Raw genomic sequence first — 115343 nt, forward strand, 5'->3', positions numbered from 1 at the left:
TTCTCTTCCTGAAGACACGAATAGTGAATTGGCTAATACAGTTGATCTCCTCTTTACACCAACAAACTGGGATCAGCCAAGAACCGTCAATCTAGTTGACTCGAATACTGATACTGATACTGATACTGATACTCCAATCATCATCAAAGCAAAAAGTTCGAGTCGTGGTGATTCGTCTTACGATAATCTTGAAGCATCTCAACAGGTTATTCCATTTCAAGAATGGTCTGAGAAGCCCTCTTTAGAACTCTATCAAGAGGGAGTACCTCAAATAATCCCTCAATATGTGAGCCTGACAAGATCACCCGTTAATAATGATGTTTTGGTAAATCTGTCTTCTGGTAAGGCATTGAAAACAGATATGACGATCAATTACCGGATCAAGATTAATAATAAATGGGTCAAAGGACCTGGCAATAAAAATGCTTTTTCAACTATAATCAAGGCTGGCAGCAATAATAGCGAAACGATTAACCCAATAACCAATGCGGACCTGAAATCAAATCTTCAAAACGTGGTCGCTTGGGATTCCATTGAAAACATCAAAATAAAATTAAAGAATGTCAGTATAGACAGCATAAACTCTGAGCAATATCTCATCGAACCTGATGCATCATCAGTTAAATTTAAAGTTAAAAAATCAGTATATCCTGGCTTAAGTATCTATAAGCAACAAACAATACCTCAAAGTACAACTACTGATTATACAAATAGCTCGGGGCAAACATCTAATATTCAAACTCTAGATTATACGAATGATGATTGGGTTGAGGTTTACGATACCGGAAAAAACAATCAATTCAAGACTACGCATGCAATCAGTCATGGGCAGAAAAAACAAATCGGTTTATCCCTGTCCTCAAAACCAAATGCAAACGTAACATTAATACCCATTAAAAAGAAGTTTTCAATTACCAATATCACGAATTCGGAAACATCGCAACAATCTTTGGATAGCATTGTTTTTACAACCGACAATTGGAATCAAGTCCAATCATTTTACATAAGTCTTAAAGATGGTGTTGATTTAACAAGAAATCAATTAGATAGCGTTAGTTTCAAGGTTGAATCGACTGATCTTGATTATACATATCAAGGTGCTGCTTTTGAAGAAGCAATATTATTAGATCTTTTAAAAGAAGACACCCAATCAAATCAATCTGACAACAACCAACAAGGCGAATCAATTAACAATTATAACAACACTAAATCAATTGCAACAATAGACCTAAATGAAACATCAGGAATATCATTGAATGAGGATGATGATCAGAGTTCATTAACATATACAATTAGTCTTTCAGAACCAGCAAAGGAAAATACGCAAGTATATTTTGATTTGGATTCCACTCCCTTATGCTTTACAGAAGATTCAAAAAGAACTTGTGAACAGCCAAGTATGTCAGCTGAGCAAATTCTTGTTGATTATAGTGATGATGCATCAGGGCTAATAAGAAATTTCAGTATCAATGAAAATATTAGTAATTTTGAGGTTGATAAGGGTCCAATTCAGGAAACTCTTTCATCACTTGGCTTTGAGGTAAATTCGCTTGGAGCACTAAGAGCTAACGATAGTGTTGAATCAGTCGACAAAAGCACGCAAAAGATCCGTGTAACATTTCCAGAGGTAACACCATGTCTTTCTGGAGAATGCACCACTGATACTTGGCCAGCGTGGGCAGAAGGCAAAGGAAGTGATGAAAGTAGAGGCCAAATGATTATTGAAAATATTTCAGATCAGCCCATCAAAGAAGGTTGGAAACTAAGATTTGACAGTCAATATGATTTCAAAAGAATATATGGAACGGGACGTAATTCTGACTTGTTTGAAAGCTTTACTGATCTTGAACAGGATCAATGTAATGGAAAATATCAGTATACATTGTCACCACTTGAGCCTTATATAACGTCAGACTTTAAAAGTGGTGATATAATTAAAAGTGAATTTATAGCCAATGATATTTATCTGCCAGCAGGAGGCACGCAAGTTATTGATGATATCTTTGAAAATATACGTTTAATTGAACCAGATGAAGAGTCCTCTGTTCTAAGTGATGAAATCAAGCCATTGCCATCTATTAATTGGAATGGATATATCTACATTCAACAGTCAGGTTATTACGACTTTGGAGTAGATGATCTACAAGGTGGCGTTATCCTCAACATTAATAACAAAAATATCATCAAGAAAAAAGGAGATTTTAGTGGTTCTTTCTGGGGAGAGGCTGAAGATCGACAATATCTAGAGAGTGGATCATTTATTCCCATCCACATGGAATATATGCCCCCATTACAACTACCTACAGGACAAACAGATGAAAATTTAATATCGCTTAAATGGAAAAGAAATAATCAAACAGAAAAAATCATACCAGGTGAATATCTAGTTAATAAAGATCATTGGTTTGTTTCAATTGACAAAGGAGAAAAAACTGGGAATTTTTCAATTAGACCGGCACAAAATCTTAGTTTCGAAGGTAGTCATAAATATGCGTTTAAATTATTACCAAATGACGGAGCAACTATTGTTGTGACTGACAATCCAACAATCCCCACCAATGATAATTTAGATAATAATGAAAAAACCGTACAATTATCTTTAAAACTCGAAGATTCAGCACAAGCATCAATCCAAATACCGCAGGGCTTTAAACTTTATCTTGGTGATCAAAATCAATTATGTGTTAGTCAATCGACGGATTCAGAATGTCAATACAAAGCAATTTTCGAATTCGATAAACCAACAATTTTGTATAACAGCTCATCAACAAATGTGGGTGGAACTTTAACACTGAAACAAAGTATTCAAGATCAAAGTGTATGTGGAATGGTAGGAAGTACAATACTACCAAATAATGCTGATTTTGCTGATGCAATCTCTTTGTCAAGTTATCAACCCTCTCCCTCTTTTATAGAAGCCAATATTGGTAATAATAACAAATTGTCTAATGACATACTTACTGTAACTGCAACCATCACAAACAATACATCAAAAGACAAGCTTAATTCTGGTACAAAGGTAAAATATGATAATCAGTATGAACTTGTGTTTGACAGTATTACAGAGGATACAAGCAGATCTATTAATAAAGATGATAATGCTCCCGCTCAGTCAGTCTATACGATCTCAATCAATGTTGGTGGAGAGCTTTCAAATGGTCAAGAAATAACAATTCCAAAAGGTCATTTTATAAGCTTCTCCAAAGATAACTTTGGAGAAGCTAGACCATCAATCTATGCTGTTCAATTAATTGAAGATCTTGTTATTTCTAACGAAACCAAAGGAAATTCTCAAGATATTTCAGTCATTATCCCTGTTCAAGATCATGTCAGCACGTTAACCAATGCAAAATCTGAATCTCTCACGGCAGAAATAAATATGCCATTGAATCTGGAATTAAAAGACGATGTTGAACTTCAATCAGGCGAAAATAATTATGAACTAGAATTTTTAGTTGATACTGGAAATATACCAACAGGCATAGATCTCGAAACATATCTTGAAAATAAGCAACTCAAAATTGGTCTTGATAAAGATTACTTTATTGTCAAAGATGATGATACCAAATCTCTTAGAGTGACGAGTGATCGCTTGGGAGAAAATATTGTTGATCCAGATCAACCCATTCAAATCGATGAAACTTCAGAAAATCTCGTCAAAAGATATATCCAGCTTGGCAGTGCTCCAACAGGAACTGATCCTGTTTTTGTTTCTTTAATGTCGGACAATAGTTCGGCGCTTCAACTAGCATCATATACAAGTAAAAATAAAGTAACGAACAGTCGACCGAGAGTCGACCTTGTTTTTACATCCGACAATTGGAATGTGCCACAACCAATTGCTTTGGTACCGATCGATAATTATACAGTCGACGATCAAATTTCAGCATCAATATATGCAGAGCCGTATGGCAGTTCATTACATGCTCAACAAACAAGAAGTCAACTATTTGCAGTTGATGTTATCAATGATGATATGCCCGGTGTCAATATTAATGCCTTATCACCAGTTGTCTCAAGTAGTATGGATATTGAAAATTCAGGACTTATAGAATTAAGTTTATCAGCGCAACCCAAAATAGATGTTGCCGTAACGATTGAGATACCAGCCAACAATGCCTACTATCAATTTAGTGATCTGCCCACTACGACACTTCAGAAGACAATCGTATTTACTCCTGATAATTGGGATATCAATCAAGCAGTAACACTCAAATCACTTCCCAATAGCCAACTTCAATCAACAAAGACAAGCGATTTAAAATTTTCAGTAGGTCCATTATTGGGAGGTGGAGGTGTCAATGATCCAAATCCAGACCCGTGGCAACCATGGTCTCAATGCCTGGAGGAATACTGTGTGTCGCCCACGAGTAATTCAAAGAATCAGAAGCCAAAAAAATATCAAGGTAACAACCAATCATCTCAAAATTTTAATCGCGATATATTGTTTGGACCAGATGGTAATCTAAAGAAAGAAAATAATCATTGGTACAAAATCAATCCTTATAATCCAGTTGAGGTTGATTCGATACCAGTCACTATTGTCGACAATACGACTCCCACTGCATCCATTGTCCCTATCACAGATGCAACTGAACAGGCAAAACCTGGCAGTTTTGCTGTTCAATTATCAAAGCCTGTGACAAATGCGTCACTTGAGGGTATTTTAGTCAATTACAAAATAACAGCTACACCAATAGATTCAAATTTAGAATTGCCGTACCTTCAAAATCCAATTAATGGGCAAGTGCGTATCCGAAATGGGCAAACGCAAAGTGAAGTTATTGTTGTCCCTATTGATGATGCCATTACAAATAATGATCGACTTTATACGATAGAACTACAAGAAAGTCCTAATCAGTATAAACTTAACCCCAATAATACGAGCGCATCTATATCAGTAAAAAATAACGATCGCGCTGGCTTATATGTAGTTTCACCAGGATCGCCACTGAGTCTTCAAGAAGGTGCAGGTTCAGTTTATTATTCTGTAGGTTTGTTGTCGGAACCTACAGATGATGTTACTATTAAACCTAATTCAAAAAATCCAAATATTGTATTGCCGGATGAGATTGTATTTAAAAAGGATGAATGGACATCAACAAAAACCATCGTATTAACGGCCAAAGACGATAATACAATAATGACCGATTCAGTTGGAGAATTTGTAAAAAGTAAATCAGTTACTATAAACCATAAGGTTACAAGTTCTGATTCATATTTTAATTCTACTGAAGAGGATTTTGTTGATCCGAGCGTCGATCTAGAACTTTTTGATGCAGCAATGCCTCAGGCAACTGCGTCAATGTTGCATCATTCTTTAAATAGTGTTCAAGAAAGTATTAACAATGTTGAATTGCCAATGATTGGGAATCCAGCTGGCACAGTTGGAACAAGAGTCTATGCCTATATCAATAGCGTTATCAGTAGGTTAATGAGTAATGAGAATTTAACCCCTAAAGGTGTCCAAGATATCCTTGTTTCTGACTTGAATGAGAACAGTCCTATAAGTGGTGTCACCGTAGAGGATAATAGTGATTCTAATCCTGATGCTATCAGTCTTAAATTTAGTTTTGATATTAATGACACTAACAATCCACTCGAATTTCCTCTTGATGCAAACTTTGGTATTGATGGGCTCGGCCTACAAACAAGAGGTACTGTCGATGCATCTTATGGATTAGATGGAGCATTAACAGTCGTCTTTCCTTATAATGGGGAGGATCCCTATATTGATATTAATAGCGATAATACTAATTTAAAAGCATCATTTGAAGCTCACTTAAACGATTTTGAGTTCCATGGTGGTCTCGGCCTCGTTCAGATATCTGCTACTGATACTCCTAGTGACTTTATCCATAACGGAGACGGTACACAAAAGAGTACGGGATTAAAGGCCGAGGCAAGTATCACTTTGAAAAAAGTCGATACTATAACGCAAGATAATAAAAATAAATTAACTTTCACTGAATTGAAAGAGTCAAATTTTGAACCTATTTATGATATTTCAGGTGATGCCTCACTCTCGTTTAAGGTTGATACAGAAGCTTCTGCCAATTCTGCAGCATTTCCTTCTTTGTCATTCAATATGGCAAGTGATATTCCATTATTCTCCTATAGTAATAAGGATCAAGATGATGATGATCTAGGCTCCATTCAATTACCCTTCACTGGATTTACCAAACTTTCGAATACTAAAAATACCCCATTTAGCTATCAAGGCTCTATTGCCAATAATATATCAATACAGAACCCAGATGAACTACCAACGACCAACGGCCAAATCATTATCCCTAAGGATACAATAATTGATCTGCCGGCTGTGGATAATAATCCTTCAACGTCTTTAACTCTTAGTGAACAGATTAAGCTGTCAAAAGATACTACAGGTGAATGGAACCCTGACCAAAATTCCTACAATTTTAAATCTGACCTATCAGCACCTCAAACATATACAGAGAATGGTTATCCAGCAATGATAGATCTCAGTGCAACCAATATTTACTTTTCAGATGTGGAATTAGATTTTGGTTCATTTGTTTCCGATATGATGAAACCTGTTTTGGACGGTTTAGATGTTGTACTAAACCCAATTAAGCCTGTTGTCGAAGCCCTTTTTGCGGATACACATGTATTCTCAGAAATCGGCATTGCTTCAATGTTTCCTAATCCGGATAATATGCCTGGCGTATCAGTGATTGATTTGGGCCAATGGTATATCGATTTTAAGAAATTTACCGAACCAGAGGTCGACCATAGCAGCTTACAAACAGGTTACGATAACACGCTTAAATATATGGAAGATGTTAAGTCTCTCATTGATCTCGTAGATTCCTTTGAAGTTGAGCTTGATAATGATAACGATATATCTATAAAATTGATCGATGAGTATATATATCCAGCCTTTAAATCTGCTAAATCTATTAGCCCTAGTACTAAAACAGCCAAGCTAGACAATTCAAACATCCCAGCCACCCCCACCGTCACTGAAAGTGAGGACGACTCTATTCTTGAGCCGCCGGATGATGATGTCTGTGTGGCTGATTCTGACAAAGTTAGTTCTGTTACTAAAGCATTTCAAAGACTTCAATGCTTAGGTTTTGAATTCCCTCTGTTAAAAGATCCTAGTGTCATGATGAAATTGTTAATGGGCGGTTCTGATCCTGAGGATATTGATCTTTTTACGTATACGATGCCAGATATGAATATGGATTCAACATTAGAAAAAAGCTTTCCAATTTGGTCTCCACCATCAATTGATGGAATGATAGAAGGTAAGATTAATACAAATTCAGACTTTGAGTTTGGCTATGATGCTCGTGGATTAGATCAGTGGAAGGATAATAACTTTGAATTTGATAAAGCCTCGCAAGTTTTCAATGGTTTTTATGTTTATGACAAGCCTGGCTATGAATTCACACTGGACTCTTCTCTTGGTGCGGGTTTATCACTTGATGCCTACATCGCTCGAGCAAGCATGACTGGAGGTTTGCTTGCAGAAGCCAATCTTGATCTTATCCATAAGGGGGAAGTTGGTATTGCGGACGAGGAAGAATTGACCAAGATTTATGCCGATTATATATACGATAATGTTCAGTCCCCCCTAAATCTATTTCAGGTTGCTGGAGATTTATCTGCGTATCTGAGTGCCGAAGTACAAGTGGGAATTGATCTTTATTTTTGGTCGTATTGGGAAACGGTTTGGGAGAAAACATTAGCCAAGATTAAAATTTTTGATTTTGCTGTTGGTAAGTCTACAGCGTCAGGCACAGTCGCTCAGGGGTATTTAGAAGGAACTACAGTATTTTTTGATCATGATTTTGACGGTGTAATTGATAATTCTGAACCAAGTACAACTGTTGCTGAGGATTCCAGCTATTCTCTTGATATAGATCATCGCTTGTTTGATATTAATAACGATAATTCAATTGGCAAACGCGAGGGAAGGGTTATTGCATTTGGGGGGATTGATCAGTCAATTGATTTGCCGTTAGGCATACCAATGATTGCAGCTTCTCCAACGTCATCAATGATTACTCCATTTTCAACCTTACATTCATTCGCAAGTGAGATGGGGTATCGGAAACAGAAGATCTTTGATTTCTTAAGTGGTCTATTCAATTTTGGTTCATTTAATTACCTTGAAGGAGCGCCTCACGAAGTCCTACCTGCTAAGAAGAATTTTAAAACTACAAATTATCGAGATGCACTGTCCGCCTATGTAGGGCATATTGAGCTTCATATTATGTTGGATGTAATATCTTCCTTGACATTCGAACTGTCTAATCCTGAAACTGATAAAATCAATCATGGTCTAAAAGCTATAGAGCATTTCACAGAGTCTTTACTGAAACAGCCTGATACTTTCGATCGAATGACAAGATTCCGAAATGCACTTGTTGAAACTGTGGATCAATTATCATTAGGTAAATCTGATCAGGTACGATTTGATCTCTTGCAGGCTGCTACCTTTACGGTCAATTTAGTTGAAAAGTTCTCTCGTGAGATCAATAGTCTGATGGACAAAGGCAGAATTTCGCGTCATGAAATTGATGATTTAAAGCTGCTGTATATCGATCAATATCGTCGAGAAATATCTAATATCACTGATGGATTGCACCATGTTACCAACTCCAAAGCTAGAAGTTTGTTGTTGCAAGAACGTTATCAAAGTGCGCATCCAGCACTTAATCAAGATTTGACAACAATGAATGTTTTCTTTGGTCAACATAAAACTGATCGTTTCAGTGGCAATAAGCATCGTGATCTTCTGTACGGGGAGGATGGTCGAGACGTTTTAATGGGTAATCATGGCGATGATTACATTAATGGCGGTAATAGTTCTGACCAACTTCATGGCCATCACGGCAGCGACTACATTTCAGGAAATAATGGTAATGATTCTCTCAAGGGGCATCAGGATAATGATCTCTTAATTGGGGGGCAAGGTCATGATTCGCTTTATGGTGGCCTTGGTAATGATGTTCTCCGTGGAGGTCTTGGAAACGACTTGTTAGTTGGTGGTGGAGGTGCAGATTTATTTTATATCTCACGAGGGAAAGATACAATTAAAGATTTTAATCTTACCGAAGGTGATGTTATCGACTATCATCATAAACCATCCGATGAGATTTTACTCAGGAAAAATAGCGTCATAATTGTTGGTGGTGATGATTCAGGCCAGACAAAAATCAGATCCTCAGAGCCCGAGTCTTTGTATGAAATCATTCTCGCGATGGCCTCATAAACCAAGAAAACTGTTGAATGAATCAAAGTAATTGGCGTTAGGAAGCTTGGTAAGTCTGCTGTTGTTTTTGATTGAATAGGTTGAATAAGACGGGCTTCTCAAGCTCATGATATAACTGAACGATTTAATGTGACAATTCCTGGAAATTAGTGAAAATATTCTATGCAGTACAATGGATCAACTATGTAAATCAAAAGAAATTCAGGCTTAAAGTTGCTCGTAAAATTGAGAAAAAAGAAATGATTCGAGACTTCCTCAGTTACGGCTTCACCTCCGAACCGATTACCAACTACCAATTCCCAATTCTGCATGACCAACAATTCAGTACCAACAGTTTTCTGCCAATCATGCATTGCCAAAACAATTATCATCACGACCTGGAACTAATCAAGACTAAGTTGCAAATGGGGTAACTCTGAAAAGAACATAAATCATTGATTAGTGGCAGACAATAAATTATGGAATCAATAATAACGTTTCCAAAGTGATGCACTTCACAGGAGCACAACAACCGCCAGCAAGTGATAGCGCATGGCGTACAACAAACTTGTGAATGTGAATTGATCCAGAAGGAGCAGGAGAACTGTCCTTAGATCCCAAAACGCTAAAACCATCAACAGCATGGGAAACCAGTGTGCTGAGCGATGCTGCCGAGGAACAGGACGCGAATCACCCACGCTTTCGATCCCACAACGTCAGCAGTGAAGGTGCCAGGGCAATGCTGGACCAGCTGCCCACAATCACACCCAAGGCAAGGGCAATCGCAAACCAATACAGCATTGACCCTCCAAACAGAATCAAAGCCAAGAGGGGCATCAAGGTGGTGCCACTGGTGTATAAGGTTCGCGTCAGTGTTGCAGAAACGGCAAGATCAACCTGTTGGGACAGGGTCAGATCCGCGTTATCGCGGCTTCGTTCCCTGATCCGGTCGAACACCACAACCGTGTCGTTGACGGAATAACCGGCAATCGTGAGCAATGCAACGGCAAACAGGCTGTCGACTTCCAGATGCATGCTCAAGCCGAGCCAGGCAAAGATTCCACAAACGATCAGGATGTCGTGGGCTAGGGCCACGAGGGCAAGAAAGGCGTAACGGCGGTCGTAGCGGATCGTGATGTAGGCAGCGATCCCTGCAAAGGCGACCAACAGCGAAATCAAACTGCTGCGTAAAAGTTGCGCCCCCAAGGTGGGGCCAATGGTGTCAACAGACTGGCCACCGGCCACGAGCGGACCGGCCACATCTGCAATTGCGGTGATCAGGGCCTGTCCCTGAGCAGTAGACAACGTCGGCATCCGCAGCATCAAAGATTCGCCTCCATCGAGCAGCTGGATGCGGGAACTGCTCAGGTTGGGGGCTTTTTGTCCCTCTTCATTGAGGAACTCAAGCTCAACAAGCTGCCGGGTGATCTCGGAGGTCTTGAGTTCGGCGCAACGGTCCCCACAACGTCGCTCCAGCTGAATCTGAGTTCCGCCGGTGAAATCGAGCCCTGGACGCAGGGGGGCACTTATCTCGGGATGGATCCAGCACAGCACCAGACCGATCAGTGCAATTGATACTTAGACCCCGGAGATGATCCAGACCCGCGCGCGCATTCCGCTGATATGCCAGATGGGACCAGGGGACGAAGGAGAAGAACGAACAGACGAAGACACGGCCATCAATCAAGCGGAAAGAGAAGGAAGCTGTCGAAACGGCAGAAAATTGATCGGCTTGCGCAGGGATGCATAGCCCATCAAGAACCTCAGCAAAGTGCGTGTACAGGTCAGGGCTTTGAACAGACTCAGTACCACACCGATTCCGGGCGTGGCAGCGGATCCTTTGACGAGGCCTGTCCCCAGGAAAAACAATGCTGAACAACTGATCAGAGTTGTCAGGTGGCCATCAACAATCGATGAGAACGCCTCTGAAAATCCAGTCTCAATGGAGCAAATCAACGTGTTATCGGAACGGAGTTCGACCTTGATCCGTTCAAAGATGAGCACATTTGCGTCCACTGCCATGCCGATACTGAGGATGAATCCTGCAATTCCTGGAAGCGTCAGCGTCACGGGAATCAAGGAATACATCGCAAGATTGAACAGCGCATAGAGGCTGAGAGGCATAACAGCAACAGCACCGGGCAGCCGATAAGCAATCACCATGAATACAGCAACCAACACCAGGCCGGAGAGAGCTGCAAACAAACTGCGGCGGATGTTCTCAGCGCCAACCAAAGCAGAGAGAAGGGCGATCTGACAGGTTTTTGGCGATTCTTTTGCCAAATGAATTGAGACGGATGAATGCTGGTCCTATCAGCTTCAATTCATGAGTTATCAAAGCTGGTGAAACCCATGCTGAAGCGACGAAGAATCAGCACAAGATTGAGCTTCAAGATCAGCACAGATTCAATGCACTATTGAAGCGTGATCCGTTCGAGACAACCTTCAACCAAGTTGGAACTAATGATGAGTTTTATGTCGCGGAGCATTCTTAGCCACGACGAGAAGAAGGATGCAGATGTGAAACAGTGTTTGTCTCACTTTCCGTAAGGAACAGCTTCGCTCTCGTGTTGCCTGCTCTCGCAGGACGCACAAGGGCGAAGCTCGACACATCTGAAGGGACCCTGGTCGACATCGTCCTGACCGACGTCTCTCAAGCGTGGCAATGGATCACTCACTGGAATCCAGACAAACTCATTCAGCTAGGTTCTACCCGCTTTGGATCAGATGAGATTCAAGAAGTTTGGGCAGAGCTTTGCAGCATGACTTCGCAAGAGCGGAAACAGGCTCGAAATGACATGTGCACCGCAGAAGGGAAGATCCGATGGCAACGGATGCCTGACGTGGAAACCATTCATATCGGAATCCACAAGATGAATTTGCAACTCTATATATTATGAGATGATTTCACTTTCATTTGTCGTGATATCTCACGAAACATGCTCTTGAACCTAGTATAGCTGAAAATATCTGAACATGATTCTATCGCAAGTAAATCTCCCTTTAATCAAATCTATTCGAATAAATTAGTTTCTCAACCCTGCCGCCTTGAATCATATCAAAAGTGAAATCATTCTTGTCAATTGCCATGGAAAACACTCTAGATGAGCAATCAATTGTTTCTTCCGAATCTTCCTTTTTTTACATTAAATGCCTCTTCTTCAACTTCGCCATCCAATGCGAGAACATCAGCATCGGCGAAAAATGGTGCGATAGAGCAGAACAATATCCTGCCAGGGATAAGGCTGCTCTCATCAACTTAGCCAATTCACTTGCACCAGTCTGGGCAATCCCAATCTGACGCTTTATTTTTAGGCTTGGAATGACGAGAGATGTTGCTTAGTTCTGAAAACGATGCTTTCCTCTTTAGCCAGTTGGTACCTGCATTATATCCACCACTTGCATTCTTCAGCTGTTCAACAGACAGTTCTTTGTTAGCTTCGGAGTTAGGATCGGGCATTAGAACAAAAGCATATGTCCTATATTAGTCACAAAACATATACTTGGCAACGTTTCCCACATCTATTCAGCATTATTCTGATGGTCAGGCATAATGTCCAACCCCAGAAGTGAAACAAGTATTTTTTCCTAAAGTCAAAATACTAATATCTCATTTTTCCATGCATAGGTTTATCTGACTATCAAATATTATCGTCAAATGCCGCTCGCATGAGCTTGCTACATTGGTATTGATTTTGAGGAAAGAACTGGAAACACAGACGAGACGGTTTCTGCCACTCAAACACTAAATCTAATCTTCCTTAAATGATAACCAGTCTTGGTAATAAACATCTGTTGCCAAATTAAAACCATATCTGCAAACTGAGCACGGTGGAGAGAGCGACGTCGTGAATACAAAAAGTTAACTTTGATACAACCGGCTTTCATGCGGATGTTTCATAATGGATATTGATTCATTAGAACTTGTGCAATCCAAGCATTTTAAAAAATACCTCAAGTTTGTCACCAAAGCAAAAAATGCAGATACGGATGAAGACTATCAAAAATTCCTCAAAAAGGCAGTCAAACGTTTAAAGAAAGCCGATTCAGAAGAGTTAGAGCAATAGAGTTAGTTCTTCTTCGCCAATTCCTTCTCCCTTACATTCTTCTGATATCAAGTAGGGTTCAAATAGTTGTGAAAGGTAGAGAACCGCATTGCGTTTGTACACTACTGCAAATTCACAGCGCTTCCGTATCTCTTCAGCAGGGAGTTCAATACCAGAATCTATTGCCTTTATCCAATCACTAAAAGCGCCCTCAAGTTCATTGACCAATTCTCTTGCAATTTCACAATCAACATAGGCATAGGCATAGGCATAGGCATAGGCATAGGCATAGGCACAATTAGGATTAATCTAAAGTGCCTTAGTGGAATCAGTAATTGCTCATTGGCAATCTTCTAACAGGTATGTTTCAGATTCAAGCCTTACCTGCTCTGTTCCTCAGTCTATTGTGTTTTGAGTCAAAAGATTATCAATCAGGTGTCGATCATGAACTGCAAAACTATTGCAACGATCACTTTTGATAGCTCAGAGCCAAGAACATAGAGAGCTGTAAAAGGAGACAAGTTTCGTACTTTTTTAAATTAGGGTAAGTACCTAGCACAAGGACCAGCTGCAATATCTTTTCTGTCAGCAGCGGCTCTCTTCATATTGGTCGCGTACTCATCATAATAAGCTTGATCACATTGAATGTATTGACATTTGCAGTCCATGTCTGCTTTGTAACTAGCGTTAAATGCCTCATAAATATTTTGTCTCCTTATAATAGCAGGACACACTTTTTCTAGAGGAGCATTTGAGTTCATCAATGCACTTGCTTCTGCGAATGCTTGTTCGATTTCTGTTCCCATACGCGTAGCCCTTTCCATTAACCGTGTGCATGTGTCACGATCTTGAGCCTGAACTGCTGCAGGAAAAAACAACATCACTCCCAGCAGGATTGGTTTTAACATTAATAATGCACTCAAGAAATTCAATACTAGCATAAAAATCAAAATTATTCTAATAAATAAAGCAGAAACATGCTTAATGCAGAGGATCGCGTTCTTAATAGATCTCTTCCCCAATCCAATATGGTTTAGACTTCTTAATTGTCACTAACATAATACTAAATAACATATGAAAAAGTTATTATCTCTGAAGCATAACCTAGATCTCAAGTACTCAGGGTTACAAAATCATCAATCGGGCCGGGTTCGGGGTCGCGGTTTGCTGGAGCTCGTAAAAATCTCAATCACGGATGCAGCATATCTAAATTAAGTAGCGAAGAAATGCAGATCTACTGATACTTTCGCAGCGAAACTCTGCTCTGTGGCCACCAGGTCAATCTGAATGGTCCTGGATGGCGTTGTATGCCCTGTGGGTAGTGGTCCGTCCAGCTTGGTCAACAAGGCAAGTCATGCCGTCATGGCCCGTCTACCAAAGCAGAGAAAAAGGCGATCTAGCTAATACTTGACGATCCCTGGCCAAGTGAGTTGAGAAGAATGAATAGTGTGCCGATCGGGTCTAACTCATGAGTGTTCTGACTGGGGGAAGTACCGTCTGTTAAAGAGATCATTTTGCCAAAGATCAAGGAATTGTTTCTTGATACCAATTTTGGCAAACCTCCTATCTCTGCTCTTTCTGATTTGCCTGTAATTGCAAAAAAAGTAGCTAGTTCAACTAGATTAGCAGGGAGGGTTGGTAGATGTCTCCGTTTCACGAAATAGACCAAAAATCTACCATCAGAGTAGGAACCAATGTTGGCGGTAAGAGCAGAATTTGAGAGTAGTGGCTTCCGAACCAAATACAGTCTCAACCAGAATGTAAAGAAAAGCGCAAACATGAGCATAAACAATCTCCTTAGACTCACAGAGATTGCCACTTAACGAATCAGATCACGGTCCTATTTTCGAAACGATAGTCAGCATGGAGAAGATTATCAATAAAAATCTACGCAAACGTAATGCATCTAGAAGTAATTAATATTTTCCGCCCCAACCAGTCAAACCTACTAAAAAATCTATGGTTTGATGGGATTTTATTTATTGGAGCCATCGTTCATCTATCCTTTCTTCAAACTCACTTGCTACTGAGTGAGCTGCACTGCTATGACCTTGGTCCATTAACTGAATGATGCGCTGATAAACATAGTCAAGGTTTTCCTTTGTGTTGTATTCCAATGAAAAATGGATGTCTCGTGAGACCATGCCAATAAAACGATTAGTTCTAAAACGATAACAAATGAAGCCATAACATAAAGTGATCATCGTTTCATTTTTTATACTTGATGTATCTAAAGCTTCATATTAATAATAATGCAATATTCTTGAAGTGATTCAACTACTACATTCTTGACCAACCCATGACTAAAACTAAATTCACTGGCGGCCCACTTACGGTTGCAGTGATGCACCAGACAAAATGCTTGGATTCAACCAGCTCGTCTTCTCTAATCAAGTCAACGCGCATAGCAGTACGAATCTCAACCATGCGCTAATGCATCAGGATGCACTAGGCGTAGATCTGAAGCGCAAAATGATGTCAAGCAACGTTCTCGGGCTAAGGCAACAAGCCGTTGCCCTCCTTGATGAAGGCCTGTCCGCACGTCTGCAAGTCACAAGGGGATGCAGATCATTGACTCGTAAAACAGACATGATTCAGCATTGAGAATTCAGGGCATTTTAGCTATCAATAGTTCTGCAACGTGAAATAAAAACCAAACCATACAACTTTATTTGATGCACTTCTTTTCAAATCAATACTTGATAATCAACCAACTAATAATAACGCTTCCAGAGCGATGCGCTGCCAAAAAGAACAACAAACGCGAGAAGATGGTATCGCATGGCATACATCAGAGTGGTGAAGGTGAAGTGATCCAGAAGCAGCAGCAGGTCTGTCCTCAGGTCCCAAAACGCAAGCACCATGAGCAGGATGGGGAACCAGCGTGCTGAACGCCGTTGCTGCGCAGCGGAATGGGAATCACGCACGCTCTCGATCCCACAAGGTCAGCAGAGTGGGGGCAACAGCAATGCTGGACCAGCTGCCCACAACGACACCCAAGGCAAGGGCGATGGCGAACCAATAAAGCGTCGATCCTCCGAACAGGATCAAGGCCAATAGGGGCATCAGTGTGGTGCCGCTTGTGTACAAAGTTCGGGTCAGAGTGGCAGAAACGGCAAGATCAACCTGCTGGGACAATGACAATTCACTGTTATCGCGGCTTCGTTCACGGATACGGTCGAACACCACCACGGTGTCGTTGACGGAATATCCGGCAATGGTGAGCAGTGCAACAGCGAACAGACTGTCGACTTCCAGCTGCGTGATCAGACCAAGCCAGGCAAAGATCCCGCAGACAATCAGGATGTCGTGAGCCAGAGCCACGAGGGCAAGAAAGGCGTAACGGCGGTCGTAGCGGATCGTGATATAGGCCGCGATCCCTGCAAAGGCGACCAGCAGTGATATCAAACTACTGCGCAATAGTTGTGCCCCCAAAGTGGGGCCGATGGTGTCTACAGACTGACCACCGTCAACGAATGGACCGGACACATCCGCAAGGGCGACGATCACGGCCTGGCCCTGAGCCGCTGAGAGGGTCGGCATCCGCAGCATCAGAGATTCACCGCCATCGAGCAACTGAACCCGGGAGGTGCTCAGGTTGGGCAGGGTCTGACCTGCTTCATCCGGTAACTCGAGCTGATTGAGCTGCTCCGATACCTCGAAGGTTTTGAGTTCAGAGCAGCGGTCACCGCAGCGGCGCTCCAGCTGAATCTGAGTGCCGCCAGTGAAATCAAGCCCCGGCCGCAGCGGAGCCCCGATCTCAGGATTGAGCCAGCAGAGCACCAGACCAATCAGTGCGATCAACGCCAGCACGGAGGAGATGATCCACACCCGCGCGCGCATCCCGCTGAGGCCCCAGATCGGAGCCGGAGATGAGGAGGGGGCTTGGGCAGACGATGAAACGGTCATCAATCAAGCGGACGGAGAAGGAAGCTGTCGAAACGGCAGAAAGTTGTTCGGCTTGCGCAGAGCGGCATATCCCATCAGGAAGCGCAGCAGGGTGCGCGTGCAGGTGAGAGCCGTGAACAGACTCAGCAGCACTCCGATACCGAGCGTGGCAGCAAACCCCTTGACAAGACCTGTGCCCAGGAAAAAGAGCGCTGAACAACTGATCAGGGTGGTGAGATGGCCATCAACAATCGACGAGAACGCCTCGGAAAATCCTGTCTCAATGGAGCGGATCAAGGTATTGCCCGAACGGAGTTCGTCTTTGATCCGCTCAAAGATGAGCACGTTGGCATCCACTGCCATACCAATGCTGAGAATGAATCCAGCAATGCCCGGTAGCGTCAGCGTCACCGGGATCAAGGCGTACATCGCCAGATTGAACAACGCGTAAAGGCTGAGCGCCATGACAGCGACCGCACCTGGAAGCCGATAGGCGATCACCATGAACACGGCCACCAGAACCAGGCCCGAAAGAGCTGCAACCAAGCTGCGTCGGATGTTGTCAGCCCCGAGTGTCGGCCCGATCGATCGCACCTCGAGAACCTCGACGGGCAGTGGCAAGGACCCTCCACGGAGCTTGACAACCAGATCCCTGGCTTCATCCAGCGTGAAATTGCCGGTAATCGTGGCGCCACCACCAGTGATACCAGCTGTTTTGAACTGAGGGCCGACGCTGGCGGCACTGATCACCTCACCATCGAGCACGATGGCAAGGGAGCGCTGTGTACCAGCAATCGATTTCGTGAGAGAGGCAAAGCCCTCGCCGCCTTTTCCGTTGAAATTGAGCGTGACCTCCCAGTTGGAAGAATTGCCCTGCATTGGCTGACTGCCCGCTGACACCAGTTCCTTGCCGGTCAGCGTTGCGGGGGTGAGCACCTTGAGAATTTCAGCCTCCAAGCCCTGGATCAGAAGCCGCAGACGTTCCTGCTCATCGTCAACCGATCCGGAAATCCCGAGACGGGTCTCAACCTCATACCAACGCTCTGGATCAAGCTCAGGAAAACTGCCACCGACACGCTGTTGCTCGTCAAGCAGGGCGCGCTCTGCTTTTGCCCTGAACTGCAACTGTCTCAAACTGGAAAATTCTTTTTCTTCTCCCTCCTTGACGGATCGGAATTCCATCAAGGCTGTTTCCCCCAATAACCGAGCCGCACGGCTGGGATCCTCCTCCCCGGGCAACTGAAGCAAGAGCTGGTTGTCACCAACGGTTTGAAGCGTTGATTCGGAGACACCAAGGCTATTGACCCGCCGATCAAGCACCGCCTTGACCGCCTCGAGTTCGTCTGAACTGATCCGTTTAATCTCCCCAGCCGGTTGCACTTCAACCGTGATCTGGCTGCCACCTCTTAGATCGAGGCCCAGCTGCAGCGGAGTTGTGAACAGCAGTGCAGCTGCTGCAATCGCAAGCGCGAGGACGAGGGCAAACCAGCCCTGCTGACGTGCCATCGAATCAGAGTCCCTTGTTCACGATGGCCTGGGCCGCCTCAACGATCTGATGGGGCTGAATGATCGTGAGGTTTTCAAGCTTGCCGTTGTAAGGCGTCGGGATGTCCTGGCTCGACAGCCTGACCGGACGCGCATCAAGGTCGTCAAAGCACTGTTCGGTGATCAGGGCAATCAATTCGGCACCGATCCCACCGGTTTTCATGCATTCCTCCACAACAATCGCCCGATGGGTTTTGCGAATTGAACGGGCGATCGTCTCCATATCGAACGGTTTGAGACTGATCAGATCGATCAGCTCCACGCTGATGCCGTCCGCCTCAAGCTGCTCCACGGCCTTGAGACAGTGATGACGCATGCGGGAGTAGGTGAGGATCGTGACATCCGTGCCTTCCTGCACCAGGTCAGCCTGGTCAAGGGCACAGGTGTAGTCACCCTCCGGAAGCTCCTCAGTGAGGTTGTAGAGAAGAACATGCTCGAAGAAGAGCACCGGATTGTTGTCGCGTATGGCCGCCTTCATCAGGCCTTTGGCGTTGGTGGGGGTACTGCAGGCCACGATCTTGATGCCAGGGACGGCATGGAAATAAGCCTCAAGCCGCTGGCTGTGTTCGGCTCCGAGTTGACGCCCCACACCTCCCGGGCCACGCACCACGGTGGGGATCGTGAAATTGCCGCCGCTGGTATACCGCAGCATCCCCATGTTGTTGGAGATCTGATTGAAGGCCAACAGCAGAAAGCCCATGTTCATGCCTTCGACAATCGGACGAAGACCCGTCATCGCCGCACCGACGGCCATTCCGGTGAAGGCGTTCTCGGCGATGGGCGTATCGAGTACGCGCAGCTCGCCGTATTTCTCGCAGAGATCTTTGGTGACTTTGTAGCTGCCGCCGTAATGGCCGACGTCCTCCCCCATCACACAAACGTGGGAATCGCGGGCCATCTCCTCATCGATGGCTTCCCGTAGAGCGTTGAAAAGAAGGGTTCCTGCCACGGCGTCGCTGAAATCCCGGCCATTCCGGGGTGTGCGGCCAAGCTATCTCAGTCAGCGCAGCGCTAACCCCCGGCAGCGAAGGTGAAGAGGAGGAGAACAGACAGGAGCATGGCTGGCGACAACAGCAATGCCAGTTGTCCGAGGTCGTGGGGTGTCATCGGCGGTATCCGTCCGCATCTCGACGCTAGGCAGGATCAGCACCTTGCCTTGTAAAGAGACTGCGAAGAAACAGCAGGGTCAAACCAAGGGCGACAAATCCACTGCTGAACGTGGCCAGAAAGGCCAGGCCCACGAGAAGGGTCTTCAACGTGACCGCGATGTTCTGCGCAATCGGGGAGCTGTAATGCGGCGGATGCATGGCGAAATAAACCACCATGCGCCGGCTCATCCCCAGGGCCAGCCAAGAAATCAGACCGGCCGTCAGGGCACCGGAGAGAAAACTCAACGGTCCTTTTCGGGGATCTGGCGCGTCCGCCTTTGGCTCATTGCTTGTCATGACTCAATTCTCGCCCCTTGATTGCGGAGCGAACAGCACCAGGCCTTCAGGCCGGATGCATCGAGCTCGCTGCGCAGAGCGTTCAGGGCCTGCTCACAACTTGGCAAATCCGGGAAGAGGGCAAAGCAACTCGGCCCCGAGCCGCTCATGGCCACGGCAAGGCTGGTGGGGAGGCTGTTCAACAACCTCAGACCGGCCTGAACTGCCTCGGTTTCGGGTTCCACCACAGCCTGGAGGTCATTCCGCAACGGGAGCGGGGTGTCAGCAGAAATGGGATGCACCCAGCGAGCCTGTCGAAGCATGCGGCGCCGGGTTTCGAAGTCCACCTCGCTACTGAGATAGCTCTTGCCGTTCAACTCCCGGCAGCGGCCATAGGCCCACGGCGTTGAAACACTCACCGTTGGATCTTTCACCAACAGCACAGCGAGGGGATCCGCTGGAGCCGGCAAGGGCTCGAGCCGCTCTCCACGGCCAAAGCACAGCTGGCTGCCACCCGCGATGCAAAAGGGCATGTCGGATCCAAGTTCAGCCGCCAGCTTTTCAAGCTGGCTGTCGCTGTGCCCCAGTCCCCAGAGAGCATTCAAGGCGACCAGTGCGGCAGCGCCATCACTGGAGCCACCAGCAAGGCCCGCACCGATCGGAATCCTTTTTTCAAGATGTATGGAGGCCCCGAGTTCCTGGAATCCGGAGCGATCGCGAAGGAGCTGGGCTGCACGCAGCACCAGATTGTCATCGGCGATGGTCAGCTCGGGGGCATCGCAACTGAGCTGCAGTTGGCCATCAGCCGTGTTGGCAACACTGAGGCGGTCGCAGAGGTCGATGCTCTGCATCACCATGGCGAGCTCATGGAATCCATCGGAACGAAGACCCAAAACCTCCAGGTGAAGGTTCACCTTGGCCGGTGCTGTCACCGTGATCGTGCCCATCCGGCGGTGCTGATCAGTCGATCCGATTCAAGCTCTTCGCCATCGCCACCCAAGCTGGAGGCGGCACCTCCTGCGGACGCTGTTCCAGACCGATCCCAGCGGCAGAGGCGAGCGCTTCGAGAACTGATGGCTCCGCCACAGAGCCAAGGCTGTTGCGGAGCATTTTTCTGCGGCTGAGAAAGGCCTGTTTCAGCAGGCTTTCCACAGTTCTGGACACCGATTGGTCAAGACGCTGATCAACAGCGAGGGGATCGAGGCGGATCACCTCGGAGTGGACCTTCGGCGGTGGTTGAAAACAGCGGGGAGGTACCGGACAAACGCTGCTGCAGTGGGCGAGCAACTGCATGCGCACGCTCAAGGCGCTGAAGCTTGTGTGCCCCGGGCGGGCGCGGATGCGCTCGGCCACCTCTTTCTGAACCAGAAGAACCAAGCGCTTGTAAGCGGGATCGACGGGCCGATCAAGACGGCCGATCAGCCGATCAAGCAACGGCCCTGTGATGTTGTAAGGGATGTTGGCGACCACCTTGCTGGCCAGAGAACCGTTGGGCAGGTGAAGCGGCACCTGGAGAACATCACCCTGGATGAGGGAAAAGCGGTTGTCTGAGCCGAAGCGCTGCTGCAGGCCTGACACCAGATCCCGATCCAGTTCAACCGCATGCACAGCTGCTGAGGGAGACGCAAGCAACCGTTCCGTGAGCGCACCACGGCCTGGCCCGACCTCAAGAACACGGTCATCAGACCCCAGTTCCGCAGCATCGACGATGTGCTGCAGCACAGAAGCGTCGCGAAGCCAATGCTGGCCGAACCGCTTGCGTGGATTGTGGCCTGAAAAACTCATGAATCAACGACGCGGCAATCCTTCAGCGATCAGGGCAACAGCCTGTCATGCAACAAAATGGAAACAGCCTCAATCAACGCTCTAAAACAAAAAACAGGCGTCACCAATGCAAGAGCGATTGAGGCTCTCAATCAAACATGATAATATGAGCTTCTCAAAATCATATAAACGCAATGAATTTGCCACATGCCTTGCACAACTTTTCATCCGTGGTGATTCAACTCAACAACAACGACAGGTGCGATTCAGCTTTCGCGAAATCAAGATGAAGCACGACAGATCCGAACTATAGACAACATCAAGAAGATGGAACGCCAGCTCGTCATTCACACTGGACCTCACAAGACAGCGACGACATATATTCAAGATGCGCTGCGTGATAACACAGCGGTTCTAGAAAACAACCAGATCGGAATGGGCATGAAGCCCGTATCGCACAGTCAACACCGCATCTTTTCAAAAAAGATGAATGACAAACGCGACAAATACTGGCTAAAAAAGCTTAAGCGCTTATCCAATTTCCAACAGATCATTCTCAGTAGCGAATCTTTCTCCAACAATATTCTTGGTCCAGGCAACATTGATTTCCTGCAAAAAATCGCCCTAAAACTAGGCCGAGAGCTGAATCTTATTTATTTCGTTAGAGACCAGGCCGATTTGATCAATTCGCAGTATTGCCACGGCATTCGGCGATTTTATCGCTCCAATGATTTCAACGACTTCCTCCAGGAAATCTTTAAAAGAGATTCAAATTATATCGAAAGAGGCTACAACCTTGATGCCAAATTTAGTGCCCTATTCCAACGAAGCGATCTTGCCTTAACATTTATACCCCTTGTTCGCAGCCATGATCCATTTCTGTCGATGGCTAAACACCTAAAATGGCCAAACAATCTAGCTCTGAATCTAGACAGTTCGGCCTTAACCAATTCACAGCCGGGCAGCAAAGGGATCTGGCTCAGCAGAGTCGCTTATGACGTTTGCCAAGAGCTAGAGCGTCCAGTGGAAACGCTTAACAATCGTGGAAACGTCATCCGAAAAATCGCCTTATCCAATCAATGGACCAAGAAGAGATTTTACGGCTTTAACGACTCAAGCTACAACCAGGTTCGGGAATTCTATTCGGAAAGCAACAATAACTTTTCACAGGCAATCTGGGGACAAAATTGGGAAGATATGGTGTCTTGCAAGCAAAAACAACAGGAAATTTATCAAGGACCATCAACTGATATTGAGCACAAGACAATGCTGAAACATCTGCTCAAAGCATTTAAAAAGATGGGATGGAAGCACACAAGTGAGCAACGCAATGACATCAAGAAAGCCTTCGATATGCGGGTTTCAGCCTTAAGGGAAGACAGCATCTGAGTCTGCTGACGATGCCCAATCGAGGTGTTTGAACGACAAATCTGCTAGCATTTAGAGTTCGTTATTACTAGAAAGCAATGCTTAACAGCATCACTCACCAATACGGAAACTGAAGTGTGAGCGGCACAATAATTCTAGCTATTGAATCAATAAATAACAGCCAAGATCACAACATCGTTAACCTGATTCAACCTCACAATCCGATTAAGATTAGAGCCGAACCTTGGTGACGCGAGCCTCGATTCCTTGATAACCAGTTTTGATCGATATGGGCATTCGCGTGAAAATTTCAACCCGAATGCCAACACGCGCCACGGTGATGATCGCTCGCGCCATCAGCGCTGCGATCATCACAGCAGAAACAGGCCAAAATAGAGGTTGAAATGCTTCGATGACTGGCTTCAATTCACACCATCTCCAATTTGTATTCCCCATACATAGCCAGATTCAACAGTGCGGTCATGGGCAGCCTTTGGAGTTCTTCTGCTTTGCGATTGGGTCCCGATCTGAACTGATTTCACCTCACCAGCGAGCTAGATAATATTGATCCGATGCAATTGAACTGTTTTTGGACAGGCTATAAAAAAGATTTCGAAAGAAGCCAATGACGGTTCGGGGCATTGGATCAATCAAAGAAGTCATCCAAGGCAAGGTCATCGCGTCGCAGCAAAGCAAATGTTGTTCCTGCATTTCCACGGCAAATGCGCAGCTGTTTGTCCAACACAGTGATGTCCAGCCATGCTGGAAAACTTTGCTTGACATCCCGCATCAATTCAAGTCTGTTCGATCCAAAAAGCCGAGGTCCGACCCAACCGCCACGACGAAATGACACTTCAACCCGTTGGTCACTGACCGGCTTCAAATCGGCCTGAACACTGATTCCGCCCACAGGTCCGAACGGTCCGGAAAGACGAAGCAAATTGCAGCCACGACGATTCGCCGGATCCAGGACCTGCAAATTCTCCAGCCATGGAGCCTGTTTCAGCCAAGGCTGCTTTGAACTGCTCCAACGCAAGTCCCAAACACCCTCCAGCAGATCGGCATCACGACTGAGATCGACCGTGTTTTCCTTCTCAACAGCGAGAAGTGTGTCGTGGATGTCGGGGGAATTTGGCTGTTGCTTGAGGAGCAGCACAAGCTCGTCATGGACTGCGCTCATCGGCTCAACAGATTGCATGAGCCATTTTTACTGATTCCCTTGTGAATCGTGGACTGGCTTGATGTTGAACGACCGACGGATGACACGCTAATGGGGAATACAACCGCCAGGCCATTATCGAACGCCTATGAAACAACTGATCAGCCTGTGATCCGAGGGATGACACATGAAGATTGCATTTCCGAGGAGAGTTCAAAGAAATGGTGATTGATACAGTAACACCTGATATGTAAGCACGATTAATTACTATAACTCTAACTTGCGAGGCAGACAAATGGTCAATCAAAGTCCATTATTATTACGATAGAAGCAGATCAAATCAGCCATTACCTAATTGGCCCCTTCCTCATCAGTGGGCCATTCGCCACCGGTCAGGGACGAGGATTATTATGCAATTGCTTTGAAATTATTTTTGCACCCATCTTCAATGGTCAAAAAAGCAACCACCAAAGTTTTCATTCCGAGCACAATCCCCTCAGTTGTTCTGTAAAAAATAAGCTGAATCCATGATTAAGTGGAGGATGCCAAAAAAAGCAACCATAAATCAGCTTGCCATGGCACAAACTATGATCACCCTCACCAAATTTATTTTTTTGGACCAAACAAAGCAAATAACTTTATCCACCAAACAGAGGAACAATCTCTGCATTTAAATCACTCTGAATAGACGGGTCTGCACTTGGATCAGGCTCACTAATCAAGCTAGAGACGGATTCACTCTTTTCAGAGAGCATCACGATATTTTCAGGATCAAGATCAGGCTTGCCAGCAAGTTTCACAATAGGTCCACCATCTTTGCCTAAACCTTTCCCATCATTGGCATCAATAAATAATGTGCCCTTTTTCTCATTATAGATAAGCTCAGCGCCTGCATCTTTAGTAGCCTGCTTGAACTCTTTTTTATTTTCTACGATGGCGACCTCAGTGTCTTCATCTATATCATGGACGACATCATCAACGACAAGCAGATCATCATTAGGCCGAAAATCCGTGATTGTATCAAGAAACTTCTTCTTTGCCGCCTCATCCACCGAGCCGACAACAAAATGATCCTCTCCTCCACCTCCGATTAATTTATCTTTCCCCAACCCTGCTGCAATTGTATCGTCATCTGAGGTACCTTCAATACGATTATTTTTAGGGCTTGGATCGAAGATCGCTTCGCTCATATTGAGATTGATTGTGCCAATCGTAAATGTGATGTATGTATTGCCTTGGTTGATGTCGCCAGTCGTGATATTGCCTGAGCCTGTATTGGTATTGTTGACGATGTTAATATTAATATTTTGACCGCTTCCAGCTAATTCACCACCAACTTGATCAAGCAAACCTTCGAGATTGAAATTTGGCGGATCACTTGATCCACTGTTAGGAGCTGAAACTGTCGAATCTGGCGTCCCAGGCGTCAGATCTTCTGACGTTCCGGGAGTGTCAGTGGAGCCTCCTAAATGAGTTTGCCCAATTGATCCGTCGCCATTAATATCGAACTCGTGAAGGTCTTCTAAAAGACCTAGATTTTTTGAATTCAGTGGATCAGGTGCTGAGATTGCTCTGGAATCTTCATGAAAATCATCCCCATAAAACTCAAATGTTTGCAGCCAATACTTATCGCCATAGCCATTCCTATCTCCATTGGAGAAAATGATCCTGAATCCCTCAGCGGAATCATGGCCGCCGCTTCCAATTCTCCAGCCCGCCATCGCGATCCAAGTATTCGTAAGAAACTCAGGGTTGTAATCACTCACAACTGTGCCGAGAACCTCGAGATCCTGATCAGCAAGACTTATACCGGGCTCTGCAGCAGCAAGCAAAACCGTATTGTCAGTTAATTTGAAGAGTCCAAGATATTTTGTTCGACTCCATCCCCAATCAGCTTGCTGACCGAAGTACAGAATCTCATCCAACGTTACGGATCCAGTAACGATGTCATCTGATCCTTCAGAGTCATTGAGAAAGTCGTCGTAGGAAGACATATACAAGAATTAAGTACTCTTACGATGGTTCAAATTGAACAACTTGTCAAATGCGTAGCAAAAACTACAATTTTTTCCACTGAATAGTTCATTCCCGGCATGTGGCCCACTCACAGCTTGATCTGACCGAGAAAGCTCCGATTGCGCTCTTCCCTGGCGCTAGTGAAGAAGCTTTGGGGATCAGAGCTTTTCACGACCTGACCTGAGCCATAAACATCACTCGATCTCTCAGGCACGGGCAAAGCCCAGTGCATGGGTGATCACTACCTTCGTGATTCCCTGCTGTAAAGCCATCAAACATCACTTTGAAATTCCTTTATGGATTGAGAAAAGAATCTGATGGATCATCCCTCAAAGGGCTATCGACTTATTGGCAAGAAGTTGGTAGTCGACAAAGCCTTTCGAGTTGAGCAACAGCACCGACAGCATCGCAGCTACAACCCTCTAAAAGCTTAGGTGTGAGGAGTTCCACTCGATCAACCACCGTTTACTCTCTTGGGTATCAGAGAAGCCCCCTAAGAGGCAGTGAGCATCAAGCACTAGCGAACTTTTTGCTTGAGATCGATCTCTTCGAGTGCAGACCTCAAGCGAACCCGAAAATCCTTCTGAGCAAGGTGCTGGATAACGTCATCCAAAACATTGATCTATAACCAGTTGGTTGCGGTTTTAAGTAACCATCATTTGTCCACACATTTCTCCAGATCGACAAAAATAACGATTATTCTAGCGAGAATAACTAAATTCCAAATGTTAAGGATTTGCATCACAAACGGGTCAATGGGTTGATATCGATACCCAACTATCTGTAGTCTTTATTTGATCCTAATATGATGTCAAAGGTCCTGAGGTTTCTGTTGCGGCGTGACCAACCCAAGAGCTGCCTAGAGACTTGGAGACACCGAGGTACACATGTCCTGACCTCTTGCAAGTGTTGACCAAATGCATCTTGTCGACTGCACAAAGCGCTCAACTATTTTCCTAATAGGACTCTAGTCTTGTTGGGGCATGGCATGGCGGCCAACAATCAAGGGGTAAAAGTTAAACGAAATTGATCGTTGATAACCCACACTGCAATTACTATGTCTCTAAGGCCGGGATCAGCATCCATTAAAACGCCAAATCATTATGGAGCGCCTATGAAACAACTGATCAGCCTATGATCCGAAGAATGACGCATGACGATTGGGACTCGTATCAGAGGGCCTAATAAACTGCTGAAAACCCAGAGGCTGAAACCCTATAACATTTTAATCACAATTTAGGCACAGCAAGATTCAACATCAAGCGATGCAGATTATGGCTAATACCAACAGTCAAACCTCTGGATTGATCCACTAAGGTAATACTCATATCTTGATGAAACCGTCGTCCAATCGACGATCTTCAGGGCGGACTAAAACTTGTCGAAAATTTTGGCCGCCCAGGTCTCCCAAGTCGAGCTGCATCTCACAGAACGAAAGCACGATCAGCAAGTCTTGTAACGATCCACATACTCCGGGCGACCTATTAGACCTCAATATCTATACAACCTTGCTCAATCAACAAAACGTTTGTAAAGCCAGCGCACAAATCCACCCACAAGAGGAACAGGTCCAAATGTCGGACCAACAAAATCGAAATAATCGCGATGGTCGCAAACTTTTCCCTCCTCGTTGAAATTGAGCCGACTTGTTCCGGGATAGACAAACTCAATGCCCTTGATTTTGAGACCCATTTCCCACTCCACAAAAGCAGTGCTCCCCTCAATCGCGATAGCTCCGGGTAGGAGATAAATATCATCACAGCGGCGAACAAGTCCCTCCTGGGCTTCGATATAAGCCTTGATCCCCTCACGCTTCTGAGTGGGATCTTCGAAATGGACATTTTCGTCGTACAACTCTCTCCATTGCGCTTCGGTAGGCGCCTCCATTCCGTACGGCTTGGTGAACAGTGCACGTAGGCGCTCAGCGTTCAAAGCGATTTCAACTGAAGATGGTTCAACGATATGCAGAGTCGGATCGCTTCCGCTGGGATCTTCCCATCCGCAAGGGCCTTGTGCTCACACCGGCATCAGTCCGATCCCACCAGCCCGCGCCCATTGTTGGCCCTGGTGCCTGAACCGGCAGCTGACGCTTGAAGCGTCAGCCCCTACCTGCTGCAACTGAAAACCGCAGATTTAGCTGAGTTCAACTCTTCTTTGCCACAACTCCTAAGGAGGCGTTCAGGGCACTGAAACGAATCCGTTTTTGCGGAGGTAATTGAGACCACGATATTTCTCTGAATGAATCGCGTCCGCTGCTGTGAACGCTGTTTCAAGACGAAGGACAGAGGCCTCTCTTTTTGCATCTGCCTTATTGACTGGCGCAAATGCTGAACCGTTCCAGTACAAGGAAGTCATCACAGCTCTTAGATAAGCCCAAGCCCCCGTTCCCTGGCTTAGATCGAGCTGCGCCTTGCAGATGCAAGGTGAACGTTTAGTAGCTGTAGCTACATTTCAGTTTTACTTCCGCAGCCATGCACCTGTCCACTTCCGCCAGGAAATCAACATTTCTAGTGATGTAGCGATTTTCGTACCTTTTTTGAAGTCACCGATGACAAGCGTTGCAATCGAAGCCGCATACGGCTTAATCACCTGAACCTTCATTCAGCACGCTCGCTGCGGCAAAAATCAGCCACCGTCAGAGCCCTGCCAGGCCCATTTTTTTGGTCTTTTTTACACCATTTGATCCCACCAGCCCGCGCCTGTTCTTTGCCCTTGGTGCCTGCGTCGTCAGCTGACAATTGACGCGTCAAAACCCATCGGTCCCGACCGTGGTGTCCAGAACAGGAAGCCATCGGACCTGCTGCCGCGACAGTGGTAAACGCACAAGCGCCAAAACCATACGAACTGGATAAGGCTGATAGTCAGCGTGTTGGGATAGCCAGCAGGTAAAGGTCCTCTTCAAACAACGGCGTTTCCTGTCATCCAGCGATGCCGCTCCCCAAGCGTCAAAACCGGCCTGCCGTCTTGCTTTCACCTCAACCAGCAAGAGCCTGCCTGGCTTGCTCATGAGCAAATCAAGTTCACCCCAGCGGTACTGCAAGGAGGCGACTTTTTTTTTAGCCATCATAGCCACAGCAAACGCATCGCAAAAACTGGGGTCTGCGGTCAAAACCATCCCCGATCACCTCATGCTGGACTCAGACACTGTCCGCTAAGCCTTTGCCGCCTTCGTCTCCTGAGAAAGTAGAGAGGATCTAAAACCTTCTCTGACGCCTCTCAAGGCATCTCGTCAGACTCTGAGGAATATTGTGCTCGGACTATCCGGAGCCAAGCGGCCTGCTCGATGGTGTTGACGACATCCTGACCCGCTACTTCGACCTCGAAAAATTCACCCGCGACGCTCTGTTCGATTCGATCTGAGAAGTCCCGACCCCTAATGGTCAGGTGCTCGTGTTCAGCAGTATCTGATGCGTAATAATGAAAAGAGCAACAGAGTCAGAATTTCATTTGACCTGTTATAAGGCAGGGCTGAGCGGCGTCATGATCGACGGAATCGCCAAAACCGTTCGGGGTCACTGGTCGTTAGGCCTCAAAATTCTTGCCAGCAAGACACCCGGCGAATTGCGAGAGCTAGTCGAAAGTCACTCCAGACCACTGCAGCTCGACCAGGCCTTGGATAAATGAGCAAAGGTCTGTTGTTCTGTAAATTTACTTGTTGAACAAGATGGAATTGAACTCTCTGCTAAAGCTTGGCTTTTATTTATTGGCAACAGTATTGAGAATACCTGCACAAATAAGTTTGCAGTTGCCAAAATGACAATATATAATGCATTAACCTGGGAAGTTTTATGCTTATTCCATCCGCTATAAGCCTCTTAAAGAAGCATCGGAAAATTCTGCCTCCAACAGGATCAATAGCAGATCTTGGCGATCAATTGTTATATTCTCGCGAGCATGCTGCTCAAGCGTTTCCAGAAATTTCTAATCAAATCCTTGACGAGGATATTGATAGTTTCAAGTGTGTGTCACTTATTTATCAGAATATGGGTCTTTGCAATAGAATATGTATTGATTATTCAGAAAATGCTGACATTCGAATTAATCTAAATCATTCTGCTTTGTCGCTTCCTGAAATAGAGGCCAAATTCGACATGGTTACAAATCATGGATTTTCTGAACATGTATTCAATCAAATGTCTGTTTTCGAGTGTATGCACTATATTTGTAAAAGCGGTGGCATAATGTTTCACACTGTTCCTTGTCAAGGATGGGCAGATGGAAATGGATGGGGTCATGGCTTCTATCAATATCAACCTAATTTCTTTAGAAATTTAGCGTCCTCAAATAATTATAAAATAATAGATCTTCAAATATCTCCATTCACCCAAAGTGGAACTTTACATACATTTGATTCAAAGCTTTATCCTATTTTTGCAAATCCACACCTTCTCAAAGAAGAAGCACGCGAAAAACTTGAGATTAATAAAGGCCAATTTGTTAGTATATTAGCTATCATGAAAAAATCCGCAGATCAAAGAAGATTTTTATGTCCCCATGAGTAGGATAAAGATTTTTATTTCTTATGTTTCGTAGTATCATATTCAAAATGCTTACTGAACAGTAATATGTTCGTGTTCACGAAGTGCGGTAAGTACGGAGACAACAGGAAAAAATAAAAAATATCGCTCAACCTGAAATTGATAAACTAAGCATTCATTTGCCAATCGAACCGTCAAGGCAGCAACGAATTATGCTCGCTGAAGATCACGCCTTGAATCCAGATGCTCTGCTGATCGCTAACAATGCGTACAAATTTCTCGGGAACAACAAACGAACAAAACCACAAACAATGTCTAAAAAATTCGACCGCATCACAGGCTTTTGGCTAGCCGAACCCATCACCGCTCAGTCCTCAGTGATTGCTGTTGACATAAGTATTGGCGGTACTTATCACTACAAGGGCAAGAACCCTGCTCAACACCAACCAACAGGGGGGCATCGAGGGTCCGGTTAAACCAAATTTGAATGTTTTCTCTAAAGTCAGAATCGGCGAACGTGGTTGGGAACATTCGTACGAAATACCTCAGGCAAGACGGAAGAAAGAATCCTTACGTGCAAAGAAGAACGAAATAATTATCCAACGCTGGACGATCATGAAAAACAATGCCCTGTTTGAAAAATTATCGCCAACAAAACAGTAGCGCTGTAAATCCGCAGCAGGTGTACTAAATTTTCTCTACGAGACCTGTGGAATTGATGCAATCTCGCTGCTGCAAGAGTCGACAGATTGACTCTCTAGTAAGCAGACTGACTGATGCAAAGTAAGCTCTCAATATATACCCTTGAGAGGCCCTATTAGCCCCTGAAATGCTGAAATGGGACGCTCAGCAGGGTCGGTACGCCTTACAGAGCCTTCTAGGCGAATCTCACAGGCGATTAATGATGACACTTCATCAATCATTGACCTCAGATAGCGGCGATGTTGTGGGGAAGTTTCTGTCAATGCTTAAATCCCCTTTTCATCTACCTGCCCAATCTTTCACGGATTGGCAAACACCACATGCACTATATGGGGGGGGGTATCTTAGGATTGCCGAATGGCTTAAACCCAATAAAAGAAATCGATCTTGGCGGGCCAGATATCCGTTTGAGCTTTGTCAATAAATTAATAGCGACAATCACAACGTCCATTGATGCAGTACCTTGCTCAAACCAAAGCTGACGAGGCAGGGTAAAATCACACGACAGATCAAAACAAAAACCGATAGTGTTAACCATCGATGTTGTTGCGCAGCTTTTGGATCGAAGCCATTGACTGCACAGTTCATAACCGTTGTGGAGACCCCTCGAGAATCGCCAATGCGAACGGCGGCGTCCTGGGTGACCCATGAGAGTTGACCTGCTTTCCAATGAGTCGTCCCACGCCCCGAAGACCAAAGCAGGCGAGCTACAGCCCGTCGACGGTTAGACAAGCGCTTGACAGGTGAAAAAGGGATAATGGACGTCACAACACCCAGCCCCCTTCTCAATACTCAATCAACAAAGCGTTTGTAAAGCAATCGCACCAATCCACCAACAACGGGAACGGGTTCAAATGTCGAACCGACAAAATCGAAATAGTCGCGATGATCGCAAACTTTACCCTCCTCGTTAAAACATAGACGGCTGGTACCAGGATAAATAAACTCAATCCCCTTAATTTTTAAACCCATCTCCCACTCCACAAAAGCAGTTCTCCTCTCAATCGTGATAGCTCCGGGTAGGAGATAAACATCATTACAGCGGCTAACAAGTCCCTCCTGGGCTTCGATATAAGCCCTGATCCCCTCACGCTTCTGAGTGGGATCTTCGAAATGGACGTTTTCGTCGAAAAACTCTCTACATTGCGCTTCGGTAGGCGCCTCCATTCCGTACGGCTTAGTGAACACTGCTCGTAGGCGCTCAGCGTTCAAAACAATATCAACAATAACGAAACCTTAAACAACGTCGCATCGTGTCTGCGGTGATCCTCGATTCCTCAAAGGCCTTGATCCATGCAAGGTCCACAGTTCAGCATCTCTCCTTGGTTGTGCATGGTCATGTCGTGACTTGGTGTCGGCATCAGCCGTTCATGCCGCAAGCGTTAACGATCCTGCCTGAGGAGCGAGGTTTCCAGGATGTTGATCCACCGAACCTGGCCAGCTGAGACCGGTAATCGCACAAGCGCCAAAACCATGCGAACTGGATAAGGCTGATAGTCAGCGTGTTGTGATAGCCAGCAGGTAAAGGTCCTCTTCAAACAACGGCGTTTCCTGTCATCCAGCGATGCCGCTCCCCAAGCGTCAAAACCGGCCTGCCGTCTTGCTTTCACCTCAACCAGCAAGAGCCTGCCTGGCTTGCTCATGAGCAAATCAAGTTCACCCCAGCGGCAGCGCCAGTTGCGATCCAGCAATCTCCAGCCGGATTGCCCGAGAAGCGCAGCAACACGGTCCTCCGCAAAACGTCCTGTCTCACGCGTGTGAGTCATCGCACATTTCCAGGTCAACTGGCCAGAAGTGTTCCCCGCTGCTGGCGATGTTCGCCATTGTTGACGGGGTGGATTGTGTGAGGTTTTGTCGGGAGATGGATAGTGACATTCAGGGCTTATAGCTATTACCGCAATAACCATTGATCAGCGATGCTATATAGCCTCGTGGTGAAAGTGTTGAAGTAAAGTAGTTTGTATGTTGATCGAGGCCACAAATCACAACAACATACTCCTTCTGACCGGTGAAACCTTCAAAGACAAGGTGATCTTAATCGGTTTCTTTATTGTCAAGGATTGAGATCCAAACACCACCAATTTTGACTTGGTCCGCCACGGGATACTCTCTGCCTTGATACTCAACAGTCCTCGGAGTTGAAACAGCGGGCACTGCAGAAATAAGAAGCGGAGGAGCAGCGAAAACCAGGGATGAGCCAGCAGGAGGTTTTGCTACGGGTGAGATGAAGTTGGCCTGCTTGGTAGCTACGAACATAAGGGAAGTCAGTTCAGCGAGCAGGACGAGCAACAACCCCGCCTTGAGGGCGGGGTTGAATTAGACCGGAATCAATTCGCTAGCATCTTTTCGCCATCATCAATCCAGAACAAGCCTTTAAAACCGTATTAATAACAAATTCTTTGCTTTCTTGCAAGAAGAGCTATGGTAATGGTTCAATTATAATTTCTGATGAAATTACGCAATTTAGAAGGAATTTTTCATGGAAAAGATTTTTCCTACTTCCCGCCCGAGAGTACATGTCCCCCCGATCTACCAGATACATGTTGGGAGCCATGGGAGAATCCTAATGATCCTCCAGAAAATGTATGGGGGGAAATTCATGAATATGAGTTAATAGCAATTTATGAGCCAACCGAACATCCTGCCTTCTTTAATTACATTAACTGGTTTAGAGGGGGGTCTGGGAATTGGCATCGACAAACTGGAAGTGCTTTAATTAGAGATCATGAATATATCAATAAAAAACCTAACGAAGATATTACATTTTTTTCTTCCAATATTAGCCCTCAATCTTCTATTGAGGCCGAAGGTGACGGAATACAGTATGTCGAAGGGTTTACGGAAGGGATAATGCGGAAGAAAAATTTAATCACATTGGATTACGTAGGTTTAGAGCAGAAAACTAAAAGTACTTCCAAGCTCAAACGAGCGAAAACAATGACCACGATAGATGGGACAACATTTATAACCACGATTTCTGACTTGGACTACATCATTGATCCTGGCGGATATCCCGAGTCAACCAATATTGAGACACTTAATCGCCCTAAAAGGTTTAATAAAAACCACGCAGACAAAATTACTGGTTTTAATTCCTCGGCCGGAGCCGTAATCATTAATATTGAAGGCTTTGGCTTGGATAATTCAGCGAGCTTTAAGTCTGCAAAAAATAAATCTAAATTAAGCGAGCTCTCAACTAAAGAATACGATTTTATTTACGATCTTAGCAGCGGAATGTTCTATTTTAATGAAAATTCAAAAGAGGATGGCTTTGGCGAAGGTGGCGTTGTGGCTGAATTTAAAGGTGCTCCCAGTATCCATTCAGGAATGGTTCACTTTCTGTAAATCGCTAGATGAGAAGAGCGCAGAGCGCGCTCAAAATTCAACAGTCAATATAATTCAAGCAGGCTAATATTCCTCCCGCCACGATTCTTTATTGGAGATTTGGCCGCATAAATGACAGCATTTCGGCCAAAATAATAATGTTTTAAAGCATGGTTCTTAGTGTTGTCGCCAAATGTTTTGATATATATTTACTGTGCTGGAAAATTGAGTATCAAGTCGTCAGCTTGCTAATATTTCAATAATAGGAACTCGGATTGCTGGATCAATGGCTTTAAAGCTTCTCGAAAATGGTCTTAATTTCAAAGTTCGTAAAACCTAAAGGGCTTTAAAAAGTATATGACGAAACGTGCCCTTGTCCAAAACAAAGGGTTCTACCTGGACATGTCCAACGATAATCCTCTTGAAGAAATATTTGGTTTGGGTGACCATACACTTTTGTCGATAAAAACTACTCCATTTGAGCCGCTATCTCCTCGTTTTTTTGTCAATTATTGGATTGCTGCTCCGCAGGAAAGTACCGACATCTGGGTCATGGCTGGTTGGGAAGGTGATGATTTTATTCAAGGCACAGATACTGCAGTGAATGAAATTCATGGTTTTGGTGGTGACGATTACCTGCATGGATCCGCGAACCATAATGACAATATAATAGGTGGTGATGGTAACGATAAAATCTATAGTTATGAAGGCGATGACCTCATCCATGGAGATAATGGATCTGATCTTTTAAGTGGTGGCCGTGGAGGTGACTCCTTGTTTGGAGGTAATGGTAATGACAGCCTTTACGGTGCCATCGGTAACGACAGTCTTGAAGGAGGAGCAGGTGATGATCTTTTGATGGCTGGCCCTGGTTTCAATACTTTATCGGGTGGTTCAGGTGCAGACCGTTTCGCTTTGTTGAAAAGTTCTGATAACCACATTATGGATTTCGATCCTTCAGAAGGCGAACGTCTATTAATTCGTCGTAAGCATATGTCGACTGTTGAGGTTATTCTAAAAAAGCGTGATCCTCTCGGCCCAATCTTTGATCTTGAAGGCAAGATGGGAATTACGACTCTTGACTCAGACGCAGGTACCACCGTTGACGATATTATTGATTCGATTATTATATGAAGATAATTTGTTTCGCTTATGAAAGGGAGCCTACGGAATAGATAAGAGATTGGGAGTCTTACTAACCGCATGGGCGGCACTCTTACGCCGCCGAGTTGATCACTGAAGTTTCGAAGCTCTCATCCTTGATGCTTGCCAACATTCGGCGTTGCAGGTGGAGGATCAAGACGGTGACGTTGTCGGTCTGGCCTTTATCCGAAATTCTCAGATAACCCACTCTCATTGCTCTCAGACTTTCCGTAGGCTAGGGGATTGCCCTTGATGATAAGTTGAACCTATAAGCGGATTAGTGCCAGCACCAGTTCTGCGCAATCATTCGCCAGCCCCGCAGCTGCAACAACGTCAAAACCAGTTGTTCTGCATCAACTCCTGATGCCGCACATCGATCCATTTTTTGGCTGTGGAGCTCAGAGAAAGACTTCCCCGTGCGCCGACGAAAAAGGCAACAGGTTGCGGCGATCAGCAGAGTTGCTGATCGCCATGGAACTGGCATCCTTAGCCGAACGTTGTGATCTCTGGGATGCGCTGGCGATTGCAATCCTCCGAAATCAACGCTGCAGCGCAAACGGCAGTTGCCGCTGTACTTGCATTGCTTTTGGCACGATTGTTCCAACTTCCAGAATCTTTCTGGGCACCTATCTCTGCCATTGTCTGCAGTCTCGATGCCTTGGATGGCGCGCTCCGGGTGGGACGACGGCGGCTTCTCGGAACGGCCCTGGGAGTGACCATCGGAGCTCTTCAGATGTCGTTCACCACCCACAGCCTGCCGAGCTACGCCTTGGTGATCGCCGTGCTGGGCCTTGTCTGCAGCGCACTCTCGTTACATCCGAGTGCATTTCGGTTTGGTGCGATCGCACTGACCGTTGTGGTCACGGACACCTCGAATCCGAACATCTGGATCACGGCCGCAACCCGATTCATTGACGTCTCATTGGGAATTCTTGTCGCCCTCGTTGTGGTGAAGGCGTGGCCATGCAAACCGCCCGGCACGACCCCCACAGGTCAGTAACAACTCCGGCTTGTTCAGGCAGAGGGTCGCGGGACCACAAACAGACATGCAGACCAACCGAAACCGGGCATGCCTCTGAGCCACTGACACGCGAACTAGGCTCATTGGGTTGAACAGCGCTGCCATGACCCGACGACTGCTGGCCTTCCTCGGCGCTGTTTTGCTTGTGTTGCCTCTGCTGTTGGTTAACCCCTCCAAAACCAATGCCGCCATGGATGTGGCAAAACAAGTCCTGATTGGCGCCGATTACTCCAACAAGGACCTTCGCGGCGCAACGTTCAACCTCAGCAATCTGCGTGAAGCCAATCTGTCGGGCTCTGATCTGCGTGGGGCAAGCCTCTATGGCGCCAAGCTCCAGGATGCGGATCTCAGCGGTACGGATTTGCGCGAAGCGACCCTCGATTCAGCTGTACTGACTGGAACCGATCTGAGCGACGCAGTTCTTGAAGGCGCCTTCGCATTCAACACACGCTTCAAGGACGTCACGATTCAGGGGGCGGATTTCACCGATGTCCCCATGCGTGGAGACCAGCTCAAAAGTCTCTGCCTCGTTGCCGCAGGCACAAATTCCCAGACAGGCCGCGACACCCGCGCCAGCCTGGGGTGCAGTTGAGCTGACGATCCGATGAGTTTCGACGCCCGCAGTCTCGAACGACTCCGCGATCTTGGTCGGCAGCTCCCTCAGAAGCTGGAGGAACCCAAGGCTGAGGTTCAAAGCCCAACCCCTGCGAAGCAGAAACGGCATAAGATTGAAACAGAGGACGACCCCCAGGCTCTGTTCCGCGAGCTGATGCATGTCAGTCGGGATGGGTCCGTTCCTGAGCACATGTTGGCGCGTCTGAAGTCGCTGGAAGCCCGACGCTCCCCTGCCTCTGAATCTTCTCTGGCAGCACCGGAGGCTCCGAATCCACTGGCAGCTGGTGCGGCCTCATCCCCTTCCAAGGGCAAGACAACACAACCGAGCCGTCCCAAGGTGACACCCGGCAGTGAGGAGGAACGTCTTTATGTGGCGTTCGGTCAACTTCTGCTTGAAGACGACGAGGACAACGGTTGAATCCCTCCCGCTGCCGAATCATTGCCGTTGGCAAGATTCGCCGTGCCTGGGTTCAGGATGGAATCAATTTGTATTTGAAACGTCTGAAGGGTTTGCGCATCATCGAACTTCGCGACAGCTCTCCTGAGAAAGAAGCCGATGCAATCTGCGCTTCGCTTCAGCCCAATGAACGTCTGGTTGCTCTGATGGAACAGGCGCCACCTCTATCTTCAATCGCTTTTGCGCAGCGGCTCGAGCAGTTCGGCATGGAGCGACTTGCTTTTGTGGTGGGTGGTGCAGATGGACTGAGTGATGCGTTGAAAGCGAAGGCCGAATGGCAACTGAGTTTGTCCTCAATGACCTTCCCCCATGAAATGGCGCGTCTCATGCTGATCGAACAGTTGTTTCGCGCTCAGACAATCCTGCAAGGACGTCCGTACCACCGCGCCTGAATAGATGTTGCATGTGATTGATGATCTTGTGCCCATGGAGCACTTGCCAGCATTGAGCAAGCTCTGTGAGAGCCATGGCGTTCTTAAGGATCGGCGGGATGGAGATAGTTTGTTCAGCTGGTACGCAACCGACGCCGAAACCATGCGCTCGGTTCACACCACAGCAAATCAAGAACTGATGGGGAGCTATCTGAACGACTATCTGCTTCCTGTGATCACGTCATTTGCTTCTGAGCACACGGGAATCGAATGGTGGTGCAATACAAACAACGATCTGGATTGGCATATCGATAAAGATGAAAGCGTTTACAGATCCACAGGTCGCCATGATTTACCGCTGCTCTCCACCGTGTTTTATCCCCATATCAGCTGTGCAGGAGGAGAACTGCTGCTCGCACACCACCCAGCTGTTGCGCAAGGCAGCAGGCAACCGTTGCCGACCTTCCAGTCCGTGATCTCCATCCCCCCCGTCATCAACCGACTGGTGTTGTTTTCACCCGGACTGCTTCATAGGATCAATCCTTTTGAGGGGGATCGTTACTCAATCGCCGCCAATATCTGGGGACATGCCCTGCAGAATTGAATCAGTACGCTGTTGATTAAGCCACCTGACGCATCAATACCCGCGAATCGCTTGGCTGGCGCGATTGATGGGCCATGTGCTCGGCATAACGACGTCCAGCCCGATGCGCGTCTGTGAGCGACTTGAAATTGCCAACAAAGTCATAATCAGCGCCATTCTTTGTTGCTGCAACAGCATAAAGATGAGCAGCAACTCTCGTTACAGTCCACCGCAGATGACAGGCTGGAGCTTGGATCAGGGCATTCATTCCCAACTCCTGACTTGAATGAAAGCAAACTAGTGGCTTTGCTCCAACAAGGAACAAGAACTTATTATTTCGCAAATAAGTATTCCTGGCTCTGCTCAGCCCTTGTCAATTTAATGACTCAAATGGCACGCATCCTGAGCACTTTCTCCTAGGTACTTAGCCCACCTTCATCGATTACTTTGAAATTCTCATCACCAGTGATAAATACATTCACCATCCACAAACCCAGTGATTATGGAGACGTTCCAACGCGAAACATCATCATCACAAGTTGATCGCTGGGATGCCGTCGACAACTATCTCGTATGCATTTCTGAATGCAGTCTTGATGACAGAGCCTGCGTAACCCGCTGCATGGAGGTTCACCTCAAACCCGAAGACAACGAGCTCGGCGCCGGCTGATATCAGCAGGGCGTCGCACCCGTCCCCTGACGCCTCCCTCTCACCAAATCGATGTCAGGGTGACGGGTTTGAATTTCTCGACACCAACCGTCCATGCCCGAGGACTAATTAAGCGCAATCCCTCCATCAACGCGTCCGTATCACCACTGTTCAGCCAATTCGCCTTCAGCACGGGCAACTGTTCCGGCAAACACTCCATCGGCAGCTCCACCAGAAGCAGACTCCTTGAATCGGCTGCCCGTTTCAATACCCCAGCATCACTCCGCTGCCAGACCCTCAACAGAAGCTCTAGCGCGAGTGTGTGCCCAAGCTCGTTTGGCTCCCCTCCCTTCGGCGCCACAGCGGACTGCGATCGACCTGCCAACGGCAAAGCCCGTTGCCCTTGCTGCTCGATCAGGGCCAAGGCCACCAGATACGGCTGATCCGCCATGACGCCATTCCTGAAACCCACAGGGACTCATCCTGCCGCGTCACCCCGCTTTCAGACCGGGCTCAATCCCATCCCGACGTCCCCTGTCGACCGAGTGATCAACCCAATCCAAGCCACAAAGACCATCCTTGAATCAGAACTGATCACCCAAGTCGTGTCTCCCCTTGCCCCTGGCGGCGAAGACGACGCGCCGACTTCAACCTGATTCGAAGCGCTCTGATCACAGAATCAACCGATCAATCCTGATCACCAAAGCCAAGGAATCGTTCTCAGCCCTCTTACCAGCCCTTGGGTTTGGACGACGAATCCCCTGCATCGCGTTCCGCTTCGCCCCTGCCGGCCGGCTGCAGAACGTCTCAGGCCTGATTACAGTACAGATGTACTACATCAGACACGATGGATCCTGGCCAGCTGACCAGCCCACAGCCCCTGCAACAGAAGCGATTGCGAGTGGAGCTGCCATTGGCTGGTGAACGGGTCGCGGCTGGCTTCCCGTCGCCAGCCGATGACTACGTGGACGTGGGAATCGACCTCAATGAACAGCTGATTCGCCATCCCACCAGCACTTTTTTCCTGCGCGTCAGCGGTCATTCGATGAGCGGCGCAGGCATTCATGACGGTGACCTTCTGGTGGTGGACCGAAGCCTGGATCCCCGACCGGGCCGGATTGTGATCGCCATTCTTGACGGGGCCTTCACGCTCAAGCGACTGACACTCCATCGCAATCGGCTCCGGCTTGAGGCTGCGCATCCGGACTATCCCGTCATCGAGCTGCATCGCTGCGGCGACGTTCAGATCTGGGGCGTCGCCATCCACGTCATCCATTCGCTCTAAACGCCATGGCCCAGGCAACGGTGTTGATCGACGGCAACAATTTCTACGCCTCTTGTGAACAGAGTCTCGATCCAGCACTGATTGGTCGTCCCGTGGTTGTGCTGTCCAACAACGACGGCTGCATCGTGGCCAGAAGCGCTGAAGCCAGGGCGCTCGGATTTGCCATGGGAACGCCTTATTTCAAGGCCCGCCGGGAACTGGAACAGCACAACGTTGTTGTGCGGAGCTCGAACTACGCCCTCTACGCAGACATGAGTCAGCGCATGATGAGCCTGTTGGAAGCCCACACCGAAGACCTCGAGGTGTATTCCATCGATGAAGCATTCGCGAAACTGCATCGGCCAACCCATGAGAGCCTGCGTCCCTGGGCGATGCGCTTGCGCGCCAGACTTAAACAGGATCTTGGGCTGCCCATCGCCATCGGACTGGGCGCCAGCAAAGCGCAGGCGAAATTGGCCAACCGCCTGGCCAAACAAATCCCCAACCATGCCGGAATCTTTGATCTCGGTCAGTGCGATCAACCGGAACGATGGCTAGAGAGCATCGCCATCGAAGATGTTTGGGGTATTGGTCGCAAGCTGGCCCACTGGTGTCGTTTGCGGGGGGTCACCAATGCCCGCTTGCTGCGCGATATGCCCAGTGGAGAACTGAAGATGAAATGTGGCGTGGTTGGCCTGCGCCTGCAACGGGAACTCCGTGGCGAGGCGTGTCTTCCACTCGATCTGACACCCGCACCGAAGCAGGAAACCTGTGTGAGCCGCAGCTTCAGTAGACCGATCACCAACATTGATGATCTGCGCCAGGCGATTGCAAACTATGTGGTGCGTGCGGCCGAAAAACTTCGCAAGCAACAACAACGGGCTGGTGCATTGACCGTGTACACCAGAACCAGCCCGTTCATTTCAACGTTCTACAGCCAAACAGCAAGCATCCGACTCGATCTGCCAAGCAATGACACCAGCGTGCTGCTGAAAGCCGCCATTCCGCTTGTTGAGCACATTTTCAGGCCCAACCGGGACCTTGCCAAGGCAGGTGTTCTGATGCAAAACCTGCAAGGGACGGACATCCTGCAGGCGCACCTGATGGTGCCGATGACAGATGCGCAGCATCACAAACGGGAAGGCCTGATGCAAACCGTTGATCAGCTCAACCGTCGCTACGGCAATGGCACAATTCAATGGGCCGCCACCGGTCTGAAGCCGAGCTGGACGATGCGCCGCGAACGCCTCAGCCGAGCAGCGACGACCCGTCTCAGTGATATTCCTGTGGTGCACACCGATCAGAGACGTCCTCCTGCCATCCAGTCCAGACAGGCGCAACATTCAGCGCCGACGGAAGGCAGTGGTTAGTGACCCACTAAATGCCAAAAGAAAGATAACGAGCAAAAGCCAAGAATGAATCAATGGCAATTCTTGACATCAAAAAACAACAAAAGGCTGGTCAGATTGAACACTATTGAGAGGAAGATTCCTTCACGTCAAGAACAGTACAGCTAAAGAAAACGGGATGTAAACTCAATCGTCGCAACGGCTTGACGAAAAGCATCAATGCTTCCAATTAAATCCGTTTATGAATACACAAATACTCCAAAATTTGCACCTAATAAGGTGACCCGTTGGCATCGTGCTATTAAACAGCTTGTTGCAGAAGTTGCACCAGTTTCTCTCTTGTGCTCAAGAGTAAAACCATCCGCTCACCATGGGCATTCAGCCCGATCTGCTCACGAATCAGATCTGTGCTCGCCAGCGCTGAACCACAGGTTTCCACCACCAACACAGGCAGGGTGCTGGAGTTTCCATGAATCGACTGAACATCAAGCGCCTGTCGAACAGCTCGCTGCGCTCGATCGCTGCCAAGACGTTCAACAAACTGCGGCCAGAGGTGGTTCACAGGGCTACAGCCGGCAAAATCAACGCGAGAATCACTCATGAACCGGGTAGAAGCGCTATAGCATCCGAAATCATCTGAGCAGAAACTGGAATCCGTTCCAGCGGATCTGCATTGTCGAGATACGCATCAAAAGAGGCAAAACGTTCAACATAGGGCTGAGATGCATGGGCAGCACAGGCCGCGATCCAATCGCCATCCTCTGGTTTAACCAGCACATAAGCCTGGAGAACCTCCTCCAGGTCAGCGCCATCACCAATTCCCTGACCGTTCCAGATCGCTTCAAAAAACTCGGACATGCACAGCAGGCATGATTCACCACTCTAGGAAACACACCAAGACGATTCTCGCAACAGCCAACAGATCTCACATAGAGCCTACGGAGCGAACCAACACAAAAAACATTGCCAACAGAGAGGCGCTGCTACCCGCGTCTTGTATGAGTCACAACGACGAGGGAAGCAAGAAACAGATCAAAAGGTGTTGGTCCAATTAATCACTGAACCCCCTGAACCACCCTGCAGGTGAACTTGCCATCACCAGAGGGTTTAAACACACAACATCAGTCCGTGTTCGCGACAACACTCGTATAACCAGCGCAACGCTGGTTATCCAGATGATGAATATGTTGCCGTTCGCTGTAGTACAGCTCCTGGTAGCGCAAAGCATCACGATTCAATTCGTCAAACAACTGCTGAATTTTTGATTCCATATCCATCTCCGACTCCGCTTCATTCCTTTCACGCTCAATCAATACAGCAATGCACCGCTCAAGGGTTTGCAGACGTTGTCCTCCCCATGCCTCCAGCAGGTGCCTGCAACGCTTCAGGCTTTTCTGCCGTTCCAGCAACGCCGTAGTGCCACGCAACTGCACCAGCGGTTCCGCCAAGGAGACCCGCTGGAGTTCTCCGGGTTCAAGCAGCGGGGTGAGTCGGCTGACAAGGGCGCTGTTCTCCAGAAGCAGCTGATCAGTCAAAAGACGGGGCAGATCCAGATCCGCCAGTTCATCTCCTGCGTCGTCGCCGCGACTGATGCCTTCGAGACGACCGGCTCCGAGATTGGTTTCCTCCAGTTCTGTAATCGTGGCCCAGAGAAGACGGTGATGTTGCAGGGCGAAATCTTCGAGCTCCCGCCGCCGCAACTCCTGGCGTATGGCTGAGCGGTGTCTGGGACAGTGCAAATAGAGACGCAACAGATCAGCCTCGCAACGTTCCCGTTGCCCGGCCTCTCCAGGCTGTTCATGGCGACTGGAGCGACCATGCCAGCGTTGTCCTTTGACTTGCTTGCGAAGATCCTCCTCGAGCTGAAGGGCGAGTCGGGCCTGGCCACCGCTCAATCGTTCGGCAACACGCTGCAGGTAATGGGTGCGAACAGCGGACTGAGGAAGTTTCCCCAACAGGGCAACGAGATCCGTAACGGCCTGCTGGAATTGATCGGCACGGTTGAGATCACGACCTTCCAGGGACTGCTCGATCTGCCAGTCCAACCAGAGCGGAGCCTGATCGAGAAGAGCGCGGTAGTCACCCGGTCCATGCGCCTGGAGAAATTCGTCGGGGTCCTTTCCGGAAGGGAGGTGGAGGACCCGTAACTCCAACTGCCCCTGCAAGGCCAGCTGCTCCACTTCACCGATGGCCCGATTGGCAGCACGAACGCCAGCACCATCGGCATCAAAGTTGAGAACGAGCCGTTTGCCGTCGCAACAACGGCACAGCTGCGTGATCTGCTGGCTGCTGAGCGCTGTGCCCAACGAAGCAACAGCATTGGTGATGCCTGCGGCATGCAGTGCGATGACATCGAAATAACCCTCCACCACCACAGCGCGGTCATCTTTTCGAATGGCGTTGGCGGCCTTGTCGAGACCAAACAGATGCTTGCCCTTCTCAAACAGTTCGGTCTCAGGTGAATTGAGATACTTCGGCTCCGCCCCATCAAGACTGCGACCACCGAAGCCGATGACCCGTCCCTGGCGGTCGTGAATCGGCACCATCACCCGATGACGAAACCGGTCGTAAAAACCGTTCCCACCCTTGCGCGGAACCACCAGACCAGCGGCATCCAGCACCTCGGCGGAAAGACCCTCCACCTGTTGAAGATGCTTGAGCAAACCATCCCACTGATCCGGTGCGTAGCCCAGAGAGAAGGACTCCTGGGTTGCAGGACTCAGGCCACGGTCTGATGTCAGGTATTGGAGAGCCTGTTGACCTGCGGGAGAGCGCAACTGGGAACGGAACCAACCGCTCGCCAGAGCCATCGCCCGTTGAAGGGTCTCGCGCCGGGACAACTGCTGACGCAGACGCTCCTGCTGTGGCCCATCGACCGTTTCAACGGGAAGCTGATACTTCCGGGCCAGCTCCAGAACCACATCACTGAAGCTCTGACGCTGGAACTCCATCAGAAATTTGATGGAATTGCCGCCAGCACCACAGGAGAAGCAGTAGTAAAACTGCTTGGCTGGCGACACCGTCATCGACGGCTTGCTGTCGTCGTGAAACGGACAGATACCGACGAATTCACGTCCCTTTTTCTTGAGGACGACGTGCTCCCCGACCACGTCAACAATGTCTGCCCGCTCCTTGACGGCCTCGATCGTGCGCGGGTGCAGACGTGCATTCAGCATGGGGACATTCTGCAAAGCCAGCCCACCTGCCGCAGCGATTGACGGGGAATTCAGCTCCTCAGCCAACGCTCAGGGAATCACCAGTGAATCCACCCATCGCTCGCCGTCCCACCGACAACAGTGATGAAAGAGGCAGACAGCGTGATGGTGCGAAGCCAGATCAGATTTCTGAAGGCACTTGTGGTGACATCCTTGGCCGGACTGATGGTCAGTCTTGTGACAAGCGTGGATCAATCCAGCAATCGACGACCAGCGACCCAAAAATTTCCGCAATCGATTTCAGCCCATGACACCTATCGCGTGACCTATACACCGGCCGATTTCCTCTGAAACGCCAAAAATATTTAGGCACCACACACTGAAAAAGGAACGATTTAAAACGAACAACAGTGGCATTACTGTTGAATTCGTCGAGGCACGAGACGATTAAGAGGACGATTAAGAGGACAATCTAAATATGATTAGCAAGACAAGCAAAGGCAATAACAAACTCCTGGGAAGAACAACAAAGAACTGAAAGCCAATATTTCTGAACCGGAGAAGCACCACAGATCCGAACGACCTGGAATCTGCATGGGGACAACTCGAGCCAAGCTGGGGCAACACACAAGCTGATGGATCAAGCTTCAGACTGCTGCTCTCTAACGGGTTCAATCTGAATTGACGCAAGGTGTGAACTGGTCGACCTGGAAAAACAATCTGGCTCTGGGCATGCCCTGCGTGCTGAGTTCGCTTGCCTTCAGCCTGATGACGATCTGCGTCAAACAGCTGGGTGATCGTCTGCCGGTCGCCGAAATCGTCTTCTTCCGGGCACTGATCAGCATTGTCCTCACCCTGATTGGCCTACGCGTCGCCAAGGTCTCGCCATGGGGTCAACATCACGGGCTCCTGATGTTGCGAGGCCTGTGCGGAAGTATTGCTCTGCTGTGTTTCTTTGAAGCAATCGCAAATCTGCCTCTGGCATCGGCCACGGTGTTGCAATACACCTATCCAACATTCACAGCGCTGGCTGCCTGGCTGATGTTGGGAGAAAGGCTGCGAAAACGGATCATGCTTGCTGTCCTGATCGGCTGGATTGGAATCACGCTTGTGGTTCGTCCGAGCTGGCTCGACGCAGGAGTTGGGCCTCTGCCGATCACAGCCGTGATGATTGGGTTGGGCGGTGCACTGTTCACGGCACTGGCTTACGTCTGCGTTCGACGATTGTCGGCCGATGAACATCCACTGGTGATCATCTTTTACTTTCCGCTGCTTTCGGTTCCGATCACATTGCCAACCATGCTGCAAAAGGGTTTATGGCCCCAAGGAATGGAATGGCTGTGGTTGATCGGAATTGGTGTGTTAACGCAACTGGGGCAGATCTGGGTGACGCAAGCCTTAAGCGGCTTACCGGCCGCAAGAGCAACATCGATCAATTACGTGCAGGTGTTATTTGCTGCAATCTGGGGCTGGTTGTTTTTTTCAGAGCAAATGAACCTATGGATCATCACTGGAGCAGCATTGATTCTGATCGCGACATTAATCAGTTTATCGGCACGGATTGAGAACCAAGCCATCGGCAAAATCGGGGCAACGTAAAACCCTGGAAGCAAAGATTGACAATCACAACAATAAAAATAAGCGTTTTAATATAATCTTGCAGGTTCAATAACTCAACGCCGGCCAATCCCGTCACAGATGGTAGTTGGCGCGCCAACTCGTAGGTTAGAGCCAAAGGCACAGCCCCTCTGAGGCCACACCAACATATCAATGCGACATTCTGATCAGACAAGGGAGAGAGACGTCGGAAGGCAAGCACACTCAGAGGACGAACAACAATCATCAATCCGAAGGCAATGCATACACCCGGCACGGCATACATCAGAACATTAGATGGGTCAAAAAGAAGCCCGAACAAGAGAAAGATTGTCAATTCCATCATCGAACTAAATGACTCCAAACTGTCTTCTAATAATTCATGGGTTATATGAGGATTATTGTAAATATTATTCGACAGAAATAAGCCTGTAACAAAACAAGCAACATACCCAGATCCCCCAATCAATGTTGTAAATCCAAACGAAGCCATCGCAATTGAAAGACCAAGTACCAGAACCTGATCACGGCTTGTCAACACACTTTTCAAAATATATTGAGAGAGATAGGAGAGAATAAGCCCACAGAGAATACCGCTACCCAAATTTCTCAGAAAAACCTGAATTTCCATGGCAACGGGCACAAACTTATCAACGTTACTGTTGTTCAAGGCAGTAAAAATTCCAGCCGAAAGGGTTAAAAACAAGATCGCAGCCGGATCATTCAGTGATGATTCAAATTGAAGAACGGACCGAACTCTTTTTGGGACAAATTTTTCGACATTCTTCAACATGCTGATGGTGGCCCCGGCATCTGTAGAAGCCAGACAGGCGGCCATCAAAAAACAGGCTGATATGGGCAAGGATGGAATTGAAGGAAGCACATGGTGAACACCAACAACCACCAGCCAAATCAACAGGGCAAGCAAACACGAAGAGAGAATTACTCCACCAGCAGCGAGAAGAACTCCGAATAAAACCAAACCACGCAAAGAGAAAAAATTGGTAGACAATCCTGAATAGAACAACAAAAGTGATAGGGACGAGGCATGCAGAACCTCAACCATTGTCTCACTCAACAGAGAATCAAAAAGTGGGATATTGACCATTATCCCCAAGAGCAATACTCCAAGAATTGCTGGTAATCCAAGACGAATAGAAAGCTTCGTTGCCAGCAGAGCTCCCAGGAAGAAAACAGCAACCAAGGCAACAATTCCAGCCACGGGAATCTGTAGATGCGGCTCCATAGCAACGGATTCCGACACGGAGAACAAATTCAATAAAGCAAGGTCAACCATCAGCCTGAAGATGCACCTTTGATCAGGGAGTCATGATCGATCCGCTCAAATCCTGATCGCATAAATCGGAAAATAGTGGATGAAAAGATTAACAGTCCGAGCAAATTTGGCATGCAGGCAAGGGAAACAATAATGGTGTTAGTTTGCATAGAAATTTGAGTAGGCAGAAAATGAAAAACCATAATCATCAACACCCAAAACGAACGGAACAACCATCGATGCGCTGTCCCAAAAAGGAAATCAAAGCAACGTTCCCCAATCACATAATATGCAATAATCGTCGTGAAACCCATTGAAAAGCCAACCAACAAAAAAAGCAGGCCAGATCCCTCCCAACCCCAATCCAAAGCTGCCCATATCAATTGAACAGGTGAATTTACGTCCAGATAACTTCCACTCATCACGATGAGAAGTGCAATCATTATTACAAAAATGAGCTCAAAAAAACTGATTGCGACAGCCGTAAAGGCCTGAGACAGGGGATCTGCAGGTTCGGAGGCTGTTTGAAGCATCACCTCACGGCCCAGCCCTGCTCCATTGGTCAACACTCCAAGCCTGACGCCATGACCGATCACGGCTGCCAGAGATCCAGCCATGATCGCTTTCAAACTCAAGGCATCACGAAGGATCAATGTCGCGGCCGGTGGAATGTCTGAGGCGTGCATCAGCAACGTTGATGTACACATCACAACACTCAAACCCAATGCTAGTGGTGAGAGAAAAATACATGCTTTGACAATGCGCCTCAAACCACCAGAGATAATTAGTGCGCTTAAAACTGAAATCAATACACATGTCCATAACTCAGGGATGCCAACCCAATGCTGAAATGCGACGCCGATGACTTTGGCCTGAAAAAAATTACCTGAATAAAGTGTTGACAGTAATGTAAAAAATGCAAAAACAATTGCAAACCACTTCAACCCCTTGGGCATCTTAGCCTGAAGGTAATACATAGGTCCACCAACCCATTCACCACAATCGTTCTTCAAGCGGTAAGTGAATGAGAGATAGGCCTCCGCAAACCGAGGTGCAAAACCAAGCATGATGGACACACACGCCCAAAACACAACGCCTGGACCACCTATGTAAATCGCTAAAGCTGTACCAACGAAATTGCCAACACCAATGATGGCTGAGCTATTCAAAATAACAGATTGCCATGCTGGCAATACATCCAAGCGTCGCGACGATGGTGTCCGCAGACTTCGTTCAAAAAAATGCAAAATCTTCGGCAACTTCCAGATTGTCTGGAAATCAATCGCCAGAGTCATGAAGAGGCCGACGAACAGAATCCAATCCCCCAATACACCCCAAATGAAAGTATTTATTCCGTAAAATAAATAGTGGATTTCCATTCACTACTACGAGCACATCTCCCTAGCTTGAAGGATGGACGCTCAAAAAACAAATCCTTGAAGCAATCGAACGCGCAACAGCCCCACGCTCAAGCAACGCGATCACTCAACTCAGTGGAAGTGGGAAAGTCAACCAATCCTGAGACAAACCGTCTTGGGAACCAGTTGGTCGAGCCAATCGCCAACTTTCACCCAGGTCACCCCGTTCCAGGTAGATCTCAAAAGGGCTATCCACTTGAAACGTGTCACCTGGAAGTTGCCAGTCGAAGCGTCCTTTGATTTTCATACCACTTTGTTCCCCGATCAGGACCGTTTGCTGATCTTCTATCCGAACACGGCTCACCGTTGGATCCTCTGCTGGCTCTGGCAGGTCAAGGGTTCGTGAAATCGAACGCTGCGTTAATTGAATCTGCAGAGATAACGCCTTCAGCACAGCTGAACGCGGCGGCTCCGCACCACCGCTGCAGGCGGTCAGGACCAGCACCAATCCAAAACTGATCACCCTGCAGATCAGTGCATTCCATCTCAGCTGCACAAAATCGGGCAACATGGTTGTCATCGACAGCTCATTCATGATCGCGTGGTTGCAAGGTCAGCCCATGGGGTGCTGGACACAGGGCAACCGAAAGGGAATTCTGCTGGTGTGTGGACATGTGGGCTACGAGGTTCAGATCACGTCTCGCCACCAGAACCAACTGAAGGGCAACGAAGAGACCGCGATCTGGATTCATCAGATTCAAAGGGATGACGGCTCAAGCCTGTTTGGTTTTCCAGAACAACAGGAACGTGACCTGTTTCGCCATTTGATCAGCGTGAATGGGGTGGGACCACAGGCGGGGATGGCACTCCTACAGGACGGGTCTGTTTCCGAATTGATTGATGCCATCTGTTCAGGAGATCTGCGCCGGCTCTGTCGAGCCCAGGGAATCGGGAAACGAATCGCAGAGCGCCTGGCCGTGGAATTGCGCACAAAACTGGCTGATCTGGATGGCCGTCAAGCCGAGCCCTCCCTTGTGGATGGGGGAGCAGCTTCGGAATCGCTTCCGGTGAGCCCCGAGCTTGAGGAAACACTCGCTGCACTCGGCTACGAAGACCTCGAGATTCGACGAGCGATCCGAGCCGTCCGGGACAGCAAGCAACATCCGGAATGCGGGGATACCGAAGGTTGGATTAGAGCCTGTTTGCAGTGGCTTAGCCGTGAATCAGCCTGAGAGTGATGGCGTAAAGCTAGGATTGCTGTTTGCACCTCAAGGGTCAGTCCCCCGCGCATGACGCTCGACACCGCCGACAAGCAGAAGCTGATCAATACCCATCAGACGCACGGCACAGACACCGGCTCCCCTGAGGTGCAAGTGGCCATGTTGACTGAGCGCATTTCGAGGCTGAGCAGCCATCTCCAGCAGAACAACCATGATTTCTCTTCAAGGCAGGGGCTGCTGAAGATGATCGGTCGTCGTAAGCGCCTGCTTGGCTACATGCGCAGCAAGAGTGAGCAGCGCTATAGCGAGATCATCAGCAAACTCGGCATTCGCGGCTGATCCGAATCATCAGCAGATTTCTGATCCAACGATCACGCCATGGGCGACAAACGCACGCCGCTTCCCTTTGAACCGGACAAGCGAGCCGAATCAGCATCCAGCAGGGAAGCTGGAAGTCGCCCGGCGTCAGAAGCCATTCCGAAAGTTGTAGCCAACAGGATGGCAAGACGGGTTGCCGTGTTCACAGGCCTGCCAACAATGGCCAGCATGGGAGTTTTTGTTGGAAGCTATGTGTTGATTACACAGGGCATTGCTGATATTCCAACGGGAACAACTCTTGGCGTCTCAGGTTTGTTTTTTTTGCTGGGGTTGGCTGGCTTGAGCTACGGAGTTCTTTCAGCCAGTTGGGATCCCCAGCCGGGAACTTTGCTGGGGATCGAAAATATCAGCACAAATCTTCAAAGGCTGCGAACCTCAATTCGGTCTCAGAAAGGCAGCAAGAAATAAGCCATTTACAACAACTGGTTATCGGAATTGATTAAAATAATCGAAAAGAATTCGCACCATGCATATCGCACAATGATTCAATTGACTGACTGATTCATAAGTCAATATCGAAGCATCAACATCATTTTCCAAGACATCAGGCCAAGAGATGTTTGCGCCGGTTTCTCATCAACCCAGAACAAGTTGGCCGCTGGTTCGTGCGGAAAAAGCTTGGGCTTTCAATGAAGACTGGGCAAGCCCCACGTCCCTAACGCAAAACTGTGGACCAAGACGAACATAACGAACGTGATGATCTTGACGAACTTCTGCGATCACAGGAACTTTGACGCCAAGCTCTTCACGATCAGGTCGGTGTTGCTGGAGACATTCACGCAATTTATGCTGTACAGCGATATCACATGCCTGTTCAGGGGACAATTCAACAAGCAGTAGTTCAACATTATCGATTGCCCGACAATCATCAATAATGAGTTGAACGCGATCGTCACGGCGATCCACACCAGCCCAAATCAATAATCTCGCCTCAGCCATAAGATGATCCGAAAGGCGCGCGTAGCTCTTCGGGAACACCACTGCTTCACAACTTCCGGTTAAATCCTCCAGCTGCAGGATGGCCATCCGGTCACCTTTGCGTGTGGTGACCTGGCGATACTCACTGATCATGGCAATGGCACTGACCTTGCTTTTGTCTGCCTGCTCCTCTAAAGCGCCAAGACCAATCGGTGCCAGAAGACGTGCTGGCGGTGCTAACTGTTTGAGCGGATGATCGGAAAGATAAAAACCAACTAAATCCTTCTCAAGGCGTAATTTCTCGGTGGGTGGATAGTCGGCAACCGGCGATGCTTTAGGGGCAAGACTGAGATCCGCAGGTCCTTCCTCTTCGGTGGGAGATGCCATCAGATCAAACAAACTGCCCTGACCACTTTCACGATCCTTCGCTCGTGAAGAAGCCCAATCAATCAAAAGATCAAGGTCAGCCATCAGCTGCGCACGATTACTTTCAGGATCCAAAGCATCCAGTGCACCGCAATGAACCAAGGATTCAAGACTGCGACGGTTCAGCACCGACGAAGGCAGGCGATCGCAGAGATCGGCGAGTGAGCGGAATGGCCCTTCGCGTTCTCGTTCATGAATCAGGTGACGGATGGCCCCGTCACCAAGGTTACGAACAGCGGAGAGACCGAAAAGGATCTTATTTTCTGTTGGGGTGAAATCGGTGCGGGAGGCATTGACATCCGGGGGTAGAACCTCGATCCCCATGGCATTGCAATTGGAGATGTAGCGTTGAACCTTGTCAGCTGAGCTTGCATTAACCGTTAACAGAGCGGCCATGTAAGCCACCGGATAATGGGCTTTTAGGTAGGCGGTTTGATAGGTCACTGCACCATATGCAGTGGAGTGGCTCTTGTTGAAGCAATATTCAGCGAAGAGCACCATTTGGTCGAAGAGCTCATCGGAAACTCTTTCATCAACACCACGTTCAGCAGCACCTTTGACAAAAATTCCACGATGTTTCTGCATCTCAGAAACCTTTTTCTTTCCCATGGCTCGGCGCAGCAAATCAGCCTGACCAAGGGAATAACCCGCCAGATCCTGGGCGATTCGCATGATCTGCTCCTGGTACACCATGATTCCGTAGGTTTCACTCAGAATCGGTTTAAGAATGTTGTGAGCAAAATCAATGGCCTCACGGCCATGTTTACGGTTAATGAATTTGGGGATCAGGCCTGCATCGAGTGGGCCGGGGCGATAAAGAGCCAGGATCGATGAAATATCTTCCAGAGATGAAGGTTTGAGATCCCGCACGATCTGGCGCATTCCACTCGATTCCAGCTGGAAGATGCCTTCAAGATCACCCCGGGCCAGAAGAGCGAAGGTATCGGGGTCCTGGGGTGGCAATTTGTCGGGATCAACACGGGTGCCGCTGCTGACTTCAACAAGCTCAAGGGTCTTGTCGATCATCGTGAGGTTTTTCAGGCCCAGAAAATCCATCTTCAACAGACCCATGGACTCCACGTCTTCCATGAAGTACTGGGTGATGACCTGACCATCGTTGTTGCGCTGCAATGGAACAAGCTGATCGAGCGGGTCAGCAGCAATCACAACACCAGCGGCGTGCACACCAAACGTCTTGTTGGTGCCTTCAATACGCATCGCCATATCCACCCAGCGCTTGACAACAGGATCAGCTTCGTACTTCTCTCGAAACTCGGGATTGGGTGATTCAGCGCCAATCATCGCCTTGAGTTTGGCGGGTTTACCCCGCACAACAGGAATCAACTTGGCGAGACGATCTGCGTCGCCGTAAGGAATGTCGAGAACACGGGCCACATCCTTGAGCACCGCCTTCGATGTCATTCGATTGAAGGTGATGATCTGGGCAACCTTGTCGTCTCCATATCGCTCAGTGACGTAATCAATCACCTCACCCCTGCGCTCAATGCAGAAGTCGGTGTCAATATCCGGCATCGACTTGCGTTCTGGATTCAGAAAACGTTCAAACAGCAAGCCATTGCTCACGGGATCGATATTGGTGATCCCCAGGGCATAGGCCACGAGGGATCCAGCCGCAGATCCACGACCGGGGCCGACAGGGATGTGCTGCTCACGGGCGAATCGGATGTAGTCCCAGACCACGAGGAAATAGGTAGGAAACCCCATCTGCTCCATGATCTTCAGTTCATGAACCATGCGTTCTGAGTAGTTCTCCGCGATCGCATCGTTCTGCCCCAGCTCAAGCCGGGCTCGCAGACCCTGCTCAGTGACTTCCCGGAGGTACGTGACTGGTGTGTGGCCCTCCGGGATCGGGAAGCGAGGCATCTGGTAGTTGCCGAGAATGTCGTAGGCCTCAACCTTCTCGGCCACCTTCACTGTGTTTGCGATGGCCTCCAGCACCACTTCCGGTTCAAGGTGATCCGCAAAGAGGCGAGCCATCTCCTCTTCTGTTTTGATGTATTCCGTGCCGGTATAACGCAAACGCTTTTCATCCGTGATCAGCTTTCCGGTCAACACACACAACAGGGCATCATGCGCTTCAACGTCCTGCTTTGTCAGATAGTGAGCATCATTGGTTGCAACCAGGCAAATCCCAAGTTCCTTGGCAATCCTGACGATTTCCACATTGACAATTCGATCTTCTGGTGAACCATGATCCTGAATCTCGAGATAGAAATCGTCTCCAAAAACCTCCTGATACCAGAGCGCTACATCGCGTGCCACCTCCGGCCGACCCCGGAGAATTGCCTGTGGAATCTCCCCCCCCAGACAAGCTGTAGCCACGATCAAACCTTCGCTGTATTGCTTCAGTAATTCCTTATCGATGCAAGCTCTAGAGAAAATGCCGCGGCCTCGCATTCCTCTCAGATGACTGATGCTGGTGAGCTTGACCAGATTGCGATAGCCAGTGGCATTTTTCGCTAAAACAACAAGGTGATAACGCTTCTCTTTTTTTCTCTGGGGATCATCGATTGATCCGTTGATTACGTACATCTCATTGCCGATGATCGGTTTGAGATCCGATCCCTGACAAAGCTTGAGGAGCTCAATCGCTCCGTACATCACGCCGTGATCGGTGAGGGCAATCGCAGGCATCCCAAGCGCTTTGGCCCGCTCCACCATCGCCGGTAACTGCGATGCACCATCCAGAAGGCTGTAATCGCTGTGGTTGTGGAGGGGAACGAAAGCCATGCTTCCATCCTAGGTCGAGACTCAAGATGTGGGGGTTCACAAATCACCGAGCACTACTGGTGGAGGAACGGGAAGGAAGCGCCACAACAGCCAAATACGCGTTATGACGATCCGAGATCACCCCTCGTGCCGAAGCACTCTGTTGGGGCGTCTCAAAAATCCAGCTCAGGCCGATTGGCCATCACATCTGCAGCCTGTTCGTACTGATGGGCGACCTGCAGCAATCTGGCCTCGTCCAAGACATTGCCGATGAGCTGAACACCGATTGGAAGGCCCGCCTTGCTGAAACCACAGGGCACGCTGATCGCAGGAAGCCCAGCCAGATTCGCTGGAATCGTGAGCAGATCACCGAGGTACATCGCCAGGGGATCATCAGCGTGGGCGCCTGCCCGAAACGCCGTTGAAGGGGCTGTCGGTGTCAGCAGAACGTCGACAGCCTGAAACGCTGCATCGAAGTCGCGCCGGATCAACGTGCGCACCTGTTGGGCTTTTTTGTAATACGCATCGACGTAACCGGCGGAGAGGGCGTAGGTGCCGATCAAAATGCGACGTTGCACTTCGGCTCCAAACCCCTCGGCGCGACTGCGGGAGGTCATCGCTGCGAGGCTCTCAGCATCCTCGGCGCGAAAACCATATTTCACTCCGTCGTAGCGGGCCAGATTGGCGGAGGCCTCCGAGGGAGCAATCACGTAATACGTGGCGATCCCGTCGGTGAAGCGTGGACAGCTGACCTCCACCACCTCAGCGCCGAGCGCCGCAAGCTGTTGAGCCGCCGATTGAACCGAGGCTTTCACCTCGGGATCAAGTCCATCGGCGTCGAAGCATTCGCGGATCACTCCGACCCGCAGACCCGCAATCGATTCAGTCAGGCCAGCTGTGTAGTCAGGAACATCCACGTTCAAACAGGTGGAATCCCTCGGATCAGGACCGGCGATGACTTGCAAGATTTCAGCGGCATCCGCCACGTTGTTGGCGAAGGGGCCCACCTGATCGAGTGAGCTGGCGAACGCCACCAGCCCCCAGCGGCTGACCCGCCCATAGGTGGGCTTCAGACCCACCACTCCACAGAACGAGGCGGGTTGGCGAATCGACCCGCCGGTGTCGGAACCAAGGGATGCAAGACAGCTGCCGGAGGCGACAGCGGCAGCACTGCCTCCCGAACTGCCCCCTGGAACATGATCTTTGTTCCAGGGGTTCCGGGTTGCACCGAATGCGGAGGTTTCCGTGGACCCCCCCATCGCAAATTCATCGAGGTTGGTCTTGCCGACCAGCACTCCGCCGGCTTTCCACAAGCGTTCGGTCACCGTGGATTCGTAGGGGGGGACGAAGTGCTCGAGCATCCGGCTAGAGCAGGTGGTCCGCACACCCTTGGTGCAAAGGTTGTCTTTGATCGCCAGAGGAAGGCCGGCGAGGGGGCCAAGACTCTCACCAGCGGCTCGCAGCGCGTCGACGCGATCGGCTTCGAGCCTGGCCCGTTCCGCTGTCACCTCGACATAAACGTTGAGTGCCGGGTCAGAAGCGGCAAGCCGCTTCAGGTGCTGGTCGACCAGTTCCCGGGCGGAAATCTCGCCGCTCTGCAGTTGCTGACGCCACGCGCTGATCGTCATCGACCTGCGATTCATGCAGGAGCGACGCTATCAGCCGCGAGATCAACCATCCGTGGAAATGGTGAACGGCTCGCTCCGCCGCGTGCGCAGCATGGTGTGAGTCAGGGACTCTGGGTTTTCGGAACCGAGATCGTCGACGAAGGTCTTCAGTTCGGCTTTGAGACTGGATTTGCTGATGAAAGGTCCGAACCAATAGGTGACATCCGGGCCCGTGGTTTCCACCCGAGCCCACCAGGCAACACCAAGACCATTGGCAAGACTGCGCAGTGGCCGGATCAGGCGACTCATGCTGGGGAGAAAACTTGTTGGCATTTTGACCTGATCACGTCGAAATGCGATGCCAGATCAGGGAGAAAGCTGGATGCTCTGATCAAATTGGATGCCCTGGTTCTGATCTGTGGGGGTGAGATCCAGCTGGATCCGCTCGGTTTCAACGGCCTCAGCCATGGTCTCTGCTGGAGATTCAGGCTGAGGAGACGCCGCTGGCTGATGGTCGGATGGATCGACCTGTTCCAAGCTCCCGAACTCTGCAGCAGCTGTTTTGGGGCGTGCGATCGGCGGTGAAGGCGACTGACCGTGGATGTCCTTCATCCAGCTACGCCTCGCCACTTCGTACACACAAAGGGCTGTCGCCACAGACGCATTGAGACTTGGTGTGATGCCCCGGAGAGGAATGCGAACAAGTTGATCGCAGTGACGTCGGGTCAGCAACGAGAGTCCCTGTCCCTCCGAACCGGTGACCAAAACCAGCGGGCCATCGAGATCTGCATCGATGAGGGTCGTGTCACCTTCGGACGCCAAACCGATGACGCGATATCCCGAATCCTTCAACTTTTCCAGGGAGCGGTTGAGATTCACCACCCGAGCCACCGGCATGTGCTCGAGGGCACCCGCGGCAACCTTGGCCACGGATCCGGTGAGGCCAGCGCTGCGGCGCTGGGGGAGCACCACACCGTGGGCACCCATCGCCTCGGCAGAACGGACCACAGCACCCAGATTGTGCGGATCAGTCACCCCATCCAGCGCCAGAAGCAGAGGTGCTTCACCGAGATCAGAGCACCCTTCAATCAGTGTGTCGAGATCGAGGGTCTCTGCCGCGGCAACCTGCAGAGCGATCCCCTGATGAACCGAACCTCCGGTGATCTGGCCAAGGCGCGCCCAAGTGACTTCCTCCACCAGAACGCCGGAGGCTTTGGCATCGCGAAGAAGTTGCAAAAACTTGGCTGCACTGCGCATCTCGGGTGTGCACCAGATGCGATGAATCGGACGACCAGCCTCCAACGCCGCCTGGGTGGAATGACGGCCCCAGATCAGATCATCCGAAGGCGGAGTCGCCGCTGCTGCGGTCGGTTCGACCTCACGCTGTGAGCGCATGGCAGGAGGCCGCCCCCGCTCGGGGAAACGGCGGCGGCTTCCCTCTCTGACAGGGAAGGAACCATTGCGATCAGGGGAACGCCCGCGGTCACCCGGACCTGATCGGGTTGCCCCCCGGCCAGAACGGGGGATCGAACCAGGACGACTGACAGGCCGCGAACGACCGGAAGGGCCAGACCGCTCGTCCGATCCCATACGGCCGGATGATCCCACCCTGGAGCGCCCCTCAGCTCCATAGCGATCGGCTCCGTAGCGATCGGCTGCGCCACGGCGTCCCTGGTCTCGTTCGCCAAATCGTTCACCATCCCGTTTCCAGTCCCGCCGGTCGCGACGATCATTCTCCGGACGGGAACTGCGCTGGGGGGCACGACGCCGGTCCGACCCAACCCGTCCTTCACGGGCTGGACGCCCATCACGGGCTGGACGCCCGTCACGGGATGGTCCACCGGAACGGCGGTCGTAGCGAGGAGCCATGAATTAATGAACGTGTTATCGAAGGTTCCGGCGTTCTCCAGCGTCAGCTGCAGCCAGTCATCAAGTCTCTCAAACGCCTCACCCCAGAGCTGAAAAGATCACGATCAGCCGCGCTGTGGGATTCCTTCAAAATTGATCGAGGTGGTCCAGGAGTTCCTTGAGGCGAACAGGGTTGTTCAGAAACAGCCAGCCAAGCAGTGTTTCGAAGCCTGTGGCCTGACCGTAGATCGCGGCATCACTTCGCCGGGGTCCGCGACCGGCTCGATTGCGACCCCGGCGCACAAGCTCCTGCTCCTGGGGCTCCAAAAGTGGTTCAAGCTTCTGGAGGAGCTGCGCCTGGGCATCCGCTCGAACCTCCGCAACCACAGCCCGGTGCAGATCATCGGCACGGCCTGGGTGCCGACAATGCTTCAAACGTTGGTGCAACTCCCAGACGGCATCACCCAGCCAGGCCAATTGCAGAGGACCAAGATCAGCGGTTTTCGCTCCGGAACACTGTCCCGAAATCCAGTTGCTCAAGCTGCTATCTGACTGAGGGCTGTCGGGAGGTCATTCACAAGGTGCAGAAAGCCCTCGAGGCGGACCAATTTCACAGTTTGGGTCACACGAGAATTGCCAACCAACAGAAAATCCCGCTTTGCATCGGTGCAGTGTTTGGCCAACTGCACGAGAGCTCCCAGCCCAGAGGAATCAAGGAAATCAATTTTGCTTAGGTCGATCACTGCCGGCAGAGCAATCGCTTTCAATACGTCCTGGACGTACTCCATGAACTGTTTTTCGGAGTAGGCATCGAGCTGTCCAGTGAAATGAAACACAAGGCAGCGTTCTTTCTGCTCAAAGCCGCCTCTGAGGGAGACGGTCAGTCGCTGCAATTCGCTGATGGGACCAACCCCTCCATTACATTCACGCGATAATTTTAGGGATTCCGGCCGATTTCAACCACGTGATGACCTGCGATCGCGCATCAGAGACACGAAGCGTGAAAAGTGGTGGTCAGCGTCGTGCGGGCCTGGGCTTGCTTCAGGGTGGTACTGAACCCCAAAGACGGGCTGCTCACGGTGAGCAAAGGCAGCGACTGTGCGGTCGTTCAGATTCAGATGCGTGACGTCGATGCAAGCCGTGGACAAGGAATCAGCATCCAGCGCAAAACCATGGTTCTGACTCGTGATCTCCACCTGACCAGTCGTTCCACAGGGATGATTGAGTCCGCGATGGCCGTAGGTCAGTTTGAAGGTGCTGCCCCCGAGAGCGAGGCCGAGGATCTGATGCCCGAGGCAGATTCCAAACAAAGGAAGTGCCGGCTGATCGAGGAGGGCACGTGCAAGCGCAATTCCGCCGGTCACTGCAGCGGGATCCCCAGGCCCGTTTGAGAGGAAAACACCATCTGGATTTTCGCTAAGAACACTGGCCAGGTCGGAATCTGCCGGCATCACCTTGACCTCACAGCCATGGGCCACGAGGCGATCAAGGATGGCGCGCTTGATTCCGAAATCGATCGCAACGACCCGATAAGAGGGATCCCGACTCGGCTTGAGACGTTGATCAAACACGGCCGAGCAGGGTTCGGCCCAGCGGTAAGCCGAGCGGGTGCTCACCTGATCAGCAAGGTTGAGCCCCTGCATCGAGGGGGCGTCACGGACTTGTGCAAGCAGGTCAGTAGGCGATCGGCCATCACTGCTGATGACGCCATTCATCGCACCCACCTCGCGAAGGTGTCGGACCAGGGCGCGGGTGTCGACGTCGTGAATCCCCACCACACCATGCTCTGCCATCCAGTTTTCGAGGGTCTGCTGACATCTCCAACTGCTGGGCCGAATGGCCAGTTCGCGCGCAATCACTCCTCGGGCGTGTGGGCAGTCCGCTTCCTGGTCTTGATCATTCACACCGGTGTTGCCAAGTTCCGGATAGGTGAAGGTGACGAGCTGCCCGGCGTAACTGGGATCGGTCAGGACCTCCTGATAACCGGTCATTCCGGTGTTGAACACCACTTCGCCGATCACCGTGCCTCGATGACCGAAGCAACGACCGGTGAGAACGGTTCCATCAGCCAACACCAGATGAGCTGCTGCGGATGGGGAGTCAGTCATCGCAAGAGAGCAGAACAGGGCTCAGCCATTCATTCTCCATTTCCATCGTCAAGAGCAGCTTTGAGCGCCTCAAGCCTTGCCCAGGGCAAACCAGCGGAGATCACCTGCGTCGCCTTCACAGCCGCCTTTGTGAGGTCTTGTTCAGCACCAGACGCCCAGAGAACGAGAGCCGTATTCAGCGACACGACATCAGTCTGAGCCTGCGTTCCTCGGCCTTGGAGCACCTCCTGAAGGATTCCCTGATTGGTCTGCAGATCACCGCCAATGAGGCTGTCGAGGGGTGCGGCAGTCAAACCGAGCTCCTCAGCAGAAACGGTTCGGGACGTCATTGTTCCCGCCTCAATCAATCGCAACTGATTGGGGCCCGCCAGAGAGGCCTCATCCAATCCCCCAGCACCATGGACCACCACAGCTCGGTCAAGACCGAGCTGTTGGAGTGCGCCGGCCATCGGGTCCAACAGATCAGCCCGCGCCACACCGAGAACCTGGGCTTGCGGACGTAACGGGTTCACCAGAGGACCCAGAAGATTGAAGACGGTGCGGATCCCGAGACTGCGACGTAGGGGGGCAAGATTGACCAGAGCCGGATGCCAGGCAGGGGCGAACAGAAACGTGATTCCGGTGCTGGTCACCGCGTCTACGACGGTTTTGAGGGGAGCTTTCAAGTGGAGACCAAGGCCTTCCAAGACATCGGCCGAACCCACCTTGCCGCTTGCGCTGCGATTGCCATGTTTGGCCACGGCCACCCCACAGGCCGCAGCGGTGAAGGCAACAGCTGTCGAAATATTGAACGTGTCTGCTCCATCTCCACCTGTTCCACAGGTATCGACCATGGCCAACCCAGGCCGTTCACAGGGAAGTGGGCAAGCATCACGCAAAACCATCGCCATGGCTGCGAGTTCAGCCGCCACCATGGCTTTGGCGCGCATCGCCGCCAGGAAGGCACCGGTCTGGACAGGGGTCAGCTCCTCAGCGAGCCAGGCTTGCATCAGCCCCTTCGCCTGATCCGCAGAGAGATCATCGCCCTGAAGAACGGTCTCAAGCAGGGCGGACCATGAAGGAATTGCAGATGTCATCTCGACAGACCGTGACAGCAAAAAACCCGGGTGACATGCACACCGGGCCGGATGATGGGGACTACTCCACTATCCCTCACTCGTCGATCGGTACACCAGGACGAGCCACGATTCGTCAACCCCCATCCGATTGAGAGGTATCAAAACCTGATCCAACCGCCTCCTCCACGGCAGGGCCTGGGCGATATCCCGATGCCCAGATCTTGCGGGCCCTCGCGTTTAACTCCTCCCGGCTGATCTTCCAAATCGTCAGCAGCCGTTCCATGTCCAGCTGAAGCGACTCAGATCCGGGGAAGCCGTCGTAACGGATGAACAACCGGGCAAGTTCGGCCAGATCGCCATCCTGAGGTGATTCGCGCGCCAGCAGACGGTCGATGTGGTCCCGATCGGTCGCTTCCAGTGGATGGGTCTGGTTGACGGAGCCGGAGGGTTCGGACATGGACGGAATGGAGAGACCGTTGCACCCCAGCTTGCTGGAGCTGGCTGTTTAGGTTGACGGCCTTCTGTGAAGAATGCATGGCCGCGATGCGGTTGGATTTGATCGGCCGTTATCTCCGGCCCCATCGACGCACTGTGTTGATCGGGGCTGTGGCGCTGGTTGTGGTCAACATCCTCAAGATGACAATCCCTCTCGAGGTCAGTCGCGTTGTCGACGAACTTCAGGAGGGATTTGCCTACAGCAACGTGCTGCGCCAGGCCGGCTGGATTGTGATGTTGGCCACTGTCATGGCTGTTGTGAGGCTGCTGTCGCGTCAACTGGTGTTCGGCGTAGGTCGGCAGGTGGAGGTGGAGCTGCGGCAGCGGCTGTTTGACCACATGCTTCGTCAGGAACCGGCCTGGGTGCAAACCACCGGCAGTGGTGAGGTGATCTCTCGGGCGACCAGTGATGTGGAAAACATCAGGAGGCTGCTGGGTTTCGCGATCCTCAGCCTCACCAACACACTTCTGGCCTACAGCCTGACCCTGCCAGCGATGCTGGCGATCGACCCATGGTTGACGCTCGCAGCCGTTGGCTTGTATCCGCTGATGCTCGGCACGGTTCGACTGTTCGGCGGGCAGATGATGCGCCAGCAAAGACGTCAACAGGAAAATCTGGCCGGTTTGAATGAATTGATTCAGGAGGATCTCTCCGGAATCAGCGCCATCAAGATCTACGGCCAGGAGGAGGCCGAACTCACGGCGTTCAGCCAACGCAACAGGCTCTATCGGGACAGTGCCATTCGCCTGGCTCGGACACGCAGCACCCTGTTTCCCTTGCTGGAGGGAATTTCATCGATTTCCCTACTGCTTTTGCTGTCTTTCGGGAGCGGAAAACTGGCAGAGGGATCGCTGAGCATCGGCGGGCTGGTGGCCTTGATCCTCTATGTGGAAGGGCTTGTTTTCCCAACGGCCCTGCTCGGTTTCACACTCAATACGTTCCAGATCGGCCAGGTGAGCCTCGAGAGGGTTGAGGAACTGCTGCAGAGGGTGCCTTTGATCCGCGACAGCAACGTGGGAACTGCACAACCGGATCGGAGTGCTGGAAAGGGCCCCGGGCATCTCGAAGCCCGCAATTTGCACGTGCGTTACGAGGGAGCGGATCGGGACACACTCACTGGCGTGACCTTCTCGATCAAACCTGGTGAGCTTGTCGCTGTTGTGGGCCCGGTGGGTTGCGGGAAGACCACTCTGGCCAGAGCCTTTGGTCGGATGGTTCCCGTCGCGGGAGGCCAGTTGTTCCTTGATGGCTGCGACATCACCGAACTCCCGCTTCAAACCCTGCGGGGTGAGGTGGCCATGGTGCCGCAGGAGGGTTATCTATTCACGAGCAGCCTGGCGGACAATCTGCGATTTGGTGAACCGGAGGCCACATCGGAGCAGGTGGTTCATGCGGCGGAGCAAGCCCGTCTAGCTGACGATGTTCGCGGTTTCCCCGATGGCTTTGAAACCCTTGTCGGTGAGCGTGGCATCACCCTGAGTGGTGGACAACGCCAGCGCACCGCACTGGGCCGCGCATTGCTGGTATCGACCCCGGTGCTGGTGCTCGATGACGCTCTGGCAAGCGTTGATAACAACACCGCTGCTGCGATCCTTGACTCAATCCGCCGTCAGGACGGACGCACCATTGTGATGATCAGTCATCAACTTTCGGCCGCTGCGGCCTGCGATCGAATCCTTGTGATGGAAAACGGCCGCATTGTTCAGGAAGGGCATCACAGTGAACTGATTCACACCCACGGTGTTTATCAACGGCTCTGGGAACGCCAGCAGGCTGTGGAGCAGATGGATGCACTGGCATCCTGAAAGAGTTCATAACAGTGACGGACAACTGGCCGCCGAGGGGCTTAGCTGTTGAGAAGTCCTTCAAGGCCATGACCAGCAGCAACCCGTTCGCCGTGCGCTGCACACTCACATTCGGAGACATTTACGGTCAGGTTCTGGCCTGGATGGCTGTGATTTTTGTCAGCCTCGCTGCCGGACTCGCGTTAATGGGGTCGTCCCGCCCCTTATTCGCCCTAGTTGGTGTCGGATTGATTCTTGTGTTGAGCCTGCCGTTTCTCCTGTTCGCCTTCGTCACAACATTGCTAAACCACATCCAGGTCGAACCGGCGGGGGAAGGAGCGGAACCAACGCCTTGATCCCGATCGCGGGATCCAACTAAAAATCGGGTCCTAACAGTTCTGCCTAGGCTTAAAGCAGACACCGTTCGGGCATGTTTCCCTCCTGGCTGACTTCAAAGGAACCCTCTACGGATTCAGCCAACGAACGCCATGCCGTTCTCGGCACCGCTCTGCGAGCACCTCTGCTGAGCGATCAGGAAGAAGCGATTTTTGCGTGTGGCTGCTTCTGGGGAGCCGAGAAGGGCTTCTGGAGACTGCCCGGGGTCGTCAGTACTGCTGTCGGATATGCCGGAGGGCAGAATCAACATCCCTCTTATCAAGAAGTGTGTTCTGGAAGAACAGGCCACACCGAAGTGGTTCGAGTGGTGTGGAGTACCCCAGCCATTGACTTCTCCGATCTTCTGAAGCTGTTCTGGGAATGTCACGATCCAACGCAAGGGGATCGGCAGGGAAATGACACCGGCAGTCAGTACCGCTCCGCTGTTTACACAACAACAGCGCAACAGATGACGCTGGCTCTGGCCAGCAAGGAGAGCTACCAAAACGGGCTTGCTGCAAAAGGTTTCGGGCCGATCACAACCGAAATCAAGGCCGATCAGCCCTTTTACTTCGCTGAGACCTACCACCAGCAATACCTCGCCAAGCCAGGCAGCCGTCCTTACTGCTCCGCCATGCCGACCCAGGTCGTCCTCGAGGGTTTTGAAGGTGCCAATTTCAAACTTCCCAGCCATGTTTGGGCTCAATACAACTGGGAGGTGAGCCACTGCGTCCTGCGCAGCGACAACCAACCGATCAGCCTCGTCTGATGCCGGACAAGCTGTCCGATCGAACCGTGATTCTGGCGATCGCTCTGACGATCCTGCTGCTTTTCGGGCTGATTTTTTCAACCCGTCCGCCAGGGGGAACCCGAGAATCCCCCTTGTTGTGGCGGGATTCGGGACCAGCAGATCCATCCCCCAGCCGACCAACAGGAACCTTGCAGATTTGACCACCAACAGAAACATCTGAACTGTTGAGTGCCAAGGTGTGGTGAATCGAGCGTTGTTTGGGTGGCGTGAACGCTCCGCAGGAGAGAGACGAACGTCGCCGGCTGCACCCGCTGCCCAGGGGCCTCGTTGAGCTGTATGGATTGATTGCCGTGGTGGTTGTGCTGATCCCCGAATGGTTGGCAGAAGGCACGATCACGCTTGGAAATGCAGCACGAGCAAGCGACTTACCGATGCGTGCGAGGGCGTGGCGAATGCTTCCCGAACTCCGGCTGGCATCCATGAGCCTGGCTGAACTGCGTCAACTCGCCCGTCAGCTGAGGTTGTATGGCTATTCATCGGAGAGCCGAGACAAGCTCACCACTCGATTACTAAGACGGGCAAGACGCCGTAAAGCACTGTGATAGCTTGAATTTGACGGGGCGTAGCGCAGCTTGGTAGCGCACCACTTTGGGGTAGTGGGGGTCGTGGGTTCAAATCCCGCCGCTCCGATTGCTTGAATTCCTGTCACCCCAGAGACGAAGGGCGTACTCAGTGATGGGTCGCCCTTTTTTTTCGCCCAACCTCTTAAGCCAGAGAGTGGCGACAAGGGATGGAAACGAGGATTGGACAAACGGATTCGAGCAAGGCCTAAGGGATCAGCTTGTAAGCACGAAGAACCGCCAAACGGAGGCCGCCAAGTTTCGACCAAGCCGCAATCGCTTCGTCTTTGGTTCGGTAAGGCCGCCAATCGTTGTCGTTCAAACGCCGCTCAATGTGTGCAGCCACTCGCCGAACAACGACAGCATCACTTTTAAATCGAACCGATATGACATCGCCATTGATCAGAATGTCCATACAACAGATAACCTTCTTGGATGCAACAACATTTGCCACCATAATTTTGCCATAAAAACCATGCACGACCTGAAGCTGCACTACGGAAGAGCAAGCATCACCCCTTTGAAGAACAATGGACAAACAAGAGTGACTTCACAATCAATGAACAATCAACGATAGAGGAGATCTAGCATGAGGATAATGCTTGATTCTATCAACAATGACGGGTAAGAAGCGCTGGTGTGCCTAGCCGCCAGAATTGATCTTCCCGATGCCGGAGCGACACCTCGCCTCAAAGACATCACGAAAACAGGAAAATCAGAAAATACAGAAGGGCCAGACAAGCCAGGTAAAATTGATCAGCAGAAAGAAATATTCAGCAGACCAAAACCGCAGAGATCACCAGCACCCATCCGTCCTAGGACAACGAGAGGACTGGTGACTGACATCTCAACCAAGCAGGGTTTGACGGATCAAGTCCGTTGCGCGTTGACGGGAGTAGCGCGCCGCCATTGCACTGGTCAAGGGAAGTGCATCCCTGATTTTTCAGCAGACTCGCATCGAAAAAACAATCCATTCCGTTGGAATTTGTGGACATCGAAAATTCGAGCCGATCGTGCAGCACGATCGGAGCTTCAGGACCAAAGTTGGCTGGCCAGAGCCTTAACCCTGGAAGAAGAGGTGAGCGATCCTCAACGAGTGAAGCCGTTTTGCTTCCCTCCAGATTGAAGGCTGGCAAGGCAGATCTTCTTAAGAAATTCAGTTGGTGTGATGTTTAATCGTTCGTTCGGCATCATTGTCACTTGGTGGTCGAATCGCTCCGGTGGTGTACCGCCGTCGGCCACACAAATTTCCTCGAAGACGTCGCTTCTTAACAGCTGCTTCTCAACAGGTGATCTGTTCTGTCGTGCTGAAAATAATTCCTCTAGGAGAATCGCCCATGATCTGAATCCTGAAATTGATCACCCTGTCCGATTCGGTTTCGATTTCTGAATTGGGAGGCGCAGTTGAACAATCAGAAAAAACAAAACCCCCGCCGAAGGCAGGGGTTTTGAAACATTTCCAGGGAGTGTTGCCTTGTTTCCACCCCTCGAGACGCTTTTTCCTCACAACCTAATAATAGTCAGTGAACTGGCACTGTGCCAGTATCTCTGGGTCGGATCGCGGACTGGCACCGTATTGATGCTACAAAAGGGTTGTTGGCCTCCTCACACAAGGAACCAACACCTCACACACCCCGAAGGCCCACTCATTGAGTGGCCTTTTTTTTGGCTGATTGGAGATGTCCACCAAAATGGTTCCCGCAAAGAAGATCTGACAAAAGAGCCACGCACACCGCCCAAGGCGAGGATTAACCAACAAGAATTTTTATGGCAAAAATGATTCGGCCAATAAGAAGAATCAACCATCAAAAAGCCCCCACTGAAGGGGGCTAGTGAATCTTTTAAAATATAAGCAAGAGATTTGTTTAATATCAGAACTTGAATGTAGTCTGTACTAAACCGCCAAAGACTCCAAGAGACTTATAGTCGCCATTCCAATTACGGGTATTGTCTCCCCAGGGGCGTGACAACCAATAAACAGACGGAGTGACAGAAATGTTATCGGTGACTTGATATTTGTACCAGAATTCCTTTGCATATCCTCCATCCGCAATAAAATCACTATCATCATTTTTGCGATCAACGTTATACGTGAACTGAGGCTGACCAACAGCGAAGCCCATGGCGTTGTCGTCCATGAACACATCGCTCCAAGTCAAACCAATCATCCAACTTGCATAAGATCGCTTAATCACCTGGTGTTCCCAATGACGATTACCTGTCAAATAAGATGCTCCAACACCACCGCTGACCGATGGAATCCAACTTGAATCATCTGGACGCCAGAAGGCGTTAAAAGACCAGCTATTACTGTAAGCACCGGAACGAACAGATTCACCCTTTTTATTATCTACGGTACAGGGTGTACCAAATTTATCATCTACTGTAAACATTGTGGGAGTACGGAACTTAGCCCCACACTGGCCTTTGCGATAACCAAGAGCCATGCCCCATTTTTTATTACCATATGCAATCTGGCTTGTTATGTTTCCTTCCGAATTATCAGTCATAAAACCTCCGCTCGAAGGGTTGCCATCATTGGCTTCTCCACTATCCGCTACATAATTGGCTGCAACAGTAAAATAGGGATTGCCCTTCGAAACGTTATTCTTGTTGGTGTATATAGCGCCAAAACCACCTCCAGTTTCCTTATTCCATACGCCTGGAACCCCCAAAGATCCACCGAAGAAGTCAAGAACCTTCGTGCCCCCTTTGGCATAAGCCGTCGCTTTGTATCCCATCATCTCGGTATTACGAGTTAACGGGCCAGCTTGAATGATGACATTTGATCCAACTGGGAATCGATAATACAAACGGTCAACTTCGACCCCATTCCCACCAGGAGCTGCCGTATCTAATTTGTTGAGTGAGACTCCGTTGCCATCCCATGGGCTTGTATCGCCCATATTGCCTGCGCGAAGCCGAGTAAATAGAAGGTCTTTTCCAGTGAATGACGTCTTCAGCCCAAGGCGCAAATCATAGGAGAAGTTGAATGCACCCCAGTCTTGATTGTACTGATTACGGGCACCAGGGCGATCCACCAAATTACCGTCATCATCTCTCGTTCCAGGAGCAATGACCCTGAAATTGTCGCCCTTGGCACGCGTTGCACCCGCAACCCAGACCGTTTTGCCTTTGAGCTTGGTGGTGGTGGAGAACTGGGTGGATTCCAGTTCGCCGACGCGGGCTTCCAGACCGTCAACACGGCCGCGGATGATCGCCAGCTCACGCTCGAATTCCTTAATCAGACGAGCAAGATCGTCAGTTAATTCAGTGACGCTGTCGAGGCAGGAGTTCAGCAGAGCGGCAGCCTCGTAACGGGTCATCGCCCGGTTGCCGCTGAAGCTGCCGTTGGGATAGCCGGCGACGCAGCCGTAACGCTCGATCAGGTTGGCCAGTGCCTGGTAAGCCCAGTCGGTTGGGTAGACGTCAGAAAACTGGGTGATGCTGGTGACCTGCTCAATGTCTTCGTCGGACGCGTAGTCCGACACGCCGTTGATGTTCAGGTCAGCGGCGTTGGCCGCCATAGGAGCCAGTAGGCCGAGAGCGGCAGGCGCCACCAGCAGCTGCTGGAAGAGTTTCATGAGGTTCCTCACACCAAAAATTGAGGGATGGACAGAGAATGTCTGTCCGATTGGAGATTAAGAATCAAAAAAGCAGAAGGTCGCAATCTTAATCACGCCATCAAATTGTTCTGCACTACATTCAAAAGGGATTTACTGACTTTATAGAAAAGATTTCTTGCGCAAAGAACAAGCTCCGCAAAATATCACGATTTAAACAGTTCAAGGTTATACAATTAAAATAATGTGCTACGCCAGAGCAAAAGCCAAATTTTGCACAATAGATTGATTTTTTCGCAATACATAAACCAATAGGTTTCAAAAAGAGCCAAACCAAACCGGTTAGATCACCGAACATTAGCTTAGGTATTCTTTCGTAGGGGGAGTTATCAAGGGGTTAACTCGCTAAACACGACAATGTTGGACGTTCCAGGGAAGGACACTGAAATATCCAGGGAGAACTTTGAAAAAGCTATCAGTATGCTAACTGTTGCGATTACGGGATGGATCGAAGAACAAGTCGCCAAGGATGGAAACCAAGCGGTCAACAAAAGGGAGACAACGCAAAAGGCCAATCTCCTTCTGCAGGCGACCGATCATCTTAGGCAGTATGGAATCACAGGGGCACGTGCAACGTCCACTGCAGTTCTAACCATTGCAAGTATGTGGGCACAAAGCCAGGTTCAAGCAGGAATGGCAACGTCGGAGAACCAAAAAGAACAGATGATGTGGGTGATGAAAGCACCTCCAGTTCATGCAGCCATTCAAGAAACATTTAAAACACTCGACGACGAGAGCAAGCGTGACGCAGAAAATTTTGCACGAGGAACCGAACAAATAATCAATTCATTTGTTGCATGTACATTAAAAAAGTACTTTCCAGACACTGAAGACAAATCGAGCGAAGCAAACGACGATACGCCCGAATCACTCAAAGAGATTCGCGGCTTCTTTGACGCCATTGACGAGGGAGGTCTAACCTATATAGCCAAAGTACTCGAACTGGTTACACCAACTGTCATGTTGAGCGATGCATTTAATCAAGGAAGCAATCAAACCGTTTCCGACTATTACCAATACACATTAGAACTTATGCAGGACATCCTTTCAATCGAAGAAATCTCCGAAAAAGACGAGCAAGCTTTATAAATTAAACAACAAAGAGACTAATATTCTTCGCCTCAACATCAAACGCGCCCTAAAGCTTTGGCACAAAACTCGAGACAGAAAGTTTTAACCTGAACTGGATTTTGCCTCGAAAAGAAACTGCGGAACTCTAATCAAAAACAATAAAAATATCCAAATATATAAATCCAAAATATGTGAGTTTATAAAGTGAAACAATACAAAAAAGTCATTCAATGCAAAATATGTTCAATCGAACGATATTCTAACTTAAACTTATTGCTAATATTTTGTAATTTTTACGAAGCCCAACCCATTGAATTTGCTTCAACGGCGAGGCTCAGCCTTACGCACAGTGATGTTGCGACCCATCCATTCAACATCCTGAAGATCATTGATCGCGTTGGTTTCATCATCTCCATTGGCTAGATCAACAAAACCAAAGCCCCGCTTGCGCCCTGATTCTCGGTCGAGGGGCAGAGAACATTTCTTAACCTCTCCGTATTGTCCGAAAAGATGAATCAGATCTTCACGTTCGGTATCCCAGGAAAGATTTCCGATGAAAATGGTCAAAAAACTGAACCGGCTAGTCGTTCGGACTCATTTTCGCATACTCCCTCCCTTCACCGCTTGATGAGAGGAGCGATCATTGGCAATTGAACGCAATGGAAGCGTTGGAATCCAGCTGCAGTGACTGGAGTGACGCATGATCCCATCCGTTTCGATATGTGCAGGCGAACGCAAGTTAGGCAGAGCGAACAGCGGTTCTGAAGGAAAGACTGAAGCTGTTCGCTAACGATCAGAGCCACATCCAGCACCATCTGGAGTGCTGCAGGCTGCAAATGAACAGCTCTGATGCGCGTTCTGAGGGGATAACGCAGTCAGGCCCGGCGAGTCGCTATGAATGCTCTGGAGCATCTAGACGGATGGACGATGAGAGGGATGACGGAGGTTGAACGCAACCGGATTCGAGCCAAGTTGCGTCGTCTTGAAATGTCTGATGCGGTGATTGAGCGGTACTTGCACAAATGCAAGACAGAGTTGGAGACCTTTGCTTCAGCAAGCAGGACGGTTAATCAATGGGAAAAACCCAATCCCGAGAGCTTCATCCTCCAGGCCCTTGTCTGCGGCATCAGTGCAGCACTGCTAGGGGGATGGCTGGCCTACATGGGCGGGATTTGAACAGATAGAGAGCCTAGGCGCATTACTGCTCAAAATTTTCAGTTTTGGGTTGACCACCGCAGCGACAATGTTTGACCTCGAGTCCCCTGAAAACAGATCGAAAGGAGCGAGAACGAACCGCAATCAACAGAGTGAGATTACGAATTGATTAGATAGCCAAGACGAGAACTTAACTGAATTGATGACATTAAATATAGAAGAAGTTGAGAGAATGAAGAAATATATTTTATAAAAAGTCATATTTAAGCATAAGAATGATTGGTCTCATGACCTGACTCATGATGTATAGACAAAGAAGATCTCCGTCAAATGATTTTCAACCCCAGGATTTAGAAACGTGTCTTATTTGACTATAAGCCAATCATTCAACACATTATCTTTGGCAAATGGGAAATGACGAGATGACGATCTGAGTCGAGAGTAAGCCACCCTTCATTGCGAAGCTGACCAATGACACGCGTCACGGTGACACGTGTCGTACTGAGGGCACTGGCGATTTCCTGATGTGTGAGACGCACAGACAACCGCAATCCTGCAGAGCAAGGTTGACCGTAGTCCTGAGCCAACAGCTCAAGAAAGCCGCAGACCCGTTCGTCGACTCGTTTGAGACCAAGCAGAGCAAGCATCAATTCAGCCTGGCGGTATCGGATAGCGATAGCATCAACCAATGCAATAGCGAGTTGAGGAGACTGCTGGATTTCAGCCGTTGAGATGCAAAGCAGATCACTATCGACCAACACCACAGCCTCATAGGCCTCAACCACGGTGAACGGTTGCCCAAAAGGTTCGTTCGGACCCGCTAAACCCAACAACATCTCATCTCCATGGAGGGAGACTGCACCTAACTTAACCATCCCGCGCACGACAAGCCAAATACTATTTTTCAACAATGGGACAACATTTCCTGATGTCAAATGAACAAGATTGCGATTTTTATAGTTTATTTCCAACAACTCACGAAGGTCCCGACGTGGGGAAGGCACTTCGCGAAAAGGAATTGCAGCCATGGAAATGACTCACGGATCCGAATTAATTGTATGGCGAAAAACATCCAAACCAAGTCAAGAAGCGGGATAGATTTCTTTAAGAAGGGTTGAAGATTAATACAAGAAAAAGTAAAGTGTTACTAACAATTCTTTCAATCGAAAAAGAGGGGCCAAAGGCCCCTCTTTTTTCCAAAATAATTTTTAACTTTATGATTTTGGAACAATCGGATCAAATCTATTTTCCAATCTTGTTAACGGCAGATCTAGATTTGCTCAGTATATTACCTTTAAGAGGGACAAATCCAAGAGAAGGAGCTAGTTTCTGAGCACGGTCACTTAACATATAAGTCAAAGTTTTCTTAATATCAACTAATTTTTGACCATTGCCAGTCTTGTATGCCAAAACCCAAGTCAAAGTGGCAATGGGATAAGCACCTTTCGCCGTTGGATTGGGGTTCTTACCAGCAAGGTTGGCATCAAGTTTAATGCCATTCAATGCTTTTGCACCTGAAGTGACACTGGGACGAAGGAACTCACCAGACTTGTTTTGAAGTGCTGCTGCTTTAACCTTGCCTCGGATATAGGACTGGTTGACATAACCAATTGCACCCTCGCGGTTCTCAATCACGCCAGCAACACCTGAATTCCCTTTGGCACCAACGCCAGCTGGCCACTTAACCGACTTACCCGTTCCAAGAGTCCACTCGGAAGAGAAAGCCTGCATTGAGTTTGTGAACGCCTTCGTGGTGCCAGATCCATCAGAGCGATGAACCCAGACGAGAGTGCCTGGCTTGCAGCCAAGCTCCTTCCAGTTCTTGATTTTCCCCATTGCAACTTGAACAGCTTGCTTCTGGGTTAGTTTCAAATCGCAGCCTGGCTTGTTGTAACCGAAGGCAATGGTTCCTCCCACCATTGGAATTTGAACAACACCACGCTTAACCTTGGACATACTGCCCGGCTTCATTGGGTCGTCGGAAGCACCAAAATCAACGGTTCTATCAATAAAGGCTTTCCGACCTGAGCCAGAACCGACAGCTTGATAGTTGACTTGGGGACCACCAGATTTTGCAAGTTCAGCAAACCAGCGTTGATAGATCTTGGCAGGGAAAGTTGCCCCAGCTCCGTTCAACCTGCCAGAAGCTGAAACGGATAAACCGGACGCAAGGGCCAGCAACGTGGAAGAGACAAGAGCCTTTTTGAAAAAGCTCATCATGAATGACTTAATGAATACAAATCTTTCATAACGAAAGGCATGCACAGATGTCTTTAACTTCTTATTAAGCAGTCAACAAGCTTTGGTAAACACAGAATTATGTATAGACAAAGGACTTGAATTCGCCTATTGAAAACGTCGCCAAGCTTGACCGAAAGACCACCTCTTGGTTATATATAATTACAATCTAAGAAGCTAAATATCAAATGGTGATCAACAGCCTAACAAACGGCAATTTAAAAGTCTAAATATTATGTAGCATACTGAAGCGACGATCTAGTTTCACGGCATAGATTGTTGTTTGTGTTCCGGCTCCTTTGGCATCGTGTTCAACCGTGTTGCAACGTAATAAGACGTCAACCAGCGATTGACACGATGGCGATGCATGGGGGGGACTTCTTCAAGCAATTGCGATAACTCAAGTGCACCCATTCTTTTCAGTGCACGAACATCAACATGCCAAAGCGCTTCGGCTTCGCGGATCAAACGTGCCCATGTTCTTACCTGTTGCCACTGTCTTAGACGAGCGTGCAAAGGACGTTCTCGATGGTGAATGAAAGCAGCCATGCTTACACCATAAACTGATCCAGGCCCAATCCCTCAAAAACTCGTACTGCCTTCGGAGAGCTGAAGCAAATGAGCACACTTAAGCCGCGACCACACCACTGCTTCACCCGGATTCCGGCATCCCTCCCATCTCGATCGGCTCGACAGCAAAGTCAAGAGCAGCAATGTCTCGATCACTCAAGCGGCGGGTCCAGGAGCCTTTGACGGGATCGTTCCAGCGAAAACCGGCGTCCCTTGCCAATTGCCGATCGTGATAGCTCACGCATGCGCGCATCAGGCGTCGTGGTTCCAAGCCAGCGATGAGCAGCGACTCCAGATCTTCACATCGACGGAACACCTCCGCGATGTAAACACAATCGGTCAGAGCTCGATGAGCTGCCCATACAGGTATTTCGTAGGCAAGGGCCAGGTCACGAACCGAGGGGCGACTGCGCAATTGCCGTTCAGATGGCCAGCGGATGTCCTCCATCGTGCAGAGCCAGGGATGGGAGATCTCGGGCAGAGGAGATCGACCGAACCACTGGCGATCAAACGAGGCATTGTGAGCAACCACCACATCTGTCGCATCAAGCAAGGCCTGGAGATAAGAGAGCGCAGGGCGCCATGGTTGGTTCAGGCAACTCACCGCAGCAGGAATCCGATTGATCGACTCAGCTGGATTGCGCTCGACAGGCAGCAGAAACGACTGCTGCGCGAGGACAGCGCGCGAAGCGACGTCAAACAGAATCGCTCCAACCTCTAAACATTGGTCCTGCTCAGGGTCCAGTCCTGTGGTTTCCGTATCGACAATCAAAAGCGTGCCCGGAGCTAATGGCGTTGGCGCCGGAGCTGGCGAGGACGCGCCTGTTGGGAGAGAAACCGGGGCAGGACTTGGAACGGCAAGTTGATGCTGAGGATCCGAGCCAGGGCCATCGGCGGCGGCGGCGCCAGGTGATGGATCCCGGGAAGCCGGGTCGACGCCGGACAAACCGCTCAGTAGATCAAGCTGTGCGCCTGTCTCATCACCCATTGCACGTCCTGCGCCATTGGCTGCATCAATTCTCGGGCTCGGAACAACCCCAAGGATTTCTAGGGTGATCGAAGACGAGATTCATTCAATGGGGCTCAGCGTCGGAGATCAGCTCCCTGCATTCACATTGACCGATCAGGATGGGAAGCGACGTTCGACCGATGAACTAAACGGCCGCTGTTTGGTTCTTTTTTTCTACCCAAAGGACGACACCCCTGGCTGCACGATGCAGGCCTGCAGTTTCCGAGACAGCAACAACGCTCTGGAACAGCTCGGGGCAGTGGTCTGGGGGGTCAGCGGCGACGACACGGTGAGCCACAGACGTTTTGCAGCACGCCACAATCTCCCTTTCCCGCTCCTCAGTGATTCCGGCAACACGCTGCGACGACGCTTCGGCGTCCCCAAGGCGATGGGTCTGCTCCCCGGTCGTGTCACTTACATCTGCGATGGCGAAGGAATCGTTCGGCATATCTTCAGCAACCTTCTCGATGGCCCTGCCCACGTTCGCGAAGCATCCCGGATCCTGAAAGACCTCAACCACTGCCCGGTATGACCAGTTGGCGGCAACAGGGCAGCATCTGGCAACTGAGACCGAGCCGTCCTCGTGGACTGATTGAGTTCATCGGCGGCAGCTACCTCGCTGCCACTCCACAGGTGAGCTATCGGCGGCTTCTGGAAACTCTTGTTGCCTCTGGTTTCGCCATCAACGCCTGGGCCTTCGTGCCCGGTTTCGATCACCAAAACCAAGCCCAACAGGCCTGGAAGGATCTACGCCGTGCTCGTCGCCGCCTTGAGGAAAGGGTCGGACCAATACCATCACCTGCACGGCTGGGCCACAGCCTCGGTTGCAAGCTCCACCTGCTCGCTCCCGATGGTGGGCGCGGCTGCGGCAGTTTCATCGCCCTGAGCTTCAACAATTTCGAAGCGGACCGCTCGATTCCCTTGCTCGGCGAAATTGCCCCGCGCCTGGGAATGGAGACCGAATTCAGCCCCAGTCCGAAGGAAACGCTGCGTCTGATCCAATCCCGCTACCTCCAGCAACGCAATCTTGTAGTGCGTTTCGGGGAGGATGAACTGGATCAGAGCGATGACCTGATCAGAACCTTGCAACGGCGCCAAGAGGATGCATCCGAATTTCGGCACCTCCCAGGCGACCATCTCACCCCAGCCAGTGCGGGGCTGCGTCGCAACCTCCTCGGCGCATGGGCTGAAAGCAGCCAGCGCCAGCGGCAGATTGAACGGCTCCAGGATTTGATTGTGAGCTGGACAAAAACCAATCCCCCAACCCCAGCACCGCACGACTCAGCCTCGATGCAGCAGCGCTGATCCTGATCAGAGAATCACGCCCGCAGGCGATCGAGAACGGATCGATCCTCCAGCGTGCTGGTGTCTCCGCTGACCTCCTGACCCGATGCCAGTGCCCTGAGAATCCGTCGCATGATCTTGCCGCTGCGGGTCTTGGGCAGGGCATCGCTACAGCGAATCTCATCAGGCCGAGCAATCGGACCGATCTCCTGGCCCACATGGCCACGCAATTCACTCACTAGCGCATCGGTTGCCTCACGACCGACCTCCAACGTGACAAAGGCAACAATGCCTTCACCCTTGAGATCGTCAGGCCGACCAACAACTGCAGCTTCAGCCACAGCGGGATGGCTCACGAGAGCGGATTCAATCTCCATGGTGCCAAGCCGGTGACCTGAAACATTGATGACGTCATCCACCCGGCCCATCACCCAGAAATAACCATCCGAATCCCGCCGTGCCCCATCACCGGCGAAATAAAGATAAGAACCGTCTGCGGGACGGATGTGTTCCCAGTAACTCTCGCGGAACCGCTGCGGATTGCCGTGAACCGTGCGCATCATCCCTGGCCAAGGGGCACGCACCGCGAGATAGCCCCCCTCATCAGCGGCACAACTGTTTCCTTCGGCATCGACGATGTCGGCCTGGATCCCTGGCAATGGAAGCGTTGCGGAGCCAGGCTTGGTTGGCGTGGCACCGGGAAGCGGACTGATCATCACGCCCCCGGTTTCGGTCTGCCACCAGGTGTCCACGATCGGGCATCGGTTCCCACCGATCACATCGCGATACCACATCCAGGCTTCGGGATTGATCGGTTCACCAACCGTGCCGAGAAGGCGCAGGCTGCTCATGTCGAACTGGTCGGGGACCTCGCGACCGCTCTTCATGAACGCCCGGATCGCCGTCGGGGCGGTGTAGAAAATCGTGATCCGATGCTTCTGGATCAGTTCCCAGAAGGCTCCTGGTTTCGAGGGGCGAGGCGCACCCTCAAACATCACCGTGGTGGCACCGTTGGATAGCGGTCCGTAGACGATGTAACTGTGCCCCGTGATCCAGCCCACATCCGCGGTGCACCAATACACATCGTCATCACGAATGTCGAAAATCCACTGAAAGGTGAGATGGGCCCAGAGGTTGTATCCGGCTGTGGTGTGAACAACACCCTTCGGTTTTCCCGTTGAGCCGGAGGTGTAAAGAACGAAGAGTCGGTCCTCACTGGCCATCGGTTCAGCCGGGCAGTCCGCGCTCTGCCCCTCCACCAGCTGATGCCACCACTGATCACGGCCCTCCACCATCGTCACGTCCTGCTTGGTGCGTTGCACCACCAACACCGACTGCACCGTCGGACAGGACCCATCGGCAAGCGCCGCATCCACGGCAGGCTTCAGGGACACGGCCTTGTCCTTGCGAAAGCCTCCATCGGCAGTGATCACTGCCTTGACCTCACCATCAATCAACCGATCGCGAAGGGCTTCGGCTGAAAAACCACCAAAGACCACCGAGTGAGGGGCGCCGATCCGCGCGCAGGCCAACATCGCAATAGCCGCTTCGGGAATCATCGGCATGTAAAGCGCCACCAGATCACCCTTGGTGATGCCCATGGCTTTGAGGGCATTGGCCGCCTTGCAGACCTCCGCATGCAATTCGCGGTAGCTGAAACGGCGCACATCACCGGGCTCCCCCTCCCAGATCAGTGCCGTCTTGTTTGCGGTGGGGCCGTCAATGTGACGGTCAAGGCAGTTGAAGGACAGGTTGGTCGTGCCACCTTCGAACCAGCGGGCAAACGGCGCCTCGCTCCAATCCAAAACGGTGTGAAACGGCTCGAACCAGTGCAACTCCCGCCGCGCAGCATCTCCCCAGAAGGCATCAGGATTCGCTTGAGCCGCCTCCGCCAGTGCCCGATATGCCTTCAGGCTGCTGATCCGAGCCTTCGCCGCCATCTCCTCGGGAGGTTCGAACACCCGCTGCTCATGCAGCACGCTCTCAATCGTGGTGGTCGCGGGTTCGGTCACGGAAGCAGACGTTTCAATCCGAGGAGAAGTCTGTCCAGAATCGGCTCGAACGTGAACCCTGCCGCGCCGGACAGCAACAATTCTGCTCAGTGAAGCAGTACATCAACACCTGGCAAAAAGAACAAACCCTGCGGGTCAATCCTCGTTGCATCTGAATTCAAACCATGCGGTTTTGAGCCCTGATTAAGACAGATCAATCAGTTCCTTGTGGAGGCACGGAGACGATTCAAGGACCGAGAAAGGAACAACAACGTATTTCCGTTCAGTCCACAAATCGACGCCACCCATGACGGCATTGCTCAATCCACCGAGACGGGACGCTTGACTGTTGCTACCAACATCGGCTGGACCAACCGTGCTGGATGCCCTCCAAACTCCCGCCGCCTGCCTGTTTGACCTCGATGGACTTCTGCTCGACACCGAACCGCTGCATGGTCGGGCTTGGGCGGAAGCGGCCGCACACTTCGGAGCTCAACTGTCGCCATCTCAGCTGCTTGAACTGCGGGGACGTCGCCGACAGGACTGTGCATCCGAAGTCGACAGCTGGTTACCCAGTGCTGTAGGCAACGATGCTCTGCTGGCGATCCAACAGCCGATCGCCCGCAAACTTCTACCGAAAGCCCCTGCAATGCCTGGTGCTGAGTCACTCATTCAGACCTGCATCCACCGGGGCATTCCAATGGCATTGGTCACCAGCAGCAGCCGAGACGCCGTGGAGTTCAAGAGCGCACCACACCCTTGGTTGTCCTCTATCCAGGAAAGGGTTTACGGGGACGACCCTGAACTCAACAGGGGAAAACCGGATCCGCAACCCTTTGTTCTCGCGGCCCAACGCTTGGGGAGCAACGCCGATCAGTGCTGGGCACTCGAGGATTCAAAGGCCGGAACCACCGCAGCACTTGCAGCTGGATGTCAGGTGTGGGTCCTGGATTTAACAATTGAGCAAAACGTTCTTGGGAGGAATCCCTGCAAAATTTCAACCCTTGATGTGGTCCAGAACGCGTTGCTCAGGACAGGCGACTGAGAACAAAGTCAGGCAGCTCCAGCAAAGCCTGTTTGTACGAGGAATCCCGTAACCAGGCGATGGATTCGCGCGATTCACGGGCAAATGTTTCTGCTAATTCAAGCGTTCGTGGGATAGCTCGGGACGAACGCACCATGCTGAGAGCTTTTTCGAGATCAGCCTCTTGATTGAATTCCGTCTTGATCAGAGCCTTGAGTTCAGGATGCTCTTCCATGGCATAAAAGCATGGAGCAGTGAGATAACCACTTGCCAGGTCGCTTGCTGCTGGTTTTCCGAGTTGTTGGTCGTTGCCTGTGAAATCCAGGATGTCGTCAACAACCTGAAACGCCAGGCCGAGCTGCCGCCCAAATTGATAAAGAGCATCGAGCTCATCGGCAGGGCAACCACTGAGGACCCCCGCAGCTCTGGAACTGTTGGCGATCAACGAAGCGGTTTTGAAGTAACTCTTTTCCAGGTAGGTCTCGAAACTCTGCGATGTGTCGTAACGGAATAACCCCTGTTTGACCTCACCATCAGCGAGATCCATGATCACGCGGCTCAGCAGCTTCACCACATCGAGATCATCAAGGTTGGCAAGATGCCAACTCGCTTGTGCGAACAGGAAATCACCGGCGAGAACAGCCACCCGCGCATTAAACCTGCTGTGAACCGTGGCGACGCCTCGGCGAGTGGACGCTTCATCGACGACGTCATCATGAACGAGAGACGCCGTATGAATCATTTCGGTGATCTCAGCCAGACGGCGGTGCCGCGGCGTGAGTTCACCCGAGCTTGATAACGCTCGGGAGATGAGGAGAACGATTCCAGGCCGAACCCGTTTTCCGCCTGCACTGAACAAATGCTCAGCTGCTGCTTGAAGAATCGGGTGACCGGCACCAATCAGGCTGCGAAGGTCGCCGAGCAGGGTTTCGAGGTCGTTCTCGACCGGCTCCAGTAACTCGGTGACAGTGAACATGAACCCCCTTCGCGCCGCGATCCTAGTGGCCTTCTGAGCTGGAACGCAGATGCACAAGCCGAACGGCTGGACGTTTCCCAAGCCAAGATGCGGCCCGCTCTGCAAAACCCTCTGCATCCGCCGTCACGCAGAGACGGCAGTGATCCAAATGCATCGCAGACTCTGAACACGGCTGCGGTTTGCCCAGAACAGCATCCAGCTGTTGTGTGACGCCCAGCGCCGGATCAATCAGGCGAACCGAAGGCGGAAGAAGATCCCGCAGCAGCGGGACCAATAGGGGGTAATGGGTGCAACCAAGAATGATCTCCTCGACGGAACTGGCCAGCAGGGGTTCGAGATAGGCAGCCGCAACCCGTCGGATCTGATCGCTGGCGATCAGACCCTGTTCAATCAAAGGAACAAAGTCAGGGCAGGCCCGCTCCAGCACCAGGCAACCGGGGTGGAGGGCCTCGATGCTGGCTCGGTACGCCCCTGATTCCACCGTGGCTGGTGTTGCCAGTACGCCGACCCGTTGCTCCCGAACCATCGCCGCCGCCGCTCCGATCAGACCAATGACCGGAACACCTGCCTGGCCCTCCGCCACATCCCGCGCCAAGGCATTGGTGGTGTTGCACGCCATCACCACGGTGGTGACACCCTGCTGGCGCAGCCACCCCACCACTTCCGCCGCAATCAATCGAATTTCCGGCGCCGAACGGCTGCCATAGGGAACCCTCGCTGTATCCCCCAAGTAAATGCATCGAACAGGGCCATGCCGTTCGAGCACACGCCGAAGAACGGTGAGTCCCCCTACACCGCTATCAAAAAAGCCGAGAACGGGAGTCACCGCACCTCGAATTTGAGATAATTAAGGATGCCAGCGGCGAGGGCCAGCGAAAGACGACGCCGGTGATCAGCGCGAGCCAGACGCGGAGCATCGATCTTGCCGGTCACAAAGCCCATCTCCACCAGGGCTGACGGCATCGTGGAACGGCGGATCACAAAGAAGCGACCACGCCGCACGCCACGGTCAGGGGTGCCGGGGGAGACCACCATCATCTGCTGTTGGAGGTAGGAAGCCAAGCGGCCGGAGCGCGGATCGGAGAAATAAAACGTCTCGATGCCGTTCACATCCGGCCGGTTCATGCTCAGAGCATTGGCGTGGATGCTGACCAGAGCTGTGGCGCCGGACCGATTGGCCAAGCTGACGCGAGGTGGCAGGTCCACATCAATCTCCGACGTTCGCGTCATGCGAACGTCCACGCCCCGAGCCCGAAGCAGCGCCGCCACCTGCAACGACACATCCAGCACCACATCGGTCTCGCGCAATCCGCCGATCCCAACGGCCCCAGGATCCGGACCGCCGTGGCCTGGATCAATCACAACTCGATAACGATTGCGAGCGACCGTTGGCAGACCAGCTGGGTTAACAGGGGCTGTGTTCGGAACATTTCGGTTGGGAGGTCGCCATGCCGTTGTCCGGGCCGTCAGATCCCCTTCTCCCATATCCACCAGGTCACGCGTCTGCAGACCCTTGAACGCCAGCTCCCAACGATCAGGAGCCGTTCCCCGCAGTTTCAACTGCGACGGATCAAGGTTGACCCCAGGCCGGAACTCAATCACCAGGCGTGTGGAGCCCGGATTCGGTTTTCCAAGGCGGACCTCCTTGACCGGACCGCGTCCTGTCAGTTTTCTCGGAAAACGCAGTTCACCAGGAAAGTCGATCCACACCCGTGTGCCCCGCCCATCGCTGGCCTTTTGAAAAAAAGCCTGGAGGCTGGCATTGCGGCTGGTTCGGAGCTGAAGCTTGCCGTCTTCCGTGAGGGCCCAGGCCGCCAAGGCGCTGGCTGCCCGGGCGGGCAGCGCTGAAATCAGCGTCGAGAACTGAACAACCACCAGCGCAAGCAGCGCCAGTCGACGGGACCGCATGGCAGCCATCATCAGGTCAGAACAGAGCTGGCTGTCGGTGCCGCAAGCTCGGCATCTGCTCACGCACGCGGCCCAGATGGGAGACGTTCACAGGAGCGATAGCGGCACCCGGCTGAACGCCGGCATCGGCAAGAACGGTTCCCCAGGGGTCAATCACCATGGCGTGCCCATGGCTCTGGCGGCGTCCGTAATGAAGGCCTGTCTGAGCAGGGGCAAGCACATAGGCGGTGTTCTCGATCGCGCGGGCCTGCAGAAGCACCTGCCAGTGGTCTTTGCCCGTGAACGCCGTGAACGCAGCGGGAATCATCAGCAGATCGGCGCCGGCACTGGCGAGATGGCGATAAACCTCAGGGAAGCGCACGTCGTAACAGATGGATACCCCCAGGCGACACATTTCAGGCACATCAACCACGGGAGGAAGCGCATCTCCCGGGGTCACCGTTTCCGATTCCCTGTAGGTGTTCCCATCAGGGAGATCAACATCGAAGAGATGGATCTTGTCGTACCTGCCCAAGATCTGACCATCACGATCAACGAGCTCGGCACGGTTGAGCGTGCTGTTGCCATCTCCAACAGGTACGGGGAACCCTCCACCCAGAAGAACAACCTGATAACGGCGGGCCATCGTCACCAGGAATCGGCTGCACTGCTCAGCGAGGGAGGGAGCGAGTTCAAGGCGCCGCTCATCGTCGCCCATGAAGGCAAAGTTCTCAGGCAGACCCACCAATTCGGCTCCACGACGAGCCGCAAGGTCAATCTGCTCCTCTGCAGCATTGAAGTTGACCTCCGGGTCCCGGCCGCTCGTGAGCTGCACGGCGGCCGCCAGGAAATCGGTCACAAGTTCGGTTCAGAGGATGAACTTTAAAACCGCTTAGGCCGCCTTCAAAACGCCAGGTTCGACTTGGGTGGGAACGACATCGAGCTGATCCACTCCTGCACAACAGCGGAAATCGGCATCGTGGTCGCCCAGCCCAATTAGCCGTCGCCCATGGCTGGCGACCCGAAGGCATGCTTCCGGATCGTGAGTCCATTGGTTCCACAGAGCGATCGCTGCCGTCAACTCATCATTGGCATCCGCTCCAGCGTTGGAATCGAGTTCCTGAAGCCGGGCAGCCAACGCCCCCGCCGCCAACGAATCCTCCAGGGAATAAGCACCCTCCCAACCGCTGCCGACGATCACCAGCGAAGCGGGCTGTTTCGCCAGCAATCGGCGAGCCACGGCGTCTCGATTCGGCAGTGCAGCCGTCATCAAAAGAGGGACCTGACGGACCCGATCAAGGGCACGGGTGCCGTTGGTGGTGCTCATGAACAGCCGTTTTCCGGCAACGGTGTCTGGTGTCACCGCCACGGGTGAATTGCCCAGATCAAAACCCTCGAGCCGCTGGCCGCCCCGTTCACCCAACAGCAGGCGCTCAGCGGCAGGCCATGCCGCAGCAGTGCTCCGCAGCGTGTCGAGATCAGCGAACGCCTGCACCGCCTCAGCACCGTGATGCAGTGCCCAGGCGATGGTGGTTGTCGCCCGGAGAACATCGATCACCACGGCGGCGTCCGGGCGACAGTCCTCAGGCATGTCCGCCGGCACATGGAAATAGGAAATCTGCAAGGCCACGCTCCGGATCAGCGTGCGACACAGTACCGGGATCGTCTTTGCAATACCTGGCGCAGTCATGGCCCTGTTCGGATCCGGAGCGGCCACCCGCGACCTGCGCGGCTTCTTGAAGCTGCTGGAGGAACGAGGCCAGCTCAGACGCATTACAGCGCCAGTCGATCCCGATCTTGAGCTGGCCGCGATCGCTGACCGGGTGCTGGCCATGGGAGGGCCTGCCCTGCTGTTCGAAAACGTGATCGGTTCCACGATGCCCGTTGCGGTCAACACGCTCGGCACCGTCGAGCGGGTGGTGTGGAGCATGGGGCTGGAACGGGCTGAAGAGCTCGAAGAGCTGGGCAGCCGCCTGGCACTGCTGCAGCAGCCCCGCCCTCCCAAAGGTCTGGAAGAGACCAAGCAGTTCGCCCGGGTGTTTTGGGATCTGGTGAAGGCCAAGCCAGATCGTGACCTGATCCCCCCCTGCCATCAGCAGGTCTTGCATCGAGGTGACGTCGATCTCAACAGCATCCCCCTGATCCGGCCCTGGCCAGGTGACGCCGGTGGCGTGATCACCCTTGGCCTCGTGATCACCAAGGATCCGGAGACAGGGGTTCCGAACGTTGGCGTTTATCGCCTTCAGAAACAGTCGGTCAACACGATGACGGTGCACTGGTTGAGCGTTCGCGGTGGAGCCCGCCACCTGCGCAAGGCCGCAGCCCTGGGCAAAAAACTGGAGGTTGCCGTTGCGATCGGCGTGCACCCCTTGCTCGTCATGGCCGCGGCAACTCCCATCCCTGTGCAACTGAGCGAATGGCTCTTTGCCGGGATCTATGCAGGTCGTGGGGTGCTGCTCGCTCCCTGCAAAACCCTGGACCTGCAGGTGCCCAGTCACAGCGAAGTTGTTCTGGAGGGCACGATCACCCCTGGGGAGGTGATGCCTGACGGCCCGTTCGGTGATCACATGGGCTTCTACGGGGGTGTCGAGGACTCACCACTGGTGCGTTTCCACTGCATGACGCAGCGCCGCAACCCCAACTTTCTCACCACGTTCAGCGGGCGTCCACCGAAGGAGGAAGCGATGCTCGCCATCGCCCTGAACCGCATCTATACCCCGATCCTGCGTCAGCAGATCCCGGAGATCACCGACTTCTTCCTGCCGATGGAAGCACTGAGCTACAAGCTGGCGGTCATTTCGATCGACAAGGCCTATCCCGGCCAGGCCAAGCGTGCCGCCATGGCCTTCTGGAGCGCCCTGCCACAGTTCACCTACACCAAGTTTGTCGTGGTGGTGGACAGCCAGATCAACGTCCGTGATCCACGTCAGGTGGTGTGGGCGATTGCAGCCCAGGTGGACCCGCAGCGGGATCTCTTCACGTTGGAAGACACCCCGTTCGACAGTCTCGATTTCGCCAGCGAACAGCTCGGACTCGGCGGGCGACTGGCGATCGATGCCACCACCAAGGTGGGACCGGAGAAAAACCATGACTGGGGCGAGCCCCTGAGCCGCCCTCAGGAGCTGGAACGCCGCGTCGCAGACCGTTGGAGCGAACTTGGCCTCGATGACCTGGGAGCCGAGGAACCTGATCCAAACCTGTTCGGTTATGCCCTGGATCGGCTGATGCAGCGAATTTGCTGAAGAATCAGCTAACGCTTCACGCTCAATCGGCCCATGAATGCTGTCATCCAGGCGCTTGAAGCCATGGTCTGGATGTTTGGAGACGCTCTCGTCCTTGGGCTGGCCATCGGCCTGCCCGTACTGATCATCCAAAACACGATCCAACTGTCGAAACTGCGGCGGCGGCTAGCGGCCCTTGAACTGGAGCTCAAGCGTCAGGCCGCTGAACCGGGGTTCGTCGAGCGGTCGGCACCAGGCATGGCCACTCGGGGCAGCCCCGAGCCATCCACTCGGCGAGGTTTTCAAGGTGACCCAGCCCCAACGTCTGGGACACCCCAACCGACCACAGCGCCAGCCCAATCAGCGCCAGCCGAATCAGCGTCAGCCGAATCAACGCCAACAAAATCAACGCCAGCCCAATCAGAGCCAGCCATATCAAGCCCAGCCCAATCAAAGCCGCAAGCCAAACCCTCCACGGGGCGCTGGCGTCAACTTGAAACCCAACTCCTGAAGAACTGGACGGGAGTGCTCGGCGTCGCAGCCATTGTTGCGGGGGTTGCTTTCGTTGCGATCAGTGCCATTTCAGTGATGGCACCGGTGCTGCGTTTCCTGGTCGTGGAGGGGATCTGCCTCGCGATGGTGATCCCATCGCTGCTCGTCAAATCCGACAGCAGCTTTCGTTCCCTGACGCTCTGGCTGCGAAGCGGAGCGGGAGCACTGCACCTGTTCGCCACCGCTGCCGCAATCACCTGGCCTGGTCTCGGCCTTCAGTGGGTCGATAGCGCCGGGCTCGCTCTGGCGCTGCTGGGCTCGGCCATCGGCATCAATCTTTTGCTGGCCCAGATCGCTCCAAGTGCCTGGCTTTCAGCGACCCATGTGCTGATCAGCCTGGTACCGATTACGGCGGCGGCGCCATCGACAGAAACCCAAGCACTGGTTGGCCTGATCACATTGATCGGGCTGATCAGCCCTGCCGGCCGGCAGGGGCCAACCCGCACTCTGATCACCACGTCATGTCTGGTGGCGCTGCTGTGGATGAACATCGACCCCGCCACAGCCATCGGAGACGGGCCCCGACAGTCGGACATTGCTGCTGTCATTGGATGCGTCGTCGCTGGTTTCGACCTCTGGAGACTGCACTGGCACCCACCGAATCGGGTGCAACGGAGCCAATCATGGCTGCGGGCTTCAAGCGCGATTGCCTGGATCACCGTTCTGGTTCTTCTGCAAGCACCCCACTGGGGTGCAGCCGGCCTGTTTGCTGCAGCCCTCTGCGCTGGAGGGTTCTCCAGACTGAAGCGGCTGCCAGTGGCGAAGGCCCTCGCTCTAACCGACTGGTCGGCAGCGCTCGTCTTGGCTGTTACGGCGATCGGCCGTCTGCTGCAACCGCTGGATCAGCCTCTGATGCTGGCCATGGTGCTGATCCTGCTCAGCGCGGGGTTTTTGATCGATGCGCTGCAGCGCAGAGATGGATGGATGACTCGCCTGGCAGGAGCAGCCCTGCTTCTGTTCGACACAGTTGTCCTTGTCCTCCTGGTTGATGGTCACGGTGCCGCAGCGGATTTCATTGTTCTGAGCGGCATCGGCCTGGGGCAGCAATGGCTGATCCGCCGCTCTGCTGAGGCTTCAGGTCTGGCATGGATCCGCACGGGGCTTGCCCTTGCTGGTGTTGGCCTGCCGGCGCTGGCGATCTGGACCATGAACGACCTCGCCTTATCAGGCAGTCGCGATTGGCTGAAGGTTGGCTTCCTGCTGATCAGCCTGGCCCTGGCCCGCTGGCCCAAGCCAATGCAGCAACACCGACAGATCGTGTTGATCGGTGCGGTGTTGGTTTGGATCAACATCTGCATCACCGTGCTGTTGTCCGTGGGGGTCAACAGCACGCTTTGGAGCCTTGCCCATTTCGGGGGAACCATTCCGCCGATGCTCCTGCTCTCCGCCGGGGTTTGCATCGCAACCGATCGCTTGAACGGGACTCTGTGCAGAGGCCGAAGCGTTGGGCTTGTGCTCTCGACAGCCACGCTGGCCCTTGGTGGATGGGGGCTTCAGGCAGCACTGAGCTTGCCCAAACTGGGCTTTGCCCCCCTCGCCTGGTTGATGCTGATGGGCATGCTGCTGGTGATGGCCGATCGGGGCCTGAAGCGAGGTCTGCAGGGTGAAGCGGACGTTCTGCTCAGCCTGGCCTGGATCTCCCTGCTGTCGTTCGGGCTGAATCGACTGGCCACAACCTCGACCGATTTGAGCCCGGTTGTGCTCGCCCTCGTGGATGGAAGCGGAATCCTCACCTTGATGTTGTTGCGCCTCTGGAGAACCAACAGTCCTTTAAAAGAGCGACCGCTCTGGAAGGCAATTCATCGGGTGAGCGGCGACCTCGCCGTTTTCGGTCTCATCCTCTGCATCCTCAGCCGTGGACCGACAGCGCTGCTGGCCCCATCTGCAGCAGGGTTAACGCTCATCCTCTGGCGGCTGCCCGTCGACGCGATCTGGCCGCGACAACGGGTGCAGGGTGTGCTGCTGTTCTGGCTGAGCCTTGTGCTGCTGGTGGCCACTCCAGCAACGGGTTGGCCTCTGCAAACGGCAAACCTGACGCTTCTGGTCATCGCAGCCTGCAGCTATCCCAGAACACCCCAAACCCATGCCCAGCCCAGCCCAGCCGTGCTGGGCTGGATGTCGGCCATCGACGCCCTGGTCTGCCGGCAGCCGCAGCGCTTTCTGGCAGCACCTCTGAGCATGGCAGTGGTTCTTGTGGTGCTTCAGGGAGGCGCAGACGGGACCTGGCTGACCCTGATCTGGGCCGTGGAAGCCTTGGTGCTTTACAGCCTGAGCATTCTCTGCCGCGACAGGCCCTTGCGGCTCAGTGCACTGATGCTTCTCGGATTCTGCCTGCTCCGTCTTGTTGGCTGGGACATGCGGAGGGCCGAGCTGGGTTTGCGCGGACTGGTCTTCAGCGGAGTGGGCCTCGTGATGGTGGCGATGAATGTGCTGACGACACGTTTTGAACGGGGAACGAGCGAACCATCACCGCCCCATAAAATCAGCGATCGATGAACTCCCGTTCTTGAGCGCGACTGACGGCATCAGCTCCCCTCGAGTCCTGAAAGCGGGCGGGAGCCTCTCAGGCAACGTGCGTGTGCCTGGGGACAAGTCGATTTCGCATCGATCGCTTCTCTTCGGAGCGATCGCCGAAGGGACGACAACCATCGAGGGATTGCTGCCCGCCGAAGATCCCTTGAGCACGGCAGCGTGCCTGCGCCTGATGGGAGTTGAGATCAGCCCAATCGAAGCGGGCGGCCTCGTCAGCGTGACCGGCGTCGGACTGGATGGACTTCAGGAACCGGACCAGGTTCTGAACTGCGGCAATTCAGGCACCACGATGCGCCTGATGCTCGGCTTGCTCGCCGGCCGTGACGGGCGCCACTTCATCCTGGATGGGGATGCATCCCTGCGGCGGCGTCCGATGCGACGGGTGGGTCAGCCACTGGCCTCGATGGGTGCGGAGGTCCGCGGTCGCAACGCGGGCAACCTCGCACCTCTGGCCGTCCAGGGCTGTCGGTTGCGCGGCACTGTTGTCGGAACCCCCGTCGCCAGCGCACAGGTGAAATCAGCGCTCCTCTTGGCAGCGCTCACAGCAGATAGCGAAACCACCGTGATCGAACCGGCCCAGTCGCGCGACCACAGCGAGCGAATGCTCCGGGCCTTCGGCGCCGACCTGGAGGTCAACGGGGAGATGGGTCGTCATATCCGTGTGAAACCTGGCGGAACACTGCATGGGCAGACCGTCGTGGTTCCAGGAGACATCAGCTCCGCCGCCTTCTGGCTAGTGGCTGGATCCGTGATCCCCGGAGCAGATCTCACGATTGAGAACGTGGGCCTCAATCCAACCCGCACCGGAATCCTGGAGGTGCTGACACAGATGGACGCCAACGTTGAGGTGCTGAACCGTCGCGATGTCGCCGGGGAGCCGGTGGGGGACCTCCGTGTGAAGCAAACTGATTTGAAACCCTTCCAATTCGGTGAGGAGATCATGCCTCGACTGGTGGACGAGGTGCCGATTCTTTGTGTAGCAGCCTGCTTCTGTGATGGGGAAAGCAGGATCAGCGGCGGGGCTGAGCTGCGCGTGAAGGAAACCGATCGACTGGCTGTGATGGCCCGACAACTCAAGGCCATGGGTGCCGATCTCGAGGAGCATGAGGACGGCATGACCATTCGCGGAGGCCGTTCCCTCTCAGGAGCAGCCCTCGACAGCGAAACCGACCATCGCGTCGCGATGAGCTTGGCGGTTGCCGCCCTGATGGCCAATGGAGTCTCGACGCTGGCCCGCAGTGAGGCGGCAGCCGTGTCTTACCCCACCTTCTGGGACGACCTTGAACGGCTGCACTGCTGATCTCGGCACGCTGGAGGAGTTTCCGACCGCGGACGGGAGCTTCAGCCTTCGCAGTGGCCATTTCGGGGAAGCTTTCCACAACTCGCTCGGAGCACTCAATGAAGCGAAGGCGAAATTCGCCCTGCCCGCCCAGTTGCACCGCTTCAGGGGCCAGCCGCTGAGTGTTCTCGATGTATGCCTGGGGCTTGGCTACAACAGCGCCGTTGTACTGGAGGATCGTCCCGAGCCAGCGCCACAACTGCAGTGGTGGGGCCTGGAGCTGGATCGCCGCCCCCTGGAGCTTGCACTCAAGCGCAGCGACTTTCAGAGACTCTGGAAGCCTGCAGTGCTGCAACGCCTCGAGGCGATTCGCGATCAAGATGGTTGGTCCAGCAGCGACGGCAAAGGAACGATGCTTTGGGGAGATGCGCGGCAAACCCTCGCCCACATCCCCTCTGATCGTCGCTTTGATCTGATCCTGCTCGATGCCTTCTCCCCAGGGCGCTGCCCAGAGCTTTGGAGTGAGGAGTTCCTGCATGCCCTCGCCGCTCGTTTGGCACCTGGCGGCCGACTGCTGACCTACAGCCGAGCAGCAGCGATTCGCGCCAGCCTGCGGCGTGCCGGACTCGACCTCTTCTCTCTTCTGCCGGCCCCCGGGGAACGACCGGGATGGAGCAGCGGCACCCTCGCTGTACAGCAAGGAATCAAACCCATCTCCGACAACGGGCCCGGTTGGCGCGCATTCAGCCAGATGGAGGAGGAACATCTGCAAACGCGGGCGGCGATCCCGTTCCGTGATCCATGCGGCACCGATTCCAACGGCACAATCTTGCAGCGCCGTTGCGACGAACAACATCGCTGCAGCCTGGAAGCCACCAATGCCTGGCAGCGGCGCTGGGCACACAACCGCTCAAAACAAAGGATCGACCACCATTCATGCTCAGACCTCAACGCTGAGCATTGATTCCAAGGTCGAGATAAGAAACCCATTATCGATGCGAGATTTGGCTTGTTTTTGGCCTGAGTGTCAAAGGGATTGACATGTTCATCGGTGACTCAATCCAGAGCCAAGGCATTCATCGAACAACAGTTGAAAACAGGACAGTTGAAAAAGAGCCTGTGAAAACTTAACTGGAACTGATTGCTGGAACTGATTAAGGGGAACTGATTGGCGGGAACGAATTGGCGGGAACTGGTGAATCTCCGAACTGACTTAGCGAACACGGCAGATCAGCCATTCACCCTTCATGGGTAGCTTTTTTTACAACTGCCGTCCAAAAGAATCCTGCGGTCGCAAAATCAACCCAGCGGATCGCCTGGCTCAATGGATCCAGGACCTGCGTCGTCGTGACGACCTTTGAACCACCACGAGCGGCGCTTTGCACTGGCCACAGGGGCCTGAGACACCTGCTCAATCGCCACGGGCTCTGCTGTCCCCTGGAGTGATTGCTGGTTGTTCAGCTCAGCCTCAAGGAACAAACTGATCAAGAAAAAAGCGAAAATCAGCAGCACACTCGCCACGAGATAAACCACTGATTTGGCGACACGTGCATCCTGTTCTTTTTCAAGTGAAGCCATGTCGGATGTATTACTTGTCGACAGCGGGGCGACAGTATCTTCAAAACACGCACAACAACAGTAGAAATTACTTTTCGAATAAAATAATTACAGAACAACAAAAAAAGAGATCAAGATTTTTGAGCTCAATTCCAGATCGATAGCTTGTCGCCCTGAAGCTTCCAGCATTGGAGTGGTGCCGGTAGATTCCGGCCGTCTCACCACTCTTCAACATGCTTGCCGTTGCCGTTCTGGCTGCAGGAAAGGGAACGCGCATGAAGAGCGCCTTGCCGAAGGTGCTTCAACCCCTGGCGGGTTCCACCCTCGTGGAACGGGTTCTCGCCAGTGCCCGCCAGCTCAAGCCAGAACGCAGGCTACTGATCGTTGGCCATCAAGCTGAGCGTGTGGAAGAGCAGCTCGGGGCCTCCGGAGAGCTGGAATTTGTGCTCCAGGATCCCCAAAACGGCACGGGCCATGCCGTGCAGCAACTTCTGCCAGTGCTCGAGAATTTCGATGGTGAGCTGCTGGTGCTGAATGGCGATGTGCCCCTGCTCCGGCCGGAAACGGTTGAATCTCTGGTGCAACGCCACCGCAGCAGTAACGCCGATGTCACGCTGCTAACAGCTCGACTTGACGATCCAACCGGATACGGCCGCGTCTTCGCTGATGAGAATGGACGGGTCAGTGGAATCGTGGAACATCGCGACTGCAGCGAGGAGCAACGCAGCAACAACCTCACGAATGCAGGGATTTATTGCTTCAACTGGGGAAGGCTCGCAGCCGTGCTGCCTCAACTGAGCACCGATAACGATCAGGGAGAGCTTTACCTCACAGACACGGTTGGGATGCTCTATGACGCCGTGCACTTTGAGGTTTCCGATCCCGCGGAAGTGAATGGCATCAACAACCGCAAACAACTGGCCCAATGCGAAGCCTTGCTTCAGGAACGGTTGCGGGACCACTGGATGGACCAGGGCGTCACGTTCGTCGATCCCTGCAGCTGCACCCTGAGCGAAGACTGCAACTTCGGACGCGATGTGCTGATCGAGCCGCAAACCCATCTCCGCGGCAACTGTCAGATCGGAGACAACTGTCGCTTGGGTCCGGGCAGCTTGATTGAAGATGCCAAGCTCGGAGTCTCCGTGGAGGTTGTGCACTCCGTGGTGCGTGGGGCGGTCGTCGGGGATGCGGTGAGCATTGGCCCCTTCGCCCACCTCCGACCCGCCGCCGAGATCGGCAAGGGATGCCGCATCGGCAACTTCGTCGAAGTCAAGAAAAGCCGTCTTGGAGATGGCAGCAAGGTGAATCACCTCAGCTACATCGGAGATGCACAATTGGGTGAGCAGGTCAACGTCGGTGCCGGCACCATCACTGCGAATTACGACGGCGTCCGAAAACATCAAACCGTTGTTGGTGATCACAGCAAGACCGGTGCAAATTCGGTGCTTGTGGCCCCCGTCACGATTGGCAGCAAGGTGACCATTGGCGCTGGATCGACAATCACCAAGGATGTGCCCGATGGCGCCCTGGCGATCGGGCGTTCCAAACAGATGACGAAAGAGGGATGGGCGGACCGATCCGTATGACGCACACTGATCTTGCAGATCGAGGCAAGGGGGTGGAATGGTTAACCGCTGGATCGGCCTCCTGCTCTTTGGACTCCTCCAAAGCTGGATCGGAGCCTCTCCTGCGGCAGCTCAGCAGACGGCTGAACTGCTGAACAGCGCAATGCGCAACAGGGAGCAAGGGAATTACACCGCGGCGATTCAAGATTTTGAACAGGCGGTTCGGATTGATCCCGAGAACGCCAGTCTGTGGAATCACCTCTGCAGCGCGCGGGTGGAGGCCCAGCAATACAAACTGGCGATTAAAGCCTGTGATCAGGCCCTGACGTTATCCACGAAGTACGTGTATGCCCTTGGCAATCGAGCTGACGCCAAAACTTACCTATCAGATTACGACGGTGCGATGGACGACATCAATCGAGCGATCGCCCTCAACCCCACATACACCTACGGCTATCAACAGCGTGGCTGGTTGAACATCTACAAAAAAGACGGAGATCTGCTTCAAAGCGCCAAGGACTTTCACCAACTACTGAAGCTTTCGCCCAACAACAGCTCTGCCATGGCAGGCCTCGGCTATGTGCAGATCCAACTGAAAGATGCCCATGGGGCGATCCGCTGGTACGATAAAGCGATCGCTCTTTCTCCGAGTTACGCCTACGCCTACAGAAGCAGGGGCATTGCTAGAGAAATGATGGGCGATCTCACGGGTGCCTGCACAGACTGGAAAGAAGCGAAACGCCTCGGCAACACTCAAGTCGAGGCATGGATCCGGAATCAGTGCCGATAACGTTCAAAAGTTCGGCAGCAAGGGCATTAAACGCTCAAGAGCCACGCCACGGCTTGCTTTGAGAAGCACTACATCATCGGGCTGAAGCCAGTTTTGAAGAGGTACCGCAGCCGCTTCCGGTGTGGGCACCACCTCCAAGCGCTCCAGGGCTGCCGCCGCCCGCTGCATTGCCGTTGCCTCCGGCTCAGGGGCCACCACCACCAAACCATCCAAGTTCAGATCGGCTGCTTTCGCCGCAACTTCAGCGTGCAAGGCAACGCTGCTGTCGCCAAGCTCCAGCATCTGCCCCAGCACCGCAAATCTCCGACCGGGCTGAGCCGCCAACAAATCCAGTGCCGCAAGCACGGCTTCGGGAGAGGCGTTGTAGGTCTCATCGAGAATGGTGAGACGTCCCAGTTGCAAGCGGCGATTACGGCCGCCCGGAACCTCCACATGCAAGGCATTCAAGGCAGGGAATCCGACGCCAAGCTCTCTAGCCACGGCGAGAGCCAACAGAAAATTGCGGGCGTTATGACGACCATCCAACGGCAACGAGAGACGTTCACCATCCACCACGAGCTGATCACAATCAACGGCGCCGATCAGATCGGCATCAGCTGTTGAATCGTCGTTCAGAGTCACCCGAATCACACGCCCATTCCACACCTCAGCGAGAGCAGCATCGAGGAGAGGATCCCCGGCCGGGATCACCACCACACCATCCGGTTGCAACGCCGCAGTGATCTCACATTTGGCTGCAGCGATCGCCTCACGACTGCCTAAACGGCCGATATGGGCGGTTCCGATGTTGGTGATCACAGCAAGGTCCGGTTCCGTGCACTTCGAGAGACGCTCAATCTCCCCAGAGCCGCGCATCCCCATCTCAATCACCAGGGCACGATGCTCCTGACGCCCTTGCAAGAGCGTCAGCGGTACACCGATGTCGTTGTTGTTGTTGCCTGAACTGGCAAGCACGGGACCCAGCGAAGACAGTGCTGCTCGGATCAGTTCGCGGGTCGTGGTCTTCCCGGCCGAACCTGTCACCGCCACCAACGGTTGTGCCATCGAGCGGCGATGAAGCAATCCAAGCTGCTGGTAGGCATCCAGCGTGTCGTTGACCTGCCAGTGCACCAAGCCCTCGGGCACGGGCTGATCCCAGCTGCGGCCAACCACAGCAGCCTGTGGCTTGAGGGTCTGAATCTGCGCCAGAAACGCATGGCCATCAAACCGTTCACCGACGAGAGGAACAAAAAGCCCTCCTGCTCTGAGTTGCCGACTATCTGTGCAGATCTGACCCACCGGCTCATCCGCAGGGAGCGACCCACCTCGGGGAAGTCCCCAGAGATCAATCAGCTGCTGCACCCGCAGGGTCATGCCTTCATCTCGGATTCGAACAGGATCATGCCTTCACCCACTCGTGCGGAGCGTCCCAAGGGACGGTCATCCTGATCGACCAGGATCAGCTCCCCAAAGCCGAAATCCAAAACCAGGTCCTGCCACTGGGCCGCCAGGTCGGCCCGTTCGAGCTTGGTGAGGTGAGTCCACTTCCCAGAGGAAATGATCAGGACCATCCGGTTGAGATCAACGACCGCGTTGGCTTCAAGCACCAGATCCACTGAACCGGGCACGGCTTGCAAGGCCTGGAAGAACGGATCAGCACGGCGCTCAGCTGAACTGTGGGAGTCGTCTTCAGACGTCGAAATCTCAAAGGAGTCGGGGCTTTCTTCGGTCTCTGCCTCCACGCGCTCGGCAGCGAAAGCATCGATCTCCGGCGGCAGCAGGGGCGATGCGACATCGGAAGAGAGCCGGTCCTCGCCACCATCCTCCAGATCAGCCTCAGTTGAAGAGGAGCGAAGCCCATCCGCGGGAATCGGGTCGACCAGAACAACGGGATCAACGCTCTGGGCTGGGGATTGCGGTTTCTGCCGCATCAATCCCGACCCCTGCGCAACCAGAGCAACCAGTGCCACGGTCAGGACGAGAGCCAACACCAGCAGCAGCGGCCAGAACCAAGGGGCCAGATCCTGTGGCCAGGCATCAGGTACGGGTAGATCACCCTCGCGATTGCGACGCCACAGCCGCTGAAGCCGCAGCCTGAGATCAGCCAGCGCGGCGCGCAAATTCCGACCGAGTTCCCGCCAGGGACTGACGTATGGGGCCGGCAGATTGGGCAAGGTCAGCTCTTGCGGCGACCGAAGAGACGGTTCAGAGGGTTACGAGTTGTGCTGGCAGCAGCCACCGGCGGTACCGGGACCGGGGGGGAGCTGGAGCTGGAGTCGTCCAGGGCATCCGCTGCCGAACGGGAGGGATCGGCCTCCTGACCGAGTGAGAACTGCTCGACGGCTGCAGCATCAGGGGTTGGGGCCTTGATACCGCAGACATCGCGATACATCGCGTCGTATTCCAGTGCGGATCGATCCCAACCGTAGTTCTGCGTCATACCGCGCTTCTGCAGGTCCTGCCAACTGGCGCGATGCCTGTAGGCCTCCCAGGTGCGGACAAGGGCGGTGTAGAAATCGACAGGTTCAAATCGATCGAAGCAGAAACCAGTGCCGGTGGACTCAGCAGGATTGTGGGGGGGAACGGTGTCCACCAAGCCGCCCACTTTGCGCACCACAGGGACTGAGCCGTAACGCATGGCATAAAGCTGGCTGATGCCGCAGGGTTCAAAACGACTTGGCATCAAAAATGCATCGCTCCCGGCGTAGATCAAACGGGAGAGGTCGTCGTCATAGGTGAGGAACACGGCACAGCGTCCCGGATGGCGCGACGCCAACTGCCAGAGGCCAGATTCGAGGCCACGGTCACCGGTACCGAGAACAACGATCTGGGTGTCGGTGTAGGCGAGCAACCGATCGGCAACCTGAAGCAACAGATCCACTCCCTTCTGATCGACAAGTCGGCTGACCATGCCGAGAACAAAGGCGTCATCACGCACCTCAATACCCATACGTTCCTGGAGAACGCGCTTGCAAACGGCTTTGCCCGAAAGATCATCAGCACTGAATCGCGCCGGCAGGGACCGGTCCGTTGAGGGATCCCAGGCCTTCAGATCAATGCCGTTGAGGATGCCCCGCAACTTGCCGTGAATGAGATTCAGAAGGCCATCGAGCTTTTCTCCGTATTCCTCCGTACGGATTTCCTGGGCATAGGTCGGGGAAACGGCATTAACACGATCGGCATACAACAGGGCAGCGGCCATGGTGTGATCCCCTTGCATGTACCAGGGGCACCAGGTGATTCGATCCAGTTTCCAGCGCCAGGGGCCCTGATATTTGAGGTTGTGAATGGTGAACACCGTGCTGATTTCCGGGTCCTGATGCATCCACACCGGGATCATCCCCGTGTGCCAGTCATGACAATGGAGAACATGGGGTTTCCAAACGTTCCATGCAAATTCAGCAGCAGCACTTGCAAAAAATGTGAACCGCCAGTCCTCATCTTCACCGCCATAGATCCGCTCCGGATCAAAGACCGGATGACCCACGAGATAAATGGGCAGATCGGTCGTGGGATGGCGGGCTTCAAACACCGCGAATTCCGTTCCCATCGTCTGGGCATGCCAGATGGGTTCATCCGGAATCGACAGGGTTCTCCAAAGCTTGCTGTAGCCCGGCATGATCAGCCGAACATCGTGTCCAAGCTTGGCCAGCGCGGGGGGAAGCGAGCCCACGACATCGCCCATTCCACCAACTTTGACCATCGGGGCGCATTCCGCAGCAGCGAACAGGATGCGCATGGATCAAATCAAGGAAGCGCGGCGACTTTAAGGGCAATCACGGCGACTGTTCACCCCCAGTTACGTCAAGGCAGCACCGTGACCGGAGTCCCCAGCTTCACTTGCCGGTAGAGGGATCGCACATCCTCATTGAAAAGACGCACACAGCCATGGGAGATGGCACGCCCGACCGTCCAGCGGTGGGGTGTGCCATGGAACCCTGTGGTGGTGCAGCCCTTGATCGTGATCCAGCGATCACCATCGTGCGCATCGCGGCCAAGACAATCGCGATGAAAGGCGATCCAGTGGCTGCCAAGGGGGTTATCGGGGCCCTGCTCCACAACCCGTTCACTCGTAACCGGGTGAACCCAGATCGGCTTGTCAATCTTCTGCATCACCTCGAACTGGCCGAGTGGTGTTTCCCAGTTCGTCATGCCGACAGCCACGGGGAACGCATTCCGCAGAGCACCGTTTTCAAGCAGAAGCAGACGGCGACGTCCCCGCAGCAGAACGATGTGACGCTCCATGCGACTGCGCAGCTGGTCCGGAAGGCTGGCCAAGGCCATCATCACCGAGTCGTCCGCCGCTGCCTGGATCAGCGGGACCGGCTCGGGAAGCGTGAACGGAAGCATGGGCTCAAGGTAACCAGCCTGTCTCGGAGAAGTCGGGTGAGCGTTTCTCAAGGAAGGCATTACGCCCCTCCACAGCTTCCTCTGTCCGGTAAAAAAGGTGCGTGGCCTGGCCAGCCAGTTCCTGCAGACCGGCGAGCCCATCGGTTTCCGCATTAAAAGCGGCCTTCAGGCAACGAATCGCTGAAGGACTGTGGTGCAGAACCTCCCGTGCCCAGCGAACCCCTTCCTCCTCCAGATGATCGAGAGGAACAACAGCATTCACCAAACCCATCTTGAGGGCCTCTTCAGCTCCATAACGACGGCAGAGGAACCAGATCTCACGCGCTTTGCGCTGTCCGACAACACGCGCCAGAAAACCAGCACCGAAACCGCCATCAAAACTGCCGACCCTCGGGCCTGTCTGACCAAAAACAGCATTTTCTGCAGCAAGACTCAGATCGCAAAGCAGATGCAGCACCTGCCCTCCCCCCATGGCGTAACCAGCCACCAAGGCAATCACCACCTTGGGAAGACTGCGGATGATGCGCTGTAGATCAAGCACATTCAGGCGGGGCACACCATCGGTGTCGACATAGCCTCCATCGCCACGAACGCTCTGATCACCGCCGGAGCAGAAGGCAAAGCCGCCATCTTCCGCCGGACCAACACCGGTGAACAAAACAACGCCGATCTGACGGTCATCGCGGACCCGCGTAAAGGCATCACAAAGCTCGTTGACGGTCTGAGGGCGAAACGCATTGCGCTTGAACGGGCGATTGATGGCAATCCGTGCGATGCCATCGCGGCAACGGTCAACCAGGATGTCCTCATACGTCCCCCAGGATTGCCAGTCTGCAGAAGCTGGTCCAGGGAGAACCGACCGAGAAGTGGACACAGCAACTGGAGCGAACCCTCACCATTTTGAGCGGTGAAATGCACGGTGAAGGCTTCACCCTGCATGGGCAGACAAAACTTGAGCAAGATCACAACCAGCCCTGATGGCCATCAAGTTTGTGTGAATGAAGTGCTGCGATAACGAGAGCACAGGAGGGAAATCCTCCACACATTTCCCACAACAATGACCAAAGAGCAACGGAACACAAAACCGCTGATCACCTCCAGATTTGAACGCTGGCAGGATCAACTGAGTCAGCCGATTCAACAATCTATCAAGTTCTTTTCAGATCCAAAAAACCTCAGCAAACAAGAAGCCCAAAGCGTTGAACGCTGGTTGGTGGCTGGAGATTCAGAAAAAACAATCAGACAGTTTCAGAAGATTGCAAGCCGATCCGGCATTCAAAGCGACGGCACAAAACTGAATACTGAAGGATTTGGAATCGAAGGCTTAGAGCTCACATCTCTACAGCCGGGATCAGCCTCTGCATTCAGCAGGTTAAAGCGTTACGCCGACAAACTTGGTCTTGAATTGTGGCAAGAGGTCAAACAGGAGGTGGGTGAGACAGGCCCAATCAATACCGGCACAATTCAAGAAGGAACCTTCGACGAAAATCTCAACGACGCCGATACAGCGACGGACGTCAACAGCGATGGAACCGCAGATCCACTCTGGCATCTCCTCCCCAGTGATACAGCAAACGCTCGATACGGCGTGAATGCAACCAGCGCCTGGAATAGCGTCAGCGGTGAAGATGTAAATGTTGGTGTATTTGACTCCTTTTTTGATCTAAATCATAGCGATCTAAATTCAGCAATGCCAACCAACTTCGATTGGAATGGCGATGGATTTAATGATGGCATCGATGCCAATGCAAATGGCATGCCAGATGTTTTCGAAGATGAACATTTCACACTTCCCGGCGGAGACATTGATTGGCCCGTCGTTCCAGGCGGAGGCCGATCACAATCGCATGGAACCTCCGTTGCAGGGATCGCGCTGGGTCGAATCAATGGTCAATCAGGCATCGGCGTCGCTCCAGAATCGAACTTTATGCCAGAGGGATTTCTCGACCATCAAAACCAATGGCCGTCAAGTAATTATTTTGATATGGCCGATGTGATTAATCACAGCTGGGGGAGCAGAAACTTTCTCGGTCAACTGAGAACAGCAACGCCATTGTTTCAAGCCAACTGGCAGACGGCTTTGGATGGAGCAATTGAAGTGAAATCTGCGGGCAACAGTCGTAGATTTTGGGATAACACGAACAACAGCATGGTATCCAACAGAAAAAATATTGTTGTTGGTGCAACGATGGCCAATGGTGAAGTTGAAGATTACAGCACACCAGGAGCCAGTCTGTTTGTCTCTGCCCCCGTTAATGGATCCAATGTGCGGTGGGCATCAGATAATGGTTTTGGCACTTCTCAATTCACCACAACATCTGATGTGACGGATGAAGCAGGAAATAACACTGACAATCGAGGATATGCAGATGGAAGCACATACTCTCGTTTCAACGGAACATCAGCCGCAGCTCCAATGGTGACGGGAGCCATCGCAATGATGTTGGAAGCCAACCCATCATTAACGCTCCGGGATGTACAACACATCCTTGCTGAAACATCAGTCAAGAACGGGTTAATGGACAGTGACGGAGATGGATCGCTTGAAAGCATCAATCCCAACGCTGGTGGTGATGCCGCTAACCCAGATAACCCTGCTGGAGCATCAACACTCGAACTGAGAGACAGCTTCAGCACGACAATGGCAACCACTCCTGTGATCGCGGACGGCCACAACACAGGCTGGTTCCAAAACGGTGCAGGGAATTGGGTGAGTGATTCTTTTGGATTTGGCATCGTTGATGCAGGTTCTGCCGTTAATGCCGCCAGCACGTGGACCAACGTGAGTGATGAGTTAGTTGCAACAACAAACACAATCCTCTCCAACCCTTACACCATCCCTGAAGGAAACCTTGGTGGCCTCAATTCTCTCTCTGATGCAGGAAGCTGGACCGTTAATGATCCCCTGAAGGTGGAGTGGGTTGAACTGACACTCGATCTGAATCTTCCAGAACAGGATGAAGTGATGCTGGCGGTTCAGTCCCCTTCTGGCACACGATCAGTACTCATGGCTCCCGGTGGCAATAATTCAGCTGGATATAACAGTGAAAGAACTCTGATCACAAACCAATTCTGGGGTGAGAACTCCAGTGGCGACTGGAGCATCGAAGTTCTCGACACCAATGTGGATGGCGACAGTGCCACAATCTCCAACGCCAAGCTCGACATTTATGGCACCTGCGATCAACAATCACCTCTGGAGGTCAAACCATTTAGCGCGCTGAACAGCAGCGGATTTAATCTCAACTCTCTGGCGAGAAAATTCCTCTTTGATGGTGGCGCCACCAGCAACAATTACAAACTTCTGTCCGTCAAGCCCTATGGCCACTGGGATTCATTTGGAACCTTCAGCAAGGGCCTGGCCACTGGCCTAAAGATCGAACAGGGCTCCATCTTCACCACAGGGCGCGCCAAAGATGCCATCGGCCCCAACAGTGCTCCGAACACCACTACGGCATGGGGCTTACCCGGCATTTCATTGCTGGGAGGCAACAGCAAAGATCTCTCTGGGATGGAGATCAGGTTCGTTCCCAAGAAAGACATGGTTCTGGATTGGAAAGCACAGTTCGGTTCTGAGGAATTTGATGAATGGTCCCCGAGTGTGTTTGATGACAAGGCTGCGATTTTCTTCGGCCAGGTTCGCAATCGCCGCACACCCCTGCAGCACATCCACCCCAAGAATCTGCTGGAAGGTCCTAACGGCAGCAACTTCTCCGTCAACGGATTCAGCAAGAGCGATCACGACTTCAAGCGCTACATGCAGATGAATGAGCCCTGTGGCCCGCTCAGCTGGGAATACGACGGCACCACACAAGATGCCTGGACCTCCAAGAAAGCTGTGCTCCAGAAAGGCAAGGTCTATGCGATCGCACCCATGATTGCCGACGCTCAGGATCACATCTATGACAGTGGCGTGATCATCGGGCCCAATGCTCCAACCCTGAAACCATTTGACCGGTTGCCTGAGCTAATCATCAAAGATTTGATTCCCACCCCAAGACAATTGGGCAAGGATCTGATCACCAAGACCATGGACACCAAAACCATGGACACCAATGCGTTAAGCCAGGATCAGATTGAGTCCACCAACTGGAACAAAGTGAACCTCGCCCGCACCCGTGGCAAAGGCTCCTTTGATTACAACAAAGCTGACTGGAACGCCATCATCAATTCCGATGGATTCGGTGAACGGGCGGCAGCATCATTGCGAACTGACTTGTTGCCCGGTGATTCACTCTCCGATGCAGCGGTGGACAAACTGCTCAACTTGGGAGCGACGCTGCAGAACGCAAAACTCGATCAACTCACCATGTGATTGGTGTTTCCACCCACCGCGGGAGGTTGAACTCTCGCGCATCCCTCCTCCAGGCAGTTGCACCAGCGTGTGCGACTGCTTTTTTGTTTTAAACGCTTGGATGGGCCATATGGATCCGAACTCGATCCTCGATCAGGGCAGTTGAGCCCTGAGCTGCTGGCGGAGCTGGGCATCCCTGCTGCGGTTGGTGCAGATCCGCAGCAGCGCAGGACCCTGCTGGGCAATCCCCCAGTCGACGGCAACAGCGAGATCCTCGAGACAGGACACAACCCGACCTGGAATCCGATGAGCTGCTGCCAACTCCAGGGGATCAACCGGCTGGGGCATGGCAAACAACTGCTCAAAACGCTCTGGCGACGATTCGAGCGGTAGCTGCTGAAAAATCCCACCCCCGTTGTTGTCAATCAGGATTACTAACAACGGAATGCTCCGTTGCGCGGCATGCAACCAGCCATTGCTGTCGTGCAACAAGGCAAGATCTCCCGTGAGAAGAACAAGGGGGCCCCGCACCAGCGCCAGGCCCATGGCCAGCGAAAGAGTGCCGTCGATCCCTGAGGCCCCACGGAAGCCGTAACAATCGCGTTGAACACCCTGCTTCCCTGTCCAGATCATCCAATCGCGAACGGGCGAACTGGCCGCCAGCATCATGGGAAAGCCAATCGGTAGAAGCCGAGCGAGCTGACGAACCAGGGCGGGCTCCGAACAAGCACCGACAGCAGGCAGGGTTGTGTCGAGGTAACGCGCAATCGCCTGGTCCTTCAGCCGCCACGCCTGAAGCCAAGGCGGCTCTGAAAACGGTGCTGTTGGAGTGGTGATCCGTTCTTGGGTCGCGGCGAGCCAGGTGGCAAAACCACCACTCCACTGCAACGCCTTACGACAGGGATCGAGCGGCCGAGACTCCGCTTCGGTGATTAAGAGCTGATCGCCCGAGGCATCGCTCAACCACTGCTCCAGCCGACGACTGGCCGGCAGAGGGCCAAGGCGAAGCACCTGACAATCTGCGGGATGCCCCATCTCCTTGGACAGCAGCAACTCCCAGTGGTGAATGCGTTGCGGATGATCGAGGGGGCATCGAGCGAGGGGGTCAGCAAAGAGAGGCCAACCACTGATTTGCAACCAATGCTCCAAGGCCTCTTGAAAAGCAGAACGTTGGGAGGCAAGCCCGCGCCAAGGGCCTGCCACCACAACACCTGGCTTGCTGGGGTCGAGGCCAGGGATGCACGCAGTCGGGTTACCCGCAGTGGAGTAGCAAGCGTCGTTGTGAGCGGGGAGCAGCACCGCCGCTGGAGAAGCGATGGCGGATAGCTGCTGAAGAAGAGCCTCCTGATCCGCCAGGGGTGCATGCAAGGGCTCCTCCAAGGGGAGATTGCAGTGGACCGGCCCAGGCGGGAGCCGCTCAGGAGCATGGGCATTCAGCCAGCAGCGCTGGCTTAGATCCTCGAGAGCAACAGCATCAGCATGATGCAAACCATCGAGGGGACCAGAATCAAACCATCGGCAGGCTGGACGGAGAAAGTCCTCCTGATTGACGGTCTGATTGGCACCACAGGCTTTCAACCGAACCGGCCGATCGGCCGTGAGCAGCAGCAGCGGTTGGCAGGAGCGATCGGCTTCCACCGTCGCTGGGAGCAAATTGGCCACGGCTGTTCCTGAGGTGGTGATCACCGCAACGGCGCGGCCTTCAGCCATCGCCAGCCCGAGCGCCAGAAACCCTGCTGAACGCTCATCGATGGCTGTGCATAGATCAAGGTCAGTACGAGCTGCCATAAGGCCGCATGCCACGGCAAGGGGACCAGACCGACTGCCTGGACAGAGCACAACCCGACGCAGGCCCTGGCGCATCAGCGACTGAACCAGCGCAATCGCAGCCTCCAGATTGGCGCGTGAAACCGACAGACAACCAGCTCCTGCTTCTTCAATCCTGCTGCAACGTCTTGATCGAACAAACAACCCAAAGCAGCACGAAGCAACAAGCTGAAGTTCAAGATCACTCGTGTGGCCTGCTTTGAGCCCTGGAGCCGCATGGGATCAACGCTGATCGATTAGGCCCTGCCGAGCAGCAAGCAATCTTTGATGCAGCCATGCAAACTTTCACAAGGGTTCAGGGGTTTGATGAACGCAGATTTGTATTTTGGATTGAACGCATTCAAACAATGATCGGCATCGTTCCAGGATGAACAATGTGCTTTCCAACCCACCCGGGATGAGAGATGAAGATTCTGAAAAACACTTCGTTTTTGCAAAGTTGAATCGCTGGCTTTCCTAGGGACTCAACCAACCGATGATCAGTTTGAGCAACCTCAGACTCTTCAACAGCCCAACGCCAATCAAGAAACCAGGCAAGACTCCTTTTCCTTTGGCGTTCCTTTGATCAAAGAGTCTTTTCTGTCTTCAATGTGATCAGATCCGACAGTTGAAACATTGATGCAGCCCAGAGGTAATCCATTGCTGATCAAATCCATCTTGCCCGCACGAAGGGGTTGTGGTTAAAGCACAGCCGGGTGGTGCTGGGCTTGGGCTCTTTAAGCCACTGGAACCCGTTGCACTGATCCAACGGAGCCACCGTCGCGATGAAGCATCAGACTTTCAGTGGCCACGACATCCAGTTGACACCGTCTTCCAACGAGCAACGTCCTGATTCGCCACAAGGGTTCTGGAGAAGCCTGATCCTCTGGGCACTTGTGGCGCTTTTGTTGCGCTGGCTGGTGATCGAGCCCCGCTGGATCCCATCCGGCTCCATGCTTCCAACCCTGCAATTACAGGACAGAATCCTGGTGGAGAAGATCAGGCCCTCTCTGGCCCATCAACAACACCAGCATCTACCCCTCAACAGTGTTGTGGTGTTTGCCCCTCCATCACAGCTCGTGGATGCCGGGTACGACCCGAACGCAGCTCTGATCAAACGTGTGGTCGGTCGGCCAGGCGATCAACTCGAGGTGCGGGAAGGCACACTGAGACGTAATGGAACGCCGATCGTTGAATCCTGGATTGATCAACCGATCGACTACGCCATGGACATGGTCACTGTCCCTGAGAATCAACTCTGGGTGATGGGCGACAACCGCAATGCCAGCCTCGATTCGCACCTGTGGGGCCCGCTTCCTGAAAAGAACGTGATTGGCACAGCCGTTTGGCGGTACTGGCCCTTGAACCGTTTCGGTCCAATTCGGTTCTCCACCCCAAATGATCAAGCTTGAACGCAGTGCCTGCGGTAGGGTCAGGGCCGTGATGGAGATAACGGGATGTTCAACCCCGAATTCTTGACCACTGAGAACAACGACGGTCAAGCGGGAAACAGCCTGATCCAATACCTCCAGGAACAATCACCAGACACACTCCAACGCGTAGCAAAATCAGCCAGTAACGATATCCAAGACATCATTCGCCACAATGTTCAAGGGTTGCTCGGGATGCTGCCCGGTGAACACTTTGAAGTCAAAGTCACTGCCAATCGTGACAACCTCGCCAACATGCTGGCTTCAGCGATGATGACTGGTTATTTCCTGCGCCAGATGGAGCAACGTAAGGAACTGGAAGAAACGTTGTTTTCGGATGACCAGATGGCTGTTTCTGCAGACGACGAACTCAATCTCTAAGGGGATCAATCAGGTGGTTCTGGCTCTGCTGGAACAACGCCCCGCTTCAACAATTGACGATCCAAGTTTGCAAGAAACGTCCAATCTTTTGTGTTTGGTGCCCAATCGCGCAAGGCCAAAGAATCAAGCAGCGCAACAGCCTGTTCCGCACTAAATATCAACGGAGCTGAATAGTGGGCCGGCACCAACCAGGCCAAGCCCTTTAACTTTGCAACGGCTTGTAGCCACTGTTCCATGGCCGAACGTGCCCTCGGCAAAACCAGGCGCTCAAGAACAGGTGCAATCTGAAGCCGTGGCGCATCGTCGCCCATCAATGAAGCTGCAGCGGTTTGCCAACCCGCTTTCCAACGAAAGGGATACAGGCCGAAATGGGCACGGCCCGAACGGCAACCGGGACGCAGCGCATCACCAATGACAGCACTGAAATCGGGAACATCGAGGAGCTCTGGCCGCAGATAAGACGCGAAGAGAACCAGGCGTGCCCAGCCGCGACGACGAGCTTCGGCTGAATCCTTGAGCGGCTCCACTCCCCGTTCACGGGCATGGAAGAGCAGCGGCGTGGGATCAAGATCAAACAAAGACGGGGGCTCGGCCGCAATGCCGACCAAGGCATCGGTGACAAGCAACGCTCCTGAGGGTTGATGCAGGCACGACACCTCCTGAAAGCGACCCACACCCAAATCGAGGGGCCCAAGCGAAAGCCACTGGCAAACCTCGGGGTGAGGGACCCCGTCCTCCAGCAACACTCTGGTGCGTGAGGCTGGAATTCCCAACCAGGACAACGGAAGAGGCAATGGAAAACTCCATTGCCCGGGGCACACCCAGATCTCCGCATCCGAAAAGGCACGGGCAAGCGGCGCCAACGGCAACTTGTGCTCCAAGCCGGAGGCGGTAGGGAGCACGATCGTGCGAACCGGGCCGTGTTGCTTTTCCAGATTGGCAATGGCTTGAAGGACCTCGCCTGTTGGTGGCAAGGGATTCACCAGCATCAGCCCTCCTGGCACTTTGGCCACCGTGAGCCGCACGGGCACCGCCACGTAATAGACCCCCTGCAGCTGCTCCAGACTCCAGAGCTGCCCGGGGATCAGCTCACTGAAGACGGTACGGCGGCGACCATACGGATAGAGCGGCAGCATCGGCCACCAGGGCCAGCGCTGGTGCTTGGCCGAGACGCCCTCAGTTGCACTCAGATCAACTGGCATCACTTAGATCAGCTGTTCCATGAACTCTTTTTGTGCATGTGGGCAAAACCTTGTGCAAGTGGTTTTAGGGACATTTCAGGGATAAATTTGGCGAACATGCCACGTTGTCCCTAAATGTCAGAGTCGACTGGGCAGCGCCGCAACAGCGCAAGGCTGAAGCGCCTTTCCCAGTATCTCCGGACGGTTCACTCTGATCGATACGGCCTCTCGTTGCGGCGTAAAACCAGGCCATCAGGGGAAGAGCTCATCTATCTCTCCTTCAACACACGAGCTGACGGATCGGGAGATCAGAAGTGGCTAAAGCTGTCTTCCTCCTACGACGATCCCGACGTTGCGATCTCAAGAGCCGTTGACCAAGCCCTGGCGAACTTCGACAAAGACCTCAGGCGCACCGCAGGGGGTCCTATTGGAAGCTCATTGGGCGTCTACCAGCGGCAAGCACTGAACCGCATCGAGGCCTCAGGGAATTCCGAGAAACATGCTGCACGAAGGGTGAAATGGCTGAAATCCTGCGTGCAGTGGCTGAGCGATCACAACGGTCGAGCCACTAGTCGTGAAGACCTACTGAAATGGATCCAACATTGGCCAGCAGAAGCAAGAAGCCGGCGCGATTCCATCTCTGCTGCATGCCTCTTGTTCGATATCGCGACTGATGGGAAAAGACTGAACCCGGGCCAAGAAAACGCCTACAAGGAGCCAGCGGCAGGGCAGGGAGAACCTGTTGAGCCATCTGAAATACAAAGGGTGATCCTGTCGCTCTGGGATCGAGCCAAGTCATCCGAGCTTGCCCACGCCGCGGCCTGGCTCACTTCTTGGGTTGCCCTTACAGGCGCAAGAGGATCCATGGTGATGTCCTCAGAGTTGATGTGGAAGGAGAAAGGCAATGTCGAAGTAGCCGTTGGGAGCTACGTGCGCTGCCAAGACAACAAACGGGGCAGAAACCGCCCCGCCAACCTCTGCCCCTCTTGGCGTGATCTTTTAGAGAACGTCGGACCTCAACGTCTACAACAGGCACCCGAGCGACTTCGACTCGCAGCAAGCCCCTGGGACGAGAAGCCCACTCAGGATCAGCAACGCAAGACAGAGCAAGAGCTTGGCGCCGTGCATGGCTGGATTTGGCGGGAACTCTCGGATGAAAAAGGCTTAAAGGAAGACCGCGATCTGATTGGCCTACGAACATTGCGCCATAACGCGGCCCGACGACTACTGGAGGTCAGGCAATTGGACTTACTTCAGATCGCAGGTCTGCTCTCAACTTCAGAAGAGATGCTTCGCAAAACCTACGCGGACCATCACAGATTCCGCTCACACGAAATCATCAAAGAAGTCTTCGGTTGAAGAACATCTAGAACAACTCCGATACAGTCACTTGACGCATTTACAGCATTTTGAAATCATGTAGATAATAAAAATCCTGATTTGATAATTCAGTGTAAAATAATACGGTGCCAAGATGCATAATTCACAATCGCCTTCGAGTCAAATGATTGAAGTCAATCTCAGACAATCAGAGACAGAAGAAAGTATTGCGGCAAACAAGCTTAGAGAATTGATCGAAGAAAACGAAAAAAATTTATCGACCGCATGCAAAATTTACGTGATATCAAATGTCCAATGCTATGGACAAAATCCTCAAGACATAGACCTAATGCTTTTCTACGACGATCCCGAGGGACATAAAGCGACAGAGGATGGAAGAAGGATTTGCTCATTCATAGCAACTATAGAGGTAAAAGGGCACTCGAGAGACAGCATTCAATTCGAAGGCGCAACATGCGAAGTTAAGTACAACGGCTCATGGCATAACGTCAGCGACCAATCAGAACGTCAGAAATATTCAGCAAAATCATATATCGAAAGTAGCATTAACAACAAAATTAAATCCCCTTTTATCAACAATATTATCTGGCTAACCAACCTGCCCAGCACAGACCTGCCAAAAACTGACCACAACATTCTAGGAAGTGACGCTAAGTGGCAAGACTTCATTGACAAAATAATACTTCTAAATCCCGACAGAGGCTATAAGAGCATAAAAGCATGCTGGAAAAACTCAGCAGGAGTGAAAGAGAGTTACGAGATTTTCAGCCGAAAAATTACTATGTCCAAAAAAGACCGAAGATCAATTGAAGCCTTAAGCAAAAATATTATCAATAAAGAGAAACAGAAATGGGCAAAAAATCTAGGGAGTCAACTTCTGATCATCCGAGGCAGAGGTGGGACCGGAAAAACCGTTCGACTCATTCAGATTGCAAATTATGCATATGACGAAACTGGACTTCGCGCGTTAATCCTTACATACAACAAATCACTCGTGGCAGACATCAATAGAACACTGGCGATTCAGGGAATAAGAAATTCTATTGGCAGCAAAGGAATGTCAGTAAAAACAATACACTCATTCATTCGGCAATGGATGGTAGGCCTTGGAGTAATAGAAAATAAAACAGACAATTTTCTGGAAAAATACGAAGGAATGAAGGAACAGACAATAGAACTCATCGAGAACGAAGTAATTCAAGAAAACGACGTTGAAAAGTGCAAAAGAAAGAACAGCAGAGAGCTAATGTGGGACCTTCTGTTCATTGACGAATCTCAAGACTGGCCAGAAACAGAGAGAGATCTTTTGTACAAGTTTTATTCACATCACAATATTGTCATAGCAGATGGAGTAGATCAGCTTGTTCGGAGCAACGATCCGATTAACTGGAGAGTTGGCATTACCAACAAAGAGTCGCAGGTGGTAAGGCTATACAAGTGTATGCGCACAAAACATCAGCTCTGCAGAGCAATCAATACAATCGCCAGTTTATTAAATATTGCAGACTGGGACCTTGAACCCATGCCCGAGGTAGATGGTGGCAAGCTGTATGTCGTAACAGGTGACGGATTAAGCGAAAATCTACACAGAAAGCTCCTAAAGACGTCTCAATCCAATGGGAATAAACCAATTGACCTGTTGTACTGCGTGCCACCAGCCTGGGTAGAAAAAACCAACGAAGGTAGAGCATCAAAACTATCTAATCAATACAGCGAGTGGGGTCAACAGACTTGGGATGGAACCCAAAAAGACACAAGAGAAAACTACCCAACAAGCGTCGATCAGTTTAGAATTGTGCAATATGACTCCTGCCGAGGCCTCGAAGGCTGGACTGTAGTCTGCTTTGCTCTAGATAAATTTTACGATTACAAAATTCAGAGCAGTGACATTGACTTAAGCGAAGATCTCTTGATAGACGAGCAGAAGGCAAAGATAGAGCATGCCAACCAATGGCTCATGATTCCACTTACCCGAGCAATTGATACTCTTATACTTCACATCGAAGACCCTTCGTCGGACGTATATAAAATCCTAGAAAAAGCGAAAGAAATGCATCCAGAAACCATCGAAATAATGCCTATCTAAGTAGAGCAGATGCAGGATCTTTGAAATCATTTCACCAGACCTACGACTGTAAAACAAAGAGGCTGTGTAAGCCACTAAGAGGCACTTGCATAACGAGCTTTCTGAACCTCTTATCCCTATGTCAGCACTAAAAAGTCAAAGACGGCCAAGAGTCATCAAAACGGCTTCTTGGTTCCAGAGAAATTCACCCCGTGGAGCAAGTGGATTGATCTTGCGACGATGAATACCATCGCGCAAAAGACCTTGCCGAAGCATGTTTCCAAGAGTATTTCGGTGAACTCCGAGATAAGAAGCCAATTCACGAGTGCGCATCCAGGTAATAGGCGCGTTTGACATCTGAGTTAAGTCACTACATCAACCTACCAGTGGTGAATTCAACCTATGGGAATGCCTCTGACCTAGGGAATTAGCAAGCGTTTCATGCTCTAGCGTCATCCTCAAGAAAAGCTGCGACCCCAAGAGCAGTCGCCTCGATGTTCATGGCCCCTTCGTAGGCCTTACAAGCTGCGGCAATCAATGAAGGTAGTTCTCGCCCTTGCAGAACAGTGCCTGCTTCGAGATGGTGCCTCAAGCTGCGCTCGACGAGAACAAGCAATTCCTCTGCACGTTTTCCAACGATTCGCGCGCGCTCTAGCTGCTCCTCTCGGAAGCCCTCGAGCTGGTGTTTGTAGCGCTCAAGATCCTCCACCGTTCGTGCTTCTGAGGTCTGTTGAAGCACCCCCGAGTCGTATTTGGCCAGGCGCTCGACCCAGTTCCACTGTTCTGCTCGTCGGCGGAGGGTCGATTCAGAACACCCCACAACTTCCGCTGTCCGACTGAACTGGCGACCAGGACCAAAGTCTCGGTGTAATAAGAGCTGCTCGAAGGCATCTGCAGGCTCGCCGGGAAGCTGGGGAAAGGAGGACATCGATAAACATGCTTTCCCTAAGGTTTCCAATGAGCTCCACTCAGCTTCATTGAGATTCATTTATGAGGTCTATGTCTTCCTGATAATTGGGATCTTGAGTTCAAGTGAATTCACTACCCGGGAAACACTCATAACGTAGCGGGCATCCTCTGTTTCCAAGTCTATTTACGCGAAAAGATGTTAACAGGATTGTGATGGAGTGCCTTATCAGGGAAAGCGTTTCTCTACCTACTTAACAGTCCGTGATAGCTCCAGGAGTCTCTGCGCTGGAGAACAAGTGAAACGATGGGTAGCTTGATGGGTCGCCTTTTTTCGAGATAAGGCTTAAAGCCTTCGGAAAACTGCCGGCGAGAGCAGTTAAGACGCTTTCGCCAAACAACTTCGGGCTTGATCTCCCGAACCGGATAGCCAACTGCGTCAGAGGGTTTCATTGCCCCTGGTGGAGCGCGGTTGGTGGGTCCGGACTTTCCACTTTCCACCAGTGCAATGAAGAAAACTTTTGAGGGCAACAAGCCCAGCGAAATTGAGCAACTTCGAAACGAGTTGGTCTTAAATCACTTAATCGATCCAGATGATTACGTCAGCGGAACGTTCACCCTTGGGGCCGACGAAGGCTGGCGTGATGCTCTCGACCGCAAAGCACGGGAAAAGATCAATGCAGCTAGGGAAAACCCTGATCTGAGAAACAACGAGGTCGCCTGTCGAGAGCGATCGATCAGCCGCCTGAAGGATCGCAAGTTCCGATCAACTCCACCCGAGAACTGGAACCTCTACAGCGTCCACATCACTACAAAAGGTGTGATCAAGCCTGGGCTGCAATTCGCAGGCCAACGCAAACACCCCAGCATTCGAACCGGTGAAAAGGGAGAGGTGCGATTCGACTGCACCGGTTGCGAGGTGAAGGTTTACCTCCCACCGCTGATATGGGAGCACGCAATGCGCTTACTGGATCATCACGGGTTCATTTGCCCCCGTGAGGATTACTCACCTGAGACGGCATGGAAGTTCATTTTCAGCAACCCGGCAGTCCCTATTTGGGTCGAGGAGTCAGCTCTAAAGGCGTTGTCTTCGACCTCTCATGGTCAGCTCGCTGTTGGCATTAATGGCATCAACTCAGGTGGACAGAAGACCCGCTCAGATCGCCTCCGCGTGCCTCTACGGATGCTCGCCAAGGGCGGCCGTCGGATGGTGGTCCGATTCGACAACGGCAGTCACTCAGAACGCGCGGCACAACGTCTGACAGGGCAACTGAATCGAGCCGGAGCTTATGCCAACTGGTTCACTTGGACAGATCCAGACATTGCTAAAACAGACGACTATTTCGCTGCGAAAGGAAAGGCGCTGGTCGCTGGGACGTTCGACCGCTCAGCTGATCAAACCGACAGCTTCAATCTGAACGAGGTCGAGAAGGGGCATTACTCACGGATCAAAGGCGACTGGAGGACAACCACCATCGATCGGGAATTCGAACCGATGGACATTATCCAAGCCCAAAAGCAAAGTCGAGTGATCGCCCTGGAGGGGCCCACAGGTACTGGCAAGACGAAAGCCTCAGTTGGTGCCATCGACCTAATGGAGGAGGCCTTCGGGCAGAAAATCATTGTGCTGGGTCTTTATCACCGGGCCTCGCTTGTTCATAAAGGTGCAGCAGAGTTCGGCGTCAGGGATCTCAGTTCACCTCTGGGTACTGTTGACCGTGAACAGGGAAAGCTCCGGGACGGTCTGTTCTGCTGCTGTGAATCGATAAAGAAAGACAGTGGCGAATGGGAGCTGTGTAGGTGGAGTAACGAGCTAAAGGAGACCCCCAGGCCAGCAGTCCTGTTCCTCGATGAAGTCACCCAGGCAGCACTGCATCTGCTTTTGGATGGCACGGATGCAATGCCCAAGATCAGACGAGAAGCCATCAAGACGCTCGAACGGTTGATCCGGAATCCTGAAGTCATCGTCATCGCTGCTGAGGCGGGTATCGGCGACATCGAACTGGAATGGCTGCAGGCCCTGTCTGGCGTCGAACCACAGGTCATCAACACGACCATTCGCCGGCGGGCCAACCTCTTCTATGGCGCCGCCACTGCCGACAACATCGACAAGCTCCAACAGCTGTGCGGAGAGACCATTGATCAAGGCCAGCAGATCTGGATCTCGATGGGAGAGAAGTCGGCTCTTGAATCGTTCAGCGCTCCTTTTTCTCGCAGCTTCTTGATCCACGGCGACAACTCCAAGAGCGAAGAAGTCGCTGCGTTGATGGCTAACACCAACTCTGTCGCGGCTCAGTACCCCTTAGTTGGCTACAGCCCTGCCGTTGTCTCGGGCATCTCCTATGAGGCCTCAACGGTTGGTATCGCAACATGTGTTCAGCAGTTCGCGATGGGCCCCCAAGACGCCATGCAGGCCGTCGCCAGGGCACGCAGCGCAGAGCGGCGGATCATTCTGTCGCCTGTATCAGCACCGATGGCAAAGATCGGAACTGGGCGGACATCTCCAGAAGAGGTCAACCGTGCCAGGTTCACTGCGATTGATCCGACGATGCAGAAGCTATACGGGCAACACCTGTCAGGGGTTGACCCGGCAACCGTGCGCTACTCAGTCGCCCTCGAAGCTCGCACGAATTACGAAGCACTCAACAACAAACACATCCTGCGTTGCCGTCTCATTGACCAGGGCTACAACCTCAGATCGTTTGATGAACTGATCAGCGACAACGCCGTTGTCATCCCTAAGGCGCAGCGGGACAAGCAGACCAAGCAGGCTCAGCTGGACCGTCGCACTGAGCTGCTCCATGAGGTCATGACTGGTCAGAAGACTATTGAGCAGGCCAGCTCAGAAGCGGACAGGGAAGCGAAGCACGGCACATGGGTGGACTTGGGAGCAGTAGACCCCAGACATGCCTATCACTGGCTGCAGCAGGTCAGGGTGCACGACCTGATTTCGGCTGGTTCTTTCACCACTGACAGTCCTGAATTCCTCGCCATGGCAGCGGAAGTGCAGAGCCTCAACAAGCACGAAGCCCGGGAACTGCGTGATGTCCTTGGCGGTCGCATCGTGATTCCAGGGCCAGACGATGACGTGAAGGCAACATTCGCCAAGGCGCTATTGAAGGTGGCAGGGTTCACCACCAAGGGGAAACGGGTAAAGCGAGCCGGAGAACTGGGCTACCGATACGAAGTA

At 52.1% G+C, this 115343-nt stretch carries 110 protein-coding genes and 1 tRNA gene (2 of these 111 running past the window's edge); 50 read left to right on the forward strand and 61 right to left on the reverse strand.

What is annotated here, in order from left to right:
- Positions 1-9247: the 3' portion of a PA14 domain-containing protein gene (locus SIB64_RS10920; protein WP_413440235.1), read on the forward strand. It extends 3062 nt beyond the left edge of the window; only the last 9247 of its 12309 coding nucleotides appear in the window; its start codon lies off the left edge, out of view; its stop codon occupies positions 9245-9247.
- A gap of 669 nt (positions 9248-9916) precedes the next feature.
- Here SIB64_RS10920 and secF (SIB64_RS10925) read toward each other — a convergent pair.
- Both secF (SIB64_RS10925) and SIB64_RS10930 read right to left on the reverse strand, forming a co-directional pair.
- Complete coding sequence (secF, locus tag SIB64_RS10925) at positions 9917-10798, reverse strand: protein translocase subunit SecF (RefSeq protein ID WP_413442996.1); 882 nt, start codon at positions 10796-10798, stop codon at positions 9917-9919.
- A 111-nt stretch (positions 10799-10909) separates the two neighbouring features.
- Positions 10910-11515, reverse strand: coding sequence for an MMPL family transporter (locus tag SIB64_RS10930; protein ID WP_413442997.1), 606 nt, complete (start codon positions 11513-11515; stop codon positions 10910-10912).
- Positions 11516-11796: 281 nt separating this feature from the next.
- On the opposite strand from SIB64_RS10930, the gene SIB64_RS10935 reads away from it, so the two are divergent.
- The 3 genes from SIB64_RS10935 (at position 11797) to SIB64_RS10945 (ending at position 13293) form a co-directional block, all read left to right on the forward strand.
- A complete protein-coding gene (locus SIB64_RS10935) occupies positions 11797-12126 on the forward strand; it encodes a hypothetical protein (RefSeq protein ID WP_413440236.1) in 330 nt (109 codons plus the stop codon).
- A gap of 188 nt (positions 12127-12314) precedes the next feature.
- On the forward strand, positions 12315-12527 hold the full coding sequence (locus SIB64_RS10940) for a hypothetical protein (protein ID WP_413440237.1): 213 nt from the start codon (positions 12315-12317) through the stop codon (positions 12525-12527).
- A 601-nt stretch (positions 12528-13128) separates the two neighbouring features.
- A complete protein-coding gene (locus SIB64_RS10945; RefSeq protein ID WP_413440238.1) occupies positions 13129-13293 on the forward strand; it encodes a hypothetical protein in 165 nt (54 codons plus the stop codon).
- A gap of 518 nt (positions 13294-13811) precedes the next feature.
- Here SIB64_RS10945 and SIB64_RS10950 read toward each other — a convergent pair.
- The 9 genes from SIB64_RS10950 to rsmA form a co-directional block, all read right to left on the reverse strand.
- Positions 13812-14195 (reverse strand): hypothetical protein, encoded by a 384-nt coding sequence (locus SIB64_RS10950; RefSeq protein ID WP_413440239.1) that lies wholly within the window; start codon positions 14193-14195, stop codon positions 13812-13814.
- A gap of 1791 nt (positions 14196-15986) precedes the next feature.
- Positions 15987-16199, reverse strand: coding sequence for a hypothetical protein (locus SIB64_RS10955; protein WP_413440240.1), 213 nt, complete (start codon positions 16197-16199; stop codon positions 15987-15989).
- Positions 16192-17181 (reverse strand): protein translocase subunit SecF, encoded by a 990-nt coding sequence (gene secF, locus SIB64_RS10960; RefSeq protein WP_413440241.1) that lies wholly within the window; start codon positions 17179-17181, stop codon positions 16192-16194. Before secF (SIB64_RS10960) ends, SIB64_RS10955 begins: the two co-directional genes overlap by 8 nt.
- Positions 17182-17184: 3 nt before the next feature.
- The gene (gene secD / locus SIB64_RS10965) at positions 17185-18666 is read right to left on the reverse strand and encodes a protein translocase subunit SecD (protein ID WP_413440242.1); all 1482 of its coding nucleotides are present in this window, start codon (positions 18664-18666) and stop codon (positions 17185-17187) included.
- Positions 18667-18670: 4 nt separating this feature from the next.
- Positions 18671-19654: a pyruvate dehydrogenase complex E1 component subunit beta gene (locus SIB64_RS10970; protein ID WP_413440243.1), complete on the reverse strand. Its 984-nt coding sequence runs from the start codon at positions 19652-19654 to the stop codon at positions 18671-18673.
- A gap of 51 nt (positions 19655-19705) precedes the next feature.
- Complete coding sequence (locus SIB64_RS10975; protein ID WP_413443089.1) at positions 19706-19855, reverse strand: hypothetical protein; 150 nt, start codon at positions 19853-19855, stop codon at positions 19706-19708.
- On the reverse strand, positions 19839-20150 hold the full coding sequence (locus tag SIB64_RS10980) for a DUF3082 domain-containing protein (protein WP_413440244.1): 312 nt from the start codon (positions 20148-20150) through the stop codon (positions 19839-19841). The genes SIB64_RS10975 and SIB64_RS10980 overlap by 17 nt, the downstream gene beginning before the upstream one ends.
- Positions 20147-21076 (reverse strand): 4-(cytidine 5'-diphospho)-2-C-methyl-D-erythritol kinase, encoded by a 930-nt coding sequence (gene ispE / locus SIB64_RS10985; protein ID WP_413440245.1) that lies wholly within the window; start codon positions 21074-21076, stop codon positions 20147-20149. Before ispE ends, SIB64_RS10980 begins: the two co-directional genes overlap by 4 nt.
- A gap of 13 nt (positions 21077-21089) precedes the next feature.
- On the reverse strand, positions 21090-21914 hold the full coding sequence (rsmA, locus tag SIB64_RS10990) for a 16S rRNA (adenine(1518)-N(6)/adenine(1519)-N(6))-dimethyltransferase RsmA (protein WP_413440246.1): 825 nt from the start codon (positions 21912-21914) through the stop codon (positions 21090-21092).
- 306 nt (positions 21915-22220) lie between these two features.
- Between rsmA and SIB64_RS10995 the strand changes: the two genes are divergently transcribed.
- Positions 22221-23282, forward strand: a complete 1062-nt coding sequence (locus tag SIB64_RS10995) for a hypothetical protein (protein WP_413440247.1) — start codon at positions 22221-22223, stop codon at positions 23280-23282.
- Between the two features lie 210 nt (positions 23283-23492).
- Here SIB64_RS10995 and SIB64_RS11000 read toward each other — a convergent pair whose 3' ends face one another.
- From SIB64_RS11000 to SIB64_RS11015, 4 genes are all read right to left on the reverse strand, one after another.
- Complete coding sequence (locus SIB64_RS11000; RefSeq protein WP_413440248.1) at positions 23493-23633, reverse strand: hypothetical protein; 141 nt, start codon at positions 23631-23633, stop codon at positions 23493-23495.
- 274 nt (positions 23634-23907) lie between these two features.
- Positions 23908-24441 carry a PAP/fibrillin family protein gene (locus SIB64_RS11005; protein ID WP_413440249.1) on the reverse strand — a complete coding sequence of 178 codons (534 nt, stop codon included), beginning with the start codon at positions 24439-24441 and terminating at the stop codon, positions 23908-23910.
- 617 nt (positions 24442-25058) lie between these two features.
- Positions 25059-26414: a hypothetical protein gene (locus tag SIB64_RS11010; RefSeq protein WP_413440250.1), complete on the reverse strand. Its 1356-nt coding sequence runs from the start codon at positions 26412-26414 to the stop codon at positions 25059-25061.
- Positions 26415-27948: 1534 nt separating this feature from the next.
- Entirely contained in the window at positions 27949-28368 is a 420-nt protein-coding gene (locus SIB64_RS11015) for a nuclear transport factor 2 family protein (protein WP_413440251.1), read from the reverse strand.
- A gap of 17 nt (positions 28369-28385) precedes the next feature.
- On the opposite strand from SIB64_RS11015, the gene SIB64_RS11020 reads away from it, so the two are divergent.
- Positions 28386-28511, forward strand: a complete 126-nt coding sequence (locus tag SIB64_RS11020) for a hypothetical protein (protein ID WP_413440252.1) — start codon at positions 28386-28388, stop codon at positions 28509-28511.
- A gap of 341 nt (positions 28512-28852) precedes the next feature.
- Entirely contained in the window at positions 28853-29029 is a 177-nt protein-coding gene (locus tag SIB64_RS11025) for a hypothetical protein (protein ID WP_413440253.1), read from the forward strand.
- A 153-nt stretch (positions 29030-29182) separates the two neighbouring features.
- On the opposite strand, the gene SIB64_RS11030 is transcribed toward SIB64_RS11025, so the two are convergent.
- Positions 29183-29551, reverse strand: coding sequence for a YraN family protein (locus SIB64_RS11030; protein ID WP_413440254.1), 369 nt, complete (start codon positions 29549-29551; stop codon positions 29183-29185).
- A gap of 365 nt (positions 29552-29916) precedes the next feature.
- Between SIB64_RS11030 and SIB64_RS11035 the strand changes: the two genes are divergently transcribed.
- The 3 genes from SIB64_RS11035 (at position 29917) to SIB64_RS11045 (ending at position 31390) form a co-directional block, all read left to right on the forward strand.
- Positions 29917-30060, forward strand: coding sequence for a hypothetical protein (locus SIB64_RS11035; protein WP_413440255.1), 144 nt, complete (start codon positions 29917-29919; stop codon positions 30058-30060).
- Positions 30061-30224: 164 nt separating this feature from the next.
- Entirely contained in the window at positions 30225-30938 is a 714-nt protein-coding gene (locus SIB64_RS11040; RefSeq protein ID WP_413440256.1) for a hypothetical protein, read from the forward strand.
- 188 nt (positions 30939-31126) lie between these two features.
- Complete coding sequence (locus tag SIB64_RS11045) at positions 31127-31390, forward strand: hypothetical protein (RefSeq protein ID WP_413440257.1); 264 nt, start codon at positions 31127-31129, stop codon at positions 31388-31390.
- Between the two features lie 1018 nt (positions 31391-32408).
- Here SIB64_RS11045 and SIB64_RS11050 read toward each other — a convergent pair.
- Complete coding sequence (locus SIB64_RS11050; RefSeq protein ID WP_413440258.1) at positions 32409-32783, reverse strand: nuclear transport factor 2 family protein; 375 nt, start codon at positions 32781-32783, stop codon at positions 32409-32411.
- Between the two features lie 215 nt (positions 32784-32998).
- Complete coding sequence (locus SIB64_RS11055; RefSeq protein WP_413440259.1) at positions 32999-33382, reverse strand: YraN family protein; 384 nt, start codon at positions 33380-33382, stop codon at positions 32999-33001.
- A gap of 682 nt (positions 33383-34064) precedes the next feature.
- On the opposite strand from SIB64_RS11055, the gene SIB64_RS11060 reads away from it, so the two are divergent.
- Both SIB64_RS11060 and SIB64_RS11065 read left to right on the forward strand, forming a co-directional pair.
- Complete coding sequence (locus tag SIB64_RS11060) at positions 34065-34961, forward strand: hypothetical protein (protein WP_413440260.1); 897 nt, start codon at positions 34065-34067, stop codon at positions 34959-34961.
- Between the two features lie 336 nt (positions 34962-35297).
- Entirely contained in the window at positions 35298-36074 is a 777-nt protein-coding gene (locus tag SIB64_RS11065; protein ID WP_413440261.1) for a calcium-binding protein, read from the forward strand.
- A gap of 286 nt (positions 36075-36360) precedes the next feature.
- On the opposite strand, the gene SIB64_RS11070 is transcribed toward SIB64_RS11065, so the two are convergent.
- Positions 36361-36567, reverse strand: a complete 207-nt coding sequence (locus SIB64_RS11070; protein WP_413440262.1) for a hypothetical protein — start codon at positions 36565-36567, stop codon at positions 36361-36363.
- A 27-nt stretch (positions 36568-36594) separates the two neighbouring features.
- On the opposite strand from SIB64_RS11070, the gene SIB64_RS11075 reads away from it, so the two are divergent.
- The 5 genes from SIB64_RS11075 to SIB64_RS11095 all read left to right on the forward strand — a co-directional run bounded on the left by SIB64_RS11075 (position 36595) and on the right by SIB64_RS11095 (position 39151).
- Positions 36595-37083 (forward strand): FUSC family protein, encoded by a 489-nt coding sequence (locus SIB64_RS11075; RefSeq protein ID WP_413440263.1) that lies wholly within the window; start codon positions 36595-36597, stop codon positions 37081-37083.
- A gap of 124 nt (positions 37084-37207) precedes the next feature.
- Positions 37208-37696: a pentapeptide repeat-containing protein gene (locus tag SIB64_RS11080; protein WP_413440264.1), complete on the forward strand. Its 489-nt coding sequence runs from the start codon at positions 37208-37210 to the stop codon at positions 37694-37696.
- Between the two features lie 12 nt (positions 37697-37708).
- Positions 37709-38137: a hypothetical protein gene (locus SIB64_RS11085; protein WP_413440265.1), complete on the forward strand. Its 429-nt coding sequence runs from the start codon at positions 37709-37711 to the stop codon at positions 38135-38137.
- Positions 38134-38568: a 23S rRNA (pseudouridine(1915)-N(3))-methyltransferase RlmH gene (locus tag SIB64_RS11090; protein WP_413440266.1), complete on the forward strand. Its 435-nt coding sequence runs from the start codon at positions 38134-38136 to the stop codon at positions 38566-38568. Before SIB64_RS11085 ends, SIB64_RS11090 begins: the two co-directional genes overlap by 4 nt.
- Positions 38569-38572: 4 nt before the next feature.
- Positions 38573-39151 (forward strand): 2OG-Fe(II) oxygenase, encoded by a 579-nt coding sequence (locus SIB64_RS11095; RefSeq protein WP_413440267.1) that lies wholly within the window; start codon positions 38573-38575, stop codon positions 39149-39151.
- 16 nt (positions 39152-39167) lie between these two features.
- Here SIB64_RS11095 and SIB64_RS11100 read toward each other — a convergent pair whose 3' ends face one another.
- Positions 39168-39398 carry a hypothetical protein gene (locus tag SIB64_RS11100; protein WP_413440268.1) on the reverse strand — a complete coding sequence of 77 codons (231 nt, stop codon included), beginning with the start codon at positions 39396-39398 and terminating at the stop codon, positions 39168-39170.
- A gap of 234 nt (positions 39399-39632) precedes the next feature.
- On the opposite strand from SIB64_RS11100, the gene SIB64_RS11105 reads away from it, so the two are divergent.
- Positions 39633-39800 carry a hypothetical protein gene (locus SIB64_RS11105; protein ID WP_413440269.1) on the forward strand — a complete coding sequence of 56 codons (168 nt, stop codon included), beginning with the start codon at positions 39633-39635 and terminating at the stop codon, positions 39798-39800.
- A 40-nt stretch (positions 39801-39840) separates the two neighbouring features.
- Here the strand turns inward: SIB64_RS11105 and SIB64_RS11110 are convergent, their stop codons facing one another.
- Positions 39841-40230, reverse strand: a complete 390-nt coding sequence (locus tag SIB64_RS11110; RefSeq protein WP_413440270.1) for a hypothetical protein — start codon at positions 40228-40230, stop codon at positions 39841-39843.
- Between SIB64_RS11110 and SIB64_RS11115 the strand changes: the two genes are divergently transcribed.
- From SIB64_RS11115 to SIB64_RS11130, 4 genes are read left to right on the forward strand one after another with little or no spacing between them, the layout of a single operon-like run.
- Complete coding sequence (locus SIB64_RS11115) at positions 40229-40435, forward strand: hypothetical protein (RefSeq protein ID WP_413440271.1); 207 nt, start codon at positions 40229-40231, stop codon at positions 40433-40435. The genes SIB64_RS11110 and SIB64_RS11115 overlap by 2 nt on opposite strands.
- A complete protein-coding gene (locus SIB64_RS11120) occupies positions 40395-40703 on the forward strand; it encodes a hypothetical protein (protein ID WP_413440272.1) in 309 nt (102 codons plus the stop codon). The genes SIB64_RS11115 and SIB64_RS11120 overlap by 41 nt, the downstream gene beginning before the upstream one ends.
- Positions 40627-41064 (forward strand): LexA family protein, encoded by a 438-nt coding sequence (locus tag SIB64_RS11125; RefSeq protein ID WP_413440273.1) that lies wholly within the window; start codon positions 40627-40629, stop codon positions 41062-41064. Before SIB64_RS11120 ends, SIB64_RS11125 begins: the two co-directional genes overlap by 77 nt.
- A gap of 5 nt (positions 41065-41069) precedes the next feature.
- The gene (locus tag SIB64_RS11130; protein ID WP_413440274.1) at positions 41070-42413 is read left to right on the forward strand and encodes a Y-family DNA polymerase; all 1344 of its coding nucleotides are present in this window, start codon (positions 41070-41072) and stop codon (positions 42411-42413) included.
- A gap of 280 nt (positions 42414-42693) precedes the next feature.
- On the opposite strand, the gene SIB64_RS11135 is transcribed toward SIB64_RS11130, so the two are convergent.
- The 3 genes from SIB64_RS11135 to dnaG all read right to left on the reverse strand — a co-directional run bounded on the left by SIB64_RS11135 (position 42694) and on the right by dnaG (position 45568).
- Complete coding sequence (locus tag SIB64_RS11135) at positions 42694-42993, reverse strand: hypothetical protein (RefSeq protein ID WP_413440275.1); 300 nt, start codon at positions 42991-42993, stop codon at positions 42694-42696.
- Entirely contained in the window at positions 42990-43250 is a 261-nt protein-coding gene (locus tag SIB64_RS11140; protein WP_413440276.1) for a hypothetical protein, read from the reverse strand. Before SIB64_RS11140 ends, SIB64_RS11135 begins: the two co-directional genes overlap by 4 nt.
- A gap of 263 nt (positions 43251-43513) precedes the next feature.
- On the reverse strand, positions 43514-45568 hold the full coding sequence (dnaG, locus tag SIB64_RS11145) for a DNA primase (protein ID WP_413442998.1): 2055 nt from the start codon (positions 45566-45568) through the stop codon (positions 43514-43516).
- A 123-nt stretch (positions 45569-45691) separates the two neighbouring features.
- Here dnaG and SIB64_RS11150 point away from each other — a divergent pair, with 123 nt between their 5' ends.
- Both SIB64_RS11150 and SIB64_RS11155 read left to right on the forward strand, forming a co-directional pair.
- Positions 45692-45898: a hypothetical protein gene (locus SIB64_RS11150; protein WP_413440277.1), complete on the forward strand. Its 207-nt coding sequence runs from the start codon at positions 45692-45694 to the stop codon at positions 45896-45898.
- A gap of 381 nt (positions 45899-46279) precedes the next feature.
- Entirely contained in the window at positions 46280-47146 is an 867-nt protein-coding gene (locus SIB64_RS11155; protein WP_413442999.1) for a DMT family transporter, read from the forward strand.
- Here the strand turns inward: SIB64_RS11155 and SIB64_RS11160 are convergent.
- The 3 genes from SIB64_RS11160 to SIB64_RS11170 all read right to left on the reverse strand — a co-directional run bounded on the left by SIB64_RS11160 (position 47091) and on the right by SIB64_RS11170 (position 50357).
- Positions 47091-48440 carry a cation:proton antiporter gene (locus SIB64_RS11160; RefSeq protein ID WP_413440278.1) on the reverse strand — a complete coding sequence of 450 codons (1350 nt, stop codon included), beginning with the start codon at positions 48438-48440 and terminating at the stop codon, positions 47091-47093. The genes SIB64_RS11155 and SIB64_RS11160 overlap by 56 nt on opposite strands.
- Positions 48440-49798 carry an alanine:cation symporter family protein gene (locus SIB64_RS11165; protein ID WP_413440279.1) on the reverse strand — a complete coding sequence of 453 codons (1359 nt, stop codon included), beginning with the start codon at positions 49796-49798 and terminating at the stop codon, positions 48440-48442. The genes SIB64_RS11160 and SIB64_RS11165 overlap by 1 nt, the downstream gene beginning before the upstream one ends.
- A 106-nt stretch (positions 49799-49904) precedes the next feature.
- Entirely contained in the window at positions 49905-50357 is a 453-nt protein-coding gene (locus tag SIB64_RS11170) for a hypothetical protein (protein ID WP_413440280.1), read from the reverse strand.
- A 13-nt stretch (positions 50358-50370) separates the two neighbouring features.
- On the opposite strand from SIB64_RS11170, the gene ruvA reads away from it, so the two are divergent.
- Genes ruvA through SIB64_RS11185 form a run of 3 tightly spaced genes read left to right on the forward strand, consistent with a single transcriptional unit; the run spans position 50371 to position 51783 of the window.
- Positions 50371-51009, forward strand: a complete 639-nt coding sequence (gene ruvA / locus SIB64_RS11175) for a Holliday junction branch migration protein RuvA (RefSeq protein ID WP_413440281.1) — start codon at positions 50371-50373, stop codon at positions 51007-51009.
- 57 nt (positions 51010-51066) lie between these two features.
- Positions 51067-51336, forward strand: a complete 270-nt coding sequence (gene rpsO, locus SIB64_RS11180; RefSeq protein ID WP_413440282.1) for a 30S ribosomal protein S15 — start codon at positions 51067-51069, stop codon at positions 51334-51336.
- Positions 51337-51375: 39 nt separating this feature from the next.
- Positions 51376-51783 carry a PAM68 family protein gene (locus tag SIB64_RS11185; RefSeq protein WP_413440283.1) on the forward strand — a complete coding sequence of 136 codons (408 nt, stop codon included), beginning with the start codon at positions 51376-51378 and terminating at the stop codon, positions 51781-51783.
- Positions 51784-51951: 168 nt separating this feature from the next.
- On the opposite strand, the gene SIB64_RS11190 is transcribed toward SIB64_RS11185, so the two are convergent.
- From SIB64_RS11190 to SIB64_RS11230, 9 genes are all read right to left on the reverse strand, one after another.
- On the reverse strand, positions 51952-55470 hold the full coding sequence (locus SIB64_RS11190) for a DNA polymerase III subunit alpha (protein WP_413440284.1): 3519 nt from the start codon (positions 55468-55470) through the stop codon (positions 51952-51954).
- A 152-nt stretch (positions 55471-55622) separates the two neighbouring features.
- Positions 55623-57077 carry an Asp-tRNA(Asn)/Glu-tRNA(Gln) amidotransferase subunit GatA gene (gene gatA, locus SIB64_RS11195; protein WP_413440285.1) on the reverse strand — a complete coding sequence of 485 codons (1455 nt, stop codon included), beginning with the start codon at positions 57075-57077 and terminating at the stop codon, positions 55623-55625.
- A gap of 42 nt (positions 57078-57119) precedes the next feature.
- Positions 57120-57389 carry a DUF1816 domain-containing protein gene (locus SIB64_RS11200; RefSeq protein ID WP_413440286.1) on the reverse strand — a complete coding sequence of 90 codons (270 nt, stop codon included), beginning with the start codon at positions 57387-57389 and terminating at the stop codon, positions 57120-57122.
- 33 nt (positions 57390-57422) lie between these two features.
- Positions 57423-58925 carry a 23S rRNA (guanosine(2251)-2'-O)-methyltransferase RlmB gene (gene rlmB, locus SIB64_RS11205; RefSeq protein WP_413440287.1) on the reverse strand — a complete coding sequence of 501 codons (1503 nt, stop codon included), beginning with the start codon at positions 58923-58925 and terminating at the stop codon, positions 57423-57425.
- A 126-nt stretch (positions 58926-59051) separates the two neighbouring features.
- Entirely contained in the window at positions 59052-59444 is a 393-nt protein-coding gene (locus tag SIB64_RS11210; RefSeq protein ID WP_413440288.1) for a ribonuclease III domain-containing protein, read from the reverse strand.
- The gene (locus SIB64_RS11215; RefSeq protein ID WP_413440289.1) at positions 59441-59797 is read right to left on the reverse strand and encodes an STAS domain-containing protein; all 357 of its coding nucleotides are present in this window, start codon (positions 59795-59797) and stop codon (positions 59441-59443) included. Before SIB64_RS11215 ends, SIB64_RS11210 begins: the two co-directional genes overlap by 4 nt.
- Positions 59798-59860: 63 nt before the next feature.
- Complete coding sequence (gene carA, locus SIB64_RS11220; RefSeq protein WP_413440290.1) at positions 59861-61012, reverse strand: glutamine-hydrolyzing carbamoyl-phosphate synthase small subunit; 1152 nt, start codon at positions 61010-61012, stop codon at positions 59861-59863.
- Positions 61013-61041: 29 nt separating this feature from the next.
- A complete protein-coding gene (gene trpD, locus SIB64_RS11225) occupies positions 61042-62088 on the reverse strand; it encodes an anthranilate phosphoribosyltransferase (protein ID WP_413443000.1) in 1047 nt (348 codons plus the stop codon).
- 115 nt (positions 62089-62203) lie between these two features.
- A complete protein-coding gene (locus tag SIB64_RS11230) occupies positions 62204-62527 on the reverse strand; it encodes a DUF3288 family protein (protein ID WP_413440291.1) in 324 nt (107 codons plus the stop codon).
- A 77-nt stretch (positions 62528-62604) separates the two neighbouring features.
- On the opposite strand from SIB64_RS11230, the gene SIB64_RS11235 reads away from it, so the two are divergent.
- The 6 genes from SIB64_RS11235 to SIB64_RS11260 all read left to right on the forward strand — a co-directional run bounded on the left by SIB64_RS11235 (position 62605) and on the right by SIB64_RS11260 (position 66166).
- Positions 62605-64371 (forward strand): ABC transporter ATP-binding protein, encoded by a 1767-nt coding sequence (locus tag SIB64_RS11235; RefSeq protein WP_413443001.1) that lies wholly within the window; start codon positions 62605-62607, stop codon positions 64369-64371.
- Between the two features lie 68 nt (positions 64372-64439).
- Positions 64440-64706 (forward strand): hypothetical protein, encoded by a 267-nt coding sequence (locus SIB64_RS11240; RefSeq protein WP_413443002.1) that lies wholly within the window; start codon positions 64440-64442, stop codon positions 64704-64706.
- 74 nt (positions 64707-64780) lie between these two features.
- Positions 64781-65494, forward strand: coding sequence for a peptide-methionine (S)-S-oxide reductase MsrA (gene msrA, locus SIB64_RS11245; RefSeq protein ID WP_413440292.1), 714 nt, complete (start codon positions 64781-64783; stop codon positions 65492-65494).
- Positions 65494-65676, forward strand: coding sequence for a hypothetical protein (locus SIB64_RS11250; protein ID WP_413440293.1), 183 nt, complete (start codon positions 65494-65496; stop codon positions 65674-65676). Before msrA ends, SIB64_RS11250 begins: the two co-directional genes overlap by 1 nt.
- Positions 65677-65742: 66 nt before the next feature.
- Entirely contained in the window at positions 65743-66078 is a 336-nt protein-coding gene (locus tag SIB64_RS11255; protein WP_413440294.1) for a hypothetical protein, read from the forward strand.
- A gap of 14 nt (positions 66079-66092) precedes the next feature.
- Positions 66093-66166: transfer RNA gene (locus SIB64_RS11260), tRNA-Pro, on the forward strand.
- 138 nt (positions 66167-66304) lie between these two features.
- Here the strand turns inward: SIB64_RS11260 and SIB64_RS11265 are convergent.
- The 3 genes from SIB64_RS11265 to SIB64_RS11275 all read right to left on the reverse strand — a co-directional run bounded on the left by SIB64_RS11265 (position 66305) and on the right by SIB64_RS11275 (position 69680).
- Positions 66305-66511 carry a hypothetical protein gene (locus SIB64_RS11265; protein ID WP_413440295.1) on the reverse strand — a complete coding sequence of 69 codons (207 nt, stop codon included), beginning with the start codon at positions 66509-66511 and terminating at the stop codon, positions 66305-66307.
- A gap of 674 nt (positions 66512-67185) precedes the next feature.
- On the reverse strand, positions 67186-67338 hold the full coding sequence (locus SIB64_RS11270; RefSeq protein ID WP_413440296.1) for a hypothetical protein: 153 nt from the start codon (positions 67336-67338) through the stop codon (positions 67186-67188).
- 629 nt (positions 67339-67967) lie between these two features.
- Positions 67968-69680 carry an iron uptake porin gene (locus SIB64_RS11275; RefSeq protein WP_413440297.1) on the reverse strand — a complete coding sequence of 571 codons (1713 nt, stop codon included), beginning with the start codon at positions 69678-69680 and terminating at the stop codon, positions 67968-67970.
- 396 nt (positions 69681-70076) lie between these two features.
- Here SIB64_RS11275 and SIB64_RS11280 point away from each other — a divergent pair, with 396 nt between their 5' ends.
- Complete coding sequence (locus SIB64_RS11280; RefSeq protein ID WP_413440298.1) at positions 70077-70808, forward strand: hypothetical protein; 732 nt, start codon at positions 70077-70079, stop codon at positions 70806-70808.
- A 303-nt stretch (positions 70809-71111) separates the two neighbouring features.
- Here the strand turns inward: SIB64_RS11280 and SIB64_RS11285 are convergent, their stop codons facing one another.
- Positions 71112-71357: an RNA recognition motif domain-containing protein gene (locus SIB64_RS11285; RefSeq protein WP_413440299.1), complete on the reverse strand. Its 246-nt coding sequence runs from the start codon at positions 71355-71357 to the stop codon at positions 71112-71114.
- A gap of 369 nt (positions 71358-71726) precedes the next feature.
- Here SIB64_RS11285 and SIB64_RS11290 point away from each other — a divergent pair, with 369 nt between their 5' ends.
- Positions 71727-71966 (forward strand): hypothetical protein, encoded by a 240-nt coding sequence (locus tag SIB64_RS11290; RefSeq protein WP_413440300.1) that lies wholly within the window; start codon positions 71727-71729, stop codon positions 71964-71966.
- Positions 71967-72331: 365 nt separating this feature from the next.
- Here SIB64_RS11290 and SIB64_RS11295 read toward each other — a convergent pair whose 3' ends face one another.
- From SIB64_RS11295 to SIB64_RS11310, 4 genes are all read right to left on the reverse strand, one after another.
- On the reverse strand, positions 72332-72973 hold the full coding sequence (locus tag SIB64_RS11295; RefSeq protein WP_413440301.1) for a Crp/Fnr family transcriptional regulator: 642 nt from the start codon (positions 72971-72973) through the stop codon (positions 72332-72334).
- A 214-nt stretch (positions 72974-73187) separates the two neighbouring features.
- Entirely contained in the window at positions 73188-74162 is a 975-nt protein-coding gene (gene pstS, locus SIB64_RS11300) for a phosphate ABC transporter substrate-binding protein PstS (RefSeq protein ID WP_413443003.1), read from the reverse strand.
- Between the two features lie 285 nt (positions 74163-74447).
- Positions 74448-74732, reverse strand: coding sequence for a hypothetical protein (locus SIB64_RS11305; RefSeq protein WP_413440302.1), 285 nt, complete (start codon positions 74730-74732; stop codon positions 74448-74450).
- 103 nt (positions 74733-74835) lie between these two features.
- Positions 74836-75741 carry a 3'-5' exonuclease gene (locus SIB64_RS11310; protein ID WP_413440303.1) on the reverse strand — a complete coding sequence of 302 codons (906 nt, stop codon included), beginning with the start codon at positions 75739-75741 and terminating at the stop codon, positions 74836-74838.
- Between the two features lie 88 nt (positions 75742-75829).
- Here SIB64_RS11310 and SIB64_RS11315 point away from each other — a divergent pair, with 88 nt between their 5' ends.
- Positions 75830-76294, forward strand: a complete 465-nt coding sequence (locus SIB64_RS11315) for a peroxiredoxin (RefSeq protein WP_413440304.1) — start codon at positions 75830-75832, stop codon at positions 76292-76294.
- On the forward strand, positions 76291-77067 hold the full coding sequence (locus SIB64_RS11320; RefSeq protein WP_413440305.1) for a DUF1350 family protein: 777 nt from the start codon (positions 76291-76293) through the stop codon (positions 77065-77067). The genes SIB64_RS11315 and SIB64_RS11320 overlap by 4 nt, the downstream gene beginning before the upstream one ends.
- A gap of 14 nt (positions 77068-77081) precedes the next feature.
- Here SIB64_RS11320 and acs read toward each other — a convergent pair whose 3' ends face one another.
- Entirely contained in the window at positions 77082-79058 is a 1977-nt protein-coding gene (acs, locus tag SIB64_RS11325) for an acetate--CoA ligase (protein ID WP_413440306.1), read from the reverse strand.
- A gap of 328 nt (positions 79059-79386) precedes the next feature.
- On the opposite strand from acs, the gene SIB64_RS11330 reads away from it, so the two are divergent.
- Positions 79387-80082 (forward strand): HAD family hydrolase, encoded by a 696-nt coding sequence (locus SIB64_RS11330; protein WP_413440307.1) that lies wholly within the window; start codon positions 79387-79389, stop codon positions 80080-80082.
- Here the strand turns inward: SIB64_RS11330 and sds are convergent.
- The 5 genes from sds to SIB64_RS11355 are packed head-to-tail and all read right to left on the reverse strand — an operon-like array spanning position 80066 to position 84548.
- The gene (gene sds, locus SIB64_RS11335; RefSeq protein WP_413440308.1) at positions 80066-81037 is read right to left on the reverse strand and encodes a solanesyl diphosphate synthase; all 972 of its coding nucleotides are present in this window, start codon (positions 81035-81037) and stop codon (positions 80066-80068) included. The genes SIB64_RS11330 and sds overlap by 17 nt on opposite strands.
- Positions 81038-81059: 22 nt before the next feature.
- Positions 81060-81863 (reverse strand): glutamate racemase, encoded by an 804-nt coding sequence (gene murI / locus SIB64_RS11340; protein ID WP_413440309.1) that lies wholly within the window; start codon positions 81861-81863, stop codon positions 81060-81062.
- On the reverse strand, positions 81860-82954 hold the full coding sequence (locus SIB64_RS11345) for an N-acetylmuramoyl-L-alanine amidase (protein ID WP_413443004.1): 1095 nt from the start codon (positions 82952-82954) through the stop codon (positions 81860-81862). Before SIB64_RS11345 ends, murI begins: the two co-directional genes overlap by 4 nt.
- A gap of 7 nt (positions 82955-82961) precedes the next feature.
- Complete coding sequence (locus SIB64_RS11350; protein WP_413440310.1) at positions 82962-83783, reverse strand: carbon-nitrogen hydrolase family protein; 822 nt, start codon at positions 83781-83783, stop codon at positions 82962-82964.
- 33 nt (positions 83784-83816) lie between these two features.
- Positions 83817-84548, reverse strand: a complete 732-nt coding sequence (locus SIB64_RS11355; protein WP_413443005.1) for a 2-phosphosulfolactate phosphatase family protein — start codon at positions 84546-84548, stop codon at positions 83817-83819.
- Positions 84549-84612: 64 nt separating this feature from the next.
- On the opposite strand from SIB64_RS11355, the gene SIB64_RS11360 reads away from it, so the two are divergent.
- The 4 genes from SIB64_RS11360 to SIB64_RS11375 are packed head-to-tail and all read left to right on the forward strand — an operon-like array spanning position 84613 to position 91472.
- Complete coding sequence (locus SIB64_RS11360) at positions 84613-86166, forward strand: UbiD family decarboxylase (protein WP_413440311.1); 1554 nt, start codon at positions 84613-84615, stop codon at positions 86164-86166.
- 33 nt (positions 86167-86199) lie between these two features.
- Positions 86200-89193, forward strand: a complete 2994-nt coding sequence (locus tag SIB64_RS11365; RefSeq protein WP_413440312.1) for a hypothetical protein — start codon at positions 86200-86202, stop codon at positions 89191-89193.
- 10 nt (positions 89194-89203) lie between these two features.
- A complete protein-coding gene (gene aroA / locus SIB64_RS11370) occupies positions 89204-90529 on the forward strand; it encodes a 3-phosphoshikimate 1-carboxyvinyltransferase (RefSeq protein ID WP_413440313.1) in 1326 nt (441 codons plus the stop codon).
- Positions 90510-91472, forward strand: a complete 963-nt coding sequence (locus SIB64_RS11375; RefSeq protein ID WP_413440314.1) for an MnmC family methyltransferase — start codon at positions 90510-90512, stop codon at positions 91470-91472. The genes aroA and SIB64_RS11375 overlap by 20 nt, the downstream gene beginning before the upstream one ends.
- A 335-nt stretch (positions 91473-91807) precedes the next feature.
- Here SIB64_RS11375 and SIB64_RS11380 read toward each other — a convergent pair whose 3' ends face one another.
- On the reverse strand, positions 91808-92086 hold the full coding sequence (locus tag SIB64_RS11380) for a hypothetical protein (RefSeq protein ID WP_413440315.1): 279 nt from the start codon (positions 92084-92086) through the stop codon (positions 91808-91810).
- A gap of 212 nt (positions 92087-92298) precedes the next feature.
- Here SIB64_RS11380 and glmU point away from each other — a divergent pair, with 212 nt between their 5' ends.
- Positions 92299-93651 (forward strand): bifunctional UDP-N-acetylglucosamine diphosphorylase/glucosamine-1-phosphate N-acetyltransferase GlmU, encoded by a 1353-nt coding sequence (glmU, locus tag SIB64_RS11385; protein WP_413440316.1) that lies wholly within the window; start codon positions 92299-92301, stop codon positions 93649-93651.
- A 37-nt stretch (positions 93652-93688) separates the two neighbouring features.
- A complete protein-coding gene (locus SIB64_RS11390) occupies positions 93689-94420 on the forward strand; it encodes a tetratricopeptide repeat protein (protein WP_413440317.1) in 732 nt (243 codons plus the stop codon).
- 3 nt (positions 94421-94423) lie between these two features.
- On the opposite strand, the gene SIB64_RS11395 is transcribed toward SIB64_RS11390, so the two are convergent.
- The 5 genes from SIB64_RS11395 to menB form a co-directional block, all read right to left on the reverse strand.
- A complete protein-coding gene (locus SIB64_RS11395; RefSeq protein WP_413440318.1) occupies positions 94424-95773 on the reverse strand; it encodes a UDP-N-acetylmuramoyl-tripeptide--D-alanyl-D-alanine ligase in 1350 nt (449 codons plus the stop codon).
- Entirely contained in the window at positions 95770-96573 is an 804-nt protein-coding gene (locus SIB64_RS11400; protein WP_413440319.1) for a hypothetical protein, read from the reverse strand. Before SIB64_RS11400 ends, SIB64_RS11395 begins: the two co-directional genes overlap by 4 nt.
- 2 nt (positions 96574-96575) lie before the next feature.
- A complete protein-coding gene (gene glgA, locus SIB64_RS11405; protein WP_413440320.1) occupies positions 96576-98138 on the reverse strand; it encodes a glycogen synthase GlgA in 1563 nt (520 codons plus the stop codon).
- Positions 98139-98203: 65 nt separating this feature from the next.
- A complete protein-coding gene (locus tag SIB64_RS11410; RefSeq protein ID WP_413440321.1) occupies positions 98204-98749 on the reverse strand; it encodes a L,D-transpeptidase in 546 nt (181 codons plus the stop codon).
- 4 nt (positions 98750-98753) lie between these two features.
- Positions 98754-99623 carry a 1,4-dihydroxy-2-naphthoyl-CoA synthase gene (menB, locus tag SIB64_RS11415; RefSeq protein ID WP_413440322.1) on the reverse strand — a complete coding sequence of 290 codons (870 nt, stop codon included), beginning with the start codon at positions 99621-99623 and terminating at the stop codon, positions 98754-98756.
- Between the two features lie 183 nt (positions 99624-99806).
- Here menB and SIB64_RS11420 point away from each other — a divergent pair, with 183 nt between their 5' ends.
- On the forward strand, positions 99807-103064 hold the full coding sequence (locus SIB64_RS11420; RefSeq protein ID WP_413440323.1) for a S8 family serine peptidase: 3258 nt from the start codon (positions 99807-99809) through the stop codon (positions 103062-103064).
- Between the two features lie 132 nt (positions 103065-103196).
- Here the strand turns inward: SIB64_RS11420 and menD are convergent, their stop codons facing one another.
- Complete coding sequence (gene menD, locus SIB64_RS11425; protein ID WP_413440324.1) at positions 103197-104906, reverse strand: 2-succinyl-5-enolpyruvyl-6-hydroxy-3-cyclohexene-1-carboxylic-acid synthase; 1710 nt, start codon at positions 104904-104906, stop codon at positions 103197-103199.
- Complete coding sequence (locus SIB64_RS11430; protein ID WP_413440325.1) at positions 104906-105088, reverse strand: hypothetical protein; 183 nt, start codon at positions 105086-105088, stop codon at positions 104906-104908. Before SIB64_RS11430 ends, menD begins: the two co-directional genes overlap by 1 nt.
- A 546-nt stretch (positions 105089-105634) precedes the next feature.
- On the opposite strand from SIB64_RS11430, the gene lepB reads away from it, so the two are divergent.
- Positions 105635-106261, forward strand: coding sequence for a signal peptidase I (gene lepB / locus SIB64_RS11435; protein ID WP_413440326.1), 627 nt, complete (start codon positions 105635-105637; stop codon positions 106259-106261).
- Positions 106262-106306: 45 nt separating this feature from the next.
- Positions 106307-106660 (forward strand): DUF760 domain-containing protein, encoded by a 354-nt coding sequence (locus SIB64_RS11440; RefSeq protein WP_413440327.1) that lies wholly within the window; start codon positions 106307-106309, stop codon positions 106658-106660.
- A gap of 5 nt (positions 106661-106665) precedes the next feature.
- On the opposite strand, the gene SIB64_RS11445 is transcribed toward SIB64_RS11440, so the two are convergent.
- On the reverse strand, positions 106666-107862 hold the full coding sequence (locus tag SIB64_RS11445) for a DUF4336 domain-containing protein (protein ID WP_413440328.1): 1197 nt from the start codon (positions 107860-107862) through the stop codon (positions 106666-106668).
- Positions 107863-107976: 114 nt separating this feature from the next.
- Here SIB64_RS11445 and SIB64_RS11450 point away from each other — a divergent pair, with 114 nt between their 5' ends.
- Together SIB64_RS11450 and SIB64_RS11455 are read left to right on the forward strand one after the other, a co-directional pair.
- Positions 107977-109200, forward strand: coding sequence for a hypothetical protein (locus SIB64_RS11450; protein ID WP_413440329.1), 1224 nt, complete (start codon positions 107977-107979; stop codon positions 109198-109200).
- A gap of 145 nt (positions 109201-109345) precedes the next feature.
- Entirely contained in the window at positions 109346-111268 is a 1923-nt protein-coding gene (locus tag SIB64_RS11455; protein ID WP_413440330.1) for an AAA family ATPase, read from the forward strand.
- A gap of 135 nt (positions 111269-111403) precedes the next feature.
- Here SIB64_RS11455 and SIB64_RS11460 read toward each other — a convergent pair whose 3' ends face one another.
- Positions 111404-111604 carry a DNA-binding protein gene (locus SIB64_RS11460; protein ID WP_413440331.1) on the reverse strand — a complete coding sequence of 67 codons (201 nt, stop codon included), beginning with the start codon at positions 111602-111604 and terminating at the stop codon, positions 111404-111406.
- 82 nt (positions 111605-111686) lie between these two features.
- The gene (locus tag SIB64_RS11465; RefSeq protein WP_413440332.1) at positions 111687-112175 is read right to left on the reverse strand and encodes a hypothetical protein; all 489 of its coding nucleotides are present in this window, start codon (positions 112173-112175) and stop codon (positions 111687-111689) included.
- Positions 112176-112661: 486 nt separating this feature from the next.
- Here SIB64_RS11465 and SIB64_RS11470 point away from each other — a divergent pair, with 486 nt between their 5' ends.
- On the forward strand, positions 112662-115343 hold the 5' portion of the coding sequence (locus tag SIB64_RS11470; RefSeq protein ID WP_413440333.1) for a DUF3854 domain-containing protein. Its footprint extends 12 nt past the window's final position; 2682 of the gene's 2694 nt are visible here — the first part of the coding sequence; its start codon is at positions 112662-112664; its stop codon lies off the right edge, out of view.

The organism is Synechococcus sp. MIT S1220 (genome assembly GCF_047303025.1).
In the GTDB taxonomy this organism is placed as follows: Bacteria; Cyanobacteriota; Cyanobacteriia; order PCC-6307; family Cyanobiaceae; genus Parasynechococcus.

Bases quoted from the DNA above. Each gene is read 5' to 3' on its own strand.
- SIB64_RS10940 (WP_413440237.1), top strand. From the start codon at position 12,315: ATGGAAAACACTCTAGATGAGCAATCAATTGTTTCTTCCGAATCTTCC.
- SIB64_RS10945 (WP_413440238.1), top strand. From the start codon at position 13,129: ATGGATATTGATTCATTAGAACTTGTGCAATCCAAGCATTTTAAAAAA.
- secF (WP_413440241.1), bottom strand. From the start codon at position 17,181: ATGACCGTTTCATCGTCTGCCCAAGCCCCCTCCTCATCTCCGGCTCCG.
- secD (WP_413440242.1), bottom strand. From the start codon at position 18,666: ATGGCACGTCAGCAGGGCTGGTTTGCCCTCGTCCTCGCGCTTGCGATT.
- SIB64_RS10980 (WP_413440244.1), bottom strand. From the start codon at position 20,150: ATGACAAGCAATGAGCCAAAGGCGGACGCGCCAGATCCCCGAAAAGGA.
- ispE (WP_413440245.1), bottom strand. From the start codon at position 21,076: ATGGGCACGATCACGGTGACAGCACCGGCCAAGGTGAACCTTCACCTG.
- rsmA (WP_413440246.1), bottom strand. From the start codon at position 21,914: ATGAGTTTTTCAGGCCACAATCCACGCAAGCGGTTCGGCCAGCATTGG.
- SIB64_RS10995 (WP_413440247.1), top strand. From the start codon at position 22,221: ATGGAACGCCAGCTCGTCATTCACACTGGACCTCACAAGACAGCGACG.
- SIB64_RS11000 (WP_413440248.1), bottom strand. From the start codon at position 23,633: ATGATCGCAGCGCTGATGGCGCGAGCGATCATCACCGTGGCGCGTGTT.
- SIB64_RS11005 (WP_413440249.1), bottom strand. From the start codon at position 24,441: ATGAGCGCAGTCCATGACGAGCTTGTGCTGCTCCTCAAGCAACAGCCA.
- SIB64_RS11010 (WP_413440250.1), bottom strand. From the start codon at position 26,414: ATGTCTTCCTACGACGACTTTCTCAATGACTCTGAAGGATCAGATGAC.
- SIB64_RS11020 (WP_413440252.1), top strand. From the start codon at position 28,386: ATGGTTCAACGATATGCAGAGTCGGATCGCTTCCGCTGGGATCTTCCC.
- SIB64_RS11025 (WP_413440253.1), top strand. From the start codon at position 28,853: ATGCAAGGTGAACGTTTAGTAGCTGTAGCTACATTTCAGTTTTACTTC.
- SIB64_RS11030 (WP_413440254.1), bottom strand. From the start codon at position 29,551: ATGGTTTTGACCGCAGACCCCAGTTTTTGCGATGCGTTTGCTGTGGCT.
- SIB64_RS11035 (WP_413440255.1), top strand. From the start codon at position 29,917: ATGATCGACGGAATCGCCAAAACCGTTCGGGGTCACTGGTCGTTAGGC.
- SIB64_RS11040 (WP_413440256.1), top strand. From the start codon at position 30,225: ATGCTTATTCCATCCGCTATAAGCCTCTTAAAGAAGCATCGGAAAATT.
- SIB64_RS11045 (WP_413440257.1), top strand. From the start codon at position 31,127: ATGCTCGCTGAAGATCACGCCTTGAATCCAGATGCTCTGCTGATCGCT.
- SIB64_RS11050 (WP_413440258.1), bottom strand. From the start codon at position 32,783: ATGGAGGCGCCTACCGAAGCGCAATGTAGAGAGTTTTTCGACGAAAAC.
- SIB64_RS11055 (WP_413440259.1), bottom strand. From the start codon at position 33,382: ATGACTCACACGCGTGAGACAGGACGTTTTGCGGAGGACCGTGTTGCT.
- SIB64_RS11060 (WP_413440260.1), top strand. From the start codon at position 34,065: ATGAAATTACGCAATTTAGAAGGAATTTTTCATGGAAAAGATTTTTCC.
- SIB64_RS11065 (WP_413440261.1), top strand. From the start codon at position 35,298: ATGACGAAACGTGCCCTTGTCCAAAACAAAGGGTTCTACCTGGACATG.
- SIB64_RS11070 (WP_413440262.1), bottom strand. From the start codon at position 36,567: ATGCCAGTTCCATGGCGATCAGCAACTCTGCTGATCGCCGCAACCTGT.
- SIB64_RS11075 (WP_413440263.1), top strand. From the start codon at position 36,595: ATGCGCTGGCGATTGCAATCCTCCGAAATCAACGCTGCAGCGCAAACG.
- SIB64_RS11080 (WP_413440264.1), top strand. From the start codon at position 37,208: ATGACCCGACGACTGCTGGCCTTCCTCGGCGCTGTTTTGCTTGTGTTG.
- SIB64_RS11085 (WP_413440265.1), top strand. From the start codon at position 37,709: ATGAGTTTCGACGCCCGCAGTCTCGAACGACTCCGCGATCTTGGTCGG.
- SIB64_RS11095 (WP_413440267.1), top strand. From the start codon at position 38,573: ATGTTGCATGTGATTGATGATCTTGTGCCCATGGAGCACTTGCCAGCA.
- SIB64_RS11100 (WP_413440268.1), bottom strand. From the start codon at position 39,398: ATGAATGCCCTGATCCAAGCTCCAGCCTGTCATCTGCGGTGGACTGTA.
- SIB64_RS11105 (WP_413440269.1), top strand. From the start codon at position 39,633: ATGGAGACGTTCCAACGCGAAACATCATCATCACAAGTTGATCGCTGG.
- SIB64_RS11115 (WP_413440271.1), top strand. From the start codon at position 40,229: ATGACGCCATTCCTGAAACCCACAGGGACTCATCCTGCCGCGTCACCC.
- SIB64_RS11110 (WP_413440270.1), bottom strand. From the start codon at position 40,230: ATGGCGGATCAGCCGTATCTGGTGGCCTTGGCCCTGATCGAGCAGCAA.
- SIB64_RS11125 (WP_413440273.1), top strand. From the start codon at position 40,627: ATGGATCCTGGCCAGCTGACCAGCCCACAGCCCCTGCAACAGAAGCGA.
- SIB64_RS11130 (WP_413440274.1), top strand. From the start codon at position 41,070: ATGGCCCAGGCAACGGTGTTGATCGACGGCAACAATTTCTACGCCTCT.
- SIB64_RS11135 (WP_413440275.1), bottom strand. From the start codon at position 42,993: ATGAGTGATTCTCGCGTTGATTTTGCCGGCTGTAGCCCTGTGAACCAC.
- SIB64_RS11140 (WP_413440276.1), bottom strand. From the start codon at position 43,250: ATGTCCGAGTTTTTTGAAGCGATCTGGAACGGTCAGGGAATTGGTGAT.
- dnaG (WP_413442998.1), bottom strand. From the start codon at position 45,568: ATGCTGAATGCACGTCTGCACCCGCGCACGATCGAGGCCGTCAAGGAG.
- SIB64_RS11150 (WP_413440277.1), top strand. From the start codon at position 45,692: ATGAAAGAGGCAGACAGCGTGATGGTGCGAAGCCAGATCAGATTTCTG.
- SIB64_RS11155 (WP_413442999.1), top strand. From the start codon at position 46,280: ATGCCCTGCGTGCTGAGTTCGCTTGCCTTCAGCCTGATGACGATCTGC.
- SIB64_RS11160 (WP_413440278.1), bottom strand. From the start codon at position 48,440: ATGGTTGACCTTGCTTTATTGAATTTGTTCTCCGTGTCGGAATCCGTT.
- SIB64_RS11165 (WP_413440279.1), bottom strand. From the start codon at position 49,798: ATGGAAATCCACTATTTATTTTACGGAATAAATACTTTCATTTGGGGT.
- SIB64_RS11170 (WP_413440280.1), bottom strand. From the start codon at position 50,357: ATGACAACCATGTTGCCCGATTTTGTGCAGCTGAGATGGAATGCACTG.
- ruvA (WP_413440281.1), top strand. From the start codon at position 50,371: ATGATCGCGTGGTTGCAAGGTCAGCCCATGGGGTGCTGGACACAGGGC.
- rpsO (WP_413440282.1), top strand. From the start codon at position 51,067: ATGACGCTCGACACCGCCGACAAGCAGAAGCTGATCAATACCCATCAG.
- SIB64_RS11185 (WP_413440283.1), top strand. From the start codon at position 51,376: ATGGGCGACAAACGCACGCCGCTTCCCTTTGAACCGGACAAGCGAGCC.
- SIB64_RS11190 (WP_413440284.1), bottom strand. From the start codon at position 55,470: ATGGCTTTCGTTCCCCTCCACAACCACAGCGATTACAGCCTTCTGGAT.
- gatA (WP_413440285.1), bottom strand. From the start codon at position 57,077: ATGACGATCAGCGCGTGGCGTCAGCAACTGCAGAGCGGCGAGATTTCC.
- SIB64_RS11200 (WP_413440286.1), bottom strand. From the start codon at position 57,389: ATGCCAACAAGTTTTCTCCCCAGCATGAGTCGCCTGATCCGGCCACTG.
- rlmB (WP_413440287.1), bottom strand. From the start codon at position 58,925: ATGGCTCCTCGCTACGACCGCCGTTCCGGTGGACCATCCCGTGACGGG.
- carA (WP_413440290.1), bottom strand. From the start codon at position 61,012: ATGACTGACTCCCCATCCGCAGCAGCTCATCTGGTGTTGGCTGATGGA.
- trpD (WP_413443000.1), bottom strand. From the start codon at position 62,088: ATGACATCTGCAATTCCTTCATGGTCCGCCCTGCTTGAGACCGTTCTT.
- SIB64_RS11230 (WP_413440291.1), bottom strand. From the start codon at position 62,527: ATGTCCGAACCCTCCGGCTCCGTCAACCAGACCCATCCACTGGAAGCG.
- SIB64_RS11235 (WP_413443001.1), top strand. From the start codon at position 62,605: ATGGCCGCGATGCGGTTGGATTTGATCGGCCGTTATCTCCGGCCCCAT.
- SIB64_RS11240 (WP_413443002.1), top strand. From the start codon at position 64,440: ATGACCAGCAGCAACCCGTTCGCCGTGCGCTGCACACTCACATTCGGA.
- msrA (WP_413440292.1), top strand. From the start codon at position 64,781: ATGTTTCCCTCCTGGCTGACTTCAAAGGAACCCTCTACGGATTCAGCC.
- SIB64_RS11250 (WP_413440293.1), top strand. From the start codon at position 65,494: ATGCCGGACAAGCTGTCCGATCGAACCGTGATTCTGGCGATCGCTCTG.
- SIB64_RS11265 (WP_413440295.1), bottom strand. From the start codon at position 66,511: ATGGACATTCTGATCAATGGCGATGTCATATCGGTTCGATTTAAAAGT.
- SIB64_RS11275 (WP_413440297.1), bottom strand. From the start codon at position 69,680: ATGAAACTCTTCCAGCAGCTGCTGGTGGCGCCTGCCGCTCTCGGCCTA.
- SIB64_RS11280 (WP_413440298.1), top strand. From the start codon at position 70,077: ATGTTGGACGTTCCAGGGAAGGACACTGAAATATCCAGGGAGAACTTT.
- SIB64_RS11290 (WP_413440300.1), top strand. From the start codon at position 71,727: ATGACGGAGGTTGAACGCAACCGGATTCGAGCCAAGTTGCGTCGTCTT.
- SIB64_RS11295 (WP_413440301.1), bottom strand. From the start codon at position 72,973: ATGGCTGCAATTCCTTTTCGCGAAGTGCCTTCCCCACGTCGGGACCTT.
- pstS (WP_413443003.1), bottom strand. From the start codon at position 74,162: ATGAGCTTTTTCAAAAAGGCTCTTGTCTCTTCCACGTTGCTGGCCCTT.
- SIB64_RS11305 (WP_413440302.1), bottom strand. From the start codon at position 74,732: ATGGCTGCTTTCATTCACCATCGAGAACGTCCTTTGCACGCTCGTCTA.
- SIB64_RS11310 (WP_413440303.1), bottom strand. From the start codon at position 75,741: ATGGGTGATGAGACAGGCGCACAGCTTGATCTACTGAGCGGTTTGTCC.
- SIB64_RS11315 (WP_413440304.1), top strand. From the start codon at position 75,830: ATGGGGCTCAGCGTCGGAGATCAGCTCCCTGCATTCACATTGACCGAT.
- SIB64_RS11320 (WP_413440305.1), top strand. From the start codon at position 76,291: ATGACCAGTTGGCGGCAACAGGGCAGCATCTGGCAACTGAGACCGAGC.
- sds (WP_413440308.1), bottom strand. From the start codon at position 81,037: ATGTTCACTGTCACCGAGTTACTGGAGCCGGTCGAGAACGACCTCGAA.
- SIB64_RS11345 (WP_413443004.1), bottom strand. From the start codon at position 82,954: ATGGCTGCCATGCGGTCCCGTCGACTGGCGCTGCTTGCGCTGGTGGTT.
- SIB64_RS11360 (WP_413440311.1), top strand. From the start codon at position 84,613: ATGGCCCTGTTCGGATCCGGAGCGGCCACCCGCGACCTGCGCGGCTTC.
- SIB64_RS11365 (WP_413440312.1), top strand. From the start codon at position 86,200: ATGAATGCTGTCATCCAGGCGCTTGAAGCCATGGTCTGGATGTTTGGA.
- SIB64_RS11380 (WP_413440315.1), bottom strand. From the start codon at position 92,086: ATGGCTTCACTTGAAAAAGAACAGGATGCACGTGTCGCCAAATCAGTG.
- glmU (WP_413440316.1), top strand. From the start codon at position 92,299: ATGCTTGCCGTTGCCGTTCTGGCTGCAGGAAAGGGAACGCGCATGAAG.
- SIB64_RS11390 (WP_413440317.1), top strand. From the start codon at position 93,689: ATGGTTAACCGCTGGATCGGCCTCCTGCTCTTTGGACTCCTCCAAAGC.
- SIB64_RS11395 (WP_413440318.1), bottom strand. From the start codon at position 95,773: ATGACCCTGCGGGTGCAGCAGCTGATTGATCTCTGGGGACTTCCCCGA.
- glgA (WP_413440320.1), bottom strand. From the start codon at position 98,138: ATGCGCATCCTGTTCGCTGCTGCGGAATGCGCCCCGATGGTCAAAGTT.
- SIB64_RS11410 (WP_413440321.1), bottom strand. From the start codon at position 98,749: ATGCTTCCGTTCACGCTTCCCGAGCCGGTCCCGCTGATCCAGGCAGCG.
- SIB64_RS11420 (WP_413440323.1), top strand. From the start codon at position 99,807: ATGACCAAAGAGCAACGGAACACAAAACCGCTGATCACCTCCAGATTT.
- menD (WP_413440324.1), bottom strand. From the start codon at position 104,906: ATGCGCCAGGGCCTGCGTCGGGTTGTGCTCTGTCCAGGCAGTCGGTCT.
- SIB64_RS11430 (WP_413440325.1), bottom strand. From the start codon at position 105,088: ATGCGGCTCCAGGGCTCAAAGCAGGCCACACGAGTGATCTTGAACTTC.
- lepB (WP_413440326.1), top strand. From the start codon at position 105,635: ATGAAGCATCAGACTTTCAGTGGCCACGACATCCAGTTGACACCGTCT.
- SIB64_RS11440 (WP_413440327.1), top strand. From the start codon at position 106,307: ATGTTCAACCCCGAATTCTTGACCACTGAGAACAACGACGGTCAAGCG.
- SIB64_RS11445 (WP_413440328.1), bottom strand. From the start codon at position 107,862: ATGCCAGTTGATCTGAGTGCAACTGAGGGCGTCTCGGCCAAGCACCAG.
- SIB64_RS11450 (WP_413440329.1), top strand. From the start codon at position 107,977: ATGTCAGAGTCGACTGGGCAGCGCCGCAACAGCGCAAGGCTGAAGCGC.
- SIB64_RS11455 (WP_413440330.1), top strand. From the start codon at position 109,346: ATGATTGAAGTCAATCTCAGACAATCAGAGACAGAAGAAAGTATTGCG.
- SIB64_RS11460 (WP_413440331.1), bottom strand. From the start codon at position 111,604: ATGTCAAACGCGCCTATTACCTGGATGCGCACTCGTGAATTGGCTTCT.
- SIB64_RS11465 (WP_413440332.1), bottom strand. From the start codon at position 112,175: ATGTCCTCCTTTCCCCAGCTTCCCGGCGAGCCTGCAGATGCCTTCGAG.